Source organism: Heliorestis convoluta (genome assembly GCF_009649955.1).
In the GTDB taxonomy this organism is placed as follows: Bacteria; Bacillota; Desulfitobacteriia; order Heliobacteriales; family Heliobacteriaceae; genus Heliorestis; species Heliorestis convoluta.
Map to the genome: position 1 here is coordinate 230685 of NZ_CP045875.1, position 115343 is coordinate 346027.

General features: G+C 43.8%; 97 protein-coding genes and 4 pseudogenes (2 of these 101 cut by a window edge). 64 read left to right on the forward strand and 37 right to left on the reverse strand.

From position 1 onward, the window contains the following. From FTV88_RS01010 to cimA, 14 genes are all read left to right on the forward strand, one after another. Window positions 1–752: the 3' portion of an acetyl-CoA hydrolase/transferase C-terminal domain-containing protein gene (locus FTV88_RS01010; protein WP_153723982.1), read on the forward strand. It extends 586 nt beyond the left edge of the window; only the last 752 of its 1338 coding nucleotides appear in the window; its start codon lies off the left edge, out of view; the stop codon is at window positions 750–752. 66 nt (window positions 753–818) lie between these two features. Beyond that, the gene (locus FTV88_RS15960) at window positions 819–950 is read left to right on the forward strand and encodes a hypothetical protein (RefSeq protein WP_279236918.1); all 132 of its coding nucleotides are present in this window, start codon (window positions 819–821) and stop codon (window positions 948–950) included. 217 nt (window positions 951–1167) lie between these two features. After that, window positions 1168–1950, forward strand: a complete 783-nt coding sequence (gene motA, locus FTV88_RS01015) for a flagellar motor stator protein MotA (RefSeq protein ID WP_153723983.1) — start codon at window positions 1168–1170, stop codon at window positions 1948–1950. Beyond that, window positions 1950–2744 (forward strand): flagellar motor protein MotB, encoded by a 795-nt coding sequence (locus FTV88_RS01020; protein WP_153723984.1) that lies wholly within the window; start codon window positions 1950–1952, stop codon window positions 2742–2744. Before motA ends, FTV88_RS01020 begins: the two co-directional genes overlap by 1 nt. A 445-nt stretch (window positions 2745–3189) precedes the next feature. Further along, window positions 3190–4074, forward strand: coding sequence for a branched-chain-amino-acid transaminase (gene ilvE, locus FTV88_RS01025; protein WP_153723985.1), 885 nt, complete (start codon window positions 3190–3192; stop codon window positions 4072–4074). 62 nt (window positions 4075–4136) lie between these two features. Further along, complete coding sequence (ilvD, locus tag FTV88_RS01030) at window positions 4137–5810, forward strand: dihydroxy-acid dehydratase (protein ID WP_153723986.1); 1674 nt, start codon at window positions 4137–4139, stop codon at window positions 5808–5810. Between the two features lie 28 nt (window positions 5811–5838). Further along, window positions 5839–6318 (forward strand): acetolactate synthase small subunit, encoded by a 480-nt coding sequence (gene ilvN / locus FTV88_RS01035; protein WP_153723987.1) that lies wholly within the window; start codon window positions 5839–5841, stop codon window positions 6316–6318. Window positions 6319–6476: 158 nt separating this feature from the next. Then, complete coding sequence (ilvC, locus tag FTV88_RS01040) at window positions 6477–7472, forward strand: ketol-acid reductoisomerase (RefSeq protein WP_153723988.1); 996 nt, start codon at window positions 6477–6479, stop codon at window positions 7470–7472. A gap of 82 nt (window positions 7473–7554) precedes the next feature. Continuing rightward, window positions 7555–9222: a biosynthetic-type acetolactate synthase large subunit gene (gene ilvB, locus FTV88_RS01045; protein ID WP_153723989.1), complete on the forward strand. Its 1668-nt coding sequence runs from the start codon at window positions 7555–7557 to the stop codon at window positions 9220–9222. 26 nt (window positions 9223–9248) lie between these two features. After that, on the forward strand, window positions 9249–10799 hold the full coding sequence (locus FTV88_RS01050) for a 2-isopropylmalate synthase (protein ID WP_153723990.1): 1551 nt from the start codon (window positions 9249–9251) through the stop codon (window positions 10797–10799). Between the two features lie 102 nt (window positions 10800–10901). Beyond that, the gene (gene leuC / locus FTV88_RS01055) at window positions 10902–12164 is read left to right on the forward strand and encodes a 3-isopropylmalate dehydratase large subunit (RefSeq protein WP_153723991.1); all 1263 of its coding nucleotides are present in this window, start codon (window positions 10902–10904) and stop codon (window positions 12162–12164) included. A 1-nt stretch (window position 12165) separates the two neighbouring features. Further along, complete coding sequence (gene leuD / locus FTV88_RS01060; protein WP_153723992.1) at window positions 12166–12672, forward strand: 3-isopropylmalate dehydratase small subunit; 507 nt, start codon at window positions 12166–12168, stop codon at window positions 12670–12672. A 94-nt stretch (window positions 12673–12766) separates the two neighbouring features. Further along, window positions 12767–13837, forward strand: coding sequence for a 3-isopropylmalate dehydrogenase (leuB, locus tag FTV88_RS01065; protein WP_153723993.1), 1071 nt, complete (start codon window positions 12767–12769; stop codon window positions 13835–13837). Between the two features lie 53 nt (window positions 13838–13890). Then, window positions 13891–15519, forward strand: a complete 1629-nt coding sequence (gene cimA / locus FTV88_RS01070) for a citramalate synthase (protein WP_153723994.1) — start codon at window positions 13891–13893, stop codon at window positions 15517–15519. A gap of 124 nt (window positions 15520–15643) precedes the next feature. Here cimA and FTV88_RS01075 read toward each other — a convergent pair whose 3' ends face one another. Then, entirely contained in the window at window positions 15644–16003 is a 360-nt protein-coding gene (locus FTV88_RS01075; protein WP_153723995.1) for a small basic family protein, read from the reverse strand. A 235-nt stretch (window positions 16004–16238) separates the two neighbouring features. Between FTV88_RS01075 and cdaA the strand changes: the two genes are divergently transcribed. The 7 genes from cdaA to FTV88_RS01110 all read left to right on the forward strand — a co-directional run bounded on the left by cdaA (window position 16239) and on the right by FTV88_RS01110 (window position 24994). After that, complete coding sequence (gene cdaA, locus FTV88_RS01080; protein WP_153726446.1) at window positions 16239–17051, forward strand: diadenylate cyclase CdaA; 813 nt, start codon at window positions 16239–16241, stop codon at window positions 17049–17051. 2 nt (window positions 17052–17053) lie between these two features. Continuing rightward, the gene (locus FTV88_RS01085) at window positions 17054–18115 is read left to right on the forward strand and encodes a CdaR family protein (protein WP_162007841.1); all 1062 of its coding nucleotides are present in this window, start codon (window positions 17054–17056) and stop codon (window positions 18113–18115) included. A 35-nt stretch (window positions 18116–18150) separates the two neighbouring features. Further along, window positions 18151–19827, forward strand: coding sequence for an NAD(P)/FAD-dependent oxidoreductase (locus FTV88_RS01090; protein ID WP_153723997.1), 1677 nt, complete (start codon window positions 18151–18153; stop codon window positions 19825–19827). A gap of 350 nt (window positions 19828–20177) precedes the next feature. Continuing rightward, window positions 20178–21518: a phosphoglucosamine mutase gene (gene glmM / locus FTV88_RS01095; RefSeq protein WP_153723998.1), complete on the forward strand. Its 1341-nt coding sequence runs from the start codon at window positions 20178–20180 to the stop codon at window positions 21516–21518. A 464-nt stretch (window positions 21519–21982) separates the two neighbouring features. After that, a complete protein-coding gene (gene glmS / locus FTV88_RS01100) occupies window positions 21983–23806 on the forward strand; it encodes a glutamine--fructose-6-phosphate transaminase (isomerizing) (RefSeq protein ID WP_153723999.1) in 1824 nt (607 codons plus the stop codon). Between the two features lie 103 nt (window positions 23807–23909). Next, complete coding sequence (locus tag FTV88_RS01105; protein ID WP_279236981.1) at window positions 23910–24377, forward strand: PD-(D/E)XK nuclease family transposase; 468 nt, start codon at window positions 23910–23912, stop codon at window positions 24375–24377. Further along, a complete protein-coding gene (locus FTV88_RS01110) occupies window positions 24374–24994 on the forward strand; it encodes a class I SAM-dependent methyltransferase (RefSeq protein ID WP_207707894.1) in 621 nt (206 codons plus the stop codon). Before FTV88_RS01105 ends, FTV88_RS01110 begins: the two co-directional genes overlap by 4 nt. A gap of 159 nt (window positions 24995–25153) precedes the next feature. Here FTV88_RS01110 and FTV88_RS01115 read toward each other — a convergent pair whose 3' ends face one another. Continuing rightward, window positions 25154–26932 (reverse strand): methyl-accepting chemotaxis protein, encoded by a 1779-nt coding sequence (locus FTV88_RS01115; RefSeq protein ID WP_153724001.1) that lies wholly within the window; start codon window positions 26930–26932, stop codon window positions 25154–25156. Window positions 26933–27344: 412 nt separating this feature from the next. Here FTV88_RS01115 and FTV88_RS01120 point away from each other — a divergent pair, with 412 nt between their 5' ends. From FTV88_RS01120 to FTV88_RS01145, 7 genes are all read left to right on the forward strand, one after another. Beyond that, window positions 27345–29873 carry an ATP-binding protein gene (locus tag FTV88_RS01120; RefSeq protein WP_153724002.1) on the forward strand — a complete coding sequence of 843 codons (2529 nt, stop codon included), beginning with the start codon at window positions 27345–27347 and terminating at the stop codon, window positions 29871–29873. A gap of 196 nt (window positions 29874–30069) precedes the next feature. Continuing rightward, entirely contained in the window at window positions 30070–30702 is a 633-nt protein-coding gene (locus FTV88_RS01125; protein ID WP_153724003.1) for a hypothetical protein, read from the forward strand. A 184-nt stretch (window positions 30703–30886) separates the two neighbouring features. Beyond that, window positions 30887–32641, forward strand: coding sequence for an aldehyde ferredoxin oxidoreductase family protein (locus FTV88_RS01130; protein ID WP_153724004.1), 1755 nt, complete (start codon window positions 30887–30889; stop codon window positions 32639–32641). Between the two features lie 95 nt (window positions 32642–32736). Next, a complete protein-coding gene (locus tag FTV88_RS01135) occupies window positions 32737–32898 on the forward strand; it encodes a hypothetical protein (RefSeq protein WP_153724005.1) in 162 nt (53 codons plus the stop codon). 114 nt (window positions 32899–33012) lie between these two features. Next, complete coding sequence (locus FTV88_RS15965) at window positions 33013–33144, forward strand: hypothetical protein (protein ID WP_279236921.1); 132 nt, start codon at window positions 33013–33015, stop codon at window positions 33142–33144. Window positions 33145–33364: 220 nt separating this feature from the next. Beyond that, window positions 33365–34492, forward strand: a complete 1128-nt coding sequence (locus FTV88_RS01140; protein WP_162007842.1) for a CaiB/BaiF CoA transferase family protein — start codon at window positions 33365–33367, stop codon at window positions 34490–34492. A 3-nt stretch (window positions 34493–34495) separates the two neighbouring features. Further along, on the forward strand, window positions 34496–35128 hold the full coding sequence (locus FTV88_RS01145; protein ID WP_207707895.1) for a class I SAM-dependent methyltransferase: 633 nt from the start codon (window positions 34496–34498) through the stop codon (window positions 35126–35128). Window positions 35129–35145: 17 nt separating this feature from the next. Here FTV88_RS01145 and FTV88_RS01150 read toward each other — a convergent pair. Further along, window positions 35146–35505: pseudogene (locus FTV88_RS01150) on the reverse strand (SOS response-associated peptidase); the annotation flags it as partial. 56 nt (window positions 35506–35561) lie between these two features. Then, window positions 35562–36101, reverse strand: a complete 540-nt coding sequence (locus FTV88_RS01155) for a methylated-DNA--[protein]-cysteine S-methyltransferase (protein ID WP_153724009.1) — start codon at window positions 36099–36101, stop codon at window positions 35562–35564. A gap of 139 nt (window positions 36102–36240) precedes the next feature. On the opposite strand from FTV88_RS01155, the gene FTV88_RS01160 reads away from it, so the two are divergent. Then, complete coding sequence (locus tag FTV88_RS01160; protein ID WP_153724010.1) at window positions 36241–36909, forward strand: oxidoreductase; 669 nt, start codon at window positions 36241–36243, stop codon at window positions 36907–36909. A 21-nt stretch (window positions 36910–36930) separates the two neighbouring features. Here FTV88_RS01160 and FTV88_RS01165 read toward each other — a convergent pair whose 3' ends face one another. Beyond that, window positions 36931–37773: a pirin family protein gene (locus FTV88_RS01165; RefSeq protein WP_153724011.1), complete on the reverse strand. Its 843-nt coding sequence runs from the start codon at window positions 37771–37773 to the stop codon at window positions 36931–36933. 65 nt (window positions 37774–37838) lie between these two features. Beyond that, on the reverse strand, window positions 37839–38171 hold the full coding sequence (locus FTV88_RS01170) for a nucleotidyltransferase domain-containing protein (protein ID WP_153724012.1): 333 nt from the start codon (window positions 38169–38171) through the stop codon (window positions 37839–37841). A 197-nt stretch (window positions 38172–38368) separates the two neighbouring features. Between FTV88_RS01170 and FTV88_RS01175 the strand changes: the two genes are divergently transcribed. Next, window positions 38369–38953, forward strand: a complete 585-nt coding sequence (locus FTV88_RS01175; protein WP_153724013.1) for a cupin domain-containing protein — start codon at window positions 38369–38371, stop codon at window positions 38951–38953. A gap of 5 nt (window positions 38954–38958) precedes the next feature. Here the strand turns inward: FTV88_RS01175 and FTV88_RS01180 are convergent, their stop codons facing one another. Next, the gene (locus tag FTV88_RS01180; protein ID WP_153724014.1) at window positions 38959–39294 is read right to left on the reverse strand and encodes an arsenate reductase family protein; all 336 of its coding nucleotides are present in this window, start codon (window positions 39292–39294) and stop codon (window positions 38959–38961) included. Between the two features lie 179 nt (window positions 39295–39473). After that, window positions 39474–41177, reverse strand: a complete 1704-nt coding sequence (locus FTV88_RS01185) for a methyl-accepting chemotaxis protein (protein ID WP_162007843.1) — start codon at window positions 41175–41177, stop codon at window positions 39474–39476. 470 nt (window positions 41178–41647) lie between these two features. Between FTV88_RS01185 and FTV88_RS01190 the strand changes: the two genes are divergently transcribed. The 11 genes from FTV88_RS01190 (at window position 41648) to FTV88_RS01240 (ending at window position 54111) form a co-directional block, all read left to right on the forward strand. Then, the gene (locus FTV88_RS01190) at window positions 41648–43594 is read left to right on the forward strand and encodes a methyl-accepting chemotaxis protein (protein WP_162007844.1); all 1947 of its coding nucleotides are present in this window, start codon (window positions 41648–41650) and stop codon (window positions 43592–43594) included. A gap of 24 nt (window positions 43595–43618) precedes the next feature. After that, window positions 43619–45208, forward strand: a complete 1590-nt coding sequence (locus FTV88_RS01195; RefSeq protein ID WP_153724017.1) for a chemotaxis protein CheW — start codon at window positions 43619–43621, stop codon at window positions 45206–45208. Then, window positions 45201–46388, forward strand: a complete 1188-nt coding sequence (locus FTV88_RS01200) for a protein-glutamate methylesterase/protein-glutamine glutaminase (RefSeq protein WP_153724018.1) — start codon at window positions 45201–45203, stop codon at window positions 46386–46388. The genes FTV88_RS01195 and FTV88_RS01200 overlap by 8 nt, the downstream gene beginning before the upstream one ends. Window positions 46389–46436: 48 nt before the next feature. Further along, window positions 46437–49028 carry a chemotaxis protein CheA gene (locus FTV88_RS01205; RefSeq protein WP_153724019.1) on the forward strand — a complete coding sequence of 864 codons (2592 nt, stop codon included), beginning with the start codon at window positions 46437–46439 and terminating at the stop codon, window positions 49026–49028. An 18-nt stretch (window positions 49029–49046) separates the two neighbouring features. Continuing rightward, on the forward strand, window positions 49047–49304 hold the full coding sequence (locus FTV88_RS01210; protein WP_153724020.1) for a hypothetical protein: 258 nt from the start codon (window positions 49047–49049) through the stop codon (window positions 49302–49304). A 17-nt stretch (window positions 49305–49321) separates the two neighbouring features. Beyond that, the gene (locus FTV88_RS01215) at window positions 49322–49690 is read left to right on the forward strand and encodes a response regulator (protein ID WP_153724021.1); all 369 of its coding nucleotides are present in this window, start codon (window positions 49322–49324) and stop codon (window positions 49688–49690) included. A gap of 24 nt (window positions 49691–49714) precedes the next feature. After that, entirely contained in the window at window positions 49715–50368 is a 654-nt protein-coding gene (locus tag FTV88_RS01220; RefSeq protein ID WP_153724022.1) for a hypothetical protein, read from the forward strand. After that, entirely contained in the window at window positions 50352–51578 is a 1227-nt protein-coding gene (locus FTV88_RS01225; RefSeq protein WP_162007845.1) for a methyl-accepting chemotaxis protein, read from the forward strand. Before FTV88_RS01220 ends, FTV88_RS01225 begins: the two co-directional genes overlap by 17 nt. Beyond that, on the forward strand, window positions 51571–52425 hold the full coding sequence (locus FTV88_RS01230; protein WP_243137235.1) for a CheR family methyltransferase: 855 nt from the start codon (window positions 51571–51573) through the stop codon (window positions 52423–52425). Before FTV88_RS01225 ends, FTV88_RS01230 begins: the two co-directional genes overlap by 8 nt. A gap of 105 nt (window positions 52426–52530) precedes the next feature. After that, on the forward strand, window positions 52531–53052 hold the full coding sequence (locus FTV88_RS01235) for a hypothetical protein (RefSeq protein ID WP_153724024.1): 522 nt from the start codon (window positions 52531–52533) through the stop codon (window positions 53050–53052). Window positions 53053–53634: 582 nt separating this feature from the next. Then, window positions 53635–54111: a glutathione peroxidase gene (locus FTV88_RS01240; RefSeq protein WP_153724025.1), complete on the forward strand. Its 477-nt coding sequence runs from the start codon at window positions 53635–53637 to the stop codon at window positions 54109–54111. A 644-nt stretch (window positions 54112–54755) separates the two neighbouring features. On the opposite strand, the gene FTV88_RS01245 is transcribed toward FTV88_RS01240, so the two are convergent. Continuing rightward, the gene (locus FTV88_RS01245; protein ID WP_153724026.1) at window positions 54756–55559 is read right to left on the reverse strand and encodes a flagellin N-terminal helical domain-containing protein; all 804 of its coding nucleotides are present in this window, start codon (window positions 55557–55559) and stop codon (window positions 54756–54758) included. 798 nt (window positions 55560–56357) lie between these two features. Between FTV88_RS01245 and FTV88_RS01255 the strand changes: the two genes are divergently transcribed. The 3 genes from FTV88_RS01255 to FTV88_RS01265 all read left to right on the forward strand — a co-directional run bounded on the left by FTV88_RS01255 (window position 56358) and on the right by FTV88_RS01265 (window position 59554). Further along, window positions 56358–57431, forward strand: coding sequence for an FIST signal transduction protein (locus tag FTV88_RS01255; protein ID WP_243137237.1), 1074 nt, complete (start codon window positions 56358–56360; stop codon window positions 57429–57431). Window positions 57432–57795: 364 nt separating this feature from the next. Then, window positions 57796–58500 carry a DNA-3-methyladenine glycosylase gene (locus tag FTV88_RS01260; protein ID WP_243137239.1) on the forward strand — a complete coding sequence of 235 codons (705 nt, stop codon included), beginning with the start codon at window positions 57796–57798 and terminating at the stop codon, window positions 58498–58500. A gap of 106 nt (window positions 58501–58606) precedes the next feature. Further along, complete coding sequence (locus tag FTV88_RS01265) at window positions 58607–59554, forward strand: AEC family transporter (RefSeq protein WP_153724029.1); 948 nt, start codon at window positions 58607–58609, stop codon at window positions 59552–59554. Between the two features lie 539 nt (window positions 59555–60093). Here the strand turns inward: FTV88_RS01265 and FTV88_RS01275 are convergent. Then, entirely contained in the window at window positions 60094–60741 is a 648-nt protein-coding gene (locus tag FTV88_RS01275) for a peptidoglycan recognition protein family protein (RefSeq protein ID WP_243137241.1), read from the reverse strand. A 246-nt stretch (window positions 60742–60987) separates the two neighbouring features. On the opposite strand from FTV88_RS01275, the gene FTV88_RS01280 reads away from it, so the two are divergent. The 3 genes from FTV88_RS01280 to FTV88_RS01290 all read left to right on the forward strand — a co-directional run bounded on the left by FTV88_RS01280 (window position 60988) and on the right by FTV88_RS01290 (window position 62656). Further along, window positions 60988–61452 (forward strand): hypothetical protein, encoded by a 465-nt coding sequence (locus FTV88_RS01280; RefSeq protein WP_153724030.1) that lies wholly within the window; start codon window positions 60988–60990, stop codon window positions 61450–61452. A 65-nt stretch (window positions 61453–61517) separates the two neighbouring features. Further along, window positions 61518–61715, forward strand: coding sequence for a YjfB family protein (locus FTV88_RS01285; protein ID WP_153724031.1), 198 nt, complete (start codon window positions 61518–61520; stop codon window positions 61713–61715). A gap of 170 nt (window positions 61716–61885) precedes the next feature. Further along, window positions 61886–62656 (forward strand): copper amine oxidase N-terminal domain-containing protein, encoded by a 771-nt coding sequence (locus FTV88_RS01290; RefSeq protein ID WP_243137423.1) that lies wholly within the window; start codon window positions 61886–61888, stop codon window positions 62654–62656. 148 nt (window positions 62657–62804) lie between these two features. Here the strand turns inward: FTV88_RS01290 and FTV88_RS01295 are convergent, their stop codons facing one another. After that, on the reverse strand, window positions 62805–64058 hold the full coding sequence (locus FTV88_RS01295; RefSeq protein ID WP_153724033.1) for an NAD(P)/FAD-dependent oxidoreductase: 1254 nt from the start codon (window positions 64056–64058) through the stop codon (window positions 62805–62807). A gap of 268 nt (window positions 64059–64326) precedes the next feature. Beyond that, the gene (locus FTV88_RS01300; protein ID WP_153724034.1) at window positions 64327–65226 is read right to left on the reverse strand and encodes a LysR family transcriptional regulator; all 900 of its coding nucleotides are present in this window, start codon (window positions 65224–65226) and stop codon (window positions 64327–64329) included. Window positions 65227–65456: 230 nt separating this feature from the next. On the opposite strand from FTV88_RS01300, the gene FTV88_RS01305 reads away from it, so the two are divergent. The 8 genes from FTV88_RS01305 to FTV88_RS01340 all read left to right on the forward strand — a co-directional run bounded on the left by FTV88_RS01305 (window position 65457) and on the right by FTV88_RS01340 (window position 73880). After that, the gene (locus FTV88_RS01305) at window positions 65457–65861 is read left to right on the forward strand and encodes a hypothetical protein (RefSeq protein ID WP_153724035.1); all 405 of its coding nucleotides are present in this window, start codon (window positions 65457–65459) and stop codon (window positions 65859–65861) included. Window positions 65862–66100: 239 nt separating this feature from the next. Beyond that, window positions 66101–66532 carry a response regulator gene (locus tag FTV88_RS01310; protein WP_153724036.1) on the forward strand — a complete coding sequence of 144 codons (432 nt, stop codon included), beginning with the start codon at window positions 66101–66103 and terminating at the stop codon, window positions 66530–66532. 23 nt (window positions 66533–66555) lie between these two features. Then, window positions 66556–68304: a GAF domain-containing sensor histidine kinase gene (locus FTV88_RS01315; protein ID WP_153724037.1), complete on the forward strand. Its 1749-nt coding sequence runs from the start codon at window positions 66556–66558 to the stop codon at window positions 68302–68304. A gap of 306 nt (window positions 68305–68610) precedes the next feature. Further along, window positions 68611–70086: a circularly permuted type 2 ATP-grasp protein gene (locus FTV88_RS01320; RefSeq protein ID WP_243137243.1), complete on the forward strand. Its 1476-nt coding sequence runs from the start codon at window positions 68611–68613 to the stop codon at window positions 70084–70086. Next, on the forward strand, window positions 70059–70973 hold the full coding sequence (locus FTV88_RS01325) for an alpha-E domain-containing protein (RefSeq protein WP_153724038.1): 915 nt from the start codon (window positions 70059–70061) through the stop codon (window positions 70971–70973). Before FTV88_RS01320 ends, FTV88_RS01325 begins: the two co-directional genes overlap by 28 nt. After that, a complete protein-coding gene (locus FTV88_RS01330) occupies window positions 70970–71839 on the forward strand; it encodes a transglutaminase family protein (RefSeq protein ID WP_162007846.1) in 870 nt (289 codons plus the stop codon). Before FTV88_RS01325 ends, FTV88_RS01330 begins: the two co-directional genes overlap by 4 nt. A gap of 81 nt (window positions 71840–71920) precedes the next feature. Then, window positions 71921–72904 carry a M14 family metallopeptidase gene (locus tag FTV88_RS01335; RefSeq protein ID WP_153724040.1) on the forward strand — a complete coding sequence of 328 codons (984 nt, stop codon included), beginning with the start codon at window positions 71921–71923 and terminating at the stop codon, window positions 72902–72904. Beyond that, a complete protein-coding gene (locus FTV88_RS01340) occupies window positions 72897–73880 on the forward strand; it encodes a M14 family metallopeptidase (RefSeq protein ID WP_162007847.1) in 984 nt (327 codons plus the stop codon). Before FTV88_RS01335 ends, FTV88_RS01340 begins: the two co-directional genes overlap by 8 nt. A gap of 189 nt (window positions 73881–74069) precedes the next feature. Here FTV88_RS01340 and FTV88_RS01345 read toward each other — a convergent pair whose 3' ends face one another. Together FTV88_RS01345 and FTV88_RS01350 are read right to left on the reverse strand one after the other, a co-directional pair. After that, window positions 74070–74210 carry a zinc ribbon-containing protein gene (locus FTV88_RS01345; RefSeq protein WP_153724042.1) on the reverse strand — a complete coding sequence of 47 codons (141 nt, stop codon included), beginning with the start codon at window positions 74208–74210 and terminating at the stop codon, window positions 74070–74072. Window positions 74211–74268: 58 nt separating this feature from the next. Beyond that, window positions 74269–74433, reverse strand: coding sequence for a hypothetical protein (locus FTV88_RS01350; protein WP_153724043.1), 165 nt, complete (start codon window positions 74431–74433; stop codon window positions 74269–74271). A 217-nt stretch (window positions 74434–74650) separates the two neighbouring features. Here FTV88_RS01350 and FTV88_RS15730 point away from each other — a divergent pair. The 3 genes and pseudogenes from FTV88_RS15730 (at window position 74651) to FTV88_RS01370 (ending at window position 77223) form a co-directional block, all read left to right on the forward strand. After that, window positions 74651–75375 (forward strand): annotated as a pseudogene (locus FTV88_RS15730) (carotenoid biosynthesis protein). Continuing rightward, the gene (locus FTV88_RS01365; protein WP_153724046.1) at window positions 75344–76081 is read left to right on the forward strand and encodes a lysophospholipid acyltransferase family protein; all 738 of its coding nucleotides are present in this window, start codon (window positions 75344–75346) and stop codon (window positions 76079–76081) included. Before FTV88_RS15730 ends, FTV88_RS01365 begins: the two are co-directional and overlap by 32 nt. Continuing rightward, a complete protein-coding gene (locus FTV88_RS01370; protein ID WP_153724047.1) occupies window positions 76072–77223 on the forward strand; it encodes a glycosyltransferase family 2 protein in 1152 nt (383 codons plus the stop codon). The genes FTV88_RS01365 and FTV88_RS01370 overlap by 10 nt, the downstream gene beginning before the upstream one ends. A 488-nt stretch (window positions 77224–77711) precedes the next feature. Here FTV88_RS01370 and FTV88_RS15735 read toward each other — a convergent pair whose 3' ends face one another. From FTV88_RS15735 to FTV88_RS01445, 16 genes and pseudogenes are all read right to left on the reverse strand, one after another. Then, window positions 77712–78212, reverse strand: coding sequence for a TRSP domain-containing protein (locus FTV88_RS15735; protein ID WP_279236982.1), 501 nt, complete (start codon window positions 78210–78212; stop codon window positions 77712–77714). A gap of 255 nt (window positions 78213–78467) precedes the next feature. Further along, window positions 78468–79046, reverse strand: a pseudogene (locus FTV88_RS15740) (phosphoribosyltransferase domain-containing protein); the annotation flags it as partial. 123 nt (window positions 79047–79169) lie between these two features. Then, entirely contained in the window at window positions 79170–80408 is a 1239-nt protein-coding gene (locus FTV88_RS01380) for an HpcH/HpaI aldolase/citrate lyase family protein (RefSeq protein ID WP_153724049.1), read from the reverse strand. 33 nt (window positions 80409–80441) lie between these two features. Next, on the reverse strand, window positions 80442–81131 hold the full coding sequence (locus FTV88_RS01385; RefSeq protein WP_153724050.1) for a TIGR00266 family protein: 690 nt from the start codon (window positions 81129–81131) through the stop codon (window positions 80442–80444). A 25-nt stretch (window positions 81132–81156) separates the two neighbouring features. Then, complete coding sequence (locus FTV88_RS01390) at window positions 81157–82575, reverse strand: serine/threonine protein kinase (protein WP_153724051.1); 1419 nt, start codon at window positions 82573–82575, stop codon at window positions 81157–81159. A gap of 5 nt (window positions 82576–82580) precedes the next feature. Next, entirely contained in the window at window positions 82581–83876 is a 1296-nt protein-coding gene (locus tag FTV88_RS01395; protein WP_153724052.1) for a PP2C family serine/threonine-protein phosphatase, read from the reverse strand. 74 nt (window positions 83877–83950) lie between these two features. Beyond that, window positions 83951–84616 carry a vWA domain-containing protein gene (locus FTV88_RS01400; protein ID WP_153724053.1) on the reverse strand — a complete coding sequence of 222 codons (666 nt, stop codon included), beginning with the start codon at window positions 84614–84616 and terminating at the stop codon, window positions 83951–83953. Window positions 84617–84708: 92 nt separating this feature from the next. Further along, window positions 84709–85731, reverse strand: coding sequence for a DUF4236 domain-containing protein (locus FTV88_RS01405; protein ID WP_153724054.1), 1023 nt, complete (start codon window positions 85729–85731; stop codon window positions 84709–84711). Between the two features lie 67 nt (window positions 85732–85798). Beyond that, a complete protein-coding gene (locus FTV88_RS01410) occupies window positions 85799–87070 on the reverse strand; it encodes a TerD family protein (RefSeq protein ID WP_153724055.1) in 1272 nt (423 codons plus the stop codon). A 159-nt stretch (window positions 87071–87229) separates the two neighbouring features. Continuing rightward, window positions 87230–89917 carry a calcium-translocating P-type ATPase, PMCA-type gene (locus FTV88_RS01415; protein WP_153724056.1) on the reverse strand — a complete coding sequence of 896 codons (2688 nt, stop codon included), beginning with the start codon at window positions 89915–89917 and terminating at the stop codon, window positions 87230–87232. A gap of 20 nt (window positions 89918–89937) precedes the next feature. Beyond that, window positions 89938–91296 (reverse strand): TerD family protein, encoded by a 1359-nt coding sequence (locus tag FTV88_RS01420; RefSeq protein WP_243137246.1) that lies wholly within the window; start codon window positions 91294–91296, stop codon window positions 89938–89940. 70 nt (window positions 91297–91366) lie between these two features. Then, complete coding sequence (locus tag FTV88_RS01425; RefSeq protein WP_153724058.1) at window positions 91367–91945, reverse strand: TerD family protein; 579 nt, start codon at window positions 91943–91945, stop codon at window positions 91367–91369. Between the two features lie 49 nt (window positions 91946–91994). After that, window positions 91995–92591 carry a TerD family protein gene (locus FTV88_RS01430; protein WP_153724059.1) on the reverse strand — a complete coding sequence of 199 codons (597 nt, stop codon included), beginning with the start codon at window positions 92589–92591 and terminating at the stop codon, window positions 91995–91997. A 322-nt stretch (window positions 92592–92913) separates the two neighbouring features. Further along, entirely contained in the window at window positions 92914–93321 is a 408-nt protein-coding gene (locus FTV88_RS01435) for a TIGR04086 family membrane protein (protein WP_153724060.1), read from the reverse strand. A gap of 56 nt (window positions 93322–93377) precedes the next feature. After that, on the reverse strand, window positions 93378–94385 hold the full coding sequence (locus tag FTV88_RS01440) for a sodium:calcium antiporter (protein ID WP_243137427.1): 1008 nt from the start codon (window positions 94383–94385) through the stop codon (window positions 93378–93380). 116 nt (window positions 94386–94501) lie between these two features. Further along, on the reverse strand, window positions 94502–96067 hold the full coding sequence (locus tag FTV88_RS01445) for a hypothetical protein (RefSeq protein WP_162007849.1): 1566 nt from the start codon (window positions 96065–96067) through the stop codon (window positions 94502–94504). A gap of 164 nt (window positions 96068–96231) precedes the next feature. Between FTV88_RS01445 and FTV88_RS01450 the strand changes: the two genes are divergently transcribed. The 4 genes from FTV88_RS01450 to FTV88_RS01465 all read left to right on the forward strand — a co-directional run bounded on the left by FTV88_RS01450 (window position 96232) and on the right by FTV88_RS01465 (window position 101174). Continuing rightward, window positions 96232–97596, forward strand: coding sequence for a TolB family protein (locus FTV88_RS01450; protein WP_153724063.1), 1365 nt, complete (start codon window positions 96232–96234; stop codon window positions 97594–97596). Between the two features lie 218 nt (window positions 97597–97814). Continuing rightward, a complete protein-coding gene (locus FTV88_RS01455) occupies window positions 97815–98912 on the forward strand; it encodes a class II glutamine amidotransferase (protein ID WP_153724064.1) in 1098 nt (365 codons plus the stop codon). After that, window positions 98909–100411, forward strand: coding sequence for a glutamate synthase-related protein (locus FTV88_RS01460; protein WP_153724065.1), 1503 nt, complete (start codon window positions 98909–98911; stop codon window positions 100409–100411). The genes FTV88_RS01455 and FTV88_RS01460 overlap by 4 nt, the downstream gene beginning before the upstream one ends. Window positions 100412–100424: 13 nt before the next feature. Beyond that, complete coding sequence (locus tag FTV88_RS01465; protein ID WP_153724066.1) at window positions 100425–101174, forward strand: GltB/FmdC/FwdC-like GXGXG domain-containing protein; 750 nt, start codon at window positions 100425–100427, stop codon at window positions 101172–101174. Window positions 101175–101301: 127 nt separating this feature from the next. On the opposite strand, the gene FTV88_RS01470 is transcribed toward FTV88_RS01465, so the two are convergent. The 4 genes from FTV88_RS01470 to FTV88_RS01485 are packed head-to-tail and all read right to left on the reverse strand — an operon-like array spanning window position 101302 to window position 104035. Then, a complete protein-coding gene (locus FTV88_RS01470; protein WP_153724067.1) occupies window positions 101302–101853 on the reverse strand; it encodes a 2-oxoacid:acceptor oxidoreductase family protein in 552 nt (183 codons plus the stop codon). Beyond that, window positions 101854–102675, reverse strand: a complete 822-nt coding sequence (locus FTV88_RS01475) for a 2-oxoacid:ferredoxin oxidoreductase subunit beta (RefSeq protein ID WP_153724068.1) — start codon at window positions 102673–102675, stop codon at window positions 101854–101856. Next, window positions 102675–103820 (reverse strand): 2-oxoacid:acceptor oxidoreductase subunit alpha, encoded by a 1146-nt coding sequence (locus tag FTV88_RS01480; protein WP_153724069.1) that lies wholly within the window; start codon window positions 103818–103820, stop codon window positions 102675–102677. Before FTV88_RS01480 ends, FTV88_RS01475 begins: the two co-directional genes overlap by 1 nt. Next, on the reverse strand, window positions 103817–104035 hold the full coding sequence (locus FTV88_RS01485; RefSeq protein ID WP_153726453.1) for a 4Fe-4S binding protein: 219 nt from the start codon (window positions 104033–104035) through the stop codon (window positions 103817–103819). The genes FTV88_RS01480 and FTV88_RS01485 overlap by 4 nt, the downstream gene beginning before the upstream one ends. Before the next feature lie 665 nt (window positions 104036–104700). Here FTV88_RS01485 and FTV88_RS01490 point away from each other — a divergent pair. Next, window positions 104701–105045, forward strand: a pseudogene (locus tag FTV88_RS01490) (cell wall hydrolase); the annotation flags it as partial. Window positions 105046–105210: 165 nt separating this feature from the next. Here the strand turns inward: FTV88_RS01490 and asd are convergent. From asd to FTV88_RS01505, 3 genes are all read right to left on the reverse strand, one after another. Beyond that, a complete protein-coding gene (asd, locus tag FTV88_RS01495) occupies window positions 105211–106041 on the reverse strand; it encodes an archaetidylserine decarboxylase (RefSeq protein ID WP_207707896.1) in 831 nt (276 codons plus the stop codon). A gap of 89 nt (window positions 106042–106130) precedes the next feature. Then, the gene (locus FTV88_RS01500; protein ID WP_207707897.1) at window positions 106131–106412 is read right to left on the reverse strand and encodes a LysM peptidoglycan-binding domain-containing protein; all 282 of its coding nucleotides are present in this window, start codon (window positions 106410–106412) and stop codon (window positions 106131–106133) included. A 162-nt stretch (window positions 106413–106574) separates the two neighbouring features. Continuing rightward, window positions 106575–108419: a UbiD family decarboxylase gene (locus tag FTV88_RS01505; protein WP_153724073.1), complete on the reverse strand. Its 1845-nt coding sequence runs from the start codon at window positions 108417–108419 to the stop codon at window positions 106575–106577. 1026 nt (window positions 108420–109445) lie between these two features. Here FTV88_RS01505 and FTV88_RS01510 point away from each other — a divergent pair. Beyond that, window positions 109446–115343: the 5' portion of an IPT/TIG domain-containing protein gene (locus FTV88_RS01510; protein ID WP_153724074.1), read on the forward strand. The gene runs 1083 nt beyond the window's last position; only the first 5898 of its 6981 coding nucleotides appear in the window; the start codon lies at window positions 109446–109448; the stop codon falls past the right edge of the window.

Here is a 115343-nt window from a genome sequence, read left to right on the forward strand (position 1 = left end):
ATGTTGATCAGACCATCGCAAGAAGAGTGATGGCAGAGATGCGCGATGGCGATTGCATTCAGCTAGGCATCGGAGGCATGCCCAATGCCCTAGGGAGCATGATTGCCCAATCAGACTTAAAAGACCTAGGCGGCCACACGGAAATGATCAGTGAAAGCTTTGTAGATATGTTCCTCTCTGGCGTTATGAATGGTCGACGCAAAAACATCGACAAAGGCCGCATTGCTTACACTTTCGCTTTAGGCACGAAAAAACTCTACGACTTTCTCGATGACAACCCCTTTTGTGCCAATTACCCAGTAGACTATACCAACTCCGCTTCTGTCGCCGCCTCCATTGACAACCTTGTTACTATCAACAACGCCGTCGAAATCGATCTCTTTGGACAGGTCTGCTCCGAATCGGCAGGCATTCGCAACATCAGTGGCTCCGGTGGGCAGCTTGACTTTGTCATTGCAGGGTACCTCTCCAAAGGCGGTCGAAGCTTTATCTGCCTTTCTTCTTGCTACAAAGACAAAGCCGGTCAATTGCACTCTCGCCTTGTGCCGACCATCACGCCCGGTGGCATCATCACCGATCCCAGAGCAACAACCATGTATGTAGTCACTGAATACGGCATGTTCAACTGCAAAGGCATGAGCACCTGGCAGCGAGCAGAGGGGCTCATCAACATCGCCCATCCAGACTTCCGAGAAGAACTGATCGCCCAAGCTGAAGCCATGAAAATCTGGAAAAGAAGCAACAAGAGATAAAAATTTCCAAGAATCTAGTATAAAACCTCCCAAAAGTTCAAATCATATGCTTGGGAGGTGATAGGGGTGGATAAAGCCCAGAAAAAGGCCCTCAAAAATCAGTACAAAGCAAAGATGTCTGGTGATGTTGAAGCAGGTAAAGAACTAACACCTGTGCCAGGAGACTTGCAATGTGCTGACATGCCCAAAGATAAGTAACCTCTTAACGTAGCACTGCACAGTATAAACGTAGAACTAAAGTATAAATCATTATAGTTTCCCTGACTGTATAAGAAAAAGAGTCGCCCACTTGTGGCGGCTCTTTTTCCTTGCAGCCCAAGTCTATCCATAGCTGGATAGAAAGGTTGGGTTACAGGATTGCAGAAGCTGTGGTAAAATCTTCATAAGAAGATTACATAACTGAGGTGTTGAAGATATGGATATAGCATTGCTCCTGGGCTTAGCTTTGGGTATATTCTCTGTCGTAGGCGGTATGGTAGCGAAAGGTGCCAGCCTTGCTGTTCTTATCAACCCTGCCGCTATCATTATCATCTTCGTTGGAACTTTTGCGGCTCTGTTGAACTCTTTCCCTATGAAAGAAATCAAAAAAATACCCGCTCTATTTGGTGTTCTCTTTAAGGAACAAAAGCTGTCAGAACCCGTTGTCATCATTGAACAAATGACCGAAATGGCCCAGCAAGCTCGAAGAGAAGGTCTACTTTCTTTGGAAGCATCGATTGATAGCCTGAACGAACCCTTCTTAAAGACAGGGATTCGCCTTATCGTAGACGGGCAAGGCGAAGAATTTGTACGAGAACTTCTAGAAGCAGATATAGAAGCCATGGAAGAAAGGCATCGTGCAGGTGCACAAATCTTTACTTCAGCTGGTACATACGCTCCCACGCTTGGCGTTCTTGGCGCCGTCATCGGTCTTATTGGCGCACTGGGTAACTTAGAAGATGTCAACGCTCTTGGTAACATGATTGCCGCTGCCTTCGTCGCCACCCTCTTTGGTATCTTCACGGGCTATGTTATTGGTCACCCTTTTGCTACGAAGCTCAAAAGAAAATCACAGGAAGAAGTAAAGTTAAAAACCATGATGCTCGAAGGCATTCTTTCCATACAGGTTGGCAGCAGTCCCGTACAGATTCGAGAAAAAATGATGATTTATTTAACCCAAGCTGAACGAGAAAGGATGGACAAGGAAGGGACTGAATAATGGCTAAGAAAAAAAAACATCATCACGAAGAACATGTTGATGAGAGTTGGCTGATTCCGTATGCTGATATACTGACACTCCTCTTAGCCCTTTTCATCGTTATGTTCGCCACAGCCCAAGTAGATCAGCAACGGTTTGAAGCAGTCAGGCAAGCTCTAGAGACGGTCTTCAAAGGCGGAACCGGAATCATGATGAACCCTAGTATGCAAGAGACCGAAGGAACGAGTGACGAAATGCAAGATAGTAACGTCACCGAGTCTTTTCAAGAAGCTAGAAGCTTTGACGATCTCAAAGAAAAAATTGACCGACTCATTGACGAACAAGGATTGTCCAACGAAATCTATTCGGGCATCTTTGCCGAAGGACTTCAAATCTCCTTTCGCGACGCAGCGCTCTTTGACTCCGGTCGAGCCAACCTGCGAGCCGAAGCCTTGTCCATTCTCAATGAGCTGTCTATCCTCTTAGAAAACATCGACAACGAGATTCGGGTTGCCGGTCACACCGATAATTTGCCGATTAACACACCAGAATTTCCTTCTAACTGGGATTTAAGCGCAAAGCGTTCGTTGAATGTTATGAAGTACATTCTGAACAATCCTAACTTAGATCCGGCGCGCTTTACCGCCGTTGGCTACAGCGAATACAGGCCCATCGCGACGAACAGCACGCCGGAAGGGAGAGCACAGAATCGCAGAGTAGAAGTTCTCATCATTCGCCAATTCGAAGAAACTACAGGATTAAGCCCATCGAACACATCGACAGAAAGGGCTCCGATTCGATTTGTTGACAGTTAGAGTCTGTCGAATAAGAGAGCATCACAAAAGTCCATCAAAGTTATTGACACGAAGAGGCAAATTTGACTATACTAAGGGTCAAAGTACATTTGCAAAACAACGACAATGACGGGTGCCAATACATCGAAGTCCCTTAGTTACAGAGAGCCGGAGTAGCTGCAAACCGGTACTAATACGTCGATGTTGTCTCTCCCTTGAGTCGCTCGCCCAACGGCCACATAAAGCCCAGTAGGTGGAGCCGGATGGAATGCCAAGCAGGCATAAGCGTCCGTTATCATGCTCACTCGGTGAAAGCCATTCACCGTGCAAGGGGTTGTCTTTTAAAAAAGGCAACAAACAGGGTGGTACCGCGGGAAAATCCTCTCGTCCCTGACAGGCTTTTTTACCTGTCCGGACGAGAGGTTTTTGTATATACAGAGATATTAAGAAGGAGAGAAAATACAAGATGAGCCTCCTCATTTACCTTGACGGTGAATTTGTACAAGAAGATCAGGCGAAAGTATCGGTATTCGATCATGGCTATCTTTATGGCGATGGCATCTTTGAAGGAATTCGTGCCTACAACGGTCGCGTCTTCAAGCTAAAAGAACATATTGATCGCCTTTATGACTCTGCCAAGGCTATCAACATGACCATTCCACTGAATGCAGACGAGATGACTGAAGTGGTTCTTGAATCCCTTCGACGCAACAACCTGCGCGATGGCTACATCCGACTGGTCGTATCAAGAGGCAAGGGCGATCTCGGCCTAGACCCACGGAAGTGTCCCAAAGCCTCCGTTCTCTGTATAGCAGCTGCCATTACACTATATCCCAAAGAGTGCTATGAAAATGGACTAGATGTCATCACCGTGGCTACTCGACGGAATATACCCGAAGCGCTGAACCCTCGCATCAAGTCTCTTAATTATCTGAATAACATTTTAGCCAAAATAGAAGCAGCCCGCGCCGGCGTCTTAGAAGCAATTATGCTCAATCAAGAAGGATATGTCGCCGAGTGTACGGGAGACAATATTTTTATCGTCAAAAATGGTCGTCTCATCACACCACCGCCACACGTGGGCATTTTAGAAGGCATTACACGGAACTGCGTTATGGAATTAGCTCGTCAGCGTGACATTGAAGTAAAAGAACAAGTTTTTGCTCGCTATGACGTCTACACAGCCGATGAAGTCTTCCTCACGGGTACAGCAGCAGAAGTCATTCCTGTCGTCACCGTTGACGGTCGCACCATTGGCAACGGTCAGCCAGGGCCTATGACCAAAGCGCTCACTGGAGACTTTCATCAGTTGACGCAATCAGAAGCAGCTGGAGCAGCTATCAATCCATAAAAAAATTGCAATATAATTGCCAAATAAGGCAAAGCATGAAATAGACAAGTGAGGAGATCACCGTGGAAAAGCATAAAGGGCGGAGCCACGCCGTAACCCATGGCGTAGAAAAAGCACCCCATCGATCGCTCTTTCGAGCACTCGGACTGACCCAAGAAGAACTGTCTCGCCCCATGATCGGTATCGTCAACGCCCAGAACGATGTCGTTCCTGGTCACATGCACCTTGATACGATTGCAGATGCAGTCAAAGCAGGCGTACGTATGGCCGGCGGAACACCGCTTGCCTTTCCTGTGATCGCGGTCTGTGACGGCATCGCCATGAATCATATTGGCATGAAGTACTCCCTCGCTTCTCGAGAAATCATCGCCGATTCCATCGAGATTATGACCATGGCCCATGGCTTTGACGCCCTTGTCTTCATACCAAGCTGTGACAAAGTCGTTCCAGGTATGTTGATGGCAGCAGCTAGGCTGAACATTCCTTCCATCTTCATCAGTGGCGGACCGATGCTAGCAGGACGTTTCCAAGGTAGAAAAGTTTCACTTACTACCGTCTTTGAAGGCGTTGGTGCTCACAAAGCTGGCAAAATGACCGACGAAGAACTACAAGAACTAGAAGACAAAGCTTGTCCTACCTGTGGTTCTTGCTCTGGTATGTTTACAGCCAACTCCATGAATTGCCTTACCGAAGCACTGGGCGTGGCATTGCCAGGCAACGGAACCATTCCAGCCGTTTATTCAGCTCGACTGCGCTTGGCCAAAGAAAGTGGCATGAAAATCATGGAGTTACTGGAAAAAGACATCAAGGCATTAGATATCATGACAGAGAAAGCCTTTGAAAACGCCCTAACTGTTGATATGGCCTTAGGCTGTTCTACCAATACACTGTTGCATCTACCAGCCATTGCTCATGAAGCAGGCGTTGAACTTAATCTTGACCTCGTTAACGAAGTCAGTGCCCGAACACCCCACCTTTGCAAACTAGCACCAGCAGGCGATCAGCACATTGAAGATCTCGATAGTGCTGGTGGCATTCCTGCGGTGATGAATGTGCTCCATCAACAAGGATTGATCGACGGCTCTTTGCGCAATGTTACCGGTGGCACTGTTGCTGAAACGATTGCCAATGCTCCTAACTTCGATCCAGAAGTTCTTCGCCCGATCGAAAAGGCCTACAGTCCCACAGGCGGTTTAGCCGTTCTACGCGGTAACATCGCTCCCGATGGTGCGGTTGTCAAAAAAGGTGCCGTAGCACCAGAAATGATGAATCACCAAGGACCAGCCCGCGTATTCAATGGGGAAGAAGAAGCTGTGGAGGCCATCTTAGGCGGCAAGATACATCCTGGTGATGTTATCGTCATTCTGTACGAAGGTCCTAAAGGCGGTCCAGGTATGCGCGAGATGCTTACACCTACAGCTGCCATTGCCGGCATGGGCTTAGACAAAGAAGTAGCCTTGATCACAGATGGGCGCTTCTCTGGTGCTACCCGCGGAGCCTCCATTGGTCACGTCTCCCCGGAAGCAGCCGAAGGCGGCCCCATCGGCCTCGTTCAAGAAGGCGACCTTATCACTATAGATATAGAAAAAGGCAAGCTTCAGCTTGAAGTGGCAGAAGAAGAACTGGCTCAAAGACAAAAGCAATGGCAAAAGCCAGAAAGTAAGATTACCAAAGGATACATGTCTCGTTATGCACAGAAAGTGCTTTCAGCCTCAACAGGCGCTCGCATGAGGTAAAGGTAAGCAGGGGAGGAGGTAGAAGCCGATGCGGCACACTCTATCGGTTTTGGTGGAGAACAAGCCCGGGATACTTACACGCGTCGCAGGATTATTTGCCCGTCGTGGCTACAACATCGAAAGTCTCGCAGTCGGTGAAACAGAAAATTCCTCCATATCTCGCATGACCATCGTCGTTGACGGAGACGGGAAAATCATCGAACAGGTAACGAAGCAACTGCACAAGCTTGTCGACGTATTAAAGATCCAAGACATTACCAACGACCCTTCTGTTGACAGAGAGCTTGTACTAATAAAGGTAAATGCTGATGCTAGCACGCGCGGCGAAATCATGCAAATCGTAGAAATCTTTCGAGCCCATATCGTTGATCTCAGTCGCAACTCCCTGATCATTGAAATCACAGGTGATCAGAACAAAATTGAAGCCATCTGTACGGCTTTACGGCCCTTTGGAGTGCGCGAACTCACCCGGACCGGCCGTATCTCCATGATGCGTGGAAGCAAGTAACTCGCAATGCTTAAAAGAAAGACACTCCACAGATGAAACAGAGTGAATCATTTATCCTATAAAAAATTCCTCTGTACTCACTGTGTCTCTGTGGTTTTCTTACAATAAATACCTACCCAAAAAAGATACAAAAAGAATAATCGGAGGCGCATTAGAACATGAACATCTACTACGAAGGTGACGCAGATCTCTCTTTACTCGAAGGCAAAACAATTGCAGTAATCGGTTATGGTAGCCAAGGCCATGCCCAAGCGCAGAACTTAAAAGATTCCGGCTTGAACGTGATTATCGGTCTTCGCCCTGGCTCAGCAAGAGAACAGGAAGCGAAAGAATTTGGCTTTGAAGTATGCTCCGTAGCAGAAGCGGCTGCCAAAGCTGACGTAATTCAGATTCTGATTCCTGACGAGCGTCAAGGCAAAGTATACCGCGAAGAAATCCTGCCGAATTTACAAGAAGGCAACGTACTTTGCTTCTCTCATGGCTTTAACATTCACTTTGGACAAATCCAACCACCTGCCAACGTAGATGTCATCATGGTTGCACCAAAAAGCCCCGGCCACATGGTTCGCCGTATGTACACCAAAGGCGCTGGCGTTCCTACATTGATCGCCATCCATCAAGATTACAGCGGTCGCGCTCGTGACTTCGCTCTTGCTTACGCCAAAGGTACTGGCGGCACTCGCGCTGGCGTAATTGAAACTACTTTCAAAGAAGAGACAGAAACCGATCTCTTCGGCGAACAAGTTGTACTCTGCGGTGGCGCTTCTGCCCTTGTCAAAGCGGGCTTTGAAACGCTCGTAGAAGCAGGATACTCTCCAGAAATGGCATACTTTGAGTGCCTCCATGAGCTAAAGCTTATCGTCGACCTCATGTACGAAGGCGGCATCTCCATGATGCGCTACTCCATCTCTGACACAGCACAATGGGGTGACATGATCATTGGACCTCGTATCGTCACCGACGAAACGAAAAAAGAAATGGCCAAAGCGCTAAAAGAAATTCAAGATGGCACTTTCGCCAAAGAATGGCTCGTAGAAAATGAAGTGAATCGCCCACGCTTCAACGCTTTAGCCAAAGCCGATGAGAATCATGAAATCGAAGTTGTCGGCAAAAAGCTTCGCGCCATGATGCCCTGGTTAAAAGAAGTAAAATAAAGCCACCTACCAAATAAAAGGCCCCACCTACAAGGGGCCTTCCCTGTATCAACAGGGTGGGAAGAAAATGGGGGGATTGGAAATGGAAATGAACGGAGCCCAGGCACTGCTTAAAAGCCTGGAGGCAAAAGGTGCTACAGTAATATTTGGCTATCCCGGAGGCGCCGTTTTACCTATCTATGACGCCTTACTGGACTCTTCCATCCGGCACATCCTTGTAAGAAACGAACAAGGCGCTGCCCATGCCGCTAGTGGCTTTGCCAGATCAACAGGCCAGCCGGGGATTTGTCTGGCCACATCAGGTCCAGGCGCCACCAATCTCGTCACAGGCATTGCCACCGCATACATGGACTCCATACCCCTCATTGCTATCACGGGACAGGTCCCCTCATCCATGATCGGAACCGATGCTTTTCAAGAAGTAGATATTACCGGCATTACCATGCCGATAACCAAACACAGTTACTTGGTCAAAGACGTTAACGACATTCCAAAGATTGTAGGAGAAGCATTCCATATTGCTTCCACAGGTCGTCCGGGACCTGTTCTGATCGACATTCCCAAAGACGTCTTACAAGCAACTTGTAATACTTCCATCGAAAAAGTAGAAATCGATCTGCCCGGGTACCGCCCAACCGTCAAAGGACACAAATCACAGATCAAAAATGCAGCCAAGATGATAGAAGAAGCAGAGCGACCTGTTATCATGGTTGGTGGCGGCGTCATACACGCCAAAGCGACGGAACAACTTTTCGAACTGGCCACCAAAGCCAACATCCCCGTTGCAACAACCCTAATGGCTGTCAGCGCTTTTCCAGAAAAGAATCCTCTTTCTCTAGGTCTTATGGGCATGCACGGAACAGCCTATGCCAACTTAGCTGTTACCAAAGCCGATCTCGTCATTGGCATCGGTGTTCGCTTCGGCGATCGCGCCATCGGCAATCCCGATAAATTTGCCCCTGGTGCAAAGATTATCCACATCGATATCGATCCAGCTGAAATCGGCAAAAACGCTACCATTAACGTACCAATTGTCGGTGATGCTAAGTTGGTTCTTCAAGAACTGAACGAGAAAATATCTAAGCAAAAGCGGCAACCCTGGTTGGCGCAGATCGAAGAATGGAAAGAACAAAGAGGCTTGCGCTACAACGAAGAAGCCCTGACGGCGCAATATGTGATTGAGCAAGTCGGCAACATGACACGAGATCGAGCGTGGGTTCTTACCGACGTAGGACAGCACCAGATGTGGACGGCTCTCTTTTACAAGTTCCAAAAGCCAGGAAGATTCATCACATCAGCCGGTCTCGGTTGCATGGGCTACGGCTTGCCTGCCGCGAACGGCGTACAGACAGGTTGTCCCGATGATCTGGTTATCTTGTTCACGGGCGACGGATCCATTCAGATGATGATGCAAGAACTAGGCACTGCACGCCAAGAGAAGCTACCCCTTAAGATTATTCTTTTTAACAATCATGCTCTTGGCATGGTGCGACAATTGCAGCACTTCTATTGTGAAAAGCGCTATTCCGGCGTTAAAATGACTTTTAATCCAGAATTTGAAGACCTAGCCCGATCTTACGGCATTGCCTACCATCGAATCACAGAAAAAGAAAAAGCCATCCATACCCTGACAGAAGCCTTGAATGAACCGGGCATGGTTATGGTAGAAGTGATGGTAGACGAAAAGGATCTCGTCTATCCTTCTGTACTCGGGAATAAAGGTTTAGACGAAACACTATTGCAAGAATAAGGTACGAGTAAAAAAGGGGGATTCCCATGTCCAAGCGAGTCGTCATTTTCGATACCACGCTGCGCGACGGCGAGCAGTCTCCAGGCGTTAGCTTAAACATCCAGGAAAAGCTGGAAATCGCCCACCAGCTGGCTCGCCTGGGCGTGGACGTAATTGAAGCTGGATTTCCCATTGCATCGCCGGGAGATTTCGAAGCTGTCAAAGCAGTAGCCGATAAAGTAAAAGGCCCTGTCATCGCTGGCCTAGCGAGAGCGAACCGCAAAGATATCGAAAAAGCAGCCGAAGCCTTACGAGGTGCCGAAAGCGCACGGATCCACACCTTTATTGCTACCTCAGATATTCACATGCAACATAAGCTGCGCATGACGCGGGAACAAGTCTTAGAAAGAGCGGTAGAAGCCGTCAAGCTTTCCAAAACCTTTACGTCTGACGTAGAATTTTCTGCCGAAGACGCTTTTCGCAGTGAAGTCGATTTTCTCTGTCAGATCTTCAGCGCAGTTATCGAAGCTGGTGCCACGACCATCAACATTCCTGACACCGTCGGCTACGCTACGCCGCAGGAATTTGGTCGATTTATCCATGACGTCATTAACGGGACGCCGAACATCAACAAAGCTGTTGTTTCTGTCCACTGCCACAACGACTTAGGCCTTGGCGTAGCCAACTCCCTCGCTGCCTTAGAAAATGGCGCTCGACAAATCGAATGTACCATTAACGGCATTGGCGAACGAGCCGGCAACGCTTCCATGGAAGAACTTGTTATGGCTCTTTACACACGTCAAGCTTTCTATGACCTGGACACAAGCATCAACAAAAGCGAAATTTACCGCACTTCTCGCCTCGTTTCCAACCTCACTGGCATGATCGTACAACCGAACAAAGCTATTGTGGGCAAAAATGCTTTCGCTCACGAGTCCGGTATTCATCAAGATGGTGTCTTAAAAGAGCGCACTACCTATGAGATTATGAACCCGCAAATGATCGGCATTTTTACGAACAACATCGTCCTTGGCAAGCACTCAGGACGCCATGCCTTTCGAGAGCGCCTCAAAGAACTGGGCTATCAACTGAGCGAAGAAGAATTGGATAAAGCATTTGGTCGCTTCAAAGCCCTTGCTGATCGCAAGAGAGACATTACTGACCACGATCTCGCTGTTATCGTAGAAGAGGAAATGCGCACCATTCCCGAAGTCTACAGCTTAGAATACCTGCATATTAACAGCGGCACCACCCTCGTCCCAACAGCCACCATTCGACTCAGACGAGAAGACGAAGTGCTCGCAGAAGCTTCTTGTGGCGACGGACCTATCGACGCAGTCTACAAAACCATCGACAAACTAACGCAACTTCCCGTCCGCCTCGCCGCCTATAACATCAACGCCACCACAGCAGGACAAGACTCACAAGGCGAAGTCAGCGTCAAACTCGAGTACAAAGGACGCTACCACACCGGCCGTGGCGTAGACACGGACATTCTAGTCGCCTCTGTCAAAGCCTACATCAACGCCATCAACAAGATTATTTTCGAAAAAAATCACCTAGAAACCCGTCCTTCTGAAAAAGAAAGAGCCATTTAAGATAAAGCTGAACTGAGAATGCAGAGGGAATGGTGATCTTTGTAGAACAACACCAAAGAACCGTCCCCCTGTGTTCTCCTTAGAGAGGAGAACGCAATAGCCATGGCGATGACCATCACAGAAAAAATCCTGGCGGCTCATGCCGGCAAAGACAAAGTCGAGCCCGGCGAACTTATTCACGCCAAGCTCGATATCGTACTGGCCAACGACGTAACAGCGCCCGTCTCCATCAAAGAACTAGAAAAAATCAACTTGGAAACAGTTTTCGACAAAGACAAAGTTGTTCTCGTACAAGATCACTTTGTCCCAGCGAAAGACATTAAATCAGCAGAACAAGGCAAAATCGTCCGCGACTTTGCCCGCAAACACGACATTACCCATCACTATGACGTCGGGGAAATGGGTATTGAACATTGCCTCTTACCTGAAAAAGGCCTCGTTCTCCCCGGTGACACTGTCATCGGCGCCGATTCCCACACTTGCACCTACGGTGCCCTAGGCGCCTTTGCTACAGGCGTTGGTTCCACAGACCTAGCCGCTGGCATTGCCCTCGGTGAAGCTTGGTTCAAAGTGCCTGAATCAATCAAATTTGAATATGATGGTGAACTGCCTGAAGACGTGACCGGCAAAGACCTGATCTTACATACAATCGGTGACATTGGTGTTGACGGCGCACTCTATCAATCCATGGAATTTACAGGCTCCGCCATTGATAACCTTTCTATGGACGGCCGCATGACCATGGCGAACATGGCCATCGAAGCAGGTGCCAAAAACGGCATTATCGCACCAGACAAAACAACCATTGCCTACGTCGAAGAAAGAGCCCAAAGACCTTACAAAGTCTATCAATCGGACGACGATGCCAAGTACAACAAAGTAATCAAGTACGATGTAGAAAAGCTCGAGCCGGTTGTAGCCTTCCCCCACTTGCCAGAAAACACCAGACCCGTTAGCGAAGCAGGTCACGTAGAAATCGATCAAGTCGTCATTGGCTCTTGCACCAACGGTCGCATCGAAGACTTGCGCCTCGCCGCCAAAGTGATGCAAGGCAAAAAAGTACACAAAAATGTACGCTGCATCATCTTCCCCGGCACGCAAGCCATCTACAAGCAAGCGATTCGCGAAGGCATCATTGAAATTTTCATTGACGCGGGCGCCGCCGTCTCCACGCCAACCTGTGGGCCTTGCTTGGGCGGACACATGGGTATCTTAGCCAAAGGAGAGCGTTCCTTAGCCACCACGAACCGCAACTTTGTCGGACGGATGGGACACCCTGAAAGTGAAGTTTACCTTTGTGCACCCCATGTAGCAGCAGCCTCTGCCATTGCAGGCCACATTGTACATCCTCGGGAGGTGGAGTAAGATGGAATTCGTAGGAAAAGTATGGAAGTTTGGCAAGGACATCGATACAGACGCCATCATTCCAGCACGCTATCTTAACACAACATCACCTGAAGAACTGGCCAAGCATTGTATGGAAGATGCCGACCCCACCTTCCCAGAAAAAGTACAACCTGGTGATATTATCGTAGCTGATAAAAACTTTGGTTGTGGCTCTTCCCGAGAGCACGCACCCATTGCCATCAAAGCTTGTGGCATTCCCTGCGTCATTGCCAAATCATTTGCTCGTATATTCTTCCGCAACTCCATCAACATCGGCTTGCCTATCTTCGAATGCCCTGAAGCCGTTGATGCCATAGAAGAAGGACACATCATTCGCGTTGCCGCCGACGAAGGCCTTATCGTCAACGTCACCACAGGCCAAAGCTACAAAATCACACCCCTGCCAGAATCTATGCAAAAACTCATCCGTGATGGCGGCCTCATGGCCTACGTTAAAAATCGCCTTGAAGAAGAAAAAGCACAATAACCAGCTGTTATTGCGCAATAAATGCCTTGGCTTCCTTGGCAACTTGGCGATTCATACAACTTCTTCAAAATAACGAATAAGGTGGCTAGATACCATGACCTATCGTATTGCCGTATTACCAGGTGATGGCATCGGCGTAGAAGTGGTACCCCAGGCTTTGCGGGTCCTCGAAGCAATCGCTTCTAAGTATGGAATGTCCTTTCAATTTACAGAAGCCCTCATCGGCGGTGCAGCCATCGATGCAACAGGCCATCCTCTGCCAACAGAAACATTAGAACTCTGCCAAAAAAGCGATGCCGTCTTTTTGGGTGCTATCGGTGGACCGAAGTGGGATACCCTCCCTGTCCATCTACGCCCTGAAGGCGCAGCCTTACTGCCGCTGCGCAAGCATCTAGGACTATATGCCAATGTCCGCCCTTGCCGCGCCTTTTCTGCCTTAATCGATGCTTCTACCTTAAAGCGTGACGTCATCGAAGGCACGGACTTGCTTGTCATGCGAGAGCTTACAGGCGGTCTCTACTTTGGCGAGAAAAAGCGGGAAACCATCGAAGGTGGAGAGCGAGCTGTTGACACCCTCGTCTACACCACCGCTGAAGTAGAGCGAATCGTGCGCCTTGCTTTCGAAGCGGCTCGCAAACGTCGCGGTGAAGTTTGCTCTGTCGACAAAGCCAACGTTTTGGAGTCATCAAGACTCTGGCGCGAGACAACGATGCGTATTGCCGCCGACTATCCTGACGTAACGCTGACGCATATGTATGTTGATAACTGCGCCATGCAATTGGTCCGTTATCCCAAGCAATTTGATGTCATTGTCACAGAGAATATGTTTGGCGACATACTGACCGATCAAGCCTCCATGTTAGCTGGATCTCTAGGCATGCTCCCTTCAGCTTCCATCGGTGGCCAAGTGGCCCTTTATGAGCCTGCCCACGGCTCAGCGCCTGACATTGCTGGACAGAACAAAGCCAACCCCTTAGCCACCATCTTATCAGCGGCCATGATGCTAGAATACTCTTTCAACCAAGTAGAAGCAGCGCGAGAAATCGAAAAAGCTGTCGAAGCAGTTCTGAACAAAGGCTATCGCACTGGCGACATCATGGAAGCAGGAAAAACCCTGGTGAATACAGTAGAAATGACCGATCGCGTCATCGAAGAGCTGGCCTAAGCCCGGCTCTTTCCCTGTCTAATCGACTGTTGAAAAGAGGTGCCTTCATTCGTATGGAGCGCGTATTTATCTATGACACTACGTTGCGTGATGGGACGCAAGGCGAAGGCATCTCCCTCAGTGTGGAAGACAAAGTAAAAATTGCAGTACGACTCGATCAACTTGGCGTAGCATACATTGAGGGTGGATGGCCAGCCTCAAACCCCAAAGACATGGAATTTTTTCTACGAGCCAAAGAAATGAAATGGAAAAATGCCAAAATAGCTGCCTTTGGCTCAACCTGCCGCCCCGGTACCAAAGCAAGCGAAGACAGCAACTTGCAAAGCTTGGTTCAATCGGGCGCACCCGTCGCCACTATCTTTGGAAAGACCTGGGACTATCATGTCACAGCCGCTTTGCGCACCACCTTAGAAGAGAACTTGCGCATTATTTACGATTCTGTTCAATACTTAAAAGAAGCAGGCTTAGAAGTCGTATTCGACGCAGAACACTTTTTTGATGGCTACAAAGCCAACCCAGCCTACGCCAAAGAAACAGTTCTCAAAGCAGAGCAAGCCGGTGCTGACTGGATTGTTCTTTGCGACACCAACGGTGGAACCTTGCCCCAGGATATCTTATCTATAACCCAGGAAATGGCTTTTTACTTGCGAGCACCCCTCGGTATTCATGCCCACAACGATAGCGATCTGGCGGTAGCCAACTCCATCATTTCTGTACTCGGTGGTGCCCGTCAAGTACAAGGGACCATGAATGGCTACGGGGAACGCTCTGGCAATGCCAACCTTTGCTCTATCATTCCGAACCTACAAGTTAAAATGAATCTAGAATGCTTGCCTGGTGAGAACTTGAAGCAACTTACCGAAGCGGCTCACTACGTTGCCGAGATAGCCAACGTGACCTTGCGTAACGACATGCCTTTCGTAGGTCATTCAGCCTTTGCCCACAAAGGTGGCATGCACGTATCAGCTCTCTTAAAAGACCCGAGCACCTATGAACACATGGAACCAGAATCTGTAGGCAACCAACGCCGTGTCTTAGTTTCAGAACTTTCAGGTACTAGTAACTTGATCTACAAAGCCAAAGAGCTAGGACTCGATATTAACAAACAGAACAAAGAGACCAAAGACATTATCGAGTCTCTCAAAACACTGGAACACCAAGGTTATCAATTTGAAGGCGCTGAAGCCTCTTTTGAGCTGCTTTTGCGACGCGCTTTTGGGGAAGAGCAAGTACCTTTCGTTCTTGACTCTATCCGACTGTTGATTGAAAAACGCTCTGACGGTGACTTCACGTCAGAAGCGATGATCAAACTGCGTGTTGACGATCAAGTCATTCACACAGCCGCTGAAGGCAACGGTCCTGTGAACGCAGTCGACAACGCCTTGCGTAAAGCCTTGAGTGAACACTACAGCTTCTTAAAGGATTGCCACTTGGCAGACTATAAAGTGCGGGTCATTGACGAAAAAGATGCCACAGCCGCAAAAGTACGGGTTCTTATAGAGACACGAGATCAGCAAGACGCCTGGAGCACTGTCGGCGTATCGACGAACATCATAGAAGCCTCCTGGCAAGCCTTACTAGATTCTTTCCGCTATGGCTTACTCAAGCAAGAAAAAGCAAAAGGGGCAAAGGAAGCAGAAAGCACAGAAGAAGCTTCCAAGAAAGGCGAAGCTGTGATATAGTAAAAATTAGGCAATCGAAAAAAGCCTGCCCCTTGTTCAAGGGGGCAGGCTTGGTCATGTCTCTTGTCTTTTAAGCGTTTTTCAAGCTTCTATTTCTAGATGTGCCTTTCATAATTTTTACGGCTTACTGTAAGCGATCTTTTGGTCTACCGACAATACGGTCAATAATATAACGACGAATTACTGCGAGGTTTTGGAAAATTCTTACGCCAAAAGCAAAGACCGCAGCTAGGAATAAATCTACGCCGAGGCGATCTCCCAGATAGGCTAGGAGGGCAGCCAAGATGGCATTGAAGAAGAAACCAGTTAGTAGAATTAAAGCGTCAAAACGATCTTCTAGATAGCCCCGCAAAGAACCAAAAACCGAATCAAGTGCGGCCAGTAAAGCTACAGACATATACTTGGCATACTCCGTGGGGATGGTAATAGACAACGCCGCACCGATTATGATCCCCGCTATTAAACCTATCAAGGGGAGCCACATGACTCTAACACACCACCTTCGCCTTGAATCACTGAACGAAACCTTCTTGTCCCCATCCATATAACCATTGTACACCCTTGTACACGCGCCAAAGTCTAATCTTCTCCCAGAAGACTTCTCTTTATATAGTCTTGTCCCATTGGAATCTAGGATTATTATAGACATAAACCTTTATTTCCCACAAGGTATTTTTACGAAAAGAAAAGAAACCATTGTTAGAGAAGAGGTGATATGCTTGTTTCCGCCAGCCTTTGAACAGTTTGATATTTTGTCAGTCATTGATATTCTCTTGGTAGCTTATATTATCTATCGACTCACCTTATTTATAAAAGGCACCCGGGCTGTACAACTGCTCAAAGGTTTTGGTGTGCTCATTATCGCCTCCTACTTAAGCGAAGCTTTGAATCTTACTACTTTGAGCTGGATCTTAAAGCAAGCTTGGACAGCTTTGATCGTAGCTTTGCCGATTGTCTTTCAACCGGAATTGCGACGCACTCTGGAACAGCTTGGAAGAGGGAAGCTTTTTCGCGCTTCGGTCCCTATTATGGGAGAAGAAGATCGAAGCCAATTAATTGGAGAAGTTGTCCGAGCCATTGGCATATTAACGAAAAACAAAATCGGCGCTTTGCTTATTTTTGAGCGCCAGACTGGTGTCAACGATGTTATTGAGACAGGGACGAAGATCGACGGTAAAGTATCGGCTGAATTTTTGGTTAACATCTTTATCCCCAACACGCCTTTGCACGATGGCGCTGTTGTCATTCAAGGCGATCGCGTCGCCGCCGCAGGCTGTTATCTCCCTTTGACGGACAACCCTGACGTATCGAAAGAGATGGGCACTCGTCACCGTGCTGGTATAGGAATCACCGAGCAGAGCGATGCTGTTTCAGTCATTGTCTCTGAAGAGACAGGCACCATTTCTGTGGCTATCGATGGTATCATTACACGCCATCTCGATGAGACGACCTTATCAGCACGACTGGAAGAACTGCTGCAACCGAAAAACAGCAACAGCCGACCCTTTTGGCAATGGAGGAGTGGTCGATAGAAATGGATATTGCAGCAGAAGCTCGTAAAAACTGGGTATACAAAATCGCCGCCATCAGTCTCGCCATCTTACTCTGGATCTATGTACAAGCAGAGCACCAAGGAACGCAAGTTCTGACCATTCCTTTAGAAGTAGAGGGCATGCAAGCGGGGCTCGTCATAGAACCAGAACTTCCTCGTGTCGTCGAACTGCGTGTTCGTGGTCCGCGAGCGACCTTACAGAACCTTTCCGCGAAAGACTTTCAAGCCTCTTTATCCATGAGCGACATAGAGCTAGGGGCCGTTCAACGGACCATTCAAGTTAACTCACCGCCAAACATTCAAGTCATCAGTTACACACCCTCAGAGTTAGATATCAACGTCGATATATTAGAAAATCGATCTTTGCCTGTGCAGTATGAGCTAAAAGGAACGGTGCCGGCTGGTTACTTTATGCGAGATCCTGTTTTACAGCCTGCAGAAGTCATTATTAGTGGGCCTCGAGAACGAGTTCGCGCTGTCCAGAGAGCAACCATAGAAATTCCAATTGCATCTACAGAAACTTTTAGTCAAAAAATCCCCGTACGACTCGTTGAGACAGGTGCCAACCGCACCATCGGTGATATTCGGATTTCACCACAATCCATTGACGTAACTGTCCCAATTGTAGAAGAATTGGCTAGCAAAAGCGTTCCCATTGAACCTCAACTTTCAGGAGCACCCGCCAAAGGTCTTCGGATTACAGGGACTCGTGTAGAGCCTGCCAACCTTACAATAACAGCAGGTTCAGAGCGTATCAAAGACATTGAGAGCTTGCGTACCCTACCGATTGACATTAACGAGATCAAAGGCGAAGTGACGCGAGAAGTCAACCTCATGATCCCCACAGGCGTACAGACTCAAAACGGTATCAGCCGCGTTAAAGTGACTGTTCTCGTAGAAGGCCAACTAGAAGAAGCCAGGCCTGCACCCACAACACCAATAGGACCACCAGCCGGACAAGGGCCCACAACACCTATAGAGCCACAGAACCCACCAGAAAATGGTGAGCCAGCCCCTGCTGAGGGTCTCGATGAAGAGTTCTAAGTAGTGAAGACTAGAGAAGGAGACGGACAGTAGAATTGAAGCTACGAATTGCCAACCTACGAGCCGGACTAACAGAAAATAAAGAACAAATCATAAAAAAAGCAGCCAAGCGCTTGGGCCTACGAATGACGCAAATCGCCCATCTTGAGATTACCAAAGAAGCCATTGATGCTCGCAAAAAGCAAGAACTTCGTCTCGTCTACACCGTAGAAGTAGAGTTACAAAAGGGCGTCAAAGTGGCCCCGGCTGTCTTTGATAAAGACCGCCAGATTGTCCAAGTGACCGATGAAGTGCCTGGACCTTTGCTGCGAGGCAGCGAACCACTGCGACAACGCCCTGTCGTTGTCGGTGCCGGTCCCTGTGGCTACTTTGCTGCTCTAAAGCTAGCAGAAGCAGGCTATCGACCTATCTTACTAGAGCGTGGGCAAGCGGTCGCTCAAAGAGCAGAAGACGTAGAGACGTTTTGGCAAAGTGGCCAGCTCAATCTCGACTCTAATGTGCAGTATGGAGAAGGCGGTGCTGGTACTTTCTCCGACGGCAAACTTACGACCAGAACCCATGATCGTAGAATTGGCGAAGTCTTTACGACGTTTGTAGAAGCAGGAGCGCCCGAAGAGATTAAAGTAAAAGCAAAACCTCACATTGGCACCGATCGCTTGCGTACCGTTGTGGCGCAGTTGCGTCAACGCCTAGAATCTCTTGGAGGCAGCGTTTTTTTTGGTGCTAAGGTAGAAAGTTTGCTTTTAGAAAAAGAACAGACCCATGCGCATAAGGCAACGCAACAAGAACGGAAAGTAGTAGGCCTGTCTCTTGCAAATGGCAACTCTCTTGATGGTATGGCACCGGGTGGAGAACTAAAAACCTCTATAGTCATACTCGCCATGGGGCACAGTGCCCGCGATACAGCCAAAGCGTTATACGATCAAGACGTTCCTTTTGAAGAAAAACCTTTTGCCATAGGCCTTCGTGTTGAACATCCCCAAGCTTTGATCGATGAAAGCCAGTATGGGGAATGGGCTGGCCATCCTCGTCTTGGTGTGGCTGATTACCAACTTCATACCAAGCTGGTTACGGAAGAGCGCACTGTGTTTTCCTTCTGCATGTGCCCCGGTGGCCAAGTCGTAGCGGCCGCATCGGAAGAAGGTGGCGTTGTTACCAACGGTATGAGCGCCTACGCCCGAGATAGTGCCGTAGCCAACTCAGCGCTTGTCGTATCGGTAAAGCCAGAAGATTTTCCGATACCAGGTCCCCTCGGTGGCGTTGAATTCCAGCGCATCTGGGAACGGAAAGCCTATCAAGCTGGAGGCAGCAATTACAAAGCGCCGGCTCAATCGGTAGAAGGCTTTCTCCAAGATCAGAAAGGCGATTTATCCGGTCTTGCCGTACAGCCCACGTACCGACCCGGCGTTGAAGCCGTAAACCTACGAGACTGCCTACCGAAAGAAGTTGGAGAAGCCCTCGTCGCTGGTTTAGAAGACTTTGGTCGTAAGATCAAAGGTTTTAACGGTGGCGATGCTGTTTTAACAGGTGTTGAGACAAGAACATCAGCGCCTTGGCGTATCCCTAGAGACGAATCACTTCAATCTATCGGCGTTCAAGGCCTCTATCCTGCTGGTGAAGGAGCCGGTTACGCTGGAGGTATTGTTAGCGCTGCCGTCGACGGCTTGCGCGTTGCAGAAGCAATTATTGCGACCTATCGTTTGGTGCAGTAACGCTGAGGGGACCGTTTGTTTGTCACGCTTTTTTTAGGGGCATGACGAAAATAGCTACTTTGTGGTGGGGTCAGGCCTTATTCATTCCTTCCGAACGGACTCATCCCACGCCATGAGCGGCAGCGTAGCTGCCGATGGCTGAGGTCTGAAGTCCTCTCTCCAGGAATGAATAAGGCCTGACCCAGGTACAGCTTGCTGGCGGTAACAGCGTGGGACCAGTCCAGAGCGGAGGAAAGCGTGATGACCAGTCCCCTGCACAAAGTTACCCCAACGTAATCAAGAAAAGTTATTTTCATTTCTGGTATGTGCCATATAGGCACTTTGATTTATGATATAAGGAGTTCGAGTTCGTGGTAAAAAGATTATTTGGAACTGACGGTGTCAGAGGCGTGGCCAATCAAGAATTGACGCCGGAGTTGGCCTTCCGCCTAGGCCGTTCCGGTGCCTATGTCCTAGGGCGTGACATAGAAAAGCCCAAGATTGTAATTGGGAAAGATACAAGAATTTCAGGTGATATGTTAGAAGCGGCCTTGATCGCCGGCATTACCTCAGTCGGTGCCGACGTCTTAAAAGTTGGTGTCCTGCCTACGCCAGGCATTGCTTTTTTGACAAGGCAGTTAGGCGCGACAGCAGGTGTTGTTATCTCAGCTTCTCATAACCCTGTAGAAGACAATGGCATTAAGTTTATCGGCGGCAACGGTTATAAGCTTTCCGATGCGTTAGAAGAAGAAATTGAACAACTTTGTGGACCTCACTCTACCTCGGACTTGCCTGCTCCTACTGGAACAGCCATTGGGCGGGTCTATGAAGTCGCTGATGCTGCTCAACAATATAGTGATTTTCTCCAGTCCACCATTCAAAGCGATCTTGCTGGATTGAAGGTAGTTCTAGATGGTGCCAATGGGGCAGCCTCACAAATTGCACCAAAAGTGCTCCAAGAGCTAGGCGCTGAAGTAATTACGCTACACTGCCAACCTGATGGAACGAATATTAACAAAGCTTGCGGATCGACCCACCCAGAGGACCTCTGCCAAGCTGTTGTAAAAGAAAAAGCCCATGTAGGCCTCGCCTATGATGGCGATGCCGATCGCTTAATTGCAGTCGATGAAAAAGGCCAAATCGTTGACGGCGATCAAATTATGGTAACTTGCGCCTTACATATGAAAGAGAAAAATGAACTTGTCAAGAACATGGTAGCCCTTACTGTGATGAGCAATTTAGGGCTTCACATTGCTTTGAAAAAGGCTGGCATCGAGATAGTAGAGACCAAAGTGGGCGATCGCTATGTCTTAGAAGCACTGCGCGAAAAAGGTGCCATCTTCGGTGGTGAACAGTCTGGTCATATTCTCTTTTTACAACATAACACGACTGGTGATGGCATTCTAACAGGCTTACAATTGCTGGCCGTGATGAAAGAAAGGGGACTTCCTCTTTCCACACTAGCCGGACAAATGAACAAACTACCACAGTTGCTTGTTAACGTACGCGTCAAAGATAAAAGTTGCATGGACAATGAAACTGTCCAAAATGCCATTGCCAAAGGGCAAAAAACACTGGAAGGACGAGGTCGCATTCTTGTACGGCCTTCGGGGACAGAACCGTTGATTCGTGTCATGGGTGAAGGACCTGATCAAGAAGAGCTAACGGCAATTGTAGAAGAGATTGCCGATGTTTTTCGAAGCTACTGTTAGGGACAGGAGGGAATAGAAAGGGACGGTTTTTTGGTGACATAGAAGAACCGTCCTCTCTGTTCCCCCTAGGATCATAAAAAAATCTATGTACTCGAGGGTTGCAGACTGCTTGTCTTACTGATACAATGAATCATAACTGACTTGGAAAAGGCTAGAAAAGATAACATGCTGACAAAAGAAGAGATAGCGCCAGAGCCGCAAAAGGATCCGCGAAGATAGGGTTCATTGCGGTTGACGAGGAAGGGGATTATCGAAGGTTTCGGCGGATGCCCCTCGGTTGCTCACAGTCGATAGCAAGGTACACAAAGCCTGCAAGCAATTGCAGAGACAAAGAGCCTTGCAGTGGGTGTCAGGATAGCTGTGCCCTTTTTAGCCACCAGATTTTTTTGCATATAGTGCGAAAAAGGTGGTTTTTTTGTGCCCTTTTCCAAGCTCAGGCATACGTAAAAGGGGGATATTATATTATGTGCGGGATTGTCGGTTATATCGGCACGAAAAAAGCGGCGCCCATCTTACTAGAAGGTCTGAAGAAGTTAGAGTATCGTGGTTACGACTCCGCAGGCATTGCTGTGTTAGAAGATGAAGTGATTCAAGTGCAAAAGTCTGTGGGCAGACTGGCAGAGCTGGAAGGAAAACTTAACGGCTCAGCCCCTTGCGGTTGTATCGGCATTGGCCACACACGCTGGGCCACCCACGGCAAGCCTTCTAATGAGAACTCCCATCCTCACCAAGATTGCTGCGGTGACTTTGCAGTTGTTCATAACGGCATTATTGAAAACTACCTAGCTCTGAAAGAGAAGCTAGAAGCGCAAGGACACAAATTCTGCTCTGAGACAGACACAGAAGTGCTGGCCCATCTGGTAGAAATCTACTACGAAGGCGATCTAGAAGAAGCCGTTCGTAAAGTGGCCAAAGAGCTAGAAGGCTCCTTCGCCTGCGCTTTTATCACCAAAAAAGAACCGGGTAAGATTGTAGCCCTACGCAAAGACAGTCCTCTTGTCGTTGGCCTTGGGGAAGGAGAGTACTTCCTCGCTTCTGATATTCCAGCCATTTTGAATCATACACGCCTTACCTACGTGTTAGACGACGGTGAAATGGTCCTGATGACCCAAGATAAAGTAACCGTTAAAAAAGTTTGTAGTGGCGAAATCATCGAAAAAGAAATCTTCGAAGTAAAGTGGGATCCCGTAGCTGCCGAGAAAAATGGCTACGACCACTTTATGCTCAAAGAAATCTATGAACAACCGAAAGCCATTCGCGACACCATCGCAGGTCGCATTAACGGTGGTGTGAATTTAGATAAAGTACTCATTGATCGTCAACTGTTGGTAGACGCACGCAATGTAACCATCGTCGCTTGCGGCACCGCCTACCACGCCGGACTCGTTGGGAAATACATCATCGAGAGCGTCGCACGCATTCCTGTAGAAGTGGACATTGCTTCAGAATTCCGCTACCGCAACCCTCTCGTCGACGAAAAAACTTTAATGGTCGTGGTCAGCCAATCGGGTGAAACAGCCGACACTTTAGCAGCCCTGCGAGAAGCCCGCTCTAAAGGTGCCAAAGTTTTTGCGATTACCAACGTACTCGGATCGTCCATTGCCCGAGAAGCTGACTCTGTTCTCTATACCCTAGCCGGTCCTGAGATAGCCGTTGCTTCCACGAAAGCCTACACTACCCAGTTAGCAGCCATGAACTTCCTGGCCCTGGCTCTCGCTGAAGCAAGAGGCACTTTGGGCCAGACGGAAATTCAGACAATTGCAGAAGCCATGCAAGCTCTTCCGGCTCAAATCGAAGAAATCTTAAAGCAAGCCGACAAAGTGAAAGAAGTAACCGAAGCGATCAAAGAATGGGAGAATCTTTTCTATATCGGTCGCAGCGTAGACTATGCCGTAGCCATGGAAGGCTCACTCAAGCTCAAAGAAATCTCCTACATTCACGCAGAAGCTTACGCCGCTGGCGAACTAAAGCACGGCACCTTGGCCTTGATTACTGAGGGTATCCCTGTTATCGCCTTAGCCACACAAGAACAAGTCCTCGACAAAACCATCTCCAACATCCAAGAAGTACGAGCAAGAGGTGCCCATATCATCGCTGTTGCTCAAGAAGGCAATAAAGAGATTGCCAACTATGCTGATGTAGTGCTTACTGTACCACGGACGCACCCCGTCTTAACGCCCCTGTTAGCTGTTGTACCTTTGCAACTGCTGGCTTATTATACAGCGGTTGTGCGCGGTTGTGACGTTGATAAGCCACGGAATTTGGCGAAAAGTGTGACGGTGGAGTAACATTGTTTCTACAAAAAACTACCTAATTGTACTTTGAAAAGTCCCTTGCATTGGTTAATAAATCAGTGCAGGGGATTTTTGCGTACTGTGATTCGGGGAAGCAATTAGTAGAAGTGTTTATTATAATGCCAGAATGGTATCGAATATATTGAAAAAAGGGGAAGACTATAATAGACTTCCCAAAACTGTAACAATCATCATTACAGGATATCGTCAATTTCTTGAAAGCAATGCCTATCGTCATCGGTTTCATTGGTGGGAAGATGAACAACCTATATTGCTGTCTGAACGACAAGAGATAATATTTTTAGATTTGGTCATGATTCGAAGATTATGTAACCGCGGTTTATTGGGAGACAAGAGAAAAAGCGATCGCAGTATTAAGTGGATGTTGTTTTTGCTAGCGAAAGAAAACAATGCCATAGCCAGGGAGGTAGAAGAAATGGGTCTGCATGATCCTACGTTAGAAAAAGCAATCCGTGATCTCGAAAGAATTAGTAGCGATCCGAAAGTTATTGCGGAATATGAAGCCCGTCTCAAATATGAGTATGATCAAGCGGCCATGAAGTGAGTGAGCAATCGTCTGTAATTAAGGAGAAGTTTAATCAAAAAGCGGACAAATATGATCGCGTGATGGCCCCGATGGAAAAGATGATGATGGCAAAATGGCGGACCCAATTGTTACGAAAAGCACAGGGGTTGGTTCTAGAAGCCGGGGTCGGGACGGGTGCTAACCTTCCTTATTATCCGGCGGGTGTAAAGGTGATTGCCGTTGATTTTAGCTCTAGAATGCTAGAATTGGCAGCAAAAAAACTTCCACAGACTAAAGCAGAAGTTGAATTGAAAGTGGCCGATATACAGGCGTTGACCTTTACTGACAATACTTTTGATACGGTTATAACGGCTTGTGTTTTTTGTACTGTGCCCGATCCGCTTCAAGGTTTTAGAGAACTTCGCAGAGTTACTAAACCAGATGGCAAACTGTACTTCCTCGAGCATGTCCGCAGTGAGAATGTTCTTTTAGGCCCAGTTATGGACTACTTGAACCCAATTGTCTTACGACATATGGGAAGCAATATTAACCGCAGAACAGAAGAGAATATTCAGCGATCAGGCATGAAAATATTGCAGTGTGACAAGTTGTTCGGCGATATTGTAAAAAGGCTTACCGTAATACCCAATAAATAGCTTGAAACCGGGTTGTAAAGCCCGGTTTCAGATTGCCATTCTTCTCGAATCTTCTTGCATTAGCCCTATATGGAAATAACAAAAATTCTGTTTTTGTTAGCGAAAGAAAACGATGCCATTGCCAGATGGCAGAGCAATCAAGATGAAATACCGCCGATTTTAACCCTTTAATTGAAACCGTGTCATCATTCTATCAAGTTCTAAGGCCATTAAACTGAGTCCTTTGGCTGCATCGGCAAGCTCTTTCATCGATTTGGACTGATCTTGGGTGGAACCAGACATGACTTCTGTGGCGGCAGTGTTTTGCTCAATGATGGCGATGAGATTTTCTGTTCGCTTAAGAACTTCCTGGGATGTTTTTTTCACAATACCAACAGCGTTGATAACTTGATCAATGTCGATATTTACATTCTTAAGGTCTATAAAAACAGCTTGGAAGGCCTCGCCAGCTTGTCCTACGAGCTGGGCACCTTCTTCGGCTTCCTTGTGACTGTTTTGCATCATAATAACAGCCCTATCCGTTTGCTTCTGAATTTCTTGAATGAGAAGGCTCACTTCCTGTGCTGACAAAGCAGACTGCTCGGCCAATTTTCTCACTTCGTCGGCTACAACGGCAAAGCCAAGTCCGTTGGTGCCAGCACGCGCCGCCTCGATGGCCGCATTTAAGGCCAAAAGGTTCGTCTGCCTAGCTATAGTCTGGATAACTTGAACGATTTCACCAGCTTTTTCTGTTTTGGAAGCCAGTGTATGAACCGTATCAGTTCCTTGGTCGACGGACTGTTGTAAGCGATCCATCTGAAGCATAGCATTTTTTACAGTCTCATCTCCTGTCATTGCATGCGTCAAGGCATTGCTAGCACATTGATTGAGGGTGGTCATACTTCCTGTTACATCTTGCATTTCACCCATGATCCGATCGACCGTGGAAACGACGTTGCTCAAATCTACCTGGCTTTGTTCTGCTTGTTGAGCAATGCCATTGGAAGCGTCTGTAATCTCTTGAGAAGATAAAGCTAAGTGGGTTGTCTCTTTTTCCAATTGAAGCGACGACTGATGCAGTTGGTTCGAGGTATTATGTAGTCTTTGTACGATGTCTCGCCAAGTACGGATCAAGTTGTTCATGGATTTGTTCATCTGACCAAGTTCATCAATCCGGTTCGTAGCAGGCAGCTCCACATTCAAATTCCCCTCCGTTAGGGATTGAAGTACATTCACACTTTCTTGCAGAGGCTTGGTGATAAGCCGTCGTAAAAGAAAGAAAATCAGACCGAAAATGACAATTGTAGCGATGAGTCCGGTAGTTAAGATAAGCTTTAAATGGTTCTCTATTGAGAGAATCATGCTCTCTTTTGGAATTAAGACACTGATTCCGCCCCGTAGTTCCCCTACGGTGTAGCCTTCTTTGGCATAACCAGTAATGTCGATTTCCCCCGGAGGACCTCCATGGCAACTGAGACAACTTTCGTTAATAGGAAGGGGTACGATATATCGATAATAGAGAGTATCGTCGATCTGGTCGTTACCATAAAGTTCTTTCAAATCGGGATTGGTAAGAAATTGCTCCAAACTTTTTATTTCCCATTCATCGGGGGCGTTGCTTGAATTTCGATATTCCAAGCTGGTCTGTCGGACCTTGGTTTCGGAATTCTTGTTAAACTCAGTGGCAATCAAATAGGCGGCACGAGCCGGGTTCAGCCCTTTAAACTCGTAGTTTCCTTTTGAATCATGATTGATCCGGTCCTGATGAAGTGCAAAAAAGCTTCGTTGGGCGATAACTTGGGCCGTCAACAATCGAGCCTGTTCGAGGAGTTGCTTTTCGCCTTCTTTCATCAAGTCATGATATACAAGAATGATAGCAGCTCCGAGAAATAGGGAAATGACGAGAATGAGGGTCACAATGAATCGCAAAGCTACGTTAGAGCGAATGTACTGGATCATGCTGCGCCCCCTCGATTATTCTATTCAGTTGCTGTGGTAGTACTAACTTGCACGATTGACATTGCACTTTTCGTCCACTGTACAACTTTCACGGAATGACCTAAAAGTTTACTGTAATATTACTGTATTGATTAAAAAGATAGCATACTTCATCGAGTTTAACAAGAAAGATATAAGCGGAACCGAGTGTAAATAATTGGCCATTGTTGATTTCGAGCAAAAGCAAGAAATAAAGTTTAAAAACAAAAACAAGCAATCATTAATATTTTTAATTTATAAGTTTAATTTCTATTATATCATTGAAAAATCAAATAATAATAAGCATTTGCCAAAAAAATAACTACCATAAATAAGTCAACTCAGGTAAAATATATTAGAAACCTAAAGTAGAGCTACCAATAAGGAGAAAAATATGGGGGAAAAGTTTTCGCATAGTAATCCAGTCCTCGCCTCTATGCCTTACGGTTATGCCTTGCATAAAGCAATTTTTGATTCAAATAATCAAATTGTTGATTATATATTTATAGAAGTGAACAAGGCCTTTGAAGATATAACGAACTTACAAAGCCAGGAACTCGTCAATAAAAGAGCTAGTGGAGTTTTTCACAAAGATAACGTCTTTAATTTTGTACAACCACTACAGAAAAGAAAGCTCAAAAAGCATTCAGGACACTCAGATACCTTTGAAATATACTACAAGAAGGAAAACAAGTGGTTTCAAGTAGAGTTGTTTTTTACCAGTTCGCAGCATTTTGCTGTAACCTTTCATGATATTAGTACGGCAAAGAAAAATGAAATCTATAAAGAAGTGATCGAAAGACAACAAGAGATGGTTTGTCGCTATTTACCCGATACGACGCTGACTTTTGTGAATGAAGCTTACTGTAACCACTTTGGTTTTTCTGAAGAAGAGTTGCTCGGGAAAAAGTTTCTTTTTTTATTTCCCGAAGAAGCCCATGAGCCAATACTGAATAATATAGAAAATATTATTAAGAATAAATCTAAAATCACTTGTGAACATCTCACGGCCTTGCCACAAAGCAATCAAAAGAGGTGGCAAAAGTGGATAAACTACCCTCTTTTTGATAGTAACAACGAAGTTGTAGAGTTTCTCACAGCAGGGATAGACATTACGGCACAGAAAGAAGCAGAGTTATCCTTAAAGCTTCGTGAATCTTTGCTAGAGGCAGTCAATGTGACAGCAGAAAAACTTTTAAAATGTCATGAGTGGGAACAAGTCGTACCTCAAGCACTTCGTCAACTTGGAGAAATCACCGATGTAAGTCGTATCATTTTGTTCAAAAAGATGGTTACCGAGGATGGGAAAGAAGATTTACAATTGCACTGTGAGTGGCACAAGCCAACGCTTGCGCCTCTTGTAACAACGAGTGAATCTTTTAGGAAGCAGTGGCAATCTGTCGAACAAGCCGAATGGTACAGCTTCTTAACCAAAAATCACATTATTAACAAACAAGTCGAAGAACTACCCCCTTCTGTACAAGCTTTTTTTCGAGAAAAAGGCGTAAAAACAGTGCTCATAGCACCTATTTTTGTAGAGCGGCAATGGTGGGGAGGTCTGAGCTTTGAACAACAAATAGATTCTAGAGAATGGTCGGAGTCAGAAATTGATGTAATCGCAATTTTTACCAGCCTTCTAGGTGCTGCTATGGAACGAATGCAGGTAGAAAAGCGGCTTGTCCAAGCCAAGGAAGAGGCCGACCGAGCGAACAAAGCGAAGTCAGATTTTCTTGCTACCATCAGCCACGAAATACGAACACCCATTCATGGAATTATGGGCATGGCCGACTTAGCGCGAATGACCGATTTATCGGAGCAACAACAAAACTATATCAAGACCATTCTCCAGTCATCACAAACGTTGCTCGATATTATCAATGATATCTTAGACTATAGCAAAATCGAATCAAAGACACTTCAAATACGAGAAAAAGTCTTGAACCTACCAGCTTTACTCAACGAAGTATTTCAAATTTTCCTGCCGACAAAATTTGAAAAAGACGTAGACTTGATCTTGTCGCTTCCTTCTAATATACCAACGATTTGTCTCGGTGACCCTCTTCGAATTCGTCAAATCTTGCTTAATCTTTTAGGCAATGCTGTGAAGTTTACGGAAAAGGGCTCCGTGTCCTTACAACTTTCCTGTCCAGAAAAAACATATTTGCCTGGAGAAATTGTACCTATTGAAATCACAGTTACCGATACAGGCATTGGCATACCCCATGACCGACTAGAGAGTATCTTTGCTGCTTTTGCGCAAATAGACAGTTCCATGGGGCGAAATTATGAAGGCACCGGCCTTGGCTTAGCTATCTCGAAAAAATTAGCCCAGCTTATGGGGGGATCTATTTCTGTTGAAAGTGAAATCGACCAAGGAAGCACTTTCCGCTTGCAACTGCCTTTGAAGGTTGTAGAAGTAGAAGAGAGCGACGCAAAGGAAGGTTCAGTTTCGAAAAAAGAAGAAGATCTGAAAGTAGAGATTGATAGTACGATCACCACGAAGAAAGATTTCGAATCTTCTTTAGAACAGGAAGAAAGAAAAAGTTCAAGGTATAATCATACGATTTTAATTACAGAAGACAACCCAGTGAACATGATGATTGCCAGAGAACGAGTTAGAAAGTTAGGCTATAAAGTAATAGAAGCACGAAATGGCATCGAAGCTGTAGAGCAGTTCTTAAACGAATCGATTGATTTGATTTTTATGGACTTACACATGCCGGACATGGACGGCATGGAAGCAACTCGTATCATTCGGAAAATCACAGAACGGGAAAAGCGTAGAGAAGTTCCCATAATAGCGCTTACTGCCGATGCGATGAAAGGCAACCGAGAAAAATGCCTAGCCGCTGGCATGGATGACTATATTACCAAACCGTTCAAGCGAGAAGATATTGAAAAAGCCATAGCTTGTTACTTATAAGAACACAGAAACACAGGGGACTTGGACCTCCTGTGTTTATTTTTATGTATCCAGTAATGCTAGGTTAGGAGACTTTTTGACACTCTTTTTAATTGGATGAGATTGTGCATTGCTGCGCTTTCTAGGCAACGATACAATGAAAAAGATAAACTTGCCTAGTCAGGAACATACAGTTTGCGGAGAGAGGGGTGCCTTCATGGCAAGCTCAGTTTACGACAGCGATTTCTATAAAGACGTTGAAACCAAAGTACAAGATCTTATCAACAAATACAGCAAAATGTTATCATCTCAAACCATTAATAGCCCCCGCTCTATTGGCGATTCACTGCAAGATATTTTAAGTGATGAATTTCAAGCCATCTTAGGAGATAAATGCAAAGACTTCTCCACCAGTGTAACACGTCGCTCCCTAGAAGATCTGAAATTCACAGATACAGAAGGCTATACCCACTGGGTCGATGTCAAAACCCATAACCTAGATACCAAGTTCAGCATGCCCAATCTTATCTCAGTAAAGAGACTGGCCGAATTGTACAAAGAGGATTCGAACTATTTTGCCTTGCTGCTTATCGATTATAAAGTACAGCAAGGCAAACTAGAGGTTACGAAAGTAATGTTCTTTCCCATTGAGTTTTTGTCTTGGGAGTCCATGTCCATTGGTGCTTTAGGGTGGGGTCAGTTGCAAATCACCGATTCCAACCGGGTGAAGATATTGGACCAGAATTGCAGAGAGAAGTGGATTGGGGAGTTCAAAACAAATGTATTACGATTTTATCGGAATGAGATGAACAAGATTGGGCAGCGTGTGACTTATTTTGAGGCGCTCTAGGTCTCTCACAATAAAAAACAAAAGTTACCAAGAAAAGGGGTTCTAACCAAGAGTGTTGATAGGCCGTTGCAATTGTATTTCATTGGGACATTTCGTTGCGAAGATATAAAGCCTTTGGAGAATACTTCTGCGTGAAAAGCAAAAAATACGAAAAAAGCAATAACACAGTGAAAGGTGCTTTTCGATGGAAGAAAAAATCTTACGCGTGAACATGGCCAAGGGAACGGCTCAAGAAGAGCCTGTGCCGCCTTCTTACCAAAGCCTAGGAGGGCGAGCGCTAACGTCCAAAATCATTCTCGATGAAGTGGAACCAACCTGTCATCCCCTGGGCAAACAAAACAAACTCGTCATCGCCGCTGGCATCTTATCAGGGACCAAATGCCCCAATTCAGGCCGCCTCTCTATCGGTGGCAAAAGCCCTTTAACCAACGGTATTAAAGAAGCCAATGCAGGCACTCCTATTTCCCACCAATTGGCCAGTCTTGGTTACAAAGCCATTGTTGTAGAAGAAGCACCAGAAGGAGAAGAACAATATCTACTCTATCTCTCTGAAGAAGGTGCACGCTTAGAACCAGCCGGTGACATAGCGGGTCTAGGCACTTACGATCTGAACAGCCGCCTACGAGAGCGCTATCATGAGAAAATTTACGTGCTTTGCATTGGACCTGCTGGAGAAAAGCTCATGCGCAATGCAGGCATATCCTGTAATGATCCTGAAGGCGGCCCTGGTCGCTTTGCCGGTCGCGGTGGCCTTGGTGCACTAATGGGCTCTAAAAAGCTAAAAGCCATCATCTTCGATACGAGCAAGATTTTCCACGCACCCATTCAAGAGAAAGAAAAATTCAGCGAAGCCTCGAAGAAGTTTGCTAAAATCCTCCGTGATAATCCCATCAGCGGTGAAGGCCTACCCAAATACGGAACCAATGTCTTAATGAACTTGGTGAATGAAGCAGGCGCCTTGCCAACGAAAAATTTTCGCTATGGAACTTTTGAGGGTGCCGACAAAGTAAGCGGGGAAGAGCTAGCAGCAAGAGCGCTGGCACGAGGTGGCGCAGGAACACCGACGCACAACTGTCACCCGGGCTGCGTCATTCGATGCTCCAATATTTATCCCGATGAAAAGGGAGAAGTCCTCTGCTCTCCTATTGAATATGAAACTGTCTGGGCTTTAGGCCCCAACTTAATGATTGACGATCTTGATGTAATTGCTCGCTTGAACCGTATCTGTAACGACCTAGGTCTAGATACCATTGAAGCCGGCGGTGCCTTAGGCGTGGCGATGGAAGCTGGCATTATTCCTTTTGGCGATGGACCTGGCGCCATTCGTTTGCTAGAAGAAGTCGGAACGGGTACGCCTCTAGGCCATATTATTGGACAAGGCGCTGATAGTGTTGGCAAGACCTATGGCGTTACTCGCGTCGCCACTGTTAAAGGTCAACACCTACCAGCCTATGATCCGAGAGCGATTAAAGGAATTGGCGTCACTTATGCAATGACAACGATGGGTGCTGATCATACGGCCGGATACAGTGTGACTCACAACCTCTTGAAATCAGGTGGCTATGTAGATCCCTTAAAGCCAGAAGGACAAGTAAAGCTATCTGTAGATTTACAAGTAGCAACTGCAGCCCTTGACTCTTTTGGCTTGTGTATCTTTGTTGCCTTTGCACTTCTTGACAATCCCGAGGGCTGGCCAACGGTCGTCGATATCTGGAATGCCAAGACAGGAAAGAATCATAGCATGGAAGAAATTCTCGAGCTCGGGAGAGAGGTAATGCGAGCTGAGCGTGAGTTTAACAAAAGGGTCGGCTTTACACCTGCCCATGACCGCTTGCCTGAGTTCTTCCGAACAGAGCCACTGCCTCCCCACAATACAATCTTCGATGTCAAAGCGGAAGAAATGGATGAAATGAACGAGAAATTTAATATGTATCATTAGTACCAAAAACAAAAGCTAGATATCAGAATTAGAAGCCAGAAAGAGACTTAGGTTCTTTAGAAGACCTACTTTCTCATAGAAAATGAGGTGATAAAGTGACACAAGATAAATCGATGAATCAAATTCAAGAAGCTCTTGGGCAAGGATTGAAGATTGGATCACAAAAAGAAGAGCTAGAGCGGATGGTCAATGATAGAAGAGGAATTCGGAAGAAATTAGAGCAAACGGAGAAGTTTGTGTCCGATCAGGACTTATGAATAAGTGATAACTTAGTGGTTACCAATCATTACCAACTCTCATAGGCTATACAAAGGCACAGGAAGCAAGGTGCTTTCTTGTCTTGAAAGCCAATGAGAGGAGGAGTGATTGTCATGGCTCGTCTAACGCCACGGGTCCTACTTCGTCGTGGAACTTGTATCTGTTTTCGTGTTGATCGACGCAACAGACTGAGAACAACAGGTAGATTCCGTTGTCGTCGTCTTCCTATTGTTCGTCGGGTTTAATATCGAAGCCTAGTAACACTCTCCTGACACAGTGAACTGAAAAAAGTGTAGAAAAATCCTGGCAGTGCTATAAGAGCGGCTGTCAGATTTTCTATGGTGCCATGGAGCCTGATACGAAATAACCCCAAGAAAAGAAGTAATAATTTTCTGAATCTTCATGCTATAATGTAACGACAGAAAACTTCTGCTTCTCAATTACAAAGAGAAAGGGGTCCTTATCTTGCTACAAGGTATCAAAGTTCTAGATTTATCTCGTCTCTATCCTGGGCCTATGGCCAGTTGGTTGCTTGCCGATATGGGGGCTGAAGTTATTAAAGTGGAAGACCCTCAACAAGGCGACTATTTCCGCGAGATGGGCCCCTCTTTCGATGGCATGAGCACCTACTACCGCAGTATCAATGGTAATAAAAAAAGCGTCATCTTAGACTTAAAACAAGATCAAGATCGAGAAACTTTTTATACCCTCGTTCGTCAATCACAGGTCTTATTGGAAAGCTTTCGCCCCGGTGTGGCTTCAAGGCTGAAAGTAGGGTATGAAGATCTAAAACCTTTACAACCCAGTCTTGTCTACTGCTCCCTCAGTGCTTACGGTCAAGAAAGTCCTCTCAAAAACCGTCCAGCCCATGATTTGAACGTGGTCGCATTATCAGGTATTTTACATCTGATGGGTCTTCAAGATAAGCCGATCCCAGTGCCACCGATTCAATTGGCTGATGTTACATCTGCCTATTATGCAGTAATTGCGATTCTTGGGGGGGTGTTGAACCAAGCGCGAACAGGGCAAGGGTCTTATGTTGATGTATCCATGCTAGACAGCTTATACAACTGGTTAGCCATTCACATAGCCAGCGAAGAAAAACCTTTACGGCGAGAAGATATGGAGTTATCGGGCAACTTGGTCTGTTACAATATATATGAAACGAAAGAGGGTCGCCACATAGCTTTTGCGCCTTTGGAGCCTAAGTTTTGGAAGAATTTTTGTCGAGCGATTCATCGCGAAGACTTGCTATCACAACATATGGAACGGGCCGAACCGGGCAATAGCACCTATGAAACAGTAAAAGCAATTTTTCGCTCTAAGACGTTAGAAGAATGGCGACCTCTTTTGGAAGAATATGATGCTTGTTGGGAGCCTGTTCTAACGCCCGAAGAAGCTTTGAACACAGCTCACATTCAACAACGCAATTTACTTTTACAACGAGGAAAAGGATTTACAGAACTTGCCTTTCCTCTGAAAGCATCAACCTTGTCTTCAAAGCCTCGCCGGGAAGCGCCCCGAGCAGGTCAAGATCAGGAAGAGGTTGTTGGGGGTCTTATTCAACTGTGCCTAAGGAGCGAGGTGACATAGAGATTGACTTTATCAAAATCTAAATCTAATAGGATTCATGAAGCTGAAACTATGACGATTCAGTACTACGAAGAGCACGGCGAGGCTTTTTATGATGCAACTGTCCATGCTGATCTTTCTGCTCTGTACAAGCCTTTCTTGGCATCGCTACCGTCACAAAGCCATATTCTCGATGCTGGATCAGGCTCTGGTCGCGATAGTCGTTTTTTTCTCGATCAAGGCTATGAGGTAACTTCGATAGATGCTTCGAAAGCGATGGTTGAAAAAACGACTGTTTTAACGGGTAGAGAAGCTTTGCATTTACGCTTTGACCAGATTGAATTTGAAAATATTTTTGATGGCATCTGGGCTTGTGCTTCTTTGCTTCATGTTCCACCTACGGCCATAGACGATGTTCTTTATCGCTTGACAAGAGCTTTGAGAGAAGGCGGTATTATGTATTGTTCTTTTAAGTATGGTGAAGGAACAGAATATCGAGGGGGTCGCTTTTTTGCCAATTATAATGAAAGAACCTGGCAAGAGGTTCTTTCAAGGCAGAAGGAGAATCCGTTAAAACTTCTTCAATTATGGAAGACCCAAGATGTGCGTCCTGGTCGGGATGAAGAGTGGTGGTTGAATTGTTTGGTGGAGCGATGATGTTTTTATCAAACAAATCATCCCCAAAGCCCCTGTTGAACATTAAAAATATCGGGACTGTCATAACGTGGCGAATTCACCAGCGTAGAAACTTCCTGAACCGCCATCTTTTCTTCAGAAAGCGGCTGAAGCAATATAGAAGCCAAGTTCCAGGGTCCTTCTAACCAGGGTGCACATGTTTCAGGTGTTAAAATTACTGGCATACGATCATGAACTTTCGCCACAAGATCGTTGGGCTCCGTTGTTACAATCGTACAAGAAGGAATAACAATGTTGTTGGAAGACCAGATCGTCCATAAACCAGCAAAAGCAAAAAGTCTCTGATCCTTCAATGTGAAGCGATAAGGGATTTTTTCTTTGCCCATTTTTATCCATTCGTAAAAACCATAGAGACATAGACGACTTCAAAGCATTGGGAACATAGATATTTTTGCTACAGTTTTATACCCTCAAGCTGCAAAAGCCTATGCTTCAACGTTACCCTGTTCTCAACGCCAGCGAAACCGCCAATACCTTTTTGCGCAAGAATACGATGACAAGGAATCATTAAGGGGAAGGGGTTTCTTCGCAAAGCACCACCAATGGCTCGTACTGCTTTCGCGTTGCCAACTTGTGCAGCCAACTCACTGTATGTCTTGGTTTTTCCCGCTTCGATTTTAGCGACCTCTATAAGTACAGTTTTATAAAAAAGGGGAAAGCCAGTCCAGTCGAAATCTATAGGAAAATCATTTCGAATCCCTTTTTGGAGATACTCTTTCAACCAATGAGTAATTTTTTCTTCAACTTCAGCTTCTGCTGCAACTGCGACTTCTATAGGAATTTTGCGAAGCTTTTGCAAAGAAATCTTCGCTTCCGCTTCTGTTTCCTGGGGCAGGGTAAGAGCCCATAAGCCCCCTTTAGACCAAGAGCAAGCAATAAAGCCCCACTTATCTATACTGAAACATTGTTTATGAAAAATAGTAAATTGACCCACTCTCCTTTTTTAGACAGCTTTTTAGATGTTTTTCACGCGCTAGCTGACGCATACTATCTCATGATCAAAGGATACTTACTTCCGTTCTATAAAAAACCATAAAGATTCTTATGAATCTGTTAAAAAGGATGAAAAGCAAATGTCAAAAACAGCATTGATTGCAGGTGCTACGGGATTGGTAGGTCAGGAATTACTTCAGATTCTGCTTCAAGGAACCCAGTATGAAAAGATTTATGCAATCGGTAGAAGACCCTTAGAAATAGAACACCCAAAGCTAAGGTCGATTGTCTGTGACTTTGAAAAGCTAGACCAGGTTAAAGAATATTTTGCCGTACAGGACCTTTTTATTTGCTTAGGAACGACGATTAAGAAGGCAAAAACAAAAGAAGCGATGTATAGAGTAGATGTAGACTATCCTCTAACCATCGCTCGATTGGCCTTAGAACAAGGTGCAAGGCACTTTTTGATTATAAGCTCCACGAACGCCAACGCCAATTCTTTCTTTTGGTATCCTAGAATGAAAGGAATCTTAGAAGAAGAGTTACAAAAGATTCCTTATCCAAGTATGTCCATCCTTCAACCTGCTCTATTATTAGGAGACCGTAAAGAATTTAGGTTGGGCGAGCACGTTGCGAGTATTCTATGTAGTCGGGTGTTGTCAAAGCAAAGCCCATTACGAAGAAAGCTTGCCGTAGAAGCCCATACAGTCGCATTAGCGATGTGTAACATTGCACAACTGAATAAAAAAGGGATTGCGACTTATTCGAATGATCAGATTATAAAAATAGCAAAGATAGAAAGTCCCTAAGGATTTTCTATCTTTGATCAATTACTGAATGAACCGATTTTCCTCAAGCTCTTTAAAAGCTTTATCTAATTCTTCACGAGTATTCATCACAATCGGACCGCCCCAAGCAATGGGTTCACCAAGAGGTTTTGCTGATAGAAGCAAAAACCGTAGTCCCTGCTCTGATGCTTTTACTCTGAAGGAAGTGCCCTCCTGAAACAGCAGGGCATGCTTTTCTGCATAGGAGGCATCGTCGGTAGGACCAAAAGAACCTTCACCCTGCAGAATATACACAAATAAGGTAGCCTCAGGGTCCGTCTCCAATGACCACTCTGTAAGAGGGTCTACCTCTACATCTAGGAAGAGCGTTTTCACATAATCTCCTGCCACGGCACCGGCTTGTCCTTGGTAGGAACCAGCAATTACACGCACTGTTCCATTGCCAACATCAATCGCTGGAATCTCTTCTGCGGATATACCTCTATAGGTTGGTGCAGCCATCTTATCTTTTGCAGGCAAATTGAGCCACAATTGTACACCTAGCATTCTAGGACAAGGCTTTGGCATTTCTTGGTGAATGATCCCCGAACCTGCCGTCATCCATTGACATTGACCATCTAAGATTGTACCTCGATTGCCCAGGCTATCACTGTGCTCTATTTCTCCATGGACGAGATAGGTAACCGTTTCTATCCCACGATGAGGATGCCAAGGAAAGCCTTTCGTATAATCATCGGGATTGACAGAATCAAAAGCATCTAGCATCAGAAAGGGATCAAAATCTTGCGTATCCTGCTTCCCAAAAACTCTAACCAACTTTACCCCTGCACCATCTACTGCATTTTGTCCAGTAACAACTTTTTTAACGGTACGAATAGGACTCATTTTTCTTCCTCCTAGATATGTTATTTTAGTTTGCGAAGAAAAAATCACTGCGTCTAAACCACTCATTATATTTCACTGTATCGATCAAGAATACTCACTCCCGTTCTATGAATAAGTCCAGCAAATGTAGTCAGATCCTCTTTATAAGTCAGCCATTCATCAGGCGTAAAAAGAACAAAATCAATGTCAATATCACTTTCTATAGCTAGATACATCTCCATAGTTGTTTCTCTTTTGTTTTTGGTTGAAATAATTATACATAGGTCGATGTCGCTACCTCGTCGTACTCTTTTTTTAGCGCAAGAACCAAAGAGTATTATGTCAATAGGGTTAAACTTTTCTATTAGCTGGCTTCTAATTTTATTAATATCTTTTTCATAAGGCAACAATGATATCACAATCCTTTAAGAAGGTTCCTTTTGTTTATTTTACTATATTTTCCACTGTGATAAAAGCAACCCTCACTTAAAAGATTGAACTGAAATGTTCTCTTCCTAAAGACAAGCTAATTTAATCAAACTTTCCCATTAACCTGAGGCACATTCCAATCTTAAAGCATATGATATGGCAAAATCCTACGAGAGGGTTGAGCAATATGTATCATAGATACAAACCATATCCCTGTCCCTACCATTGTAATAGGCCAACGTATCATCGGGGTAATAGGTATCACCCGGATATGTATAATTATCCAAACAATATATACGACGGCTATAATCGCTACCCAGATCCTTATCAGGTTGAAAGACCAATGTGTTATCCAGATCCGAGGAGACCCTTGAGCAAAGTAAGAGATTATGGACCAGAACCCTTTGTAGTCAATATTGAGGAAGCTACGAAGCAAAATAAGACTTATCGTACAGCCCTCTGGACAGGATGTTATTTGCAACTTACCCTAATGAGCATCGATGTTGGGGATGACATAGGTCTAGAGCTCCATGAAGACCACGACCAATTCATAAGAATTGAAGAAGGTCAAGGAATCGTTAAAATGGGAGATAGAAAAGACCAGTTGAATTTTCAAAGAAAAGTTTATGATGACTATGCCATATTTATCCCTGCAGGCAAATGGCACAATCTGATCAATACAGGCAATAGACCACTTAAATTATACTCAATTTATGCGCCGCCTGAGCATCCCCGTGGTACGGTTCATGTAACGAAAGAAGATGCTAAATAGTGTGCTCACTCCCACTGGCCCCATTGCTCAGGACAATAGCCGAGGGTAGCTTTTTTGCCATTTCTTACAATGGGAGTCTTAAAAAGTAGAGGATTGCTTAATAGCTCTTCTTCAACATTATGAACTAAGTACTTCAAGTTGCGTCGACCATATTCTTTGCCCTCTTTGTCTATTAGATGATCTATAGCACCGACTGCTTTTGCTACGCTTTCTAACTCACCTTTGCTTAAGCCTTTTACGTTCAAGTCAATAAATTGAAATTTTATCCTGCGCTCCTTAAAGTAGCGTTCTGCTTTTCTGGTATTCTGGCACTTTTTTGTTCCCCAGATTTGAATATTCATTAGAAAACGCCCTTTCTTCTTTTTTCACTAGTTTACCATGAACTGCCCGTTTACAAGAAAAACATTCTTCTATAGAAATACCTGAATCCCTGCTACAAAAACACAAGGGGACGGTTCGCTTGGCAGGCTAAAAATTGCTGCCAAGCGAACCGTCCCCTCGCCATTAAAAACTGTAGCACCTAATCGACTTTAAAAGTTGAAACCATTTTTTCTAGCTCATTGACACTTTCTTTCGTAGTTTGGACAGATTGCTGAACTTGATTGAATTTTTCTGCGATAACCGCAATACTTTGGGCAATATTTTGGGAGCCATTCGCTGCTTGGTCTGCAGAATTTGATATCTCGATGATAGACTGTCGAATTTCATCGATGGAAAGGCTCAGCGCTTGCGACGTAGCTGCAAAATCAGCAACTAGTTCTTCAACTGTTTCAGCATCATGATGATACTGATCTGCAGTATGAACCATAGAGTTGTAGTCCGAAACAATCCTGTTCGACATGAAATCAAGGATAGTTTCTGAGGATTGGGATAAAAGTTCAACAGAACTTAGTACTTCTTTCGTCGTTATTTGTATCTCTGTAACGATATTCGTTGAGTTTTCGGCCAGTTTTTGAACTTCTCCGGCCACTACTGCAAATCCACGACCAGCTTCCCCAGCTCTAGCGGCTTCAATGGCAGCATTGAAGGCTAAAAGATTTGTTTGAGAAGCAATTTGCAATATAGCGTTGGAAAGAACATTGATTTTTTCAACACTTTGTGCCTGTTGGATAGCAATGCGTAGTTTCTTTTCAATCTCATCTTTTGTATCGTTTGCATAAGCTTGAGAAGCCAGTGAATCTTGTCGTAATTTTTCAGCACGCTTTCGGATTTCCCCAACTGAACTCGAACCCTTTTGTGCTTTTGTGGAAATGGAATTCACGGCTTCAGAAACAGCGTCGGTGGTATTGGTAATGGTAACGGAAGATGCCGCAGTTTGCTCCATCCCAGCAGCCAATTGTTCCGTTGTCGCTGAGATATTATCTATCTGCGCAGATAAATCAAGAATGTGATGGTTACTGTCTTGAACAATTGCATTAACAGATTGGGATTCTTGCTTAATACGGCTTATTATAAGACCAAAGGTTTTTTGCATACGATTTACAGCGTGGGCCAAAGAACCTATTTCATCGTTGTGATTCACTTTAATTTGCTGCGTCAAATCACCATTGCTATCAGCAATATCTTCCACTCTTGAGAGAACGTGCTTGACTGGAGCAATAATTGATTTGGAGATGTACAACCAAGTGAAGATAGAAACCAAAATCCCAATCGCTAAGGATAGAGATAATATGTAGGTTACTTTTTTCGTAGCCTTTTCAATAGCCTCTACATTCTTCTCCACTTCAACGTCTATATCAGCTTTGAAAAGATCTACTTTATCGTTAATTTCTAGAGCAACTGTGTCAAACTCTTCCATAAACAAGTTGCCCTTCTCGGGTCCACCATCAATATAGGCCTGGGCCATGATTTTTCCAGTTTCATAATAAGGCTCAAAGGCATGGAGAATAGAATTTAACTCTAGCTCTTTAGAAGGGGCTAATTCTTTCAGTTCTGTAATCAGTTGTCTAACGTACTCGGCATGTTCTTCTGCTTCCAGAAATCCATCATCAAAGCCCTCAGCCGCTCTTGTAGCACTAATATCTGTAAGCCACTGTTGCACTTGAACGACATTCAATTTTAACTCATCTGATTTATGAAGTGTAACAAAAGATATTTGGTGTAAATTTTGAACCATATTATAATTTTGATTCAAGTTCATAATTTGGTTTCCCATAATTGCAGAAAAAAGCAATACCAATACAATGATTGGCAAAAAAAGTTTTACACGGATGCTTGTTAACATTATGGTCAATTCTCCCATCAAAATGATATTTAATCTTACTCCCCAATGCTAAAACATAGGCGAGCCATTTATTTTTAGAAGCCATAATATCTGCCCGACCAAGAGATAGATCTAACCTGCGCAAGTGACGGTGAATTTTGCATCCATAATTAATTAAAACGATAGCATATTCCAGAAAGTTTAACAAGGACCTATTCCGCCTGCCTATCTAGGTGGTACATTTCATGTAACGAAAGAAGATGCTGAAAGGGACTTCATGAACCTGCCTTTTGAAAATATAGGACGAATGGCTCAAGTTTTCTAAAGGATTTTTATAAATTCTGTACAATACTAGTTTGTGCAGAATACTTTTTTATCCAAAAATGACTACATTTACAATAAAGACGTAGGCAGAGAGAATCTGAGAGAAACCCATGAAAAAGAAAAATCCAATAAATTGTTGGAATTAGATGCATAGGAGGTCTTTGCATATGGCTGAATCAAAAACCTTACTATCACCACCGAACTTCGATTCTGAAGATAAAATTGGCTATGGCGGAGTTATGAAAGTGAAAAGTGAAAAAAATGATCTATCGGCACGAAAATTACAAGAGCAACGTCGAAGAGCACGTACTTTTGCCAAACAACAACAGATTTCAGAGCGCTTGACTACTGCATCAGCAGAGCTTTCATCGGGTGTAGAAGAATCGTTGTCTGCCGTGAATGAATTGCGGCAGTCTATGGAAGAGATTGCCGCAGGTGCCCAAGAAGCCAGCGCAGCTAGCGAAGAAAGTACAGCGGCGGTGACACAAATTGTTGGTAGCATCGATAAAAGCTCTGCTGCTGCAAAAGAATCGATGGAACACAGTAACGTCATTCAACAAAAGGTGGCTCTTACAGCCATTGATATTAAGCGACTTATAGAAGGTGTGGCAAAATCTGCCAAAAGAAGTGAGGAATCGGCTCATCTCGTAGCAGAACTGGAAAATCAAGCGAAAGAAATAGGAAACATTATAGAGACAGTCGTCAATATTGCCGACCAGACGAATCTACTAGCTTTGAATGCTGCTATAGAAGCAGCTCGAGCAGGTGAGTATGGCAGTGGCTTTTCTGTTGTAGCCGATGAAGTACGTACCTTAGCGGAAACATCAGAAAAAGCAGCCAATGATATTCGGCAAGTGATCGAACAGATTCAAAGAGATGTAAAAGAAATTGCTAGCTCCATCAACGGCGCTGTACAGATTGCCAATTCAGAAGTGCATAATGGTATGGAAATTACAAAGAAACTCGATCATATGACGACAATGTTTGCTGAGTTTGTCGACGGTACAAACAAAGTCAGCGTATCAATCAACCAGTTATTAAATAACACACTGGAAATAGAGCAAGGTACGAAAGAGATCGCCAACACATCAGAACAACAAGCGGCAGCAGCAACAGAGTCACAAAATGCCTTAGAGGAACTGGTTAAAGCAATGTCTGATATTAGCCAATCGGCTCTAGAACTGAATGATATGGCCGACGATCTCAAGTCTTCCACTGATATTAATAAGTCTGCAGAATTGCTTGCATCGGCGGCAGAAGAACTGTCAGCAGCGATTAGCCAATCAAGTACTTCTGCCAAACAAATCTTACTAGCCATTAATATGATTCATCGAGGGGCAGAACAACAGTCCACTGCTACGGAACAATCAGCAACATCAGCCCAGATGGCGGAAAGAGAGATCCAACATATTTCTGAAGTAGCGAGTACTTCGGAAATAAAATCGAAGACAACACTTCAATTATTAATCGAAGTGAAAGAGCAGACAGAGGCATTGATCACCAATATCAGCGAAGGTCTAGAAACACTACATAAAAACTTAAAAATGATTTTTACCTTAAATGGTCTTGTTCGCAAGATTGAAAAAATTGTCAACACCATTGACAAAGTCAGTATTCAAACAAACATGCTTGCTGTAAATGGTGCCATTGAAGCAGCCGGAGCAGGAGAATATGGTCGTGGCTTTGCTGTCGTAGCTGGTGATATTCGCAATTTGGCTTTAGATAGTGCGAATAATGCAGAAAACATCAAAGATCTTGTGAGAGATATACAAGATCAATTGACCAGTGTAACTCGCGATGTAGAACTAGCCCTAGAAGCGAATCGTGCAGAAGTTGAAAAAGCAAGGCGTATCACGGAAGAAATAATAGTGATTGAAAAGGACGCCCAAGTCGTCTACAGCGGCATTGTCTCCATTAATAAAGTAACTACAGAAATTGCAACAGCCGTAGAACAAGCAAAAAAAGCCATTGAACAGATCTCTACCACAGCAAGGCAAGCAACAGTGTCTAGCAAGCAAGCAGCGGGTGCTGGAACAGAGCAAGAACATGGTATCGCTGAATTGGCTCAAGCCATTGAAGAAATTGCTGCAATGGCTGATGAACTACAACAGTAAGTGAGCCGAAGAGGAGGATGAATCGTGAAGACGACTCAATCGGTCACAACAGCGGTCATGGCGGATCAATATGTAACCTTTTCTTTAGGAAATGAAGTGTATGGTCTTCCAATTCACCATGTTCGTGAAATCATTCGACCGCCTAAAATCACGGTTGTACCACTTGCTCCCAAATATATTGAAGGTGTGACCAACTTACGTGGTTCTATCGTTCAAATTATGAATGGTCGTATCCTTTTTAATTTGCAAAGCACCGCAAAAAGCAAGCAGACACGGATCATAGTACTGATGAAAGAACAACGTCAACTAGGTTATGTGGTGGATAGAATTAATGGTGTAGAAAACATTGAAAGCGGAAGCATCGACAATTACGAAGATAACGAATCAAAGCAGCGATGGATCGAAGGTGTTGCAAAAAATAAAAAAAACGCTTCAATTATAATGCTACTCAACACGGACGAGCTTTTCAGCCATACGCATTCATTGACATCGACGATGCAAAAAAAACAGGATAGCTCTTATGACAACCATAGAGAACATGGCAATAAGGTAGTCTTGCAACGGGATCAGGAAAGAGAACGTAACAATCAAGTAACAGTCAACAAAGAAGTGGATATTCGGCAATTTGTTCGTTTCGGTGTAGGCCATGAAGAATATGGCCTTTCTATTTCCGACGTAAGAGATATTGTTCGTCTACCAGAAAAAATTGATCGATTGCCAGGTGCCCCCTCCTATTTCTTGGGGCTTGGCTTACTTAGAAATCAAATACTTCCTATTTTTCAGATGAGTAAGCTACTAGGAATTAAGGCGTCGAATTCAGACAATCGCTCCAGAGTCATTATCGTACATGTTCATCATGGAGAAAAAAGCTATGCAGCAGGATTGCTTGTAGACAGTGTTAGTGAAATATTGCGCCTCTATGCTAGTGATGTGATGCCCTTACCAGAGGTGCTACGAACCAAAAAAACAGAGTCGATAGAAGGAGTTTGTCAATTTACAGAAAAGAAGCAAATCATGTATGTCGTCAATCTTCTTACGCTAATTCCCTGGTCAGAAGTAGAACAATTTATGGTAGACCAGCAGGTAAGAGCGGACAAAGAGACTGGTGATGGCATCATTACGCCGAATCTTCACATAAAGAAAGATAATAAAAAGGTTTCAACACATCAACAAGATCTCCATCTCATTTTTCGAATTGCTGATGAAGAATTTGGATTGCCTGTTTCGCAAGTAAAAGAAATATTGCGTGTCCCTGAGATTTTGAGCATACCGCACGCACCAGAGTATATACGTGGTATTGCCAATTTGCGTGGTCAGCTCATTACGGTACTTGATTTGCGAGTTCGATTGGGATTAGAACCGATCCAGATAGTGGGGCAACAACGTATTATCATTGCTGAACAAAAGAACCAATATATTGGTTTGATCGTAGATAGCATTCGAGAAGTACAGAAAATACGAATCAAAGATATTGAAGAATGTGAAGTTACAGCACCAGACCATGACTATGCAAACTACTTATCAGGCATAGCAAAGCTAAGCGATCATCGCATGGTAATGCTCCTACATCTCAAGGTGGTTTGCCTAGGAAAGAATGATTCTCTTGATGAATAAAAGCATTCGACTTTTGGTTGTAGATGATTCGGCACTGATGAGGAAGCATCTTGTTGCTTATCTGCAAAAAGATCGTCGCATTGATGTAATTGCAACAGCCAGAGATGGTGTTGATGCTGTAGACAAAGCAATAGAGTTGCGACCCGATGTGATCACTTTAGATATCAACATGCCCAAAATGGACGGCTTGACAGCTTTACAACATATAATGTATAAAGCGCCTTGTCCTATTATTATTTTATCTTCTCTAACCCAAAAAGGCGCCTTGATCACCTTTGAAGCTCTAGAGCTCGGTGCTTTTGATTTTATTAACAAGCCAAAAGGAACCATATCATATGATATTGAAGGCATGGGAAAAGAACTTCTCAACAAAATTTATGCTGCTGCAGACAGCAAAGGAATGGGCAAAAGCTCAATGTACCGTACAAGAGCAAAAGCAACTGCGCCTTCTTCGACCAAGTCACTTTCAACCAATAGAGAAATCGGTACAAAAAGCAAATCTGCTATAGCAAAAAACTATTTAACTGTAGATGGAAGTCGGAGCAAAGGCAGGGAAAGAGAAAAGGAAGTTCTGCCAGCGATAGCTTTACCAGAACGAGTCGTACTTATTGGCGTATCTACAGGTGGACCAAAAACGTTGATGGATATTCTGCCCAAACTACCTGCCCATTTTCCCTATCCAATTTTACTGATACAACATATGCCGGCACATTTTACGAGCTCTTTTGCTGCACGACTCCATAAAATCTTACCGATGAATGTAATAGAAGCAAGACATCGCCAACCGCTAGAAGCAGGCACCATTTATTTGGCACCGGGTGGCGTTCATATGCATGTGGATCGACCGATTGGACGCAATCAATTGCGCCTTCTAATCAGCGAGAAGCCAGCAGATAGGCTTTTTAAACCGTCTGTAGATGTTACCCTTTTTTCATTATTAAAGCATTTCCCTGCAGAGCGAATTATTTCAGTTTTGTTAACAGGTATTGGTGATGATGGAGCGAAAGCGATGGCCGCAGTAACCGAACAAGGTGGATGTACCATTGCTGAATCAGAAGAGACAGCCATTGTTTTTGGTATGCCGAAAGTAGCAGCTGAGCTTGGCGGAGCATCTAAAGTATTACCGAGTTATGAGATTGCAGATGAGATAATGAGAGAAGCGGCAAGGTCTCTGATCTGATAATCGACCGTTTAAAAGTCAGTCTAGTTTTTAACGAGGTGGGTTGATATGGACTTTCAACAAACTTTTTTAGAAGAAGCAGAAGAACTTCTGATAGGAATTAATGAAGATATTCTTGCTTTAGAGGCAAAGTCCAATGATGTAGAGCTCGTCAATAAAATATTCCGAGCTGCCCACACCATTAAGGGTTCAGCCAATCTTTTTGCGCTACAAGGTATTAGCGAATTAACACATCTATTGGAAAGCATTCTCGATAGACTACGAAATCATTCCCTTACTATTGATCCCGTCCTTACCGATCTATTGTTAGCAGGATTTGATCAAGTAGAAAAACTAATAGGAAGTTTAAACAATGGCCTTGTTGATCCGCAACCAGATCAAGAGCTTATGCAACAGTTGTATCGCTATATGAATGGCGATCAAAGTGATTGCAATGATGGCTTTGAACAGACTGCTATCGAGGAGAAAGTTGATCAAAAGCGACTTGCTTATCTCAAAACAGAAAAAATTTTGGAATTGGTCAAAGCATCGCTACAAAAAGAAAAATTGTGGCAAGTTCTGATAGAACCAGCAGAAGATTTGTTTTTTACGGGCCATGATTTAGTTCATACAATAAATCAATTGACAGAAGTAGGACCCATTGTTTCAGCAGAGTTAAGTGGAGAAAGATTGCCTGAATGGAACGAATTTGACCCTTTGAATTGTTATTTGGATGTACACATAATCCTAGCCTCTCCCTCGGGTACAAATCGCCACGATATAGTAGAGATTCTTGATTTTTTGGTCAGTGATAAAACAAAAGTTCTTTTGGCTGAAATTACATTGGCTGATCTCGTTCTTGATGAATTGATCCCTCAGAAAAATAAAGTTCAGCTCCTGACAGAGAAAGATGGGGACAACCGTAGAAAAATAAAAACTCAACAAGAAAAGAAAAACAATCTAGAATCTTTTACCGTCGATGAGATCTATGAAAAGTTTCTTGCTGATGAAGCGACTCTAATCAGTCAAGAGAGTCACTGTAGCGATCTTTTAGAACATAGAATTCAGCAAATGATTCATAAACTAGAAGAGATGTTGTCTATAGCACAGAGTGATGAGCCTTGTTCACCTTTGCAAATGACTTGCTCTAACTTGCGCAATGCAACAGTAGGAGCTCTTTGCTTGGGCTCCTATGTTCATACTCTGAATCAGAATCATGGACAAGATAAAGTTGTTGCTGAAAAAGTACTGAAAGCGCTTCCACCATGGTGGCAAGCGATCTGGCATGAATGGAGTAGCAAACTTTTTTCAATTGTGACAAGCCATGCTGAAGAATCCGTAGCAGACTTTACTCTCGATATTATAGAGCTTCTAGCAGAGTCTGCTTCGTTGGATAGCGAGGAAATCAGTGAAATAAAAAGCGCAAAAGAAGTAGTAGAATGTGCAGAGGTTTCCAAGACTGCCGAAGCCATACTCTCTTCTTCCATCAATGCAAATGTTACATTTCGAGTAGAGCAGAAAAAAATTGATCGATTGATGGAATTAATCGGAGAGTTGATTATCGGCAAAAATACGTTGCCTTATATGGTGAAAAAACTAAATCATCAATACCAAATGCCTCAAGCCGCTCGAGAGCTGAAAGAGAAACACGATGTAATAGATCGAATTTCCAAAGAATTACAAAACGCCATTATGGATATTCGAATGTTACCTTTATCTTTTGCTTTCGGAAAGTTTAACCGTTTTGTTCGAGATCTAGCTCGGCAATCAAACAAAATTATTAAGCTTGAGATCAGAGGCGAAGAGACAGCGATTGACAAAAACTTGGTAGAAGCACTTTCAGAACCTTTGCTGCATCTGGTGCGCAATGCCATTGATCATGGTTTAGAGACGATTGAAGAGAGACTGATAGCGAATAAAAGTTCAAATAGTATTTTGCGCTTAGAAGCATGGCGTGAAGGGGAACGTGTTTTTGTTCAAGTTCAAGATGATGGCCGTGGTATCGATGCGAATGCGGTAAAAGCCAAGGCTGTAGCACAAGGGCTTATTACATCAGAAGATGCCAAAAGCATGCCCTACGAAAGAGCCATTCAGTTTATTTTTCATCCAGGACTATCAACAGCCAAAAGCGTAACCGACCTCTCAGGGAGAGGTGTAGGAATGGATGTAGTGTATAGCAACATACAGTCTATTGGTGGGCAAGTTCGCGTGATGAGTGAAGAAGGAAAAGGCACATCTGTTTTGTTGGAACTGCCTTTGACAATGACCATGACACAGGTATTACAAGTAATGGTAGATAAGAAGCTTTATGGGATATCACTTGATCAGATTCAAGAAACGGTACGTTTACAAGATAGTGATATTCAACGCATGCAAAATCAAGAAATATTTGTGTTACGAGACCGATTGATTCCCATTATAGATCTAGCTGAATATTTTCATAGCAACCCAATTGATGCAAAAGCCAAGAAGTCTTTTCGCTACCTTGTCATTCTCAAAACGGGGATAGCTTTACAAGTAGATGGCTTAATAGGTCGCCAAGAGGTTGTTATAAAGCCGATTGATCACAATCTGAATCATTGTAAAGCTATTTCTGGTGCAGCTATTCTTGGAGATGGCACTGTTATGCTAATTATAAATGGAAATAGCATTCGAATCTGATAGCAAAGGAGAATGCCTATGGCCTATCGCTTACGAAAGAAAGAACTTCAAATCTTTGGAGACTTGTTTATCGAAGAACTTGAACTTTTGCATCACAAAATTAAAGAGAGAGGCATTGAGCAGATAGAAGTAATAGACTTGGCACAATTAAAAAGGGTAGATTTTGCATCATTACAATGGTTGATTCTGCTTACAAAACAGCAAATGAATGCAAAATGGCATTGGCCAACTACAGGCGAATTGGCAAAAATACGCCAATTACTTAATAGTCAATGAAAAGGGGTTCTAAAGAAATGGGAAAAACTATATTTATTGTAGATGATTCCGTAACAATGCTACTTAATATTAAGATGATTCTAGAACAAGCGGGGTATACAGTATACCAAGCAAGAGATGGCCTAGAAGCCTTAGAAAGTTTGAAAAAGATTGGAAAAGTCGATGGAATCATTTCAGATGTCAATATGCCTACTATGGATGGTTATACTTTTATTTTAGAACTACGAGCACAACGCCAATACCGATTTACACCGATTATTATGTTAACCACAGAATCACAAGCTGCGAAAAAAGAGAAAGGACGCCAAGCAGGTGCAACAGGTTGGATTACCAAACCCTTTCAACCAGAACAATTGCTGCAGGTGTTACAGCGAGTTATCAAATAAAGTGACATCAAGAGGTGATAGCAAGTGGATATTCCCGTTGGATTGCATATCTTTTTCATCATTTGCGCACTATCTGGTGCTTTTGCAGTGGGCTTACTTTTTGCTCAGCGATATACCTCTCCCGTAAGTCATAGTGAGAGTAGTCAGACTGTAAAAGAACTCACGAACTCTACAATGACAGATGAGTTGTTCGAAAAGTCTCCAATACGTAAAGAGCCTTTGCCATCTAATTCAGATTATTTATCAAAGCGTGCGACAAGGCTCCAACAAGACATAGATGCTATGATTGAGTTAAGCCGAGCGATGAAAGCAAATATTTCTGATGTCAACCGAGAGACGGAGCAAGCAGCTCTTACATTAGCTGATGTAATGGAACAAATTGGAGATATGGGCAAAAAGAATCCTGAAATACAAAGCGAAATGAATAAAATTGTACAAAAAGGCGTGTCTGCATTACAATTCCAGGACATTACACGACAAAAACTCGAAAACATGCAAGGGCTACTCAATGATTTTACTGAATTGCTACAGCATGATAAAAGTTTGCCTAGAAAAACGTCGCAAATTGCGGAAGTTGCACAGGAAAAGTACACAACGCATGGAGAGTTAATGAATCACCAGAAATATGTTAGCAAAAATAAGGGCCAGGAGTTGGGCAATAATGTGGAGCTTTTTTAAAAAGAAAAAAGCTGGTAATATAATATTTGGCCAACTCAGGACAGTGTTGCTCAGTTTATGGGCTTATATAGGCCTCTGGATTGGTGTGATTGCACCTTTCTTTGCATGGTTATGGCCTGGTACAAATCTTTTTAACGACATGCTACCTCCAGATATATTGTGGTTTTACTACAGCTTAGTAGGGCTAGTTGCCTTTCTTTTGCATGCCCTATTGACAACTCTGACAACAGAGAAAAGTAAGTCGACGGAAAGCATGTACAGCAAGTACAGAGATGAAGCTTTAGCAGAAATGGAAATCATTTATTTTCGTGATATTATTGAAGCAAACTTTATTCAAGAGTGGAAAGAAGGAGTTACAAAACAGCTAAACGATTTATCGGAAACCGAAAAAGTGCTAGAAGCAGTCAAAGAAAGATCAAGTTACCTAAAAGCGGCCACTGGTGATAGTCAAGCTGTGCTAAACCATGTCTATATGATAAGTGATACTTTACGGGAAGCACTTAAGATTTCAGACAATGTAGCCATTCAAGTAAAGTCATCGTTAACTACGATGTCAAATGTGTCAAATCTTATTAACGAAAATAACAAATTTACAGAGGCGATACAAAGCTTTTACATACGTAGTACCCAGGAGATGGAAACCTTGCAAAATCAAATTAAGGAAATTGACAAAGTGGTTACTGGTATTAATGGCATTAATCGCCAAAGCAATATTCTGGCAATTAATGCTTCTATAGAAGCAGCGCGTATGGGTGAGGCAGGACGCACTTTTGCGATTGTTGCTTCAGAAGTACAGGCTTTGGCAAAAAATACTTCTGATTTTACAGCACAAATTCAAGCGGCTGCAAAATCTATTAAAGAAATCAGCCACCAAGTGGTGAAACATATGAATGAAGCAGCTTCTCTTGTTACAAGGCAGCATGAAACACTGCCTGTAGCTGAACAGCTCATGGTTACGGTGAGTGAGATGGCTAGTGACAGTGATCAGGCCATTAAAAAGCAACAGATACAATTGCATGTACTACATGAAAAAACAGGCATTGCTTTAGAGAAACTAGATGAGCTTAGTGATTTGACGACAACGAATGCTAAATTTCTTAACACAATCGAAAGTGATATTTTGAATTTGGCTGAATCGGTACTTTTTATTGTTCATAATTTACATGAACAAGTAGAATTGTTACAAAACTTTCTAGTTAGCAGTGAGTAATTTCATAGCTAAAAAATTACAAAGGGGAATTTACCTGAAAGAGCAGCAGTTTTTTCGTTTAAGAGAACAGGTATATCAAAAATCGGGAATATATATTCCCAATAACAAGCGATATTTTTTAGAACGTCGTTTTATTGACTGTATGAAAGCAACTATGATTCAAGACTCTGTAGCATATTATAACTTGTTACGTTATGATAAAAGTGGTCGACATCTGCAAACTTTTATAGAAGCATTAACAGTCAATGAAACATATTTTTTTCGTGAATTTGAGCAATTGCGATGTTTTGCAGAAGAAGTTCTCCCTATTGTTGGCGCAAAAAAAAAGCAAGGATTGAAGATCTGGTCAGCAGGTTGTTCAACGGGCGAAGAAGCTTATACACTTGCTATTATTCTACTGGAAATGCTTGATGGGGAGATTCGAAGTAAAAGTACTATTTTGGCGACTGATATTAATCAACAAGTCCTTGAAATTGCAGAGAAAGGTATTTACGATGAACGAGCGATAAGGAAAGTACCATTGCCTTATCGCTCAAAATACTTTACTTCTCTTTCTCAAGGTTATCAAGTTATTCCCAGATTGAAGAGGATGATCGATTTTCGTCAAACCAATATTCTAGATTCTACAATCATGCCATTTGCTGAAACCATTGATGTGATTTTTTGTCGCAATGTATTAATTTACTTTGACGACAATTCCCGTCATAAGGCCGTTTTAAACTTTTTTAAAGCCTTGCGCTCTGGAGGATTTATCTTTCTAGGTCATGCTGAATCGATGAGTAGGATTACTGATATTTTTCAGTTACAAAAGTTCAAAGACATTATAATTTATCAAAAACCTATGTGATCGTAGATTTTCTCGATGCTCTGATGAAAAAATGGTTATGATAGAAATCGTAAAAAGTATGTACAATATCTAACCAGTATTGTTCGCGAGGAAAGGAAGGCTTCTTTGAAAGAAACAAAACTACGCAACGTGATCTTTCCCATCTGGTTTCTATGGTTTTTCCCACCCATTTTGCTAATCGCTCTTCTAGGGAACTTCATAATCGATAGTATTGTAATTGTAGCAAGCTTTATAGCTTTAAAAGTAAGTGCTATCACGGGTTTTACCATCAAAGAACTATACAAAAAAACCATCGTGAAAGTCTGGGGCTTTGGCTTTCTTGCTGATATTATTGGGACTATTCCGCTATTAATTGGATTTGCTTTCGGCTTACGCCCTTTCCAAGTGCCATCAGAAGTTGAAGTTGCTGTTATGATGAACCCTTTATCGAACTTTTGGGCTTTTCTGATTGTATTTTCTTGCATGGTTTTGGCATCGATATTTATATATCTTTTCAACTACCATATTACATACAAAGCGATTGTGGAAGATAAGATAGTAAGAGCGAAGCTGGCACTTATCTTGGCCGTTGTTACAACACCCTGGACCTTTTTGATTCCTAGTGAATGGTTCTACAGTGGATTTTAGTCCGAAAATAGCTACCTTGTAGTGGGGTCAGGCGTTATGACTTCCTTCCGAACGGACTCATCCCACGCCATGAGCGGCAGCAAGCTGCCGATGGCTAAGGTCTGAAGTCCTCTCTCCAGGAAGTCATAACGCCTGACCCAGATACATCTTGCTGGTTGTGACTGGTTTTGAGCCTATTGCAAATGCAATAGACAGTTGCGTATACATAGCAAAAAGTTACGCAAAGCTATTCCAACGGGAGTAACAATCAGCAAAAACTTTCTGGGCCTGGGCATCACGCTTTCCGCAGCGGGACTTGGGACCTCAGCGCATCAGTAGCTTGCTGGCGGTAACAGCGTGGGACCAGTCCAGAGCGGAGGAAAGCGTGATGACCTGGCCCCTCTATGAAGTAACCCCAACATAATCAGGAAAAGTTATTTTCATCAAATGGTTGTGCCCAACCGGGCATGGAGGGTAATAAAAGACCCTTACCTGAACAGGCAAGGGTCTAACAACAATGCTTACGATTAGAGTACATAAATGGATAAATGTGGTATAATTCGAATATAAGTACTTCTAAGGATAGAAAGGTGGTATATACAAATGTCTATCTACGATTTCACAGTCAAAACAATCACGAATGAAGATCGATCTTTAGCAGATTACAAAGGAAAAGTTATGCTTATCGTCAACACGGCCAGCAACTGTGGCTTTACTCCTCAGTATAAAGGGTTGCAGCGACTTTATGAAGTATATCAAGATCGAGGCTTCGTCGTGCTCGGCTTTCCCTGCAATCAATTTATGAATCAGGAGCCGGCTGCGAATGAGGAGATTATGAGTTTTTGTGAACTGAACTTTGGCGTTACCTTCCCTTTGTTTGCCAAAATCGATGTAAATGGACCAAATGCCCATCCTTTGTATCAGTACTTGACCAAGAACAAGCCCGGGCTCCTCGGTTCCACAGCCATTAAGTGGAACTTCACCAAATTTCTAATTGACCGAGAAGGTAAAATTGTAGAACGATATGCACCAACGGACAAGCCAGAGCAAATTGAACAAAAAATTCAAGATCTTCTATAAGATAGGAACCACAAATGCAAGGGAGACAGAGGGAGACGGTTTATAAAAAATAGTACAAGAAAACCGTCCCTCTGTTCAACCCTTGTTCTGTGTTACGTCAGTTTACTTGTTGCCTATGAAGAAAGAAGGCAACATTAGAAAAGGAAAAATTAAAAGAAAAGCCTCATTGTCAACAATGAAATTGTCAAAACCTTGCGTATAGACGAAAAAAGATACCATTGAAAAAATAACAAAAAGGTATAGTACAATTCTTTTCACCCTGTGCCCCCCTCTCTTATAACGGCTCTGTGCAAGATTGTCGAAGACACCCAAATGTTTACATTTAATTACAGAAACATTATCTAACAAAGAAATCGCTTTTGTCAATAAATTTAGAATAGTCTGACAAGATTATATATTTTGAAATTTTAATCATTTGCTTCATTTACTACAAAATTATTAAAGGTAACCCTGTTTGTTTTTTAGATTTACCTTTTATGATTCGTGATGAGATTAATTAAAAAATATATAAGGATACAAAGAGGACGGTTTCTCTTGTACTGCTTCACAACAGCACAGGAGAAGCCGTCCCCTCTGTTCTTAGCGAATAAAATTCGTAAGCGTCTTCCGTTCTTTTTCAGGCCTTTTTACAGTGTTAAAAATTATTATACTAGCATCGATAGTCCGGTTCCCATCGTTTTCTGCTTCATGGATAGGGTCATCATGGCAGAATAAAGCTTAATGCCACTTTCTTGGAAAAGCATAGCTTCTTTGGCCATATCAGCATCACGGATTCTAGATTCTGATGCTCGCTGTTGTGTAGCAGTAGCCTCGATATTTTGCTGACTATGCTCGAGACGGTTTTCTAAAGCGCCTACGTTAGAGCGATTCGATGAAAGAGCACCCAGGGCTTGATCGAGACTAGAAAGAGAGGAACTCGCATTGGCCTGCGTTGTTACATCAATGTCAGCATCAAGACCTGTCACAGAAGTATCGGAAATGGTAATATCTATAGTTTGACCGCTGTTGGCTCCAACTTGAATTTGTTTACTTTGTAAAGTGCCATCGTTCGTTGCCATACTGTTAAACTGTGTTTGACTCGCATTTGCGTTCAGTTGATCCTTAAGCTGATTCATCTCACTTTGAATGGTGGAACGATCAGAATCTGTGAGAATGCCGTTTGATGCCTGGAGAGATAAGTCGCGCATTCGTTGTAGTATAGATTGACTGCTATTCATGGTGCCTTCGGAAGTGCGCAACATTGAAATGCCGTCTTGTGTATTTCTGTTAGCTTGATTGAGACCGCGAACTTGGCCAGAGATTTTTTCAGCAATCGCAAGGCCCGCTGCATTGTCGGCTGCACCTTTGATCTGCACTGCCGAGCTTAGACGCTCTTGTGCCTTTGTCGAGGACTGCATAGTGTTATAGTAAGCGCTCGGTACACTACTTTTGATCCCGCCAATTGCCATTGTTATCACCGCCTAATCAAGATGTTTCTACCTATAGTTTACGCTATTTGGCAAAAAAGAACAATAGACTTACGTCCTAATCAACAGACCTGCCCCACCACCACGAAGATATTCGCAATCGTGAGAGGGATTGGATCGCCTTGGCGAGCATTAATTTTTACAAAAAAAACATGTACATGCAATTTTTTGCTCAAGTCAACATACCCTTTAATTGTCTGATAATTCAGGCAATACGATAAAGGAGGGAATCTTATGTCGGTCAGAGAAGCGGGAGTGATTTGCCAGTTATGCCACAATCAAAGGGTGGTCGATTCCATTTGTGCGATGGTACCGGAGTGCTGGGGATCTGCGAAAAAAGATCTTGCTTGCTGGCATATATGTGCCGACTGCTATCCGCACTTTGAAGAAAAGGTTCTCTCTTTTTATCGCGCAATGGACTAATATTGAAAACCCCTTTACGCTAAGAAAAAAGAAAAGAAAAGAAAAGAAATTCCCTTACCCTTTCTGAATAGGGTAAGGGAATTTCTTTTCTAACCCCTCATGGCGTGGGTAGGACCCATTGAATACTCTCGTGTTATTCGGTGATTTTTTTGCAAAAACCCCACAAACACGCATGATTCGACAAAATCTGCATAACAGAACCATTATAATATGAGTAAAAAAAGGAATTGAGAAAGAGGTTCACTTTAAATTAATCAGATGCATATATATTTTTGTGATCTTTTAATGAATAACATCCATTCAAATGAAGATCATCAGCAAAGGAAGTAAGATAGAGAAGAGAAGGGACTGCACCGTATGTATTTTAATACAATAGGGGAAATCAGCAAGCATCTAGAGGTAAGTAAGCGTAAAGACAATGAAGTCCTCATGGTATTAGTAAGTGACAAGTCAGCAGGGCAAGTATCAGAACTAAGGGATATGCTCAACCGCAAAGAAATCACTTTTTTTGGAGCGATTTACCCAGCCTTACTCGTTGGCGATAAAACGCACCGAGAAGGCTTTATTGTTCAGCATTTTGAGCCTCTATATTGTGGTTTGGTTCTGCCCTTTATGATGAGATTCCCATTAGAAAAAGAAGATCTTGCTGGTACTACTTCTATTGTACTGGTCGACGGTTTAACGAGCCGCTTCAAGGATTTGACCGATACGTTAGAAGCAAAGGTAGGCAGCAAAACAAAGTATATAGGTGGTGGGGCAGGCTTCTATTCCCTAGAACAAAAACCTTGTATCTTTGATAACAAAGGAATATACCAAGATGGGCTCTACTTGTGCATCCTTAAGCAAGACGTTGTTCTAGCCGTAGAACACGGTTGGAAGCAGATGGAAGGGCCTTTTACCATCACAAAGTCAAAGGACAATGTGCTCATGCAGTTAGATGGAATTCCAGCTTTTGAAGTATATCGTGATATTATCATAGAGCATGAAAACATTCGTATTAGTAGAGAAGATTTCTTTAGCTTTGCGAAAGACTATCCCTTTGGGATTGAAAAGAAAGGTGAGCAATCCTATATCGTTCGCGATCCTATTTCTGTAGATAATAATGAAGATATACTTTGTGTTGCCAACTTGCCGCAAGGCTATAACTTATACGTGTTACATGGTAACAAAGACACACTCCTAGGATCGTCTCAGCTAATTGCTACCTATTGTTCTTATAAAGCGCCAGAAAAATATAGGCCCCTCCTTTTTGACTGCATATCCAGAGCGATGTTTCTAGAAGATGACTTTGAAAAAGAGCTTCGTAATATTCAAGAAAAATTGAAGTACCAAGTCGAAGGTGCTCTTTCTATCGGTGAGATAGCATCAGCGAAAAGCGGTGAAATCGTGATCCATAACAAATCTACCATTATCGGTTTAGTAGCGGAATAAAGCCAAATTACGTGTAAAAAACAAATAAGGTTAGGCTTGATATAATTTCGTCATCTAAATAAATGCTTGCAAAAACAAAAACAGCCCTCTCGGTATAAATAATCCAAGGGCTGTTTTTGTTATGCATGGAGATATGATGGTAGAAAAAGTCTTTGAAAGCTTTTCCTAGAGAATAAAAACAGAATCTTTTTTTTGTAAAAAATGATAGAATAGACCCACATCCCGCTTATGCGGCACCATCAGAGAATCATAATAAGAACTATGAGGGTAGGTAACAGGCTTTTCATGGTGAGAAGAAGAGCTATTGCTTCCCCGTGGGATGGCCACAATCAAGCTTTATAGAAATACCAAAAGATCTGTAGAGGTGACTCTTCTGAACGTAAAAGCATTGAATAAATCATTCTACGAACAAACAACGCTAGATCTAGCCCAGTCCTTGCTGGGAAAAATACTGGTGAAAGAAACATCAGAAGGTATCGCTTCCGGTATTATTGTAGAAACCGAAGGCTATCTTGGCTTTTCCGATGAAGCCTGCCATAGTTACGGCCATCGAAGAACGAAAAGAACAGAAGTAATGTATGGACCACCCGGTCACGCCTATACCTACGTGATGCACTGTCATTGCTTGATGAATATTGTAAGCGGCCCTATTGATGTTCCTGAAGCGGTGTTGATTCGGGCCCTAGAGCCACAACAAGGTATAGAACTGATGCAAAAGCGCCGTGGCGAACAGAAAAAGTTGACTGATTTGACGAGTGGACCAGGAAAATTAAGCCAAGCCATGGGAATTGATAAAAGCGATTACGGAAAACCACTTTTTCTAGAGAGAGACGGAGGTATTCAAAAAGATAACGAATACAGTCACGCGCAGGGTCATAAATCTAGCAAAGACAAAGAAGCTGCTGAAGAGAAGAGCTGGATCTATATTCTAGAAGGCATCACGCCCACTTCCATTGCAGCAGGGCCGAGAATCGGCATTGAAAATTACGGAAAAGCCAAAGAGTACCCCTGGCGCTTTTGGATTCCTGATAATCCTTTTGTATCGAGGCGATCTAAGAAAGCAAAGTAAGCAAGAAGATAGCAGAGATAGCATCAGCATCTTATAGAATGAATCAAGATAGTAGAATCATTATGAATGCTGATTTTTACAAATCAAGACAAAAGGTGTACTCCAAATGACAAATCCTATAGAAATTATTCTGCAGCAAATCATGGTTTTTGCCTTACTCATGACCATCGGATTTATAGCTGCCAAAGCGAAAGTGCTAACCAAGGAAGGGCTAGGACACCTGGCGAAGCTTGTTGTTAACATCATTCTTCCTGCTTTAATCTTCACAATCATTACTGGAAGCGGTATGACGCCACAAGATTTGTTGGTAGGCTACCAATTTGCCCTGGCCGTTCTTTTTTCTTTTGCCCTTCTATTGCTGGTAGGCTATCTATTAAGTAAATTGCTAAAACTTGAAGGCAAGACAGCCAACCTTTTTATCGCCCTTTCGGCTTTCGGTAACATGGGCTTTATCGGAATCCCCCTCATTCACGGGCTTTACACCGAACCGATTGCCCAAGTTAGCATTGCTATCTATACAGTCATTGATATGGCACTTTTGTGGACTGTTGGCGTTTACTTGTGCAGTCGCCATCAAGGAGAGGCCAATTTTTTTCGCTCCGCCCGCAACATGTTGAACCCGCTAACAGTGACCTTGGTTATCGCTTTTATCATCATGATCTTACAAATCCCTTTGCCAGAATTACTGGCAAGAACAGTAGGCGAAATCGGTAACACCAGTAAAACCTTAACTTTAATCTACATTGGAGGACTATTAGCCTATACATCGATGGGCAACTTGTTCAAAAAGCCAAGCCTTTTCGTCTTAGCAGGTGTGAAAATGGTCCTAATGCCCCTGTTGATCTTTATGCTAACAGGCTTTTTTCTACCTGAGATTCCACGATTCATACTAACGCTCATCGTAGGACTGCCAACGATGACAACGCTAGTAATGATAGCCTCCACCTATGAATCGGACAAAGACTATGCTGCAGAAGCCATTTTTCTGACAACCCTACTAAGTCTCATCACCATTCCTGCTGTTGCTGTGCTTACGACATGGATAGGGTTATAGAATTAAAGCTTTTCCTGATTACGTTGGGGTTACTTCATAGAGGGGCCAGGTCATCACGCTTTCCTCCGCTCTGGACTGGTCCCACGCTGTTACCGCCAGCAAGCTACTGATACGCTGAGGTCCCAAGTCCCGCTACGGAAAGCGTGATGCCCTGGCCCAGAGGGTTTTTGCTGATTGTTACTTTCCGTTGACATTGCTTTGCGCAACTTTCTGCGATGTATACGCAACTGCTTATTGTATTTGTATTTGCAATAGGCCAAAACGCAGTCACAACCAGCAAAATGTACCTGGGTCAGGCGTTATGACTTCCTGGAGAGAGGACTTCAGACCTCAGCCATCGGCAGCTTGCTGCCGCTCATGGCGTGGGATGAGTCCGTTCGGAAGGAAATCATAACGCCTGACCCCACCACAAAGTAGCTATTTTCGTACTACCCCCCCATGCCCAAGCAAGCGCAACCAAAAATAGGAATTGATGCCAAACAAAACGTCCCCGTGCCACGCTAGAAACGTCCCAGTGGCACGCCCGTGCCACGCTAAGCTTAATGCATCAAGTAGGAAGCCACACGCTCAAGTAAGATACCAGCAAAATCACCTCTCACACTTTTACCTTCTCGAGCATGGCCAAGCCAGTAATCAGGTGATTGAATAATCCCTTTTTGCACCAAGATGTCTAAAGACAAGGCAAGGCTATCAGGCCCTTTTTCCTGTACTTGCTCCTTAAACAGATGCCACCGAGCCCAATGATTGGCTCCCATAGTTCCCGGACATACTTTTCCACTAGCATCAAAATGGCGAACCACTCTCTCTATAGGAACACCGTGTTGCTGCATTAGAAGCTTGATCAAATACTTCGTCTGATGTATAGCTTTCTCATAATCGCCGTCACCATTGATGCAAATCTCCACACCAATCGAATTCTGATTGGTAATACCATAGCGACCTCTACCATCACCACAATGCCAAGAAGCATTCACATCTTCAACAAGTTGCAAGATCTGCCTATCGTCAACAAAATAATGAGCCGAAGCTTGTCGATTGCCACCATTAAAGTAACGGAAATGGGCCTCACTATCAGCACCTATTTTCGTATTGCCTGTATCATGAACAACAATATAACGAATGCTTTGCCCCAAGCGACTAGAGAAGTTAAATTGAATAGATCTTTTCCGTATCACACCTTGATTCACTGTATAATCACCTCCTTCTGTATCTGTTTTTTCCCTGCAACAAGAAAACTTGTTCCATAGAAATTATATTCTAACAAAATGGGCTTGTACAGTCTTTTTTTATAAAAGATGAAAGTAGCTGCCAAACGAAAGGCCCCCATGCCACCCTTTTATTTTTTGCGAAAAGGGGAATTCTCCTCTCGCTGTAGAAATAACTACAAGACAAAGCAAACAGCAAAAGTAGAAAAAAGCGAGGTGGAACTACTCTTGTCCTCATTCTTTTTGCTCTTCGGATTCGTTGCACTTGTTGTCATTATTGCACTCATTATCGCAGGTGCCAAAACAAAAGCAGAAATACAAGGAGGAGACGAATTGATCAAGAAAGTCTATATCTACGTAGTCCTTTTCGCAACGCTTATGATGACAATCGGTGGCAGTGTCGGTTCTTTCATGGCGATTGCAGACCTAATAGCGCCACAACCGTATCATCAATCCTATGAAGACTTCGTACGTTGGGGTGTTGAAAAAAGGCCAGTAAGCGATGAGATGGTAGAAGAAAAGACCGTAACAGAAGAAGAATTGCGTGAACGCTATGAAGCAATGGTTATACATGAACAAGAGCGGCAAGCGGCTCGAGCTAAAAATTCTTTAATTAAAAGCCTTGGCTGGATTATCATTCCTTTGCCGATCTTCTTAATTTTTCAGCGCCGATTGGCCCAAGAAAAGAGTTAGAGTAAAATTCTAATGGCTTTAACCAGACGCGGTTGTTATAAAATAAGGAAAGGACGTGATCTCCCGTGGATATCGCCGCCCTATCCATTCTGATGAACCAATCACAAGTTCGTCAAGAAGCATCTATATCGGTACTCAAGATGGCCCTAGACACATCGCAAGTGCAGAGTGCCGATCTTGCGAAAATGATGCAGGCCAATACAAAGACCATGGAGCAGTCTGTCAACCCGCATGTGGGTGCTCGTATAGATGTAACATTATGAAGATCCTGCAAAGGATCTTTTTCTTTTACTCATTTCTGTTGAAGTCCTTTTTCAAGACTGATAAAAGGATGTAAAAATCTTGCAAAGGATGACATAATCGACAGTAACCTCATCATACCTTTGAGCAAAGCAGCGATTCGTAATAGGAGGAGGGAAATGGTTTGAAAAGAGTGAAATCATCCATACTTTTTACCCTGGCTTTTCTTTTCATCACATTCCACAGTGTCCAGGCTTTAGAACCGGAAGTCATTGTCGACGTTGTACCAGAACAGTACCCTCTCTATGAGGACAAGATAGAGGCCATGATCTTACAAGAGCGTGCCCTTGTTCCTTTAAGAGAAGCAGCAGAGAAGCTTGGCTACCACATAGAGTGGAATGGTGAAGAAAGAAAAGTGTTCGTTCAAAAAGATAACACTGAAATTGTTCTGTTTATTGATAGCACAGAGGCTCTCGTTAACGGAGAACGAAAAAGTCTTGATGTGCCACCAATACTTATAGACAACAGAACCTATGCACCCATCCGCTTCCTCGCTGAAGAAACCAACTACAATGTCCACTACAGCCGGCGTTATGTACAATTTGGATATGCACCTGAAGTATTTGTTACCTTCTATACGATGGTGCCTGATGAAGAATGGGAAATTATCTACCACGACAGTGATAACTACAGCCAACAAGGGTGCGATGAAATGCCTTCTTCCTATTGCTACCAAAGCCTCAACGCCCAAGGGCAAACAGTGCGAAATATTAGAATCGGTTCTTCCCTTGCAGAAGTTAAAAAAGCCTACGGCATACCTAGAAACAAAAGCATTGATGAACATGGATCAGGAACGCTTGCTTACGCGGGGCCTTTTACGCCCCAGAGCGGCGACTTTAACGAAATGCAATTTCATTTTGAAAATGGAATCGTTATAGAACACATAGTTCCTTATGGGAACTAGCGCGTGTAACGTAATAACTAGAAAAATAAAAAAGCAAAAAAAGATCCAGTGAAGGGATCTTTTTTGCTTACTATATCAATATATTAATTTCAGGACTGTCTCCAAATTATAGTTAAGATAAAGCTGCACAATAGACTCTATGAAAAAATTACTTGCTAGAACTATGAGAAGAAAGAGGTTCAACGCTATCAGAAAGACGCAGTCTTGACAACAATAGCTTTGCTCCACCTAACATATAAAGGTATCGCAAGTCGATTAATTTTTTCATTAACAAGGCCAATTTTCCTTTTACTTTCATGCCGAAGACGACACCAACAGCATCTTCTTTCCCCAAAGTAGCGACAGAACCTTTCATAAAAGGCTCAAAAGTTTCTAAAGTAGGACCACCACGAACCAAAGCTGCAATATTATTCGCACAAGTCTGGGACTGCATAATCGCAATTTGTGCTGTTGGTGGGTAAGGTCGACCCGTACGCTTGTCAATAAAAGAAGAACAATCGCCGATGACAAAAACATTGTCATAATCTTTGATGCGCAAGTCAGCTTCCGCAGGAATTCTACCATGAGATGCTTCGAAGACTCTATCACAGACAACGGTGTTTCCTTGAATTCCGCCTGTCCAGATGACCGTAGCTGGGGCAATGCGTTCTTCCCCTTCTTGAGAAAGAAGAGTTACACCTTCTGGATCAACAGCTTTGATTCTCGTTGAAAGGCGGAAAGATACACCGAGGCTTTCCAGTGATTTCTGAGCGTACTCTGCCAGAGAACAATCGAAGTTTGCCAAAATCCCTGGAGCACCTTCAACGTTAATCAATTGAACTTGCTTCCGATCAATCCTATACTCATCGCAAAGCGCAGGGACTCGCTCTGCCAATTCGGCGATAAATTCGATACCAGTAAATCCAGCCCCACCAACAATAAAGGTTAGCTTTTCATGATTATTTTTACGAGCTGCAAAATCAGCAAAGCGGCTTTCAATCTTGCTGCGAATCTCTCGTGCACTGTTCATGCTGCGAATGGTCAAAGAATGTTCGAGAATCCCGGGAATCCCAAAGGTTGCTGGCTCGTAACCTAGAGCAACAACGAGATAATCGTACGTAAGAGCTTCGCCATGACAAAGCAGAACGCGCTGCTCTTCTTTTTGAACTTCCATTACCGTATCTTTAATAAACTGAACCCGTTCTGTATCAATGACGCTACGAACGGGTATGGTAATGCGACTCTCATCACAAGTGCCTGCTGCTACTTCATGAAGCCAAGTCGTTAAATAGTGGTAATCATGCTTGTTAACAAGTATAATATCTGCTTCATCCTGTCGCAGGAGTTTTTGCAGTCGCGCAACTGTTAAAATGCCGGCATACCCTGATCCAAGAACAACAATTCGAGGTTTATGGTTCTTCATAAGAGACGCTCCCATCCAATTATTAAAAAATTCACAAAGAGAATATTAAAAGACCTACCATTAGTATCTTGCCGAAGGGCATTGCCTGCAAGAGTTCTCTTGGATAACTATGGAATAACTCCACGAGTTGTGAATATTAGCTTTTTCATTTATGTTGCTATTATAAAGCCAATGGAGGGCATAGATAAAATGCATATTAAACATGGGGGGTATGATCAGGGTTTATGGACACTTTGCACAAGGATGTGCTGGTGAAATCGATCGCAAGTTACAGTTCCTTTTCCGGCTTATTGAGTAAAAAAGATAAAAACTTTTCTGCTGCTACTGATAAAGGAATCGTTTTGAGATGAACAACACCGATATACCTCGATGGGATTGGCTGGGTCAAATTTACTTCATAGAGGGATTGGTTTTTTAATTCTTTCGCAATAAAGTTTTTGATCACCGATGCAACACCAAAGTCAATCAAGGCAAACTGAATATTCAGCTCAAAATCACTCAACTCAAAGGCCGGCTTTACCGTTAGCCCATGTTGAGAAAAAACTTTTTCAATATAAGTCCGTGAACTACTTCCTTTTTCTAATAGAATCAGAGGATATTCGACCACTTCCTTCATAGTGCGAGGGTAACGGGCAAGCTCTTTAAATTTTTCACCGACGACAAAGCAGTCTTGAATTTCCATGATCTTATAAACCATCAACTGCTCATCTTGCACAGGCAAATGAACAAAACCAATGTCAAGAGCACCTTTTTTCAACATTTGAATAACAGACAATGTATTTTGGTTGCTCACATGAATACCAATCCCTGGATGAGCTCGCTTGAAGTCTTTCAAGTAGGGAGGAAGATAGTGCTTGCAAATCGTATCGCCAGCACCAATAGAGATTTCCCCATTTTGAAGATCTTTGACTTCCGTTAATGAACGCTCCCCTAAGGAAATAAAGTTAAAAGCTTGCTCCACATAGGGGAAAAGAAGCTCTCCATCTTTGGTTAAACGAACGCCTTTCGGAGTTCTAAAAAAAAGCACAGAGCCTAACTTTTCTTCTAACTGCTGTATAGAGCGACTTACAGCAGGTTGGGTAATATACAAAAACTCAGCGGCTCTGGATATACTGCCTTTTTTGGCTACCACGTAAAAAATCCTGTACAACTCCATATTTATCGCCATAAGATACCTCCGACTTTGGCCTAGTAGGCGCTTCATTTCCTGGCTATTTGCTGAGCAAGAATCACCGTCAAAGGATAGTAAATTAGGGATTGAATTTATAATCAATTATGTTAAAATGATCAGAGGATTAAGAGATGGAAGAGCTGTAATTATTAGGTTTCTAAAATATAAGAGCTGGCTTCTATGTTACTCTTTTTTCATTTTCTAAGAGAAAGAATGATCGAACGAGATTGGATAAAGAGAAAAAGAAGGTGATAAATGTGAATGTCAAAAACTGTGCCTCTTGTCACACGCTTTTCTTCAACCCGATTAGAAGTCAAATTCTTTGCCCGCAGTGCAAGGAAGACGAAGAGATAAACTTAGGCAAAGTTCACACTTTTTTGAACAACCATCAAGATGCATCGCTATTGGATGTTGTAATGGAAACTGGTATTTCAGAAAGTCAAATACGCCGTTATATAGAAGAAGGACGAATTGACACAACATCATTTACAGGGCTAGAGTTAAACTGCCAGATATGTGGCCTTCCTATTAAAACGGGAAATAGATGTTCTCGCTGCTCTGATGAACTCAAAAAAGAATTTCAGATCGCTTATTTAAATCTTTCAAGAAAAGATAGCAATAATAAGCTGTAACAGGTGACACAAAGGACTTCCTTATGACCGTTTTGTTTTCGATTTCGAAAACAGCGGTCTTTTTTTTACGGGAGTAGGAGTCCTTTCATTAATGATATACTAGACCTGCTCAAAATTGAAGAAGGTAAACTAGGATTGCAAGATGCCATTGATGATGTACTTATTTGCGCATTTAGTCTTATCATGATTTGTGCTATTATATAAAGTAAAAGCGTAGTTGTACTGGAGGAGGCTATAGGGTGATTAAGGAACTAAAAGCCTTATCACAACAAATGCACGTACTGTATGTAGAAGATGATAAAACTATCCAAAAGCAAATGGAGGTATTGCTGAACAAATTTTTCGCTACTGTTACAGTAGCGAATGACGGAACTATGGGCCTTCGCCAGTATCAACAGAATATAAATGCCTATGACATTGTACTTTCTGATATATCAATGCCAATGATGAATGGATTGGATATGGCTCGAGCTATCAAAGAGATCAATCCAGAACAGATGATTCTTTTGATTTCGGCTCACAATGATAGCGTCAACTTACAAAAAGCAAGTGCTCTTGGAATTACTTCGGATTACTTCATAATCAAGCCGATTGATAAAGATAGACTGCTGAAAGCACTTTACCAGGCTGTGCAAAAAGTCCAAAGAGCTAAAAAAGTCCAGTGGCCATAGGGAGAATATCAGGGGGTAAAGATATGGATAAATCGCTCCAAGATTTTGTTAACCACTCTCCCATGATTGTCATTGTCTGGCAATGCGAAGACCCATGGAAAGTCAAATTTATCTCTAACGCTATTTGTCAATTCGGATATGATCCCCAGGAGATCCTATCGGGCAAAATCTCTTTTCTTGATCTGATTTACAGTGAAGACAGGCACCGATATATAGCAGCAATGAAAAACAGGTTTCTGGCTACTTGTCAGGAATATACCCTGGAATACCGTATAGTGACCAAAGAAGGTCAGATTCGCTGGGTAGAAGCTCAGAAAATCATTAGCCAACGGACAGAAACTAAGCAGTTTTTTCATCAAGATATCCTCATTGATGTCACTCGACGCAAAGGGATGGAAGAAGCACTTTATCGAAAAGATCGACTCTTACATGGCGTTGCTGCAGCCACCAATAGCTTGCTGACAACCTATGATTTTAATCACGCCATCATACAAGCCCTTAACTACTTAGGAGAAGCTGTAGAAGTCGATCGCGTATACATATTTCGCAATCACGAGCACTCCCTAACAGGAGCCCCCGCGGTGAGTCAAACTTTTGAATGGTCTCGAGATAACATAGTCCCCCAAATCGACAACCCTGTACTACAAGACTTGCCCTATGAAGAAATCGGGCTCTTATGGTGGTACAAGAACTTAAAGGATAATAAAACGATCAATGGCCTCGTAAAAGATTTTCCTGAAGCAGAGCGAAGCGTTTTGGAGCCACAGGGAATTATTTCGTTGCTTGTCGTGCCGATCTTTATTGGAAAGGAATTCTGGGGCTTTGTAGGCTTCGACGATTGTCATTCTGAGCGGATATGGACAAAAGAAGAAGAATCCATTCTGATGGTAGCAGCTGCGAGCATTGGCGGTGCCATTCAACGAAAAGAAGCCGAAAGCGCTCTCCAACTTAGTGAAGAAGAGCTCCGCATCGCTTTAGAGAAGCTCTCTCGACTCAATGAAACCTTAGAAGAACGAGTTTTTCAAGAAGTCATGATGAACCGCCAAAAAGACATGATGTTACAGCAACAATCACGACAGGTGGCCATGGGTGAAATCATCAACTCCATTGCCCATCAATGGCGACAGCCTCTTAATAGCATCAGTTTAGCAGCTTCAAACATTGTGATAGATGTTGAATTGGGTGAAAACCTTGAAGAGATTGCTGAAGAAGGCAATCAGATTATTGAACTGGCTCAAAGCATGTCTCAAACCATTACTGACTTTATGGAATTTTTTAATGACAACAAAAAAGAAGAATTTTTTCGAGTGGAAGATGTACTCAAAAGCATCGGTGGCATGCTGCAATCACAGCTTTATAGCAAGAATATTGCCTACCAGATCAGACTCCCCGAAAAAATTGAAGTAAAGGCCTTTCGCAATGAACTTCAGCAAGTTCTTTTGAATATCATCACCAACGCCATCCATGCCTTTGATGAAAAAAAAGTAGAACGAAAAATGATTTGTGCCCATGGGTGGATAGAGCATGGCCCAGAGGAACAGGAGCATCTGATCTTAGAAATTGCTGATAATGCAGGTGGCGTACCGGAAGAGATCATGGAAAAAATCTTCGAACCTTATATAACAACGAAAGAAAAAGGCAAAGGAACGGGCCTTGGACTTTCTATCAGCCGTACTATCGTTCAGGATAAACTAAAAGGCAATATCGTTGTGCGTAATGAAAATGGTGGCGCTGTCTTTTCTCTGAACTTTCCTGTATCTTCTTCAGGCTAATCGAAGGGCAAGGCGGATTAAAAAGAAAAGAGCGAGTAGGGATACTTTTACTCCCTACTCGCTCTTTTTATAGACTTTTTTCGACAAGTAAGTGGTAACAATGGTTGAATATATAGGGAGGTCGTAAAAAAGGGTAAACAAAAAATAAGTTTCTTGTACTTTTTTACAAAACCATATATTCCTAAAAGAAGAGAAATGCGCTATAATGTTTTTACCCAGTAGTGGGGAAAGAAGTGCATTTTAGGTTTCTTCCAAGCTACGAAAGGGTAGCTTCTTTTTTTTTGGCATTTTTTCGGAGGTGTTCTCGTGTTTTCTGTGGATAGTGAGAAAAGGTTTTTTAATGAAATGTTTGATCATTCCTGTGCCGTTCGACCTTGCTATGAGACAATTTATAATTATTTTAACAATCTATCACCCATGATGCTGGAACATCTAAAAAACAAAGCGGAGCATGGTTTCGTCAACTTAGGAGTTACCTTTCGGGTTTATCATGAGTCAACGAGTATGGAGAGAACAATTCCTTTTGACATTCTTCCTCGTTTAATTCCTGAAGAAGAATGGACGATCTTAGATGAAGGATGTCGCCAACGAGTTCGAGCTCTCAATGCCTTCCTCTATGACATTTATCACGGTCAGGAAATTCTTCACGATCAAGTTATACCAAGAGAATTGGTCGTAACACATCCCGACTTTTGCTGGGCCATGGCAGGACTCCATGTTCCATTAAATGAGTATATTACTTTAGCAGGTATCGATGTAATTCGAGATAATGAGGGCAAATATTTTGTCTTAGAAGATAACTTGCGCGTACCTTCTGGAATCAGCTATGTGTATGAAAATCGAAAAATGATGCAACAGCTTTTCCCAGAGCTTTGTCAAAATCATCAAATTGAGCCGATTATGCCATCTTTGAGCTATCTAGCGCGGTACTTGCAGTCTCTATCTCCCAGGCGGGTCTCCAAGCCTACCGTTGTCTTGTTGACGCCAGGTCCTTATAACGCCGCCTATTATGATCACGTCTTTCTATCGCAGCAACTTGGTATTGACCTTGTAGAAGGCCAAGATCTAATGACCCTTGATAACCGCGTCTATTTGCGCAGCGTGGAAGGGTTGCGACAAGTCGATGTCATTTATCGACGTGTTGACGATGCTTTCTTAGACCCTCTTGTATTTCGACCCGACTCTATGCTGGGTGTGCCCGGACTTATGAGTGCCTATCGAGCCGGTCATGTTGCTCTGGCTAACGCGCCTGGCGCTGGTGTTGCTGATGACAAAGCCATCTTTGCTTATGTGCCTGCCATGATTCGCTACTATCTCGGTGAAGAGCCGATTCTAGAAAATGTTCCTACCTTCCTTTTGAAGAATCGAGAAGAGCAGGAATATGTACTCCATAACTTAGAGAAAATGGTCGTCAAGAAAACAACGGGTGCTGGTGGCTACGGCATGCTTATCGGCCCGAAAGCATCAGAAGAAGAACTAGCCACGTTCCGTACCATATTGCAAGAAAAGCCGCATCACTATATTGCACAGCCGACCATTCAATTGTCGCAACACCCATCTTTTATCAATGGTGTTTTTAGCAATCGACACATTGATCTTCGGCCTTTTGTCATAGGAGGCAAAAAAGTCATACCAGGTGGCTTAACTCGTGTTGCCTTGCGGGAAGGTTCTCTTGTAGTAAATTCTTCGCAAGGTGGAGGTAGCAAAGACACCTGGGTTCTTCGAAGTCAAGGTGGAGAAAGGGAGTGCCAATTATGCTCAACCGTCAGGCCGACAGCTTGATTTGGTTGGCCCGCATGATTGAACGGGCAGAAAACAACGCACGAATGTTAGAAGTATATTACGCAGAATCGCTAGAAGAAAAAGCATCATACTGGGAATCTCTCGTAGCTGTTACAGGCGACGTAGCACTGTATCGTCAACAATATAAAAACGTCGATAGCCTATCTGTTTTTGAATTTCTTTCTTTTTCTGATCAGAATCCCAACTCTATTTACTGTTGCTTGCACCAGGCCAAAGAAAATGCTCTCGTAGCCCGTGAAATTCTCCCCAATGAAATTTACGAAGTCGTAAATTCCTTTTACCTTGTCGTTCGCACTTGTGCGCAAAAGCTACAAGGGAAGTCTCCTCTAGAATTTTTACATCTCGTGAAAAAGCGTTCTCTTCTTTTTCAAGGTATGGTAGAAGCCATTTTGCCGCAAAACAAAGGCTGGGCTTTTCTCCAACTAGGTCGCTATCTCGAGAGAGCTGACAAAACAGCGCGGATCATTGATGCCGCTGTAGGCCATCCTAAGAGCCACCAAGAGAACTTATGGTTGCGCGTTTTACTTTCTGTGAGCGCCTATGAAGCCTATCGCCGAGAATGGTGTGGGCGCATTGGAGCTCGAGAAGTAACTGAATTTTTGGTTCATCAAGCTGATTTTCCTCGATCTTTATCTTTTTCCGTTGCTCATGCACTAGAAGCGGCTGATAAAGCTTTTCAAAATGGCGCTCAAGTCGTAGAGCCCATTCAATTGTTAGAGCATCTAGACCAACAGTTGCGGATGACAGCCATTGAGGAAATTGAAAGACAGGGCGTTCACAATTTCTTGCAATCTTTTCTCAGCGAAAACAACAAAGTAGGGGATGCCGTGAATCATACACTGTTTCGCGGCCCAAGTACTGCGTGACTCTTTTGTCGGTTTATCACCGAACTTTGTACAGTTATTCCAGCAATGTATCGCGTGGAATCAGTGAAGTTCGCTTGACGCCCATGACTGACCAGAACCAGAGATTGCTTTCTTTTCAGCTCAAGACAGAGCCTTTAGGGGCCTTGCAGCAATCGATGGACGCCTTTGGCAATCAGGTCCACACACTGTGGTTCCCAGAGCCCCATGATCAATTGGTTATAGAGACGAGAGCCATCGTAGAAAATCAGCAAGTCGAGAACAGTATAGTGCAACATAACAATATCTTACGAAACAGTGACGCTACCTTAGAATACGTTGACATAGAACAATGGTCTAAACAGATCAAGCAAAGTCATGCTGAATGGTTAATGGAGACCTCCTATTGCCCTTTTCTGCCAGAAGTACAGATGATGGCTGAAAGCTTTCAAGGCATTTCGGGCGGTTGGCCTGAAATTTATAAAATGTCGAATTATATATACGAAAACTTTACCTATCAAGAGCAGGTAACGGCTGTAGGTTCTACCATTGATGCAATACTATCTAAAAAAGTCGGTGTTTGTCAGGACTTTTCTCATCTTCTACTTGCCTTACTTCGCTTTCAAGGCATTCCAGCACGATATGTTAGTGGCTATATTCCTTGTGGCGGTCCCTTGCGTGGAAGCGGTGCTTCTCATGCCTGGGTAGAAGCTTATCTGCCAGGAATAGGATGGCAAGGTATTGATCCTACCAACAATTGCACTGTCAATGACGCTTATGTCAAAGTAGCCCATGGTCGTGATTATCTCGACATCGTGCCCGTTAAGGGTCTTTATTGTGGCAGAGCAAGACAAAACTTGCAGGTAACGGTATATGTACAAGTTTTGTAATACATTCATAGGTTTCGTGAAGCCATCCTCATAAGATTCCTATCGCTCCTTGAATCAGGAGCCTAGATTGGAGGTGGTCCCATGGAGGAGAAGATCCTCACCATTCGCATGCCTGCTTCTGATCACTTTAGCATACGCAAAGAAGTTATAGGTTCCCGAAAGTTTGCTGACTCAAAGCGTGTTGCCATCATAGCAGGCATTCATGGTGATGAATTTGAAGGCTTATATACTTGCTATTTGTTACATCAACAGCTGCAAAATCTCATAGAAAAAAACGAGCAAGTGCTCACAGGGCAAGTAGACTTCTATCCTTCTGTCAATTCTTTAGGCCTTGGTAGTTTGAATCGAGCCTGGCCTTTTTTTAATGTTGACTTAAATCGCCAGTTTCCTGGCACGAATGAGGGTCATGTTCCTTTGCAAGCGGCTCATGCGCTTCTACAAGATTTACAAGGCGCTGATCTAGTTGTAGATATTCATGCTAGCAACCGCTTTGTCTTGGAACTACCACAAATTCGCATGCAAGAACACTATGCACCGCGCCTGTTGCCTCTGGCCAAGCGGTCTAATGTAGATCTTGTCTGGCTTCATGGATCTTCTACTATATTGGAGACCACGCTGGCGACCAATCTCAATGAAATGAACATTCCCACGCTCGTTGTAGAAATGGGCATTGGGCAACGTCTGACCATTGGTTATTCCGAGCAATTGCTAAAAGGCTTGCTCCATCTATTGCGAGACCTTGGTATTTTGCAAATACCAGAAGAGCAACTACCTGTCTTGGGCTATCCTCGCATCATGAAAGATGAAGAAGTCTGGTACTTAAACGCCAAAGCATCAGGTCTTTTCGTACCTGAACAAGCTATTTTTGGCCGCTTTGTTCAAGAAAAAGAAAAGATCGGGCGCATTGTTGATCCCTTAAGTGGAAAAGATCTTCAGATTATTGAAGCACCCTGTGCCGGACTGGTCTTTACGCTGCGACAACACCCTGTGGTCTATGAAGGCTCTCTATTAGGTCGCCTGGCTACGCAACCAACCGATTCGGTAGGAGGGGATGCCGATGCTTGAACCGATTTTGACACTGAACATTCCTTTTCGTGAGCCCATGGTTCTTTATAAAAATGAGTTTCAAGGCACTGGCGAAGGACCCATCGTTTCTTTGGTATCAGGCATCCATGGCGACGAACTAAATGGCATTTACTTGTTAACACGGTTGGCTGCTTTTTTAGAAGAAGTCGTACAAGGGAAAAAAGAAGGCTACACCTTACAAGGAACGGTTCGCTTGGTTCCTGTCGTTAATGTGCCCGGTGTTAACTTTGCTTTACGCAACTGGCCTTTTGACGGCACCGATATTAATCGTATGTTTCCCGGATACGATCAAGGGGAAACAACACAGCGTATTGCCGACGGTGTCTTTCAAGCGACCTTGGGGTCTCATTATGCTTTTGATGTACATAGTTCGAACGAACAATTTTATGAATTGCCCCATTTGCGCACTTTTTTCCCCGATGAACGGGAACTAAAGCTTGCGCCTTATCTGCGTTGCCCCTATTTACTCCATCGTGAGCTAACGCCCCTGTATAAGACCCAGCTAGCCTACCTTTGGAAAGACAGTGGTATCTCTCCTTACATACTAATGCTCGGAGTGGCTCGACGCATTGATGAATCGATGGTGCAGCAAGTCTTTCATGGCTTAATCGACTTTATGGTAGCTACGGAAATTTTAGCAGGGCCGCCCCTTGCGCCACCACCGGCAACGCCCTTTTTCAGAACGGCCAATACGCACCTCGTTCTTTCTCAAGCAGCTGGTATTTTTCGTCCTACCGCTGTTGTTGGCACAGAGATAGAACAAGAAGATCTTATAGGGCACATCTACAATGTACTCACCGGAGCCTTAGAAGAAGAAGTGCGTGCGCCTGCTTCCGGCCTTTTGGCCGGCTTGCGCGCTTATCCCATGGTTTATGAAAAAGAGCTGTTGGCTCGTATTTTTTCGCCCCATGAAAGCTTAGAAAAGGGCTTTGATATTTGGTATCCAGAACAGTAAGGAAAAATGCCTTCTTTGAACGATTATTATCGATGCTGCAAAGACCTTTTGAACCATGAAAAAAGCAGACCCTCTCTGGTACGCTTTTCAAAGCACCAGAGAGGGTCTTTTTTCGTGAATGGCTACTATGTGTAAATGATAAAAAATCTTATGTCAAAACCATATTAGAAAATGAAGGTACCATCTTGCTTAGCTTAATTTTACATAACCTGTGTATTTACAGATTGGACAGACTGGTAGCTCTTCGTTGTCTTGCAACTCCGCTACATAGCGACATTTTTCGCACTTGTAAGAGCCTTTACCTGGCTTTTCTCCCGCTTTAGGCATCATTATCACCTCCTCAATGCTATCAATTCTACTTTGTGGCTACGATTTCCTCTTTTCTCATTTACTTTTCATGGTTACAATTTCCTGTTCCACTACAGCCTTTTTCTCCACCACACTGGCACGAGTGCTCCGTCTTTTTTGCTTTTCGTTGAAAGCTCCAGGCGGTTGATAAGACGATTAAGGCTACGAAAAAGCCACCCAAAAGGTATGTTATTGTATTTTCCATGGTACTAGTACACCTCTTTTTATGAAAAAAAGAATTTTCAATAATGCAAGAAAAGCATGAAATTTATGGTAAAATAAAAATATCGCAATCTCTACTAAAAATGATTCCTTTTATTCTTAACAGAAAACCAAAAGTTACCAAAAAGTTACTACGTAAAAAGGTTTGGTACTTTTTACTTCTAAGAATCGAAAAAATGCAAAAGAAAGATGTGCCAGCTATGATTGCAAAAATATTTTGGTTTTGGTATGCCGTTGGCTTGGTTTTACTTTTTGTTGTTGGCGATGTGCCTGCTATCTTGCATTTCTCGAACGGTCTTTTCAACCTTTTTTATGCTCTTTACGCCCTAGAATTAGATAGTGCGTTGCGTGAAAAGTGGACTTTGGTTTGGGGAAGAGCCATTATTATTGCTTTCTCTACTTTTTTTCTTGAGTGGTTCGGTACAAAGACAGGGCTTCTCTTTGGGGACTATAGCTATACCCACGTTCTTGGTGTTGCTTTGGGGACGGTACCTTGGCAATTGCCTGGGCTTGGGTGGGTGTCGTCATCAATGCTATCTTGTTATCAAGAGCGACCTCTCGATTTTGGAGAGGCTTGGAAGTCGGTTTTTGGGCTGTTGCTTTTGATCTGGTTTTAGATCCAGTTGCCTATGCCCGAGAATTTTGGATCTGGCATGACCAAGGTATTTATTATGGCATTCCTTTGCAGAACTTTGTGGGCTGGTTTGTCATTGCCATGGTCCTTTCTTATCTATTTCCGATTCGCACAGTGCCTTATGAGGTTCGTATGAAAGCGTTACGAATGTACCAAATGGTGTTACTCTTCTTTGGTCTTTTGGCCTTTCGAGAAGATATGACAGCTTTGTTGCTCCTGGCGCTGTTCATCGCAGCTCTGGCAGAAGGGTGGGTACGACGTGATCGAAGCTTCCAAAAGCCTTTGGTTTAAGAAGCTCTTCTATTACTATAACGCATATTATCTCCTGCGTCGCCATTTTCACGCTCTTTATCTGCGCGGTCAAGTGGACCCCCTGCCGGCAAAGCCTGCGCTTTATATTATGAATCATAGCAGTTGGTGGGATGGTCTGCTCGTTTTTCATGTTGTAGAGACTTGTTCTCAAGGCGATCATTATCTGATGATGGATGAAGAACAGATGAAAAAATTTCGCTTCTTTCGACGGATTGGCGCTTTTTCGATTAACAAAAAAGAAGGGCGAGAGATTATCACTTCTTTAGATTATGGAGCGCACTTACTAAAGCAAGGGGCTTCTATCTGGATTTTTCCACAAGGTGATATCTATCCTTTAGAAAAGCGCCCGTTGCAGTTTCAATCAGGCCTAGGGCAGATTTTGCGTCAATGCTCTCAAGTCCCTGTCCTTCCCGTAACTTTGTATTACAGCCTCTGTCTTCACCAGAAGATAGAAGCTTCCTTTTACTTTGGTTCTTCCATCGAGAAAGACTGGGGCAGGATGACACGAAAAGAGATTTCCCAGTTCTTAGAAATATCTTTAGAAAAGCAACTAGATGAGCATCGCCAGATCATTTGCCAATATGGAAGAGAGGCCTTGCCTGAATTTTCGTTGCTCATGGCACCAGGACGTTCTACCAATGAATACTTTGAGCAATTTCTGAAAATGGTGAAGCCATGGAAATAGTACTTTTCATCATTGTAGCAATGCTTGTGGCCCAGCTTTTCTTTGTCCTCTGGAATGGAAGCTATTTATCTTCTCTAACCGATCTTGCCAAGAAAGGGCAGTCCGACGCAGGTGCGAAGCCACAACAAGAACCTTTGGTATCTGTGCTGATTCCAGCTCGTAATGAAGAGAGTAACATCGACGCTTGTCTGGAAAGCGTTCTATCTCAGCAAGATCTAGCTTTGGAAGTCCTTGTCCTCGATGACGGTTCTACCGATGGGACGCCAGAAAAAGTCGCTTCCTGGACCGAACAGGATCAGCGCCTTTGCCTCATTAAAGGTAGGGCAAAGCCGGAGGGATGGATGGGCAAATCTTATGCTTGTCATCAGCTTGCGCAGCAAGCACAAGGAACGTGGTGGCTTTTTCTCGATGCCGATACAAGGTTGCGAAATCCTAAAGCACTGGCTAAAACATTGGCAGTTGCAAAGCAGCAAGGGAAAGGTATGATTACAGGCATTCCCTATCAGCGTACAGGCACCTGGATGGAAAAACTCATACTACCTATGATGATGTTCACCATCTTATGCCACCTTCCTTTGCGTCTCCTTCACAAGTCGTCCAACCCACTGTATTCAGCAGCCCATGGGGCTTTTCTCTTTCTTCATCGAGACAGCTATCGCGCTTTTGGCGGCCATGAAGCCTTTCGTAGCCATCTATTAGATGATATGCAAATGGCGCAAGCCCTAAAAAAAGCAGGTCATAGGCTTACCTTTGCAGCGATTCATCAAGATGTAGAAATGCGCATGTATCACAATGCGCAAGAAGTCTGGCAGGGATTTAAGAAAAATACCTTTTCCGGCTTGGGCCGAAGCTATGGACTTTTGCTTCTAATTACAACGTTTTACAGCTTGCTTTACCTGTTGCCACCTGCTTTATTTCTTTTTTATCTTTTGGTAAAAGGTACTTTTTTACCAACCGCACTGGTCGGATGGGTCCTTGCGATGGTAATCAAAGGTTTTATCGATAGAAAAAGTGACCAACCGCTTTGGTTAGCGCCCTTGTTGCCACTGAGTATATTCTTTATGCTCCTCATTGCCTGGGACTCAGCGCGTTCTGCTTTTTTGGGAAAAGGATATGCTTGGAAAGGTCGGCAGTATGGGTAAAATAATATAGTGCATGAAGGGGTCTCACCGTTTTTACGTTAAAACGAAAATAACCACAGAGGCACAGAGGTAATACAAAAATAGCTACTCTGTGGTGGGGTCAGGCGTTATGACTTCCTTCCGAACGGACTCATCCCACGCCATGAGCGGCAGCAAGCTGCCGATGGCTGAGGTCTGAAGTCCTCTCTCCAGGAAGTCATAACGCCTGACCCAGATACATCTTGCTGGTTGTGACTGAGTTTTGGCCTATTGCATTGCAAATATACAATAGGTAGTTGCGGATAGAAGAAAGTTTCGCCAAGCTATTCCAACGGAAGTAACAATCAGCAAAAAACTTCTGGGCCAGGGCATCACGCTTTCCGGAGCGGGACTTGGGACCTCAGCTGTCGCCAGCTTGCTGGCGGTAACAGCGTGGGACCAGTCCAGAGCGGAGGAAAGCGTGATGACCGGGCCCCTCTATGAAGTAACCCCAACGCAATCAGAAAAAGCTAACTTTCATCAAATTGGTTGAGGACAGAGCCATAGACTGGCACTACGATATAGATGCTTTGAATTCCTGTAGAATCTAAAGCTTGTAACAAAGGTATAATTCTCTCCTTAGGAAGTGGTCGCTCCAGAAATAAAAAGATTTCTTCGTATTTGCCCACTCCTATGTTATAGACATAGTTAGGAATGAGAGGATCATCAGCACTGGGAAAAGCTAAGGCATGACGAATCCCATAATCCTCTTTGTCCACAGGATAGACAGGACTACGGGTTGTTGCTTGCACAAGAACCTTTTCACCCATATAAGAAGCAATCTTAAAAGGCAGATACATAAACTCGCCTGTACCGAGACATAAAGTCTTGCTTCCTCGTCGCAGTTGCTGTAGTTGTGTTCCCACTTTACAAGCAAGTGCCTCCATTTGTGCCTGTTCCTTCGTGGTCATTCCGAATCGACCTGTATAAGGAAGATAAGGCGCTCCATTCACCCAACCTGTAGAGTCCATGGAAGTGAAGGGCAACCCTTGTTCCACTTCATACTCTATCACTTCTACAGCAGTGCCTCCTGCTAAAGGCTCTCTTTCTACTTCTTTTAAATCATAAAGGCACGATAGGGAAGGCGAAGATGCTTTATGGGTTACTTTCTCTGTAAGATCTTTTTCATTGAACCTGTTATGTGCCCAGTAAGCATTTTCAGCGTTATAAAAAGTTCCGATTTCCCTTTCTACTACAGTCCCCCAAGATTCTAAGGTGCCGGAAAGAAGAGAAAAAACCTGAATAGACACTCCAAGTTCTTTTTCCATTTGTTTCAAAGCTGCTCGATCTTCTTGAGAGCGCCAATCAAGGAGGGTAAGAACGTAATAGTTTTTTCTACTATATTTTTGTTCAATCGTCTTAATAAAGTTTAGGGCCGATTTGCCTGTTGTTAACTCATCGTCAATTAACACAATAGGATGATCATTGTCAAAAAAAGATGCCTTTACCGCATACAATCGATGTTCCGGTGCATGACAATGCTCTTCTTCAAAGTCAAACAAGTCAGGCAGTTCATTAATTTTCTCTCGTGTCGTATGCCAGTAAAGAGCATTTTGTTCAAAGCAAGAAAAAACAGCCTGTCCCAATGCTGTGGCTGTTTCAGCAAAGCCGATGAAAAGATGGCTAGATGGTAGCACAAATGTGCCTTTTGGCGTTACATAGGCTTGCTCTCCATCGAGGGCTTCCATCAATCGTTTGGCCAAAAGCTTCCCTGCTGTAAAAGCAAGATCCGGTTCAATGGGGATATGCTTTCCAAGAAGCTTGCTGACAAAAAGAAAACTTCTATGCCGATTTTTCCGAGCCGCTAGAGAAAAAAGAGCTTTCTCATCAAGCCATAGGGATTCTTTGTGATCACCAGCCGAAGATGTAAATTATCTATAATAGGGTACACAGCTTCTTGGAAACCTTGGTCCTGCTCTCTATCTGCCTTATGTAGATGATGTAACATGGCGTTCTGTTCCCAGCAAAATGGTAAAGTCATAGCTTTCATTTAGCACTCCATATATACGAGCTCTCGTAAGTATTTTTTGCGCCCAAGTAAGATGGGGCTTAATTTCGTTCATTTTGTTCTGAAAAGAGCTTTTCAGAACACCGACTTTTCCATTGTTGTTACTGATAATTGTGGTAGCATCACAATATTCTTCATAAGTAACTGCTTGTAAAGCATTCACAGGTCGAATATGAGAAGGATGAATCACCGTTTTTCCACATAAACCATTGGCTTGATCGAAGAGAATTTCACGAATTAAGCCGTCTATATAACGAGAGATTAGCTGTTGGCGAAAGGCAAGGCCTCGATGACCATATCGTTCAAAAGGTGCTTCCCGTAGCTTAGGCTTTAATACGCGATTGTCAGAGGGAAAATATTCCCAGACCGGTCCAGAAATGACATAAGAGTCATCAATACGGCCAAATAGATTGACAATATCACCAATGCAATCTTGCAAAGGGGCAATGTCATATAAAGTAAGATCAGGGCTTCTGCGAATGCCAAAGAGGCTACAAAAATCAGTAGCGCCAATTCGTATATTCAAAATCATATCTTTATAGGGTAGTAACAGTGCTTTCAAAGCCACTAAAGCATCCAGACGAGACTCTTTATATAAGATATCTCTTGTCTCTAAGATAGGCATGCCATAGAAAAAAGGAAGAGGCGACAAAGCCCTTTGTGCTCTAATAGAATCGTTTAACTGACGTAGTAACTGAAGATAGACGGAACCATTTTGTTGCGAAAATTTCGGAAAAACAAATCCTTGAAGCAAGCACCTACCTGCTACCACAGAAGGCCACAATCTCTCTATAATTCGTTGAAATTGCTCGGGACTCCGAAGACGCAGAAAAATTAAGGGCAAGCCAACTTTCTGTTCCCTAGACAAGGTCTGCCATGCTTGTTCTAGTTGACTCAGTTGGGCAAAAAGTGCTTCCTCTGCTTCCGCAACTTCTTCATCACCGATGGCATCTTCTAAGCAGATAACCATGGAAGTTAGCTCTTTATGTTTACAAGTGATTAAATCCTCCGCAATACGAGGACGATGGGCTGGCATGTACAAGGTTGCGCCGAGTGCATGGGCCAATGTATTCCTATCCCAAGTAGGACCATATGGTTCTGGAGGAATATAAAAAATCCTCTCTATTTCTGCCTTGTCTAAATCGTTAAAATGGATCACCCATCGCTTCCTCGCTTTCGGCCTTATAGTAAATTAGGCTCCAGGACGCCCCCCGGGAATGAACTTTTTAATCCAGTTGCCAAAGCCTCCTGGGTTCCGCGTCTGTATAAGTACTGTTCCTGGACCTCTAAAACGACAAACGGCAATTTCTCCCGATGTGAAAGTATGTATCCAACTGCTTGAGGCTCTTTCGATTTTATAGTCCATATAGTCAGGCCATGCTACCAAGTGATGATTATCAATGATAAACTCTTCCCCTGCATCAAGGTTGATGGCATGAATCCCGCCATAGCTATTTACAAAAACTTTGCCATAACCACTTACTTTGACAACAAAAAAGCCTTCTCCCGAAAAGAAACCTTGCATTAAGTTTTGCATCTTTGTTGATACTTGTAAATCTTGCGTGCCTGCTAAAAAGCCGTCTTTCTGTACGATCAAGTTATAGGTGCCATCAAGTTTAATATCGATAATATCACCTGGTATAGAAGGCGCTAACAAAACGGTCCCTGGGCCTCGGTTGGCTGTCAAAGTTTGAAAGAAAAATTTCTCTCCCGCTAACATTCGAGCGATGCCTTGCATGATACCTCCGTGGACAGAACCCATAACATCGACGGTGGAAGACATGGCTACCATCGCATCGGCTTCAGCTTTGATACTTTCTCCTTTTTGCAATTGCATTTCTATAATCGGAAAAGCTCCGGGGTACAGTATCTTATAATCCATGGTTTCACCTCTTCTGCTTTATTGATTATGACTGATTCAGCATCTGAACGTAGACAATTCTGCCATGCGTTTCGGTAGATAGGCGGATTTGTTGACCTTCTTGAAGGGGAATAAATTGCTTTCTGGGAATCGTTTTTTGTATACCTTTTTCTATCAACTGGGCATCCATATCGAGATTGTAAAGATACCATCGATTCTCGTGATAGTGAAAATACCCTTGCGGTGTTTTATCAGCATTTTCGCCAGCACGAATGTGATCAAAGACATGCCATTTATAAAGATAGAGGCCTGGCCATACAATGAGTTGACGTCGTTCATTGATAAAGTGGCCTGGTTTGCCCCTTTGTTCTTTGTAAAACTGCAATAGTGGAACAGGATGGTGGGTCATTTTTTGCCCACAGCCGGGACAAGTAGCGCCGTAGACAAACCATTGTAACTCGCATTGGCTATTGGAACAAGGATGAATGAGATCGGTTGTCCGAATCAAAGCTTGTTCCCAGTCTGCTGCGGTAGGACGGTAGTCCGGCTCATGGAGATACTTGACAAAAGATTTGTTAATTAACTCAGCGAGATAAGTCCCCAATCGTTCAAAGCTGGTAAAAGTGCCTTGTGGTCGATTGCTTTGATCATGAGGATGTTCAATAAAAAGAGCTTTTGCACCCATGGACAGCTTTTCATCTTCTTCTGCCGAAAGGGTGGAATTTATCTTCGGTCCTCGCAGAGGATGACGAAAGAGTAAGGTCTGATATACAAGGACAGCCAGTGCATGTAAGTCTGTGCGGATAGACGGTGCCCCTTGGCCCATAATCACTTCAGGCGCAATCAAGCCTGGCGTACCTGCTACACTCGGTGGGTAAACCTCTGGTACGACAAGGCTATCGAGATCGATCATATTGACAGTGCCAATCACAGGATCAGCCAAAAAATTATTGTATGATAAATCAGAATGGGCCAGGCCCGCCGAATGAAGTCGCCGTGTCGCACGAGCCATCATAATGGCGATCTTTAGGTGTCCCAACCAGTCTCCTCGCTCTTCTTTGCTAATTAAGTTTCTTGTACGGGGAGAAATAAACCAACTAAGCTTTTTTTCTCGTCCATCTTTGGTGAAAAATGTCGACGGATAGGCTGGTACAAGGACACCAAGCCGAGGTGCTACGACGACAGCAGCAGGCCAGCAATAGAGGCTTTTCCAGTAGTCTCCACTTTCAGGATGTAACGTCGGGTTATACTTGTAAACGATGTTTTCAATACGGCGACGGCGCTCTGGATCTTTGCTATCGTTGAGATCTTTATAAAACTTGACAACAGACTTTCTATCTTCCGTAAAGTGTACGACCCCTTCGCTGCCTTCCCCAAGCACTTCCTGCTCATAAAAGAGGGTTGTACCATCGGCCAGCGTTGCTTCTAAAAGTTTTTTCTTGTTTTTCTTTTTTGCTTTGGCCATAACCTTTATCTCCTGTACAATATCGCCATCGTTCGATCGTCAAAGGAACCTCTGCGTTCATAGGAGAGAAACTGAAGCATTGCTTTGTCTGGCTCTGTACTGCCCTTTACAATGTCATGCACTTGTAGAAACAGTGCAGGCATTTCTTGTTCAGCAGGAAAAAAATCATCGCAAACACCATCGCTCATAGCGGCTACAGCAAGGACATCTTTTTTAATAGAGAAGAAGATACGATGTCCCAATTCTTGCTCGATGTTCCTAGATGTAATAAATTTTGTTTCACTGGCAAAGGTCCCTGTATCAGCACTGCCGAGTAAGGTAACTGAATCATTGCCTTGCCAAATTGCAATTGATCCATCACCAACTTGTATACTGGCTAGAACGCTTTTGCCTTGCCATAGGGTATGAACGACGAGAAGTAGAGTCGTAGACAGTTCTTCGACTTTGGCTTGCCGTTTTGAAGCTTCTTCTTTTAGCGCTTGTATGGCTTCAAGAATGGCCGTTGTTAGATATGATTTAATCTTTAATAAGTCATTTTGGCTAGGGATTTCACCGTCCTGCTCCGCCAGTACATAATCTTTTAAGCATTGTTGCATATGCAGCAATGCTTTTTGGCAAGCAAGGGCTGCGCCGACTCTGGAATATTTGCAAGAACCAGCTCCATCGGCTACAGCCAGCAAGGTCCACTTTCCTTCTTGGCCAATCGCGAAAGAATCTTCTCGGTGCGATCCTTTGTGAGCATGTAGTTTCCCCCGTCGACTGGCTGCCGTGATAGACCAGACTTCATCAACCTGGTAATGAGTACTGTCTTCAAGGGGAACCCAATCCTCTGGATCGTGTGGGGGTATATCCTTCCATTCTGGGACGATCGGTTCCGGCGTTGCTGGCTGCTCTTTTGCTATCTCTTCCGTCTTTTGATTTTTCTCAAGGGACACTTCTGGCAGCTTTTCAATTATCTTTTTATCTTCTGCTCTCTCTTGAGAGGTTGGTTTAGACAAGATTTCATAAGAATAGAGGCCCTTTTGAGGTTGTAATACTTGAATGACTTCAATCTTTCGAACAACAGGAAATTGATTTTCTGCACGACGACGATAAAGAATCTTGGGAAAACAACGTTCTAATTCTCTCGGAATTTGCTCGATAGAGATGTTACCTTGGGCTACATGAAACAAAAAGGTTGAACGGTCGGCATCTTCGGCTTCTATAATAGACCCTTTTACGACAAAACCATATGTTCGAAAAAGAATTTCCAAATCCTCTTGTTTTTTTGGATTGAGCTGGAACTGACTCAAATCTAACATGATCCCACTCCTTTAAAGAAAGGGTGCCCTGGTATGCAGGGCACAAGTCTCTTTCTCCTATCATCGAAGAATCATTAAGGAACAATCTGAATGGTTGGAGGCGGTGGTGGTAATTCAGCAGGCTTCTCACCATCGGCTGTGAATTTTTGGCTAGCCATAGACACAGAAGCACTGACCCAACGGAAAAATTGATTAAAATCATCAGGCTGGTATGATTCCATGTGTAATACGATTTCCGTAATTTTCTTTAATGTCGTTAAGTCCACATCAGGTCCACAACCGACAGCGATAATATTGGCCAGCTTACCGGCTTTTTGCTTCATTACATTGGCGGGTCCTTCCCAGCTATCTGTCGGTACGCCATCGGTAAGTATGAAGACGAGGGGCTTATAGTCACCTTTTTGTGTCGCTGTTGATTTCTTTACTTCTGTATCAAGGCAGCGATCGAGAATTTTTAAGGCTTCTCCTAAGGCTGTTGTACCGTTGGCATCAAGTTGTGGTTCTCGAAAGCTTTGTAGATCCGTAAGAGGTACTACTTGTTTTGCTGTACTCGAAAAAGTAATCACGCTAAGATAGGCTGTTTCAATGGCCTGAGGTTCTTTTTTCAGGGATGAGATGAGATACTTTACGCCTTGACGTAAAGCCTCAATGGGTTGTCCATACATTGAGCCGGAGGTGTCTAAGAGTAGGTAGACTGGCAATCTCCGTTGATTGGACTCCATTTTATCGAGATTTAGCATTTTGGTTCCCCCTTTAATCATAGTAGGCTTTTGCTGTATTTTTTCATCTTTGCTGATGAATGAGCCGGCTTCGGTTTGTTCATTATGAAAAGCTAAAAAGATAGCCCTAACTTCTGTGCAATATCTCCGTAGGATGGATTGTTTCTATAGATTTCTTCATAATCCTTGCGAGCTTGTGCTTTTTTTCCAACTTCTTCATACATTTGCCCTCGAAGATAGCGAATGTCAAGCAAGAGCGATTCAGGTCGATCCTTTTTCTTGCGAACGAGGCCTGTTAGCTGTTGAATGGCTGCCTCGGTAAGGTGAAGACGATACAAAGCATAAGCGCGTAAATAAAGAATATTCGTGTCTATGGGCTCATCATTATCAACGGTTTTGGTCATTTCAACCACATCGGTAAGCAAGCCTGGATCTGCTTGCTCTGCCATTGTAACGATTTCTACGAGGGAGAGACAAAGGACCTTATCACTTGGATTTTGCTCCCAGAGAAGATTGATCTTGTCGATGGCTTCTTTTTGTTTACCTTGCCGTTGGTAGACTTCGACTAGACAAAGAGTAAGCCCTCGTTCGTCAAGACGAATGGGTGCTTCGATATATTCTGTAACATCTAGAAGTAGTTCTAGGTCTGGGTTGATTTTGTTACTAATATGCCCTAGTTGCGAAGGTTGGCATTGATGAAAAAAAGATTGAGCACGAGTATATTCTTCACGACCCATAGCAATATAGCCACACATAAAGGCTCCGTCTGAGAGGTGCGCTATTTTCTCAAAGGCCAGATAGGCTCCGCTATAATCTTCTGCTAGTAGAGCTTGTAAGCCTGTTAGATACTGTTTCTCTTCTGTCGATAGAAGCATCTGACGAAAAAAGCCAAGATCAGCCTGCTGAGACGCTGATGGCCTTGTGTTCTGTTTTTGTTGGGAAGACCAGCCTTTTGCTTTTGTGTAATAGAGTCCTGTCCCTGGTAAGCCCAGTGTGGTTCGTGTTCCTTTGGAACCAACGGTGTAACGCATTCCTCGGGGGCCAAAGGAAAAGGAGGGCCCAGACTTACTTAGGTTCATTGTAACGCCGGGGGCAAGTTTGATACGCTTGAAAAAACGAAAAGCCAACTTGATCACGCCCCTTGTTCACCTGTTACCTTTCCTACTTTAGATCACTTCGTGCATACATCATAGAGGACGTAGACTAAATTACAGTAACACCATAAGTATGACAAAGTGCCTTTAGACCTCCATGATAGCCAGCACCTACAGCTGCAAAGCGCCAATGATTTCTGTAGCGATAAAGCTCGCCAAGGACGATTGCTGTTTCTAAGACAAAGGCATCGGGTACGGTAAAGCGAAACAGTTCTTTTTGACCAGCCATCATTGTGAGGTAAATATCAGTAAGGTAGGAAAAGTTTTGACGCCGTTCTTCTGCTTCATAGATCGATAACGTCATGACGAGCCGCTGTACATCAGAAGGTACTTTAGACAGATCTATGGAAACTTGTTCCTGATCGGCAGAAGCCAAACCTTTTTCAAGGCGGAGATAGTCGTTGCTTGGATTTCCATAAAAAAGCAAGTCTTGATCATGACGTACTTTTTGTTGAGCGTCTAAAGAAAAAACAGCGCTATCTACTTCAAAATCGGGTCGTTCAACTTTCCAGCCAAAGGCGATTGTAACGATGTTCTTATCTGCACTTAGTTCCGCAAGATCAATCCGTTGTCCTTTTAAGAGACCCCTTGTAGAGGAGAGGCTTGGTGCTGATGCCTGCGCAGAGGGCTCCATGGATTCGTGGGGCTTCGTATTTGTCCTTCCACTTCGATGGGCTTCCTCTCTTCGCTCTGCTCGCTCGGCAGGAGACCAGACGGTTCGATTTTCTGGTACTTCTGCTTCCGTAGTTGTAGATGCTGTCACTGTGATCGCTCTTTGAAAGATGGAGTGGAGCACAATCTCTCCCCAGAGAAGGCTATGATCTGGCAAGGGGTCAATCGCTATTTCTATAACATTGCTTCCCGCTTGTAAATATTCCGGTGTCAAGCGAAGACCACTAATTTTGGATTCTAGTCGACAGGGTACCGGTACATTGACTCGAAAGGTTCGGTGCGAGGCTTGATGAGCTGGTAAGTTACCGAGTTCAAGAAGAGCAGGCAGGTGCCACTTTTCTGACTCTCCCGGTACCCCTTCTACATGGCCTCGGATTTTTACATCTTCAAAGGTTACCTTTCTCTGGTTAAGAATTTTAATGGCCACTTGATTGCTTTTTCTATCTCCTAGTGCCTCTACCGATATCTTTCTGATCGTAACTTGATCAGAATCGATAATCAATACAGGATCGGATTGGCTCCAGAGAGTGGCTCGATGGCCTTCAATAACCATAGGATGACGAATATGTAAGGGACCAGCCCATTCGCCAGGTGGTAAAAGCAACTTTCCTTGTGCTATCGCTTGATTATAAAGCTCTTGTAAGGTCATTCAATCTCACCCGCTTTTATCTCTCTTCAGCAAGGAGTTGGCTATTTCTGTATAGCAATCTCAATCATAAGGACTATTGATTGATGGCGCCCCCTTGCAGTGTATGCATTGGGACGCCATCATCTTTCCACGAACAACTACGTTTCGCTCTTATACATCTTACTCCTGCGTTTTCAGTTCAGAAGTGCTATACGCTTTCTTATCTTTGTCACGAATCATATTGCGTATCACTTTACGCGCTACGTCGATAGGAATAATGACTAGAGAGAAAGCAAATACGTAGAACCACTCCATCGCCGTTAAGCCTACGGTACGTAAAATATCTCCACCAATATAGGTAAAAGCAATTTGTACAACGAAAATTAACAGAACCACATTGGTAAAACCAGGGTTTTTGCCAATATGGCTGAACAGATTGAGACCTTCTACTCTTGCGTTGAACTTATTGAAGTTATTCAAGAAGATAAAGAAGGCGAAAAAGCCTGTCAGGAAGGCCGCTTCCGTGGTGAACAACCCTTGAACAGGAGGATATTTCAAGAAGAAGAGGCTCATCGCTGCAATGGCCAGACCATTGGTCAATATAGAAGACCACATATCGGTGTTGATGATCGATTCATCACGCCGTTTCGGTCTTTCCTGCATATATTGTCGAAGGGCTGGTTCTCCACCGAAAGCAAGTGCCGCCAAGGTGTCCATAACGAGGTTAACCCATAGCAATTGAATCATTGTCAGTGGTAAATCGACACCGAAAAAGGGACCTAAGAAGGCAACTGTGATCGCTGCAACGTTCACTGTTAATTGGAAGACTAAGAACTTACGAATCGAATTGAAGATCGTGCGGCCGTAAAGTACAGCTTTTGTAATCGATGAGAAATTATCATCTAAGATAACAATATCGCCTGACTCCTTGGCTACTTCAGTGCCACTTCCCATGGCAAAGCCTACATCCGCTTTGCTTAAGGCTGGTGCATCATTAACACCATCGCCGGTCATACCTACCACTAAATTTAAGTTTTGAGCAACTTGTACAAGACGGCTTTTATCGGTTGGCAAGGCTCGCGCAACAACACGGAGGCGTGGTAAGAGGGCTTGTAGTTCCTTGTCAGACAGCGCTTGTAATTCAGAAGAAGTCAGAACAAGACTATCTTTCTGGTTCAGCAAGCCTACTTCTTTGGCTATCGCTGTAGCAGTCTCTTTGCGATCTCCTGTAATCATAACCACTTGAATGCCTGCATCTTGGGCTTCACGAACAGCTTGCACAGACTCTTGCCGTAACTCATCACGAATACCGAGAACACCGACCAAGGTTAGGCTTTTTGGCATATCTTCACCGATAATCGGCTCTTCGCTTACTGCCACTGCAATTAAGCGAATAGCCCGCTCAGCCAAGGCATCCATTTCTTGTACCAGTGCTTTTTTGTTATCAAAGGGCCTTTTTTGACCCTTTTCATCGTAATAGGAAGAACAGCGTTCGAGAACACTTTCTGGTGCACCTTTGACCAAAGTAAGATTTACGTCACCTTGTACCTGAGACAGAGAAAACTTGCGTTTACTATTGAAAGGTACTATTTTTTCAACATCGACTTTCCATGTAGGTTCATAGTTTAAGTCGGTAAAAGCGACAACGGCTCGTTCTGTTGCATTGCCACCTATACACTGACGCCGCCCCTGCTCATCTGTTGTTATCAAGCAAGATGAATTGTTGCGAATACTAACAGCGAGTAGATCCTGCAATCCTTTCGGCATACCCTGAAAACTAGAGAAAGACTGACCTTTTCCGCTCATGAACAGAACGGCCTCTAGTTGACCTTTTGTCAATGTTCCTGTTTTGTCAGTGAACAAAATGTTTAAGCTACCTGCTGTTTCAATACCGATCATTTTCCGGACGAGAACTTTGGCCGTAAGCAGCTTTTTCATATTGAGGGACAAAACAAGGGCAATCATCATAGGCAACCCTTCAGGAACAGCAACAACAATAATGATAATCGCAAGTATCAAAGCCGTTACAACATCATTTAGAAAGGCTTGCCAGTTACTTACATAGGCTGCGACTTGAACCATATCAAAGCCATGATCGATGAAAACCTTCTTGAAAATAAAGGAAAGAGCGATAAAAGTACCGCCGATATAACCGAATTTACTAATGCCATCTGCTAGTACAGAAAGCTTTACTTTTAACGGAGAATCTCTCTCTTCTCCACTTAGTTCACTAGCAAGACGACCATAGACGGTTTTATCACCGACTTGCTCTATTTCTACAATGGCTTCTCCATCCGTTACAACAGTGCCTCGAAAAGCGATAAATGTATTGGTCAAGTCATTTCTATCACCCGCTTGGCCGTCGGGAGAACGTCTTTTTAAGACATCTTCTGACTCGCCTGTTAGCGATGCCTGATTGACTTTCATCTCTCCTTGTATAATTCGACCATCGGCAGGCACTTTATCACCAGGTTGCAATACAACAAGATCACCAACAACAATGTCGTTAACAGGAATCTCCATTAACTGTCCATTACGAAACACTTTGTTCGTAATTTGCGATGCTTCTTCTTGTAATTTCTGAAATGCCTCTTCGTTTTTGTGCTCCGAAAAGGTTGCAACCATTGTCGCTAGGAGAACAGCAATGGCAATGCCTACACCTTCATACCATTCAGCATAGCCTGCGAAAGCCAATGCTACGTTAATCAGAAGCGCTACGACAAGGATCATAATAATGGGATCTTTAAAGTTCCCGACAAACTTTTCCCAGAAAGACTCGGAGTCTTGCAAGGTTAGCTCGTTCGATCCATGGGCTTCCCTCGATTTTTTTACTTCTTCGTCCTTTAAGCCGACAATATCGTACTTCATGGCTGCCCCCTGCAGTATGCTTAATCTTTAGACCCAGCAACCCATCGCATGTTCCATCCAAAAGCTTTATCCATATCTTGATGACCTTTGAAAAAGCGAACAATTTTCTCGACACTAAACGTTTCGTTGTTAACATTTTCCAACAATGCAATGGCGCACATGCCTTGGCTCTGTGAGTGGTCATCCATGCGCACCACAATTTCTGCGCCTGACTGTTGCTTAATGGTGACAACACCATCGGCCTGGGCCCAATTGGTAATCCCTTCATAAATGAAGGCGTAGATAAGAATTCGTTTAAACTCATGAACTTTTGTGCCATTAATCAGTAGGTTTTCACCTTCTGTAGAAGCACCTGTTCGATCATCTTTATCGAGCATAATGTAAGGCTCTTGATTGAGAGAACCAAAAGCATTGCCTAGAGCTTGTATAGCGCCTTTTCTACCATTTTTCAGCTCAAAAAGACAACCAAGGTCAAGGTCAATACCTTGTGAAGAGGCACCACCAAAGAGGCTCTGAAAAAATCCTGTCTGTTTTGGCGCACCCGCTCGTTGGTTCCAATTCAAGTTAACGACCAGGTTGCCGAGAGATTGTCCTTGCTTCTTCTCTAGGTTAATGCGGTCGCCTTTTTTCTTTAACTCGATTTTGGATAGACGTATTTTCTCTTGTGCTGCTGCCGGTGATGATGGATTGGAACCGAGTGATAGTGGCGCCCTTCTTTCTCCTAGATCGATGGGCTTAGGTGGTGGACTTGGGACTGGAGTTGGACTTGGCGTTGGCGTTGGCGTTGGCGGCGGAACTGGCGCTGGCGGCGAAGGCTTATCAATCACTTCTAAGCCATAGCTATTGCACAAAGCTGCTAGTCCACCATGATAACCTGCACCAATGGCGTTAAATTTCCATTCTCCTCTGTGACGATAGAGCTCACCTGCTACAATGGCTGTTTCTCGCTGAAAAGGCCCTAGGGGAAATCGAAGAATCTCATTTTCCCTTTGCCCGTGACAAATTCGAATGTAAATCGTAGAAACATTGGCAAAGCTTTGTTTACGTTGTTCCGCTTCATGAATGGTAATCGTAAAGGCAATGCGCTCAATGGTTTCAGGAATCTGTGTCAAGTTGATTTGAAAAGTTTCTTTGTCGGACCTAGAAGTACTCTGATGAGCAATTGCTCCACGAAGGCCTTGTGGTTGTCCGTAAAAAATCATATCTTCATCTTGACGACATTTCCCCTGCTTGTCTAGCAAAAAAGCAGCACTATCAACTTCAAATTCTATATTTGCCATTTTTTCCACAATCCAACCAAGTCCCACAGAAATTCCATCTAGACCAGGAGAACTTTTTGTTACATCTAGGCGTTGTCCCTTTTGAACTGAGAGACTCAAAAAATCACCTCCTGAGTTCGAAAAACAGGGGCGCCCCTTGCAGACACCCCTGTTATCGTCATTCCTGTTATTATACGTTAAGACCGTAGTTTTTGCATAGGGCAGCAAGACCGCCTTGGAAGCCAGAACCGATGGCGTTAAATTTCCATTCTCCGCCATGACGATAGAGTTCACCAGTTACAACAGCTGTCTCTACGGAGAAATCTTCGCCCAAGTCAAAGCGCATTAGTTCATTATGAGTTACCTCGTCTAAAACACGAATATAAGCATTGCTTACCTGGCCAAAGTTTTGATTGCGATCGACTGCATCATGAATCGTTACGGTAAAAGCAATCTTCGTAATGTCAGCAGGTACTTTGTCCAATTCAATGGTAACATACTCGTCATCACCGTCACTATCACCGGTTAAGTTATCACCAGAGTGAACAACGGCTCCGGAAGGATCTTGTAAATTGTTATAGAAAACAAAGTTTTTGTCACTTTCTACTCTGCCGGAAGATCCAACCAAGAAAACCGAGGCATCCAAGTCAAAGTCATGTTGGCCATCGTATTTATTGGTGTCCCAACCTAGGCCAATTCCTATCTTTTTCAGACTGGCATTACCTTTGGTTAAATCCACCTTTTGACCTTTGGATAAACTGATTCCCATGTAAGAACCCCTCCTGATAATTTATTCAAAAGTACAACCTAAGAAAAGCTTAGGCGTACCGACTCGCTAATTCTTTCAGAGATGGATCGGTCGTCCCTTGACCGATGGCAGCAAACTTCCATTCGCCTTGATGGCGATAGACTTCTCCTGCAATCAAGGCAGTTTGTCCTCCATAGTTGTCTGTCAGGCTATATCGACATAATTCTTCATTGGTATTCTTGTTGACGATACGAATATAGGCGTTTTGAATCATACCAAAGTCCTGCTTGCGTTGTACAGCCTGGTAAATATTAACGACAAAGACAAGCTTATGTATGGACGATGGTACTTTATTCAGAGAAACAAAGATTTGTTCGTCATCACCATCGCCATCACCTGTCAAATTGTCGCCACTATGAACAATGCTATTACACTTGCTTTTCAGTTGACCAAAATAAACAACTTCTTGCAGTCGGTCGCCTTCCCGCAACATTAACACCGAAGCGTCACAATCAATGTCCTGACCGCCACCTCCAAATAAGCCTGACAAAAATCCACCGCCAGCCTTTTTGATAGGATCCCATCCTAAGCCGACAGTAAGTTCGGAAATTCCTGCTGCGCCTTTGGTCAAATCAATTTTTTGACCTTTTTTGAGGTTAATCGTCAAATACATTACCCTCCTACATAAGGTTTTATAGTGCTTAAAGGGATAATCGCTTCGAGAAATTGCACTTGCTCGATCTTAAGCGGGAATAATTCTCAACTACCCCGCTCATATATCATTATAAGAAAAAGTAGCCACAAATTCAACTCAAAGAGCGTAAAAGGTAGCACCAAGTAGGGAAATCGATGAAAAATATCGTGAAAAAGCAAAAGAAGACCTTTGATCCAACAAAGGATGGCTGGATCGTTGGTCTTTAATATTTTACCACATAATGTAATTTGTAAAACAATTTTTTTTACAGTGCTTTGCCTTTCCTGAGAGAAGGTCAGGTAGGAAGCCACTCTTTTTCTTCTTCCTTTTCTGGAAGAGAGTAAACACCGGCCATGCCTCCGAGAACAGAAAATAGAAGTAATAGAGCAACTTCAAGGCCGATAGATGACCAAGATAGTAAGGTCGTTCCGGCACCATAAAAAAATAAAAAGGCTGTAGCCGATAACAAAAGAGCCAGCACCAGACCATGGAGCCAACCATGAAATTGTGCTGTTTTTGCACTTTGATAAGCACCTGCAAAAGCTGTGGTAGCAATTATGACAGGCGTCCAGAAAGATAGGTAATAGACAGGGCCAGAAAGAAACCACAAAAAGAAAGCCGTCATCCATAAAAAACCCACAAATACAATCGTTGATGTTAAGAATCCGATCATTAGGGCTTTGCCCTGTACGAAACCCTTCATTTTTTCCCTCCTTACTTGTTAACTGACACAGGGGGGCAGGTCCCCCCTGTTCCCTGTTACAAAGCCAGAACAAGCACCCAAGATGCAAAGATAAGGTAAACAATGCCACCGATTAACAAAATAGGTGCTTGCAAGACCTGACGGTTTAATAAGAACAAAGCCATAATCAATGCTGTTGATAGCAAAGTAAGAGAAGCGGCAAAAATCGCCATTTCATTCAGGCTCCAAACACCTGCTAACAAAGCAATAGCGGGAATACAAGTGCTTTGAAATACCATTGCGCCTGTTATATTTCCCAAGGCTAAGGTGTCTTCTCCTTTTGAAACCCAGAGTAAGCTATTTACTTTCTCAGGCAATTCTGTGGCCAGAGGTGCCAGGATGAAAGATACAATAAGAGCAGGCCAGCCTAACATCGAGGCAATCGACTCTATGGTACCAACAAACAGATTTGCACCAAGAGCCATTAAAGATAAAGCAAGACTCAATTGTAAAAGGACAGCCCATAGAGTAGGTCTAGCACGACGACGTTGTAAGTAAAGTCCCTTTTCTGGCTCTAAGACACCGCCTTCACCGCCTCTGACAGTAAAAAATACATAAATTATGTAAATCGCCAACAGTAAAAGGGCAAGGTATTTTTCATAGCCAGCAATATAGGATTGTTGAAATAACATAGGTATCAAAAGCAATGAAAAAATAGCCAGAAAAAAAGAAAGATCTCGCAGAAAAATCCTTCTATTTACATACAAGCGAGCTCTCCAACTTTTTCGTAAAACCATAGCGACCAGCCCAACAAGAAAAAGAGCAATTGTAGCAAGCATAAAAGGTGCTCCCAAAATGGCACCAATGCCAACTTCTATGCCAGTGGTACCACCATAAAAGAAAATCGCTACCAAAGGAATCATTGTCTCTGGCATAGCCGTCCCTACAGCGGCTACCAAGCTACCAACAACACCTCGAGACCAACCAAAAAGAGCGCCCACCCACTCCACAGCATTCGTAAAAAATTCAGCAGCCAGGAGAATTAAGGCAATGGCAAGGATAAACGTCCCAAGGGCCAACGCCACTTCCAAATTCTTCCCTCCCTTTTTACGGACACGCCCCTTATTCAAACCATATGCGCTAATGAAAAGAAAAAGCCCTGATCTCACTAGAAGAGATCGGGCTTTTCCTGTGCCGAAATTTATTTTTGCTGCCGCACAAGGGCTAGTGCTTGAAGTGCCAAAAGATTGTCGAAAGAGTAACAGTCACCGGTAATCGGATCGCCAAAGCCACCGTAAAAAATAGAGTTAGGATCGTTAACACGATAAAGAAGCAAGTGATCCACAGCCACCTGTGCCCACTGGGGCTCATCAATTTCTAAGAAGTATTGTGCAACAAGAGCATACACGGCTGGAGAGCGAAAATCTGCCGCCGCCACAGGCTCATCGCCTTGATCCCGATGATAAGCAGCCCAAATCCGTCCCGCTTGCAATTCCTTCTGGAGGAAAGAAGCGGTCTTGGGTGACACATAGCCTACTTGGGCACCATGAAGTGCTGCCAACATAGAATTAATCATATTCACAGCTTCTTGCTCTTGGAAAGGACCTCTTTCCGGTGAATAATCGGTCATAAAAAGACCATTGCCCAGATCGGCTTGCCGAATAATATCCAAAGCTGGCTGAACGAGAGGTTCATAACGGCTATCAACGGTAGCAATAAGGGCTAAATAGGCTGGTTGTAGATATCGAACAGGAACAACGATACCGCCATTGGGCTCTACAGGCTCAAACCATTGTGACCAGTTATGGGACAAGCCGGACCAGTCAAACCAAGGGGTCCAGTGGCGACCTTCTAGGAGCTGATAGCGGTAAATGCCTTCTAAAATCGCTTTTGCTAGGTAAAAATCTCTTTTATCATCCCAGCGCTCAGCACCTTTCAGTAACATAGCGGCAATGCGAATATCATCAATTAAAGCGCTTGATTGCGCTGGCTCTCGATTGTCGGGCTTAACCTTCCAAGAAGGAATCGCGTAAGGACCTATCAGATATTTGCGCACATAATTAACTTGCTGACGATACAAAGCCTTATCATCGGTCCAAAGGGCATATTCTAACAGAAGGCCCGTCGATTCGGAAAGAATATCATGATTCCGTGCTTCATCGGCCAATTCAGGGCGATCGTCACGATAATTTGTAAAAACCCCGCCTTGCTCATTGGACAAGTGACTCACAATAAACTGAGCCAATTGCCCTTCTTGGTTGTCTGGTCTTTCTTGAACTCCTTGTGGCAAAAGAGTTTGAGGCTCTTCAAAAAAAGTAAAAAAGCGTTCCATGAGCATTCCTTTTATATCGTCACCAGACAAAAGAATATAAAAACTCTTTCCCCCACTTTCTAAGGAAGAAGAAAGTAAAGGACGATAAAACTGACCATCATTCCCCTCTAGAATGGAAATCTTTTTATTTCCACCTTGAAACGTAATTGCGACAGGCGATCGATCTAATTCCAACTCTTTTCCAGAGAGGTATTGTACCCCTATAATCGGAAACAATCGACTCTCTAGCATTTTAACTTGCTCTTCATCTTCTCTGCCATCTAACAGAACAATGGCGTAACTATCTTTTTGCCATTGCAAAGTTACATCATCAATTTTTGTAAAAAGAAAAGGCTTCATGAGCCAATAATACCAAAAAGCAAGCAATAATAAGAAAAGAAGAAATCCCACCGTAGAAAGCCTTCGATAGGATACTCTCCCTTTGTTTGCCTTCAAAAGCATCAAACTCCTACTTTTTTCCTTTATTTCACCATAACCACTTAATTTTTGCAAGTATTCTATTCAAAATAGAAGAAAGAAAAGGATTTCATCTTTGCACGTCTAATAGGACTCTATCATTGAGAAAATGATACCATAAGCAACATAGCAGGAGGTCATACATGAATCGCTTTCGATCAGGCATCCCTTTTCTGACGGCTTTGCTTATCGTCTTTTTTGCAGCGATTAACTACGTCGTCACAGAACGAACCCCCGATGAAGTATTAGAAGATCAGAGCTGGCCAGTCCCTGAAATGGAATGTACAGAGATCAATGTAAGTTCTTTTAGCAGCGAAAGTACTTTTCAATGGGTTCACCTGCAAAGCCTCTGTGAAAAAGCTGTCGAAGATGCCAACCAAGCTTATAGTACAGGGGCGGAACAAGCCATGGAACAGGAAAAAGAAACAGAGCAAAAAAGAACTACAGCTTCAAAGGAACCAAAGAAGGACGATACAATCATCTGGTCCAGCCTTCAATTAAACAACCAAAAAAACCAGGTAGCCTTCTATACGCAAAAGAGACTCTATCTCCTAGACGTAACAACAGGCTCTTCGAAAGTTCTTCATAGCTTATCAGAAGATGATAAAAGCGTACAATATGTCCCCACTATCAGTTGGAGCCCCCAGGGAGAATACCTAACATTTACATTGCTCAAAGAAAACCAGCGCTGGAATGGACATGATAGCTATAGCATTCACCTTGTAGACCTGAAGACAGAAGAGATACTGCTCATACACCAAAGCACCCGAGCACCGGATAAACCTTCGTGGTCACCGAAAGATCCCATCGTTGCTCTAGACAGTCCCGTTATTCTTTACGACGTAGAGAAGCAACAAGGTACACCTGTTATCTCCGGATACCAAACGCGTCATCCTCGTTGGTCACCGGAAGGCAATCACATTATTTTTATCCAAGAAACATCAAGTACTCGTGGTGAAACTTTTCGCTACTCTTTAGATACTAGAGAAGTGATGCAAATAACGACACTAAATCGAGTCACTTCACCGCTTCTATGGCTGCAGACACCGCCTACCATTTTATTAGAAGTAGAAACGAAAAGAAGCGGTAGCCGCCCTGAACGTCATCACATTGGAGAAGCCAGACCGCACACAGAAAGTAGTATTCGTTGGCTCAGCCCTTTTGATCGCAATGAGTCGAATCGATTTCTTTCTATTTCACCGAATGAACGGTATCTCATCGTTCAAAAAACAACCAACCTAGGTACGGCTGATGAAAAAAGCCATCTGATCGCACTCAATAGAGACCTCAGCTTTTATCGCTGGCGCTGTGTTACCCTGGCACCATTAGAAGATCCATCCACTGTAACCTTGCATTGGACAGCCGATGGAAGACTTCTCTATAGCACAGAAGGGGAAGTCTTTCTTTTTGATTTTGAGCAATTAACGAAAGAAAAACTAGAAGAGAAAGAAGAGGCCTTCCAAATTCTTGGAATTGACAATCAAATAATTTATTACAGTCCCTTATGAAACGAACAAGTATACAGTGTTATCGCTCTAAAACCCTTGAACTGAATCAATTTGATATGCTATAAATACAGGTACGACGAGCTGATGCAATGGCGCATCAACAGTACTTGTAGAACAAAGGCGTTCTCGCATGTTAAGCGATCTATGAAAGTAGGTCTGCACTTCAACATGCGAGAGCGTCTTTTTGTCTTTTTTTGATGAAGAGGAGGTTGCAATATATGTCTTTACGAGAAGGTGAAGTTCGCATCCCTTCTGGCTGCGCCATCAGTGGGATTATAAACCGCAAAGGACAGCTTTTTTCTGGTGATGACATTATCAAGTCTATCGCCTTAATGCACGATCGTTCCAACGGCCTTGGTGGTGGATTTGCTGCCTATGGTATTTACCCAGATTATGCTGACCATTATGCCATTCATATGTTTTATGAAAATTCTCTTTGTCGGGAAGAAACAGAGTTATTCATCAACGATCATTTTAACGTAGAAGTTGGTGGCAAGATCCCAACTCGAAAAGTTGCTTCCATCGGTGAAGCACCGATCATCTGGCGCTACTTCGTTCAACCCAAGGCGGAGAAGCTGATGGAAATGGAGCTAGAAGAAGATGAATACGTAGCCCGCAAAGTGATGCAGATTAACGCCCAATTCCCCGGATCTTTTGTTGTTTCCTCTGGTAAGAATATGGGCGCTTTCAAAGGCGTTGGCTATCCCGAAGACATTGGTGAATTTTATAAGCTTGAAAGCTATAAAGGATACCTCTGGACAGCCCATGGTCGCTTTCCTACCAATACTCCAGGCTGGTGGGGCGGTGCCCATCCCTTTACTTTGCTAGATTGGTCAATCGTCCATAACGGTGAGATCTCTTCCTATGACGCCAATCGGCGTTACATAGAGATGTTTGGATATAAGTGTAGCTTACAGACGGATACAGAAGTAATAACATACCTCTTTGATCTTTTACTACGCAAGCAAGGTCTACCCTTAAAAGCTGTCGTCACAGCGATGGCGGCTCCTTTGTGGAACGTCATTGACCGCTTGGAGCCGGAAGAGCGAGAGCTTGTAAAAGCCATTCGCACAGTTTATAGCCCCTTGCTCGTTAACGGACCCTTCTCCATCATTTTGGGCAGTCGCAAAGGCTTCGTTGCACTGAACGATCGTATCAAATTACGAGCTCTCATAGCCGCAGAAAAAGATGATTTTCTCTATGTCGCCAGTGAAGAATCAGCCATTCGCGAAATCTGTAGCAATCCTGACCGTCTCTGGTCCGTCGCGGGCGGTGAACCAGTGATCGGCTTACTGGAAGGGGTAGAGGAACTATGAAAGTAAATTATTCAATGCCTGAATTTTTAATTGATAGAGATGATCAGCGATGCACCCATTGTCGAATCTGTGTTCACCAGTGTGCGAATGAAGCCCATTTATGGAACGATAAGAGAAAAGTTGTCTACTCTGACGAACTCCAATGTGTAAACTGCCATCGCTGTGTAGCAACCTGCCCGACTCGCGCTTTACGAATAGGCAATTATCCTCTGGAATTCAAACAAAACGCTCATTGGACACCCCATTACATCACATCGATCTTTAAGCAAGCGAACAGCGGTGGTATGCTCCTGGCTGGTATGGGTTGTGATCGACCTTACCCTGTCTATTGGGATCACCTTTTAATCAACGCTTCTCAGGTAACCAATCCTTCCATTGACCCTCTTCGAGAACCGATGGAACTGAAAACTTTTCTTGGCCGTAAACCTGAGAAGCTAACGATTCGAGATGGTAAGTTGACAGAACCCCTACCACCCCAAATCGAACTAGACATTCCTATTATGTTTGCTGCCATGTCTTTCGGTGCCATTTCCTTACATGCCATGACTTCATTGGCCAAAGCAGCTGAAGCCATGGGTACCTGCTATAACACCGGCGAAGGAGGCCTTCATAGCAGCCTCTATCAGTACGGTAATAATACCATCGTTCAAGTCGCTTCAGGGCGCTTTGGTATTGATCCAGCGTACCTAAATGCAGGTGCCGCTATTGAGATTAAAATTGGTCAAGGTGCCAAGCCTGGTATTGGTGGTCATTTGCCAGGAGAAAAAGTAGGCCTCGATGTCTCTCGGACTCGCATGATACCAGAAGGCAGCGATGCCATTTCACCAGCGCCACACCATGATATTTATTCTATTGAAGATCTACGACAGCTTATCTATTCTTTAAAAGAAGCAACAAATTACGAAAAACCTGTGGCTGTTAAGATAGCAGCCGTCCATAACGCTGCCGCCATTGCTTCTGGTATCGCTAGAGCGGGTGCCGACATAATTGTCCTTGATGGCCTTCGCGGCGGAACAGGTGCAGCACCTTTACGAACAAGAGATAGCGTTGGTATCCCCATAGAATTGGCGTTAGCAGCGGTCGATCAAAGATTGCGTAATGAAAGCATTCGTAACGAGGTTTCTCTTGTCGTGGCAGGCTCCATCCGTTGCTCTTCTGATGTCGTAAAAGCCATCGCCCTTGGTGCCGATGCTTGCTATATAGGAACGGCCGCGTTGATCGCTTTAGGCTGCCACATGTGTCAAAAGTGTTACACTGGAAAGTGCAATTGGGGTATCGCAACGCAGAACCCCAAGTTAACAAAACGCCTTGATCCAGAAGAAGGTGCTGCCCGCGCTGCCAACTTACTGCGAGGCTGGTCTCTGGAAATTAAAGAAATGCTTGGGGGCATGGGCATTAACGCCTTAGAAAGTCTTCGTGGCAACCGCTTAATGCTACGAGGGATTGGCTTATCAGAAAAAGACTTAACCATATTAGGCGTTAAAGCTGCTGGTGAATAAGGAGGTGCTTGCCATGAATCAAAGTAGGACCATCAATGGAAAAGGAATATACTATCGTCAACTGAACGAAGCCATTAAAGACTTTCTTAAGAACGATATTACCCATATAGAGCTTCAGAACATTAACGGTCAACGCTATATCGGAGCGGGTCTATCTCATAGCGCTTCTATCACCATTCAAGGTACGCCTGGCAATGACTTAGCCGCATACATGAATGGCCTGACCTTACAAGTCTATGGCAATGCCCAGGACGGCGTAGCGAATACCATGAATGATGGCACCATTGTGATTCATGGTGATGCTGGCGATGCTTTAGGCTATGCCATGCGCGGTGGTGAAGTATTTGTTAAAGGTTCCGTAGGCTACCGCATCGCCATTCATATGAAAGAATTCCAAGAAAAAGTGCCTGTCGTAGTCATTGGCGGCAAAGCAGGTTCTTTCTTCGGCGAATACATGGCCGGCGGGATTTTAATTCTTCTGGGCCTACGAGGGCGCGAAGAAAATCCGATTGTAGGGGACTATTGCGGTACGGGCATGCACGGTGGTGTGATGTACATTCGTGGTTCCGTTGAAGAATATAAGTTAGGCAAAGAAGTTAAATCCGTTCCTATGACCGAAGAAGATTACCATCGCCTGTCGCTCTATGTAGGCCGCTTTGCTGAGCATTTCAACGAAGACAAAGAAGCCATTTTATCAGAGCCTTTTACCAAGCTGATTCCCTTTAACAAGCGCCCTTATGGCAATCTCTATGTAGGCGCATAGCTTTCTCATTACAAAATATTCTCACAAAAGGTTACAAAAGGGGTTACTAAAAAACAAAAATAGAAAATCCCCTCCTTCTGTAATTCAGAGAGGGGATTTTTTCTAGCTATTCTAGCTACACTGTTGATTAAGCAGCATTAAGAACTTCTTCAATCGCTTTGAAACCAACAGCCAAAGCTTTTTTGTTCAATTCTTCTGTTCCTTTTGGAATACGAGCTAAGACTGCTTGCTCTAAAGCATCACGAGATACGACTTTAGTAATGCCGACAATTACAGCAAGAGCCACTATGTTGGCCACCAGTTCTCTCCCTGCTTCATGACGAGCTAGATGGCTAATCTTTACTTCGTACACTTTACCTTTTGAAGCAGAAAACTCTTTCACATAGGTGCTATCAACGATAATAATTGCATTATCTTTGACTTCATCTTTATACTTTTCTGCTGCTTCAGGGCTCATTACGAGTAAAAGATCGGCATCTTTTACTTTCATATAGTCAATCTCCTCGTTGGAGATAATTACTTCCGCTTTCGAAGAGCCACCTCGAGATTCAGGTCCATAGCTTTGAGACTGCACAGCGACTTTCCCATCTAGAATCGCTGCTTCCGCTAGGATAATACCGCCTGTGATCAAGCCTTGACCGCCTGTTCCACCAAGACGAATTTCCCAATTATCTCCCATTTATGCTCGACCTCCCTGGCACTTATCAATTACTTTCTGATAAAGCTCCGTGTATTCAGGCATTTCTTCATGATGCAGAACACCAGTAATAATCTTTTCTGCTCTCTCTTCGGCTGTCATTCTTGATGCTGCTTCTTTCGTAATGCAAACATCTTTCTGCCATTTTAACATATCCGGTGCTTTGCCCATCTTGTTCTTCCGTCCAAAATAAACAGGGCAAGTGGATAAGGCTTCAACAAAGGAGAAACCTTTATTTTGTAAGCCTTTGTAGATTAAGTTCGTCAGCTGGCCTGTGTTATAACTATTTCCTCGGGCAACATAACTAGCGCCTGACGCTGTAACGAGGTTACAGATATCAAAGGGCCGCTCCACATTGCCGTAAGGGGACGTAGTTGCTTTGGCTCCATGAGGGCTCATGGGAGAGTACTGACCACCGGTCATACCATAAATGTTGTTGTTAAACAAAACTACAGTTAGATCGAGATTACGACGAGCACCATGGATAAGATGATTTCCACCAATGGAAGTTCCATCACCATCGCCTGTAACGACGATTACATTCAGTTCTGGATTGGCGACCTTTACACCCGTTGCAAACGCAATGGCTCGACCATGGACTGTGTGGAGTGTGTTAAAGTTCAGATAACCTGGCGCCCGTGACGAACAACCAATGCCTGAAACGATAACTGTTTTATCTTGATCCAGTCCAGCTTTATCAATGGCTTCCACCAAAGACTTGACAATGATGCCGTTGGCACAACCAGGACACCAGATATGGGGCAGCCTCTCGGTGCGAAAATATTTTTCTAGTTGTGGTAACATTAGAGCACCTCCCCAATCTTATCAAGCATTTGCCAGGGCGTTACAATATCACCATTGCTATTTCCAATCCCATGGACTTCAGCTTTTCCGGCGACAGCCGCTTGAACGACTTCTTTGATCTGACCTCTGTTCATTTCAGGCACAATAAGTGCTTTGGCTTTTTCTGCTACCTTGATGACTGCCTCTTCAGGGAAAGGCCAAACTGTGATTAAGCGCAACATACCAACTTTTTGGCCTTGCTCACGAGCCAATTTCATCGCTTTTTGAGCAGAGCGTGCAACAGCACCGTAGGCAACAATGACGACATCGGCGTCTTCTGTATTCACTTCTTCAACCATGATGATTTTTTCGAGGCCTCTTTCGATTTTCTGGTGAAGTCTTTCTACGAGGGCACCCATTACATCGGCATTGTTGCTAGGAAAGCCAGTCTCATCATGGAGCAGTCCCGTCACATGGTAACGGTAACCGTCACCGAAAGAAGCCATCGGTGGTACCAGTGTGCTATCAACAGGCTGATAAGGGAGATAATCTTGCGTTCCAGGCTCTGGCTTTGTGCGATCAACCACTTCTAAATCACCTGGTTCAGGTATAACAACACGCTCTCTCATATGTCCGATGACTTCATCCATCATGAGAAGAACTGGTGTTCTGTATGCTTCTGCTAGGTTAAAGGCTTTGACTGTGAGGTTAAAGCACTCTTGTACGGAAGAAGGACATAGTGCAATTACGGGATGATCTCCATGAGTGCCCCAACGAGCTTGCATCATATCACCTTGAGCAGGGGCTGTAGGACCACCTGTGGAAGGGCCAAGACGTTGTACATTCACAACTACACAGGGCGTCTCAGCTACCATACCGTAGCCTAAGTTTTCTTGCTTTAATGAAAAGCCAGGACCGGACGTAGCTGTCATCGTCTTCGCACCAGTTAGCGACGCGCCGATAACAGCTGCCATACTGGCAATCTCGTCTTCCATCTGAATAAATTTACCGCCTACTTGGGGCAATCGCTCTGATAGAACTTCGGCAATTTCTGTAGAAGGTGTAATTGGATAACCAGCATAAAAGTTAATACCAGCGTAAATAGCGCCTTCTGCACAGGCTTGGTTCCCTTGCATGAGCTTTGCATTTATATTTGTTACTGTCATGATTTCGATACCCCCATCACAGATATGGCATAATCGGGACAGTGATTTTCACAGATTCTACAACGAGTACACTTCTCGGGTGCTGTGACAACACACTTGCCCAAATCATTGCCGGAAAGTACCTTGGTCGGACAGAGTGAATAACAGATTCCACAACCTTTGCACCAGGCGAGCTTCACATATACTGGTTCAGACTGTTCTGTTACTGCGTTCATGGACACTCATAACCACCTCATTCGTTATGCTTCTGACAAATCGTAATGGCTCTAGCACTGTTCAATAGTAGTGTTGCTGCAGCAGCGAATTTTTTTCAATAATTCGACAATTCGTGGTACGATTCCCCTGCAAAAAGTCCCTTTAAGCCCCTTTAACCTACTACAGTTCATTGATATGAAAAAGTCACTAGCGCTACTTTTTGTGATTATGGTACCTAATAGAGGTTTTTTTGGATTTTCGCAGCAGAATCATGCTGTTTTTTTAGAAGCTTCTGTGTTCTATTGTCAACATCATTGTAGGCGTAGTGGAAGTGCTATGTCAACGGATGGTTATTGTTATTATTAGGATAAACTCGTTTTACCTATAGTATTTTTAGAAAGGCTTTTTTGAATGGCTCTACCTTTTTTCGCTCATACTAGGTCTAGCATGGAACAAATCTTTGTCCTACAACAAGACAAAAGGTTCTAGCGAAAGGGGGTGCTTCATGTTTAACAATCGAAGCAAAGCAAAGCTGGGCATTGCTCTGATTATTATAACCATGCTTATCTTTCCTTGGCCCGTGGGAGGACCCGAGCTCCCTATGAACTTTGAACAATTCATGGCACGCTATGGTGCCGAAGTAGCAGAAGCGCAGGCACTGGGTTGGGGTTATCCTCGCGATTATGATGTTTGGATGATGGCCCGTGCCATCACAGGTGAAGCTCGCGGGGAACCTTATACGGGACAAGTGGCTGTTGGAGGCGTTATACTGAATCGACTACGCCATCCTTCTTTCCCCAATACAATATCTGGTGTAATCTTTCAGCCTCGTGCTTTTACAGCTGTTGATGACGGACAGATCTGGCTTAACATTAATCCTACATCTTTGAATGCAGCCCGTGATGCTCTTGCTGGCTGGGATCCTAGCAATGGAGCTCTCTACTATTTTAATCCCGATACTGCTACCAGTGCTTGGATCTGGAGTAGACCGCAGATTAAGCGCATTGGAAAGCATCTCTTTTGTAAGTAATCCCCCTTCCCTGCCTTGCCTTCTATGGAGGCAGGGTTTTTTGTATTATTAAATTAAAAAGACCTTCTCGAAGAAGGCCTTTTGTAACGTAACAAGTTATTTTTCAATATGATTATTTACATTGAAAGGATTTGACCCATTTTTGTTTTTTGCAGAAACTTGTTTTTATGACCTAATTTTTGCAATTTTTTCTCCCATTCTGACGGAAGTCCCTGAACATAGGCTTTGTAACCATTCAACCCGATGAGGCTCAAATAGTAAGATTACGGTCGATCCAAACTGAAAGTAACCTAGTTCATCACCTTTTTGTAAAGTTGGGCTTTCTGTCATTTCTACTGCTTGAGCTTTCGCACCTTGGTTGGACGTAATGGGGGCATAGCCAACCTTGATGCCACCAACAATAACAGCGCCTACTTTGATGACAGCCATTGCACCAATGGCTGTGTTCATATAGGTGATCAGCCGTTCATTTCTAGCAAAAAGACCGGGGACATTTTGCACACCTTTTTGGTTAACGGGATAGAGCTTTCCCGGCCAGTAGGCATAGCCTTGAACTTCTCCAGTATAGGGACAGTGAATTCGATGGTAATCACGGGGACTTAGATAAATCGTAACAAAATGGCCTCCCATAAATTGACGAACCTTTTGAGGATCGCCTAACAATTGCTCTAAGGAGTAATCGATGCCTTTGGCCTGAATAAGCTTTCCTTCTTTGATTCTACCGATTTGAGAAATAACGCCATCAACAGGACTGACAATCATCGTCTCATCATCACAGACAGGTCGCAATCCCGGTTTTAGCTTTCTTGCAAAAAAATCAGCCAAAGAATTATAGTCTTGCCAAGGTTTTTCCGCTTCTTCTAAATCGACATTAAATCGGCGAATAAACAAAGGTATAAAAGAGCGGCTCCATGAAGCAGAAGCCCAGTGGCCAGCCTGCCGGGAAAGCCATTTATTCGGTAGTATATTGAATAAAGTCAGCCATAGGTGACGCAACCCTTTCCCTCCCGACAATCTTTCATCGGACACTAGCATACCTAAGTAAAGGGTGCTCTGTCAAATAGAGTGTGAATAAAATATCAAAATTATTTACAACAATCTTTTTTTGATGACAGCGTTGGTGCTAAAGGTGTCGATGTAAGGGGCTGTGGTGCTGGTGGTGGTGCCTCAGCTGGCTGTGGCCTTGGCGGTTGATGCTGTGGAGGAACAGCGGCAGGACGGCGCGAGGGAATTTGAAGGCGTTGGCCTACATAGAGTAGATCTGGATTTTTTAACTGGTTCTGCTCTATGATTTGGTATGCAGTGATACCATAACGAGCTGCGATTTTCCCGAGACTGTCGCCTTGTTGAACCATATAGATAAGCAAAGTGAAACCTCCCTTCCTGTTCTGTTCCATCTTATTCCATGGAAGGAAGGAAGGTCCCTAGAGATCCTTTTATCGAATTTTTCACCAAGCAGAAAAGAACCTCAACCTTCGCAGTATGGTACCTGCAACGGTTGAGGTTCTTTGTTGCCTGATTTGAATTGCCTATTTCAAGCCAGCCAAACTTGCACCCTTTTCAAAAAATCGTTCTACTTTTTTCTCTACAGCCGAATCGGGTACTAAAGGCGGTGCATGATGTGGTTTGGTGCGTACATCAAGAATGACATTGTCACAGCCCCAGTGTTTGTATTTATAGAAGCTATTGACGCCATAAATATCATGAGAAGGATTGCTACGCGTAAAGGTCACCCAGAGGAAATTTGAGATAGAGTCGCTGATATAGTTGCTATCATCACACACTACGATCATGGGGCAAGAAGAGAGGGAACCTTTCTTTTGAATCGCTGTTGTTAGTTCTTTGATTTCTATATCAGCCTTTTCATAGGTTGTGAAGGCAGGTCCTTCTAAAGCAACCACACCGGGCATGACCCAGCGTGGATTGGAAAAGTCACTTTTTTCTTTTACTTTTTCTAACTCCCTAAGCTCTTTAGGCACTTCTTTACATAAGTCACGCTTCTTATCGCCGTACGCTGCAAAGATAACCTTGCTACCTCTGTTTAGACCTGTACCTGTGTAGTCTAAAGTATCAATGGTCGTATTCGTTTGAAAGTGAATGTCTCTCTGCAGATCTATTCTCTCTAATATATAAGTTAAAAAATCAACTTCCTTATGGGTATCTAAAGGTATCTGGTCTTCTGCCGTTATAAATAAATACTTGGCCAAGCTCAGTTGACCTGTCCCTAAAATCCGGTTGGCAATGGTGAGAAGCTCTGCTGGTTCCTTTACTTCTTGATAAGGCGTATAGCGCTCACTGCCAATGGCAAAAAGCAAAGGATGGACGCCAGCGGCGTCAACAGCATGAACTTCTTTGACACCTGGAATTTCTTGCTGGATGGCATCGCCTGTTAGTTCATGAATCAAAGCACCGAATGAAGTATCTTCCTGCGGTGGACGACCGACAACAGTAAAAGGCCAGATAGCATTATTTTTCGCATAGACTTTGTGGACTCTCATGAGTGGAAAAGGATGGGTAAGACTGTAGTAGCCTAAATGATCGCCAAAAGGCCCTTCAGGCTTTGTTTCCCCTGGGTGAATTTCACCAGTTATTACAAAATCAGCATCATGACTAATACAATAGCCATCGACATAGCTATAGCGAAAACGACGACCGGCTAGCATGCCAGCAAAGGTCATTTCACTTAAGCCTTCCGGCAAAGGCATGACGGCCGACAAGGTATGAGCCGGAGGGCCACCAATAAATATGCTGACTTTCAAGGGCTCTCCTTTTCTTCTTGCTTTTTCTTGATGAACACCAATCCCGCGATGAATCTGATAATGCATGCCGATTTCTTGATTCAGTTTATAGTCATTGCCATCGAGTTGCACTCGGTACATACCCAAATTGGCGTTCATAATGCCTGGTTTCTCAGGATCTTCACTGTAGACTTGCGGTAACGTAATAAAAGCGCCTCCGTCCTTGGGCCAATGGTGGATCAACGGTAGATCCGAAATGGAAATTTCTTGGAAGGAAGCAGGCAAAGCCGACTTTTTTAAGGGCAACGCTTTAGAAGCGGCCAAACCTGTACGAATCTGTGCAAAAGGGTTTTTCAGCGCTTTGAAAGGATCATTGCGCAGAGCAATGACGCTTTGTGTTGTTTCCCATGTTTTTCGGAAAATATATTTACTTCTCTCTACTGTACCAAAAAGATTGGAAAGGGCCCGGTATTTGGAACCTTTAACCTTTTCAAATAACAAAGCTGGTCCGCCCGCTTCGTAGACTTTCAGGTGAATGGCGGCCATTTCAAGATAGGGATCTACTTCTTCACGAATACGAATTAAGTGACCTTCTTTTTCTAGATCTATGATGGTTTCTTCTAAATTTCGATACATTGATTTAGCTCCTAGTTTTCTCCATAATATTTTTTATCTTTTCTCTATTCTTCGTCATCATTCTTTTAATACCCTTCTTAACCAATCATGCCCGCTCGGGCACAACCATTTGATGAAAATAGTTGCCAAGCAAAAACGTCCCTGTGACACACAGGCTTACTTACGATAGAGTAACCTCGTAGAGGGGCCAGGTCATCACGCTTTCCTCCGCTCTGGACTGGTCCCACGCTGTTACCGCCAGCAAGCTGGCGACAGCTGAGGTCCCAAGTCCCGCTCCGGAAAGCGTGATGCCCTGGCCCAGAGGGTTTTTGCTGATTGTTACTCCCGTTGGCATTGCTTTGCGTAACTTTCTTCTATACGCAACTACCTATTGTATTTGCAATGCAATGGGCCAAAACTCAGTCACAACCAAGAAGATGTATCTGGGTCAGGCGTTATGACTTCCTGGAGAGAGGACTTCAGACCTCAGCCATCGGCAGCTTGCTGCCGCTCATGGCGTGGGATGAGTCCGTTCGGAAGGAAGTCATAACGCCTGACCCCACCACAGGGTAGCTATTTTCGTACCAAACGAAAGGCCCCAGCAAATATTCTTTCCAAAAAATACTACATGAAAAATCTAAAGAGAAGACACTCTTTTATCGATAACAACTATAGCAGATCTTTAGTCCCTCTATAGCATTTTCTCATCATTCTCTTGCGTAAAAAAACACAAACATGAAGCCCTATCACAAAAACCATAGTCTCCCCCAAGAAAGCAAAAAGGGTCTTGCTGTGACGATCTAACAGCATTATATACTCAAAAAAGCGACAAGTAAGGCTATAGACCAAACATCCGAGGAGGTTGATCAAAGTCCTATAAAGACATCGTAAAAATCTTGATCCCATCACATGGTTCCAAGGCTGACAAAAATTTCATAAGTAACGGATGAAGATGAGCTTCGTCTTCACTGAAAGACCCTTTTTCTCCTTCTTAAGAAAAAGGGTCTTTCTTTCCCCCAAGATCGATCACAAAAAAGAGGTGCCAATATGAGCAAAATCACTCAAACCAAAAGACTAACAACAATCCTACTCATTTTCTTTTTTTCAGCAAGCCTCTTTCCCATTTCTGCCTTTTCTCAAGACATTACGATAAAAGCCATCTTTTATAAGGCTCAGCCTAGAGGAAATCCTATAACGGTTGATTTTGTTGGTACCAACCTAGGGGATATCAACCTGAATGAGATGCGTTTAGTCAGGGGGACTCACAGCTACCCTCTCTATAATACAAGCAGAGAAAATATAGGAGGCAATGAATTCAAAATCCGAGGCACCGTCGGGATCGACACAGCCATCGGTGAAAATGAAAAACTAGACCTCGTCTTAGGGCAAACTATAACCATCCCCCAGATTTTTCACTACCGATATACCAACGTCCCTAATACCTACTTTTCTCCCTCTTATGCCAGACCCAATGAACGCCAAAGAATCGATATTACAGCAGACGCTTTTATAAGAAATTCGGGGCAAGATCCTATCAGAAACGTGATTATTACAGCAAAAGATCAGGAACTACATCAGTACAGCCTCTCGCAAGAAATATCCCATGCAGATATTGACAGCGCTTTGCAAAACAACCCCAATCAAGCCTATTACTGGCGAGATGGCAACGGAATCTATAAAATCTCTCTCTTAAGCCCCGCCTTGCCCCAGAGCTCCGACAACATTATGAACATTCATCTCAAAAGAACGATGACCTTTCAAAGTACAGAAATCGAAGAAGTAATAACAATACCGGGTGACTTTTACATATACAACCCCGAAGGGCAAGTGCCTCAAATTACTGAAATAACTGCAAAGCCCTTATCTGATCTAGCCATAGGCAACCAGATTTCCGTCCAAACAGGCGCACAAATCGAAGTTATTGTAAGTGGAGAAGACTTATATAACAACCAAGACAACTGGGATACTATAAAACTTCTGATCAAAGGAAGACCTTTCGGTCCAATTAAGAAACCTGATGACAAAGGTAAGATTCACTTTGCCATTCCCGCCAACTCCAACTTAGCTACAAGCTATGAAGTTGTCGATGCGACCCTACTTCGTGATGACGGTGCTCTGACAGATCCTTTTCCCATTACCCTTTGGGCCGACCCCTATCACCGCTATCGCAACACCTTAGAGATCATACCAGACTCTACAGCAGGCCTCGTCGAAGACGTACAGGACGAAACCCCCTTTTATTGGCTAGAATCAGGAAAAAGGCAAAGATTCAAAATCGAGGCTAAAGACATTCCCGGCTTTACCGGAGCCAACCAGGTCTTCCGCGATCTGGTCCAAAACTGGGATACAGTGAAAGACCAAGTACAAATCACCATCGGTACAACCAAGCTCACCATTCTGGACGTACAAAATTCTCACATACAAGTAGAAACACCAGGATACTTGCCCATTACCAATGAACTAGAGACAATCATCATAAGCTCACCCTGGGGTAGAAGCCCTGTAGATCGAAAAGTCAAAGTTTTCAGCGCTTACAATGAACCCGAAATTATTGATGTAAGCCCACGCACAGTTTCACGAAAGGTCAATCAATTTGCTTTAGAAGTAAAAGCAAGAAACATAGGACCTAACAGCACCCTGCGTCTCGAAAGAACCATAAACAATACCTTGGAAGTCTTAGAACCATCTGTCCTAGCCTTCCAAGCAGGCGATGAAAGTGGAGAAACCATTCTAAGAGCAACTTTCACAACCGATCAAGGAAACTTTCAAAAAGCGCCTAGCGACTGGAATGTGGTCGTGATTACAGGCGCAGGTGAGGTTTCCATCCAAAAAGTCGAGAAATTCAAAGTGGAAAAAAGCACAAATAGCAAAGGGATAGACCAATTCAACGTTATTGGCGGTTTCCGCTTTGTAAGTGCCCCTCATTTTCCAGCCTTACACCAACCAGGTCAACCGATTTCCATCGGCGTAGACTACCTGAATAAACTAAAAAGTACTGTCATCACACCCTACAAGGTACCCGACAAAGCCCTCAATCAATACGGTGGTCACATTATCACCCTTACAGGTGCATCTAACTTTTTCCAATTCTGGCATGAAGAAAATCAGACTCCAAAACTGTATCATCCCCAAGTATTAATTCACTGGGAGCAAGCAGGCGAAGATATCTGGGTTCCTTCTACAGAAGTCTTTCTAGAGCACCCGAATGATCCACTACAAGAAGAATCACTGGTAAACCAGAAAATTCATTTTCGTTTGCCCGATCTTACAACTGCACAAGCAAGCTTCCCTCAAGATGGCTGGGTGAACATAGCGATTGAGAACCTGGACAATCAAAGAGTCATCATTCCCAAGGCCCTCAAGATCGAAAGCACTTTAGGCAGGATCGAGTTGCCTGATTTTCAAATCACGCCAACAGCAATGCCAGACCTACGGGGGCGCATGGCCAGCATTACCCAGGGCAGAAACCTCAACCAAGTTACCAACCTATTTATGGGGTTTTACCCCGCTGAGCAACTCTTTATCAATCAGCATGACGACACAATGCTTCAATTTACAACAACTCAGCAAACCTATCGAGACGATGAATATAACAGCAACGGACAACGGTATCCTCGAACCAAGCCACTCACCTTGATCTTTGCCGATGGAAGAGCCTACTACGACAATACAAAAGCAAACCTAACCTTTGTCGAACAAAGGCTTACTCAACCCACCATAGAAAAAATACTCCCCGCTTACAGTTCCTACAACTCTGACCATAAACCAACCATCTTCATTCAGGGTGAAAACTTTCTCTCCCCAGAAGTAAGGCAAGGTGAAAGAGGAACAGGCACCCGTACTTTGCAAGAAATATGGCTAAACAACAAGCAAGTCTGGCCACCGAACGGGGAAAACAACCTAACAAGCGAAGAAAAACCACAAGTTTACCGACTTACCAAAGAGGGAATCACAAAAGACTACATCGCCTTCACAATGCCGAATATCAACTTTGACATGCCTGATCGAGAGATCGAACGTCAATTGCGAACAGACATGACTCTTTTTCTCATCTTCAACGATGAAACAGCGTACCAAGAAAAAGCCGTCTCCCTATTCAGAAGCGACGAACGCCTTCAACTGGAAAAAATCGTCCCCCTTACGGGACCAGAAGGTTTCTCCATGCCTCTATCCATAGAAGGCAAAGGATTTCGTGCAGAAGGGCAACTCCCAGAAGTTTACATCGGAGGCTTGCCCGCCACGAACATTACAGTGTCAGAAAACGGAACCATACTTTCTTTCAAAACACCTCCCTTACCAAGAGGAGAATACAAGATCACCGTCGCCAACCCAATAACCAAAGATGTCCTCACCTACAAAGAACCTTATAAAGTAAAAGCAGGGCAAGACACCGGTGACCCACAGATCACCGGCGTACTCATTGACGGAAAAGCAAGCACAGAAGCGCAACTTCGCTCCACCGGTGGACAACGAATCCGCATTGAAGGTGCTCAATTCGTCGTCAACGAAAACCCTCGCCAACTGCCTGAATTGTACTTACAAAACATCCTGATCGATGAGACCTATCTCATTACACCATCGGCCGACGCCATCTTCGAGCACGGCGTCATCGAATTTTACGCACCGCCCTTAGATGTATCTAGAATCGACAGAACGACAGAAGCAACCTTATTGCTCATTCGTAAAGCTGATGCCCGCAGCGTCTCACACCAGCTAAAGCTGATGACTTCATCACCCGTCATCACCTCTGTAGCCCCACCGGGTATCAAAGTCGCAGAACCAGGTCGAACAGAAGCTATCTACATCTACGGATCAGACCTCTATGAAGGCATGACAGCAAGCTTTTATGACAGCACCAACAACCTCATTGTGCAGGTTCCTCAAGAACGAGTGATTGCTGAAACCTTTAACAGCGATACCCGGCCGAGCCAAGCTGTCTTTAGGGTCGAATTTACCCATGAAGACCTCGAAAAATTTCAACAAGCTTACAGCCCCAACCCAAACCGCAATTATATAGACTTGCGCATTAAAAATAGCGACGGCAAAACAACAGAACGTCAAAAAGCCTTCATCCTGTTCCAAGAAGGTGCTGTCCCTGAAATTCTGGAGATTACAACAGATCAACCGAATCAATATGCCGAGCCCAATCGTGCTTCCTCCGCAGGAGGTGCCTTAACGAAGATACGTGTCGGCAACGTCATACCAGAATACTACGAAGACAAGAGCTACTGGCCCATCTTCTACTTCGGCGGCATCCCTGCAGAGACCCTAGGCTATGAGAAAGATAACAACAACTTGGGCGAAGCCATCTGGCAGGTCAAAGTACCTACCTATCCCTGGCCCGATCAAGCCATTGGGGAGCAAGCTTGGCAAGTCGATATCAAAGTTGTCAATACTTTCTACCTGACCCACAGTGAAAAAGAAAAAGCCTTTACCTACACCCACTCGTACGAAACCATTCGGCTCGAGAAGATTACACCCAATCAGTATCAGTACCAACAAGGAAAAATCATGGAAGCTACCATTACAGCAAGACCACGGCGCCCTGGAGAAACAAATATTACAGCAGGTTTTTTGAAAATAGGCGATCAGTATCCTGAAGTCTACTTTGGCAGTCAAAAAGCACAGATCGTCGACAAGAACCCCAGCCAACCTTGGCCTAGAACGGAACTAACGGTGATTGTGCCACAAGGAAAAGTAGGCACTGTAGACCTTCGTGTTTCTAATCCTAGTGGTTCAGAAGGAATTTTACCGCAAGCCTTTACATACCTACAATCAAAGCCAACCATAGAAACCATCGTACCCTGTGGTATCGATGTCGAACAAGAAAACCATATCTATCTGCAAGGCAAAGACTTTCAACCTGGGCTGATCATTCGTTTTGGAGAAGAAAGTTTTGAAGAAGTTCTACCAGGCAACAGTGCTTATGACGTAACAGAAGATCCCTTTCTAGTCGAAGTAGGCGCCATCGAAAGAATTGCCTTCGATCCAATCACTGGAAAAGAAATCATCAAAGTCAGAGTCCCCTCCTTACAAGACCTTTTTGCAGAAAGAGACCACTTGAGCGATAGCAAAAACATCACAGTAAGACTTATCAACGTCGATGGAGCCAAAGCAGAAGCCCCCAGAAAAGTAAAGCTTTATGCCGGAAAAGAAGGGCCTCAGATCATCGAAGTCACCCCGAACAATGCTTTCTCCACGGGAGGAGAAAGGGTCTATATCAAAGTTACCAATTTGGAAATTGACTATCGTGATAAACGCAATTGGCCTTCTTTTGCCTTTGGTGGTATCCCCGTGAACCCCAATCGGACCAATCCAACATTGATTAATTACCCTTTTGATACAACCGTCGATGACAGCCAAGAACCGATTCAGTTGCTGCAAGCGGGTGCATCAAAAGACGATGAATGGATCTGGGCTGTGCGCGTACCAGCCTATCCGATCTCTTCACAACGGCAAGAGCAAACCGTAGACCTTCACATTATTAATGGTGACTGCATAAGTAGTTCTCTCGAGCAATCCTTCACCTACTTGCGCAGTACAGGGCAGATAGACCTAACCACAGTAACGCCTCGCCGTTCGCCCGTAGAAGGTGGCATCGAAGTTCTCATCGGAGCTAGATTCACCTTGCAAGGTGATGCAACCCATCCAGTCTCACCCGGCTTCGTCGTAACAGAAGGCCAAGTACCGCGCGTCTTCTTTGGCTCTGAAGAAGCTTCCGTTATCAATGTAAGTCGCACGGAGCTCAGGGTTATCGCACCGCCTCATCGAATGGCCAACGTCGATATAAAAGTTATCAATCCCGATGGTAGAACCTACGGCTTGCTACGCAATGCCTTTACTTATGCCGACATACCGATTATTGAGTCTATCACTCCAGCTAGCGGTCCACAGGAAGGCGCCATCGTCGTCAAATTGAAAGGCCGTGGTTTCGCCCCCAACGCC

Excerpts from the sequence above, each read along its gene's own strand:
- FTV88_RS01050 (WP_153723990.1), top strand. The coding sequence starts at position 9,249 with ATGTCCAAGCGAGTCGTCATTTTCGATACCACGCTGCGCGACGGCGAG.
- FTV88_RS01180 (WP_153724014.1), bottom strand. The coding sequence starts at position 39,294 with ATGAATATTCAAATCTGGGGAACAAAAAAGTGCCAGAATACCAGAAAA.
- FTV88_RS01340 (WP_162007847.1), top strand. The coding sequence starts at position 72,897 with ATGCTTGAACCGATTTTGACACTGAACATTCCTTTTCGTGAGCCCATG.
- FTV88_RS01460 (WP_153724065.1), top strand. The coding sequence starts at position 98,909 with ATGAAAGTAAATTATTCAATGCCTGAATTTTTAATTGATAGAGATGAT.
- ilvB (WP_153723989.1), top strand. The coding sequence starts at position 7,555 with ATGGAAATGAACGGAGCCCAGGCACTGCTTAAAAGCCTGGAGGCAAAA.
- FTV88_RS01450 (WP_153724063.1), top strand. The coding sequence starts at position 96,232 with ATGAATCGCTTTCGATCAGGCATCCCTTTTCTGACGGCTTTGCTTATC.
- FTV88_RS01410 (WP_153724055.1), bottom strand. The coding sequence starts at position 87,070 with ATGACCTTACAAGAGCTTTATAATCAAGCGATAGCACAAGGAAAGTTG.
- FTV88_RS01190 (WP_162007844.1), top strand. The coding sequence starts at position 41,648 with ATGGCTGAATCAAAAACCTTACTATCACCACCGAACTTCGATTCTGAA.
- FTV88_RS01075 (WP_153723995.1), bottom strand. The coding sequence starts at position 16,003 with ATGTGGCTCCCCTTGATAGGTTTAATAGCGGGGATCATAATCGGTGCG.
- FTV88_RS01255 (WP_243137237.1), top strand. The coding sequence starts at position 56,358 with ATGTATTTTAATACAATAGGGGAAATCAGCAAGCATCTAGAGGTAAGT.
- FTV88_RS01480 (WP_153724069.1), bottom strand. The coding sequence starts at position 103,820 with ATGACAGTAACAAATATAAATGCAAAGCTCATGCAAGGGAACCAAGCC.
- FTV88_RS01425 (WP_153724058.1), bottom strand. The coding sequence starts at position 91,945 with ATGGGAATCAGTTTATCCAAAGGTCAAAAGGTGGATTTAACCAAAGGT.
- FTV88_RS01400 (WP_153724053.1), bottom strand. The coding sequence starts at position 84,616 with ATGCTAAATCTCGATAAAATGGAGTCCAATCAACGGAGATTGCCAGTC.
- FTV88_RS01265 (WP_153724029.1), top strand. The coding sequence starts at position 58,607 with ATGACAAATCCTATAGAAATTATTCTGCAGCAAATCATGGTTTTTGCC.
- FTV88_RS01385 (WP_153724050.1), bottom strand. The coding sequence starts at position 81,131 with ATGGATTATAAGATACTGTACCCCGGAGCTTTTCCGATTATAGAAATG.
- FTV88_RS15965 (WP_279236921.1), top strand. The coding sequence starts at position 33,013 with ATGGCTCGTCTAACGCCACGGGTCCTACTTCGTCGTGGAACTTGTATC.
- FTV88_RS01200 (WP_153724018.1), top strand. The coding sequence starts at position 45,201 with ATGAATAAAAGCATTCGACTTTTGGTTGTAGATGATTCGGCACTGATG.
- FTV88_RS01300 (WP_153724034.1), bottom strand. The coding sequence starts at position 65,226 with ATGGCGATAAATATGGAGTTGTACAGGATTTTTTACGTGGTAGCCAAA.
- ilvE (WP_153723985.1), top strand. The coding sequence starts at position 3,190 with ATGAGCCTCCTCATTTACCTTGACGGTGAATTTGTACAAGAAGATCAG.
- leuC (WP_153723991.1), top strand. The coding sequence starts at position 10,902 with ATGGCGATGACCATCACAGAAAAAATCCTGGCGGCTCATGCCGGCAAA.
- FTV88_RS01485 (WP_153726453.1), bottom strand. The coding sequence starts at position 104,035 with ATGAACGCAGTAACAGAACAGTCTGAACCAGTATATGTGAAGCTCGCC.
- FTV88_RS01345 (WP_153724042.1), bottom strand. The coding sequence starts at position 74,210 with ATGATGCCTAAAGCGGGAGAAAAGCCAGGTAAAGGCTCTTACAAGTGC.
- motA (WP_153723983.1), top strand. The coding sequence starts at position 1,168 with ATGGATATAGCATTGCTCCTGGGCTTAGCTTTGGGTATATTCTCTGTC.
- FTV88_RS01370 (WP_153724047.1), top strand. The coding sequence starts at position 76,072 with ATGGAAATAGTACTTTTCATCATTGTAGCAATGCTTGTGGCCCAGCTT.
- FTV88_RS01465 (WP_153724066.1), top strand. The coding sequence starts at position 100,425 with ATGAATCAAAGTAGGACCATCAATGGAAAAGGAATATACTATCGTCAA.
- FTV88_RS15735 (WP_279236982.1), bottom strand. The coding sequence starts at position 78,212 with ATGGACTCTACAGGTTGGGTGAATGGAGCGCCTTATCTTCCTTATACA.
- FTV88_RS01470 (WP_153724067.1), bottom strand. The coding sequence starts at position 101,853 with ATGGGAGATAATTGGGAAATTCGTCTTGGTGGAACAGGCGGTCAAGGC.
- FTV88_RS01225 (WP_162007845.1), top strand. The coding sequence starts at position 50,352 with ATGTGGAGCTTTTTTAAAAAGAAAAAAGCTGGTAATATAATATTTGGC.
- FTV88_RS01395 (WP_153724052.1), bottom strand. The coding sequence starts at position 83,876 with ATGTTAGATTTGAGTCAGTTCCAGCTCAATCCAAAAAAACAAGAGGAT.
- ilvC (WP_153723988.1), top strand. The coding sequence starts at position 6,477 with ATGAACATCTACTACGAAGGTGACGCAGATCTCTCTTTACTCGAAGGC.
- FTV88_RS01175 (WP_153724013.1), top strand. The coding sequence starts at position 38,369 with ATGTATCATAGATACAAACCATATCCCTGTCCCTACCATTGTAATAGG.
- FTV88_RS01455 (WP_153724064.1), top strand. The coding sequence starts at position 97,815 with ATGTCTTTACGAGAAGGTGAAGTTCGCATCCCTTCTGGCTGCGCCATC.
- leuB (WP_153723993.1), top strand. The coding sequence starts at position 12,767 with ATGACCTATCGTATTGCCGTATTACCAGGTGATGGCATCGGCGTAGAA.
- cimA (WP_153723994.1), top strand. The coding sequence starts at position 13,891 with ATGGAGCGCGTATTTATCTATGACACTACGTTGCGTGATGGGACGCAA.
- FTV88_RS01115 (WP_153724001.1), bottom strand. The coding sequence starts at position 26,932 with ATGATCCAGTACATTCGCTCTAACGTAGCTTTGCGATTCATTGTGACC.
- FTV88_RS01210 (WP_153724020.1), top strand. The coding sequence starts at position 49,047 with ATGGCCTATCGCTTACGAAAGAAAGAACTTCAAATCTTTGGAGACTTG.
- FTV88_RS01205 (WP_153724019.1), top strand. The coding sequence starts at position 46,437 with ATGGACTTTCAACAAACTTTTTTAGAAGAAGCAGAAGAACTTCTGATA.
- ilvN (WP_153723987.1), top strand. The coding sequence starts at position 5,839 with ATGCGGCACACTCTATCGGTTTTGGTGGAGAACAAGCCCGGGATACTT.
- FTV88_RS01130 (WP_153724004.1), top strand. The coding sequence starts at position 30,887 with ATGGAAGAAAAAATCTTACGCGTGAACATGGCCAAGGGAACGGCTCAA.
- FTV88_RS01125 (WP_153724003.1), top strand. The coding sequence starts at position 30,070 with ATGGCAAGCTCAGTTTACGACAGCGATTTCTATAAAGACGTTGAAACC.
- FTV88_RS01325 (WP_153724038.1), top strand. The coding sequence starts at position 70,059 with ATGCTCAACCGTCAGGCCGACAGCTTGATTTGGTTGGCCCGCATGATT.
- leuD (WP_153723992.1), top strand. The coding sequence starts at position 12,166 with ATGGAATTCGTAGGAAAAGTATGGAAGTTTGGCAAGGACATCGATACA.
- FTV88_RS01245 (WP_153724026.1), bottom strand. The coding sequence starts at position 55,559 with ATGGCAATTGGCGGGATCAAAAGTAGTGTACCGAGCGCTTACTATAAC.
- FTV88_RS01435 (WP_153724060.1), bottom strand. The coding sequence starts at position 93,321 with ATGAAGGGTTTCGTACAGGGCAAAGCCCTAATGATCGGATTCTTAACA.
- FTV88_RS01215 (WP_153724021.1), top strand. The coding sequence starts at position 49,322 with ATGGGAAAAACTATATTTATTGTAGATGATTCCGTAACAATGCTACTT.
- FTV88_RS01020 (WP_153723984.1), top strand. The coding sequence starts at position 1,950 with ATGGCTAAGAAAAAAAAACATCATCACGAAGAACATGTTGATGAGAGT.
- FTV88_RS01350 (WP_153724043.1), bottom strand. The coding sequence starts at position 74,433 with ATGGAAAATACAATAACATACCTTTTGGGTGGCTTTTTCGTAGCCTTA.
- FTV88_RS01185 (WP_162007843.1), bottom strand. The coding sequence starts at position 41,177 with ATGTTAACAAGCATCCGTGTAAAACTTTTTTTGCCAATCATTGTATTG.
- FTV88_RS01165 (WP_153724011.1), bottom strand. The coding sequence starts at position 37,773 with ATGAGTCCTATTCGTACCGTTAAAAAAGTTGTTACTGGACAAAATGCA.
- FTV88_RS01295 (WP_153724033.1), bottom strand. The coding sequence starts at position 64,058 with ATGAAGAACCATAAACCTCGAATTGTTGTTCTTGGATCAGGGTATGCC.
- FTV88_RS01160 (WP_153724010.1), top strand. The coding sequence starts at position 36,241 with ATGTCAAAAACAGCATTGATTGCAGGTGCTACGGGATTGGTAGGTCAG.
- FTV88_RS01390 (WP_153724051.1), bottom strand. The coding sequence starts at position 82,575 with ATGGCCAAAGCAAAAAAGAAAAACAAGAAAAAACTTTTAGAAGCAACG.
- glmS (WP_153723999.1), top strand. The coding sequence starts at position 21,983 with ATGTGCGGGATTGTCGGTTATATCGGCACGAAAAAAGCGGCGCCCATC.
- FTV88_RS01475 (WP_153724068.1), bottom strand. The coding sequence starts at position 102,675 with ATGTTACCACAACTAGAAAAATATTTTCGCACCGAGAGGCTGCCCCAT.
- FTV88_RS01240 (WP_153724025.1), top strand. The coding sequence starts at position 53,635 with ATGTCTATCTACGATTTCACAGTCAAAACAATCACGAATGAAGATCGA.
- FTV88_RS01120 (WP_153724002.1), top strand. The coding sequence starts at position 27,345 with ATGGGGGAAAAGTTTTCGCATAGTAATCCAGTCCTCGCCTCTATGCCT.
- FTV88_RS01315 (WP_153724037.1), top strand. The coding sequence starts at position 66,556 with ATGGATAAATCGCTCCAAGATTTTGTTAACCACTCTCCCATGATTGTC.
- FTV88_RS01415 (WP_153724056.1), bottom strand. The coding sequence starts at position 89,917 with ATGAAGTACGATATTGTCGGCTTAAAGGACGAAGAAGTAAAAAAATCG.
- FTV88_RS01505 (WP_153724073.1), bottom strand. The coding sequence starts at position 108,419 with ATGTATCGAAATTTAGAAGAAACCATCATAGATCTAGAAAAAGAAGGT.
- FTV88_RS01085 (WP_162007841.1), top strand. The coding sequence starts at position 17,054 with ATGGATATTGCAGCAGAAGCTCGTAAAAACTGGGTATACAAAATCGCC.
- FTV88_RS01335 (WP_153724040.1), top strand. The coding sequence starts at position 71,921 with ATGGAGGAGAAGATCCTCACCATTCGCATGCCTGCTTCTGATCACTTT.